Consider the following 115,343-nt stretch of genomic DNA (forward strand, 5'->3'; position numbering starts at 1 on the left):
GCATAAGCTGAAGTATGCATCCAGCCGGTTTTCTCATTAAAGCCCTGGTATATGAAGAACTGTCCCCAGGTAACGGCACCATAGGCATTCAGCCCCTCCTCGCTCACAGCATGCACCTCACCCCGGAAGAAGAACGAAGTATGCGGGTTGATCAGGAGCATGGCATTACCAGAAGCCGTGCGCTTACCAGATATTGAAAAACCGTTCGAGCCTTTTGGTTCTTCCAGCAGTCCAGGCCTAACCAGGCCGCTGCCGTAGCTGTTCAATCCAAGCGATTTATCGTGCTCATAAAATGCCTTGATACGCTCTGCTGAAACGCTTTCGATATCGCCACCAATAGAGCCTTCACTGAAGTACATCGGCATCCAAGGTTCAAAGCGTGTCAGGAGTTTTGGCTTCACCTCCGGGTGCGTATGCAGGTAATAGTTAATGCCATCTGCAAAGGCCTGGCAGAGCTCCTTTAACCACTGTGGGCTGCTTTCATATTGAGCAATGGCCTCTTCTTTGGTCATGTACAGCCTGGCGCGCAAATCGCTGTAGAGCATCTCCTCCCCTTCTACTTCTGCCAATCGGCCAATAGCCCATGTATAGTTTCGCTCCACACGGTTAAAATCGTCTTCACATTGTGCGTACAATAGTCCGAAAACAGCATCTGCATCTGTTTTACCGTATACATGCGGCACGCCAAAATCATCACGGATAATTGTTACGCGTGCCGCCTGCACTTCCCAGCGGGTAACCTCAGAGTTAGAGGCAACTTTTGCCTGCTGTGTGCAGGAAAACAGCAGTGTTACGAACAGCAGCAGTCGAATAGGGTATCTGAAAAGGTATCTCATAAGTTTTGAAAAGGAGTATGAAACGGAGCATCAATTTAGGGAGATTTATCAGAAGATGCTCAGATATGTTACCATACCCACTCAAAGTATAAAGTATACTTTTGTTTTCTTGTCTTCAGAGATATGTAGTTTAATGCAGGTATCTGTTCTGATTTTTATTTAAATTAGTAAAGCAAACCATACTTCTATGAAACGAATATTCGCAGTACTTATACTTGCAGCTACAACGCTGTCTGCCTCGGCACAACAAACGCAGAAGCCACCTCTGCACGGTAAAAACTGGATGGCCATTACCGGAAAACCACTGGCAGCCACAGCCGGCGCCATAACCTTCCAGAAAGGCGGTAATGCCGTGGATGCAGCCTGTGCCATGCTGGCTGCTACCTGCACCATGTGGGACGTGCTAAGCTGGGGCGGCGAAACACAGGCGCTTATCTACAATCCTAAAACGAAAAAGGTAATTGCCATAAATGCAATGGGCGTAGCCCCAACTGGAGCAACAGCTAAGTTCTTTAAAAACAAAGGCTACAACTTCCCGCCAGAAAATGGCCCACTGGCAGCTACCACTCCCGGCACTCCCGGTGGAATTATGTACATGCTGGCAAACTACGGTACCCTGAGCCTGGAAGAGGTACTGGCACCTGCTATGGAAATGGCAGCCGGTTACCCAATGGAGGCTCAGACAGCAAATAGCATCGAAAGAAACAAAGAGCTGATAAAGCAGTGGCCTTACAGCAAAAAGGTGTTCCTGACACACCTCGGCGAAGAACGGGAGGCCCCCAATGCAGGTGAGATATTTGTGCAGAAAGACCTGCTGCAGACATTAACCAAAATGGTAGAGGCCGAAAGAGCAGCTTTAAAGCAAGGCAAAAGCCGCAAAGATGCCATCATGGCTGCCTATGATCGCTTCTATAAAGGTGATATTGCTGAAGAGTTTGTGCGTGGCTCCAAAGAACAAGGTGGCTTAATTACGATGAAGGACCTGGCTAACTGGAAACCGATTGAAGAGGAACCGCTTAAGGTAAATTACAAAGGCGTAGACGTATACAAATTGCAGCAATGGACGCAGGGGCCAAGTATGTTGCAGGCGCTGAACATCCTGGAAAACTTTGACCTAAAAGGGATGGGCTACAACAGCACACGCTATATCCATACTGTTTACCAGGCCATGAGTCTTGCCTTTGCCGACCGCGATTTTTATTACGGCGATTCATACGTTGCACCTGAAGAGCCTATGAAAGGACTGCTGAGCAAGGAATACGCAAGGCAACGTGCCAGCCTGATCGGCTACGACAAAAACGATCCGAACATTGGCCCCGGTGATCCATATCCTTTTGAAGGCAAGAAGAACCCATACTTAAAACTACTAAAGCAACGTGGCTACGAACCAGATACCACCCGCCGTAACTTTGCCCCTACACACGACCAACGCACTGGCTCCTCTTCTGTGGATGAAGAGTACCAGGACAGGCTTTGGAGAGGCACCACCACGGTAGAGGCTGCTGATAAAGAAGGGTGGGTAGTCTCGATTACACCGAGTGGTGGTTGGCTGCCAGCTGTTATTGCAGGAAACACCGGAATAGGAATGAGCCAGCGCATGCAGAGCTTCGTGCTAGACCCAGCGCTTAATCCGTTTAATGTAGTAGAGCCTGGCAAAAGACCCCGTGTAACGTTAACGCCTTCTATGGCTCTGAAAGATGGTAAACCGTTTGTATCTTTTGCCGTGCAGGGCGGCGATACGCAGGAGCAGAATCTGCTGCAGTTCTTTTTGAACATGGTGGAGTTTAACATGACAGCACAACAAGCTGCAGAGGCGGCCAACATCAATACAAACCAGCTATGGCTATCGCTGGGTGGCACTAAAACCGATGACCGCAAACCAAAGCCGGGACATATACTATTGCACAGCAGCACACCGGAAGCCGTACGCAACGAACTGAAGAAAATGGGCTATACGCTAAGCTTTAGTGACCGCACCAGCGGGCCTATCAATGCTATTTATTTCGACTGGAAACATAATAGTTTGTGGGGCGGCTCCAGCAACCACGGCGAAGATTATGGAATTGGGTGGTAAGCCTTTAAATGATAAAACAGAAGAGCCTTTAGCATAAACTAAAGGCTCTTCTGTTTTCAAAAGTATACATTTATACTTTACCCGACTTTCACTACTACCTTCCCTACTGTTTTGCCTTGCTGGAAAAGATGGATCGCCTGGTGCATTTGATCAAAAGTATAAACATGACCTATATGCTGTGGCTTAAGCTGCAGCGCCTGCAAACTATGAAGCAACTGATGCATCATATCGGTCTGCTCGTATAAATAAATCAGGTTAAAGCCCATCAGCGACTTATTTTCAGTGGGCAGGCGCAGCGGGTCTATTTTAGGGCGCCTTAAAAACTTCCAGATAAGCTTGGGGTAATTGGGTTTGTTGCCGTGGCTGGTGAAGCTGGCGTTGCCATAAACTACCATTCTACCCATCGGTGCCATCGCATTCCAACCCTGTTTCAGTATGCTGCCACCAATACACTCCATAATCAGGTTTAGCGGACGGCCATGCAATGCCTGCTGTAGCTTTGCCGGAAAATCTGCACCACGAAGTATAACGGCATCATAAGCCTCTTCTTGTTTGAGAAAATCCACTTTGTTCCCCTGCCCTACAGTGCCTATAGTATAGGCGCCATACTTTTTACAGATGCGGTTCGCCAGTATGCCCACACCACCTGCCGCACTGTGTATCAGCACCGACATGCCTACTTTCAGGTTTCCAAGCTCTGTTAAAGCGTAGTAGGCTGTTAAGCCCTGCACCAAAAAGCCGGCACCTTCTTCAAAGCTCCAGCTATCAGGTAACGGAATAATATAGCGGTGGTTGATGTTGATGTGCGACACATAGCCGCCAAACTTAGTGGCTCCCATTACCCTGTCACCAACCTTCCAATCGGTAACTTCTTCGCCTACTGCCATTACTACACCAGAAAACTCCAACCCAGGAATAAACGAACCTTTGGGTGTAGCGCTGTAAAGCCCCTGAATGGCAAAAATATCGGCAAAGTTAAGTCCGACTGCTCTTACCTCCACGCATACTTCGTCTGGGTTGGGCTGCTCTAGTGTTTCGGTTTGTAGTTTCAGGTCTTTTATAGCGCCTGCTTTATGAATGCGGTATACCTGGCGTTCGATCATCGGAAAAATTTCAGTTTTAGACTATAGCAAAACGTGCCAATATACAACATGTTCCGGCATGATGTATACTGGCACGTTGCCTGCAGCCCTACAAAAATGCTTGCCTACTTCATTCCATTCTCATCGCCTTCCTTGGCATCGTCGTTGGATACTTTTTTGGTGCGGCGTGGTTTGGCCTTGGCATCCTGCTTGCCAAACTGATAGTTAAAGCCTAGCCTTACCTGTCGCATATTTAAGCTTAAAGCGTTAGTCTGGTTCAGCACAAGTACATTTTCAGAATTGTATGTATTGATGATACGCTCCCGGGTTACGTATTTATTAAAAGGGTTATTAAAGCCTAAGGTTATACTTCCTTTCTTGTTCAGGATTTCCTTTCTTACTGCAAAATTGTAGGTGGCATAGGGTAATACTTTACCCTGCAGCGTTACCTGCTCAGAGTTATAATCGCCAGCCATTTGTGCGCTAAAACCTTTATTGAAGTTGTAAGATACGTTTAGGTTGGCATTGTAAACGATTCCTGAATTAGACTGCTGCTGACCGCCACCTTTTATAGAAGCATAAAACAGGTTTACGTTGCTGCTAATCTTTGCCTTCTCTAAAAACTTGGTGCTGCCAGACAAACTAAGCCCATAGAAACTCTCCTGCCCCACATTACCGAAAGTAGTTGTTACCCTACCCACCGAGTCAGGGTTTGTGCCGCTGTATGGAGAGCTGAGCGACTGAATAGCATTGTTGGTTTGGCGCCAGTACAGGGATGCGTTTATTGTTGCCCCAGACTTGAAGAAAGTGCTGTAGCCAACTTCATAGGAGTCTGTCAGTTCTGCTTCCAGGTCCGGATTGCCACGTATCACATTCTTAGGATTGCTCACATTCTCGTAAGGGTTTAAGAGCGATAGCTGCGGCCGCTGGATGCGTTTAGAGTAGTTAAACTTGATTGTCTGGTTTTGCTTCAGGTTTCTCGAAATTGACAGGTTAGGGAAGAGATTGTGATACTCCTGCTCCACTCTTGTGCCGTTCGAAATAAAATCCCCATCTACCTGAGTATGCTCAAATCGCAATCCCATTTTCAGATTATACTCTTTCAGTTTAAGGCCATAAATAGCATAAGAAGAAAGCACATCTTGGTTATAGGAAAACACATCTGTTCTTTCCGGCTGCAGCACAAAAGGCGAAGAGGCAGGGCTTGCCACAAGAAAACGATAATCGCTTTCTGCATAACGCCAGATCGCTTTGGTGCCTATCTCTAAAGTTTGGGCTTTACTTAACGGATGTGTGTAGTCTGTCTGAACGGTAATTTCTTCATTGTAGGCATCGTTGTAGTTCTGCTCTTTCTGGGCCAACTGGTTGTCCAAGTAAAGGTCCATGAAGTTCTCGTTGTTGCGGGTGTTTCTGCTTAGCAACCCCAGCACCGAAAGCTCTTGCCCCGGCTTTTTAAAAGTCTTAGTATAGTCTAAGTTGATGTCGTAGTTAATTCCGTCAAACGCATTGCTACCTATTCGGGTATTCGTATTCTCCGAACCATCACCAAATCTGCTGTCGGATACTTGGATAGTTTTGAATGCAACATCAGGAACCGTCATGCGGATGCCAGCCGCCAGGTAGCTTGATTTGCTAAGGCCGTAATCTGCGCCAAACTGCAATAGTTTAGAGGTTGCCTGCCTGTTAGCATCTACAAATTGCGAACTACCAGAAACAGGCGTGCCCGGACCAAAAACCGAAACAATGATGTTTTTGCCGTGCATGTCGGCGAGGGCGTAACCCAATGTAGTGCTTAACCCAACCTTACCCTTCCGGTAGTTCAAGCCAACACTGGTGTTGCTGTTGATCGTGCCCAAGTTAGCGGAAACATTACCGGTTAAACCTTGTAAACCACTGTCTTTCTTAGTTATAATATTGATGATACCTGCTGTGCCTTCGGCATCATACTTGGCAGATGGGCTGGTAACCACCTCCACGGATTTGATCTGATTTGCTGGAATTTGTTGCAGAGCATCTGCTACACTGCTGGCTACTACGGCAGAGGGCTTGTTATTGATCAGTACCCTGATGTTTGAACTGCCTCTTAGTTGCAGGTTGCCTTCCAAGTCTACATTTAAACCGGGAACTTTGCGCATTACATCGGCTGCTGTAGCCCCGGGGGCGATATCTTTTTCTGCATTATAAACCATGCGGTCTACTTTATCTTCTATTAAAGGCTTTTCTCCGGTAACTGTTACCTCGCTTAATGCCTTACTGCTATACTTGAGAGAAACAACACCTACGGTTACATCAGCTTTACCCTGCTCCACAGCCACCGGATCAACAGTCATACTTTCATAGCCTACAAAGCTAATGGTAAGTTTATACTGCCCAGGGGCAATACCGGAGATGGTAAACCTGCCTTTGCTATCCGTTGTAGCGCCATCTACCACTTTGCCTATACTTTTGTTTACCAGTGCAATTGAGGCAAACTCTACTGGTGCCTTAGACTGCCCATCCTGAATGATGCCGCTTATTTTGCCATCGCCTTTAAGTGCAGGCTGAGAAACGGCTGGTGCATTGGTTGTAGTAGCAGGCTTGGGTGCCAAATTTTGGGCAAAAGAAGCCTGGGTAGCGAGCATGCCCGCTACAGCCATAAGTATAATTTTTTTCATAATTTAAGCTTAGATTGTAATGATTTTAAGACGTTGAGTATTACCGGACATAATATTCCTGTTATACAAAATCAGCTTCATGGCCATGCAGCAGCTTCTGTAAAAGCGTGTATAATAATTTTGATACTTGTATTTGCTTAGCTAAGTAGGTTTGTAAAAGGCATACCCACCCCTGCCCCTCCCAAAAGGGGATATCAACGTTACCTGCCTCTTTTCCTGACAGGAGCAGGAGTGGAGCCATTCACAAACAACTAATCTTATTTTTATTATAGCACGAAGGGTGCATGTGCTATACTTTGATGTTCTTGGTAAACTTTACACCTGCAACTGCTGCATATAAGATGCTCCTACAGGCACTTCATAGCCCTTAATGCACACCTGATGGCGCTCTATCTTGTCTATTCTGTTTTTGGCTATAATGTAAGAGCGGTGCACGCGCACAAACTTATCAGTTGGCAACATCTCTATGGCTTCGCTGATGGTCATGCGGGTAAGCAGCTTTTTATCTTCCAGCACAAAAGTCACATAATTGCCCGCAGCCTCTAAGTATAAAATATCATTAAAGTGCACTTTTACCTGCTCATAACCAGTCTTCAGGAACACGTAATCTTTAGCTAGATCTGCGCCATTACGCAGCAGGTATAGTTCCTGAGCTTTGTTGCAGGCTTTCACAAAGCGGGCCAGCGAAAAGGGCTTTAACAGGTAATCAATGGCATCTAACTCGAAGCTGGTAACAGCATGTTCTGTGTAGGCAGTTGTAAAGATAACCAAGGGCTTTTTCTGCAGGCTTGCAACAAACTCCAAACCAGTAATATCCGGCATTTTGATATCCAGAAAAACCAGGTCTACTTGCTCTTTTTGCAGGTACTCCAGCGCCTGAAATGCATCCGTAAAGCTGGCTACTAACTCTAAGTATGGAACCTTAGACGCTAGGGTACGCACTACCTCCAAAGCCAGTGGTTCATCATCTACTGCAATTGCCCTCATGCTCTCTTTGCTTGTTTACCTTCTTAAGTTACCAAATTTTTACTTACTGTTAACCTTGTTTCCTGTAAGTGGCGCTTATAATAAAGAGCATCTGAAGCCAACTGCTCTCTGCTAAACTTATAGTTGTACAGTAAGGTGAACAAAGTACTCTTCAGCAGTTTCTCTTATTATCAGTTCATGCTTTCCAGAATACAATAGCTCCAGGCGCTGCTTCACGTTAACCAACCCTACACCCGATTTGTCTTTTTCCGGGTCTTGCTCCTGCTTTGCATGTATGCTGTTATACACATCAAAGTATAATTTATCTCCTGCAGTATGCAGCGTTATCCTAATCCAGGATTTATGCTTCAGGCTAATACCATGTTTAAAGGCATTTTCTACGAAAGGGATCAGCAGCATAGGCGCTATAAACTTATCCGTTATAACATCCTGAATCTTGGTTTCTATGCTTATGTTAGGAGAAGCCGATGTACGAAGCGTTTGCAGCTCTATGAAGTTGCGCATGTACTCAATCTCACGAGACAGTAATATTTTTTGCTGATGATTTTCGTGCAACATAAAGCGCATCATGTCTCCCAGCATTTGAATACCCTGCGCCGTGCGTTCACTGTTTTCTTGCAGGGCTGTGCCGTAAAGCGTGTTTAGTGCGTTAAACAAAAAGTGCGGGTTTATCTGCGAGCGCAGAAAATCGAGGTTTGCGTTAGACCGGCCCAGCTCCTTCTTCAAAGTATAAACTTCTTCGGTTCCCTTTAGCTGGCGCTTGTAAAGTAGCCACACAGCAGGTGCCGTAATCACTAGTTGGAAGGCTGCGTTAAAAAAGCTTAACCCAAAGGCAGCGTCTTCGTGGTATAATAACGGCAAAAGTATAAAGGCTACAGGCAAGTATGCCAGCACCAGTATAAACGACACTTTTAAAGCATATGACCTGATCGGGTGCTTAGAGTTAAGTGATTTAGGAATAAGTGTGTAAAACGAGATGCAGTAAATAAGTATAGCACTCAACGACAAAATAGCCCATACTACTGTAATCTCCCTCCCAATATTCAGTACCATCAGTAGGAACACACTCACCATCCAGACAATAAAAGCTGTGAGGGCATCGCGGGTAATTATGCGGTACTTGGTTTGTATAATTGTTGAGTTTGATAAAAGGTAAAGACCTGCATGCTTTATAACAGAATAAAACCCGAACATGAGCAGCAGCCAGATAGTATACTTAAAGCTTCCCTGGAAAATGTAGTTGTACGCTTGCTCTACGCTTTCATACTTTACCAGCAGATAACCTTTAGAGTAAGTATCCAGCATACCCATAATAAAGCTTACAGCCGAGAAAGCGATTGCCAGCAGAAACAGGTTTAAGGTTAGCTTCTCCTTTTTTAAAATGCCCGGTAGCACTTTAAAATTTAACAGCAGGAAGCCCAGGTACAGCACCGTGTAGCGCAGCAGCTGCGGCCAGAAATAGTGTTTATAATAGTGATAGGTAACTCCTTCGTGCTTAAAGTCCCACTCGTTGGGACTATACGAAGTTGAAAGCGAGAATATGGCAAAAATGAAAATGGTAGTAGCTGCCCAAAACTCCACTTTAGTTATGCGGATCGGCTTCTCGAGAAAAGTTTGCATTGTCAGGTCGTTCATAAAACAATGATAAAGGAATGCGTTTTAGAAAAATAAAAAATGTGATGAAACGCTAATACTTTGTGACGGAATCATACTTACAAAAAGGAAGTGGTAACAAAGTCTATCACCAGGTCTTTGGGTTTAAATTGAATAACTCCGAAAAGCTTTGGCACCTCCTTCGTTTTTATTTCCTTTCTGTTATCGTAGATATTGGTATCGATCAGCAGGTGGTTGGGGTCTATACTTGCAGCAGTAGGTTTATCCGGTACAATAACAGTTAGCTGCTGCACACCTGACCGGATGTAATGTTTGCGTAAGTAGAGTGGTTTACTATTTTCCTGCTTCTGAGCGGCAAATATGCCAATTTCTACTGGCTCGTTCATGGGCATTTCTGTTTCTATGCCAGTGCTATCTACCTGCACTTTACGCGCTTTCACCTCCAGCTTTACCTGCCATTTTCCATTACTTTGCTGCATTGCCTGTGCCTCTTTCATCTCTACATCCCAAAAGGTATTTCTTTCAAATAAATCTGCTAGTAAGTTTTTAGAAGAATCTGGCGTAACGGCTCTTAGCTCGCGGTACAGGTCGAGGGTGGTGGGCAAAGGTGGCTGACCGGACTTATACTTTTGGAGCAGCCTGCGGAGTACTTGGTTTACCTGTTCCTCTCCTATATACTGCCGCAGCGTATACATAGCAAATGGCCCTTTACGGTAAGCCTGAAACGGATCTGTGGCTCTTATTAAAGGCAAATCTGCTTTAGAGCGAGGCGTAAGATACGAATCGCGCATTACGTGCAGTAGCCGCCACAAATGGTCTGGCCCATACTTTTGCTCTACTACCCCCAGCGCACTGTACCAAGAAAGGCTTTCGGCCAGAACCGGTGCACCCTCTACTGGTGCTGGTATTAGCTGGTGCGCCCACCACTGGTGTGCTATCTCATGCGCCACCACCGCAAAAGGCAGATCAAATTCTCTGTAATCAGCAGCAGGGTTGAGTGCAGCAAAGCTTTCTGTGTAGGCAATAGTGCCGGGATAGGATGTTGCGCCAGTGCCTGCGCCAGCGTATTCTACCAGTTTAAGTTGTTTGTGCGGGTAAGGTCCGAATTGTTTGGTGTAATAACCCAATGATGCTTTTATACTTTGCTCCATACGGTCTAGGTTCAAAGTATGTGCTGGATGGTGAAAAATCTGTAGCTGCACATCTTGCCATTTTGCCTCTCGCACTGCATAGTTTGAGGAGAAGATCGGGAACATGGTGCGTATAGGATTATCAGCTTTGTAGTGAAAGTAACGCCTGCCACCCTTTACCCAACTTTTAAGAAGTAAGCCTGGAGCAACCGCCAGCTGGTCTTGCACTGTACCCACCGTTGTCTCAAACCGCACCCGCTCCCGGTTTGCCATTTTGTACAGCGCTGTACTATCGTAAAGAGACGGAGTGGCTGGTTTAACAGGCAATTTATACTTGCTGCGTGCCGCGGCATTGCTTAACTCTCTCTCTGCCTGATACCCAACGGCCGGCAACCAGTCCTGCGCCACAAAGAAAGTACCGTTCTCGACCACAGATGTGCTGTTGCCTTCGTTTGTAAAGCCTTGCGGGTTGTAGGTTAACTTGAAGTATAGTTTTACAGAATCTCCCGGCAAAAGTGGCTCTTGCAAAGTATAAACCCTGTGCCGAAGGTCATCGTCCTGAAGTATGATGCTTGATTTCCGGCTAAAGTATAATCTGGTTGTTTCTGCCTCTGCGGCAGTAGCCAGGTGCACTGTATTTATGGTGGTATTGCTGTTGTTACGGAGTGTGTAAGCTCCTTGCACCTCAGCCTTTTGCTGCTCCGGATACAGTTCCACATGCAGTGCAATGGCCGTTACTCCTGGCTGTACTTCGTGGCTGTACTTGCTGTAAAATTGTTCGTACCTGGCTCTGCGTTCTGCCAGTTCATCCAGTGAAAAGTTTTTGTTCAGGATACTCGTGTTGTAAAACACAAAGGCGCCGGTTGTAAAAATTAGCACTGCGCCAGCTGCACCTGTAAGTATAAGTGTGCGGGTAGGTTTTGCAAATGCCTGATAGAATCTGCGTTTTAAATAAATTTCACGGCCACGTACCCAAAGCATTTTTGCTACCAAGGCAAGCATTAATGCCCAACCAGCCCAATACAATTTAAACCAGAACCAGGGAGCAAGTGTGGCGGCAAAGCCACTGATGTTTGAATAAGAGTAAGCTGGCGCTGCTCCATAAATCAGTAGCTTATCTCTTACCCCCAGCTCTCCGGCAAAAAGAGTATACAGGAAAGTCAGGAACACGATCATATGCCCCATATACTTTTGGTTAACCAGCACGTGCACTGCCATGGCCACACAAGCAATTAAAAGATAATCTACCATCTGCAGCCCAAAAACAGCTTTAAAATAGAGGCCAGGCTCCAGAGCCTTGTGCCCTTCAGCCAGCTGTATAAGCATACCAGTTGTTATAAACACGGCCTGCAGCGTGAGCAACAATAGCAGAATGCTCAGTAGCTTTCCTGCCAATAATACAGTGCTTGGCACAGGCGCAGCATCGGCAATGTCATTCATGCGTGCATCGCGCTCCCTCCATACAAGCTGCCCAACATAAATGGTTATCAGCGCCACCACCATTAGCTGCACCGGCAAAAAACTGAACAGCGAAACCATCCTATTTGTAGCAGGCGTGCGTGGTACACCAAGCGGACCTTGCAGCAACTCCGGAACTACGATAAGCAGCATGGCAACAAGGCCGGCAAGTGCAATCCAGACCCAACTGGTTATACTTTCCCGGAAGGAGTGCTGCGCTATGGAAACGGCCTGCAGTACATGCGTATTAAAATTGAAGTTTCCTTTAAGTTGCGGCACTGCCACAGGTGCAGGTAAGCCTGTCTCAATACTAATTGCTTTTTTAATCAGTAGGCGGCTCCACCAGGAATTACTTACAAAGTAGGCAAAACGGAACCTGTAATACGAGAGACCTAAAACACCTAAGGCTACTGCCAGCCATAAGGCCCTGTTCCAGTATAATCCTGCCTCTAAACCTATTTGCTTTGTGTTGATTTCATGGGGAGGCGTGGCCATTTTTAACTCACCGAATACCGTAAAGCCGGACATATCCAGCAGACGCCCCAAATCCCACATCCCCATCTGATCTGCTAAAATTTCCTTAATCGTAAGCGACCCCATAAACAGGAAGCCACCAACCAGAAAGCTTGTAAATGCATGCCTGCTAAGCAGTGCCACGGTAAAAAGTATAGCGGTGAAAACAAAAGTATTTGGCAACGCCACCAACAAGTAAGCATTAAGGTATCCTAGTGGCTGAGGTGCCCCGAATAGTGTTGCATCTATACCGGGAAGTACAGTAATAAGTATAAGCCCCAGCGGCACCACCAGCATTACCCCGGCAATAATCACAAAAGCACCTAAAAAGCGGCCGCCCAGGTAAGCCACTTTACTAACCGAAGAAGTATAAAGCAGCGGTTCAATTCTTTCCTGCAGGTCGTGGGTGGCAGCATCGCCGGCCACCGCAGCTACTACCAATAATCCGAGTAAACTGGCAATAGAAGAGATGGCAGCGGTAACAATGGGGGCATTCAAAAGGTAGTCTCCATCCCGCACATTATCTACAAAACTGGCTGCCATGGTAAAGGTGAGCGTCAGAAATATCCCAAAGTATAACCAGGTATAAATGCGGCTCAGCTGGTATACTAGTTCGAACCGGAAAATCTCTCTGAACTTCATGACACTACCTCCTTCTCCGGGTGCTTGCTGCTTAAATTAGTATGGCCGGTCATGGTGCTGAAGTATACATCCTCGAGGTTGGCCTCTGCCAGTTCAAATCCAGCATCGGGCATGCAACCACTGAAAACACGCACCACACAACGGCCCCCGAGCAGTTTAGTAGAGATTACAGTGTGTTCCTGCTCCACCTTTGGCAGCTCGCTTTTATAAATTACCTTGCGCCATACCCTCCCCTGCAGCGCCTCCGTAGCCAGTAGCGGCTCTGCCTCCAGTAATATCTCTCCTTTGTTGATGATGGCCATGCGGGTGCAGAGTTCTGATACATCCTCTACAATGTGCGTGGAAAGTATAACAATACTGTTCTCGCCTAGCTCGCACAACAGGTTCAGGAAACGTACCCGCTCCGATGGATCCAGGCCGGCAGTGGGCTCATCTACAATCAGCAGTTTTGGATTACCCAGTAATGCCACTGCCACGCCGAAGCGCTGCCGCATACCTCCTGAGTAGCCACCAAGTTTCTGCCTGCGCACTTCCCATAGGTTTGTTTGCCGCAGCAACCCCTCCACCACTTCTTTTCGGGCAGCTTTGCCTGTTATTCCCTTCAAAATGGCAAAGTGGTTCAGGAGGCTATCGGCAGTAGAATTTCGGTACACGCCAAACTCTTGAGGCAGGTAGCCAAGCGTTTCCCGCACCTTCTCTTTTTCCTGCACCACATTTATACTTCCAAGGTATATCTGCCCCTCGTCTGGGTCTTGCAACGTAGCCAATATGCGCATTAAAGTAGATTTGCCCGCACCGTTTGGCCCCAGTAAACCATACATACCAGGCGAGATAGTGAGGCTGGCGTTATATAGCGCCTTTACACCATTGGGGTAGGTTTTAGACACATTCCTGATTGTTAATTCCATAGTTTTATCTTGTCTAATAGCACCAGATTTTAGGCCTTTGCATTGGGAGTGCTTCGGCGTTTCTGATGTAAGATTAGATATCATGAAACTCTGTATCAACTAAATGTGATGAAGTGCCAGAAAGATGTGATGAACATCATTTAACCTCTCAAAAACCATTTTACATTTTATTGCAATAAATTAATTTTCAATAATTTAAACTTAATTCTTCCTGCAAAACTCGTATATTATTTTACCTTTGTGTAAACAGCTCTTGCTTTTGTACAGTAGCAACACTTAAATATTGTCCTCTACTATTCTCTTAAGATTTAGGCCGTTAGCAGTAAAACTATGATCAAGACCAAAGACAAGCTTTTGAAGGATGTAGAAACTGTAAAACAGATTCCGATTGTGCCTGCTATGCTGGAGGTGATATGCCGGACAACCGGAATGGGTTTTGCAGCCATTGCACGTGTTACCCAGGAACGTTGGCTAGCCTGCAGTGTTCGCGATGAAGTTGGCTTTGGCTTAAAAGAAGGAGGAGAACTTGAGATTGAAACCACACTCTGTAACGAGATCCGTGATAGCGGCAAACTAATTGTCTTTGACAACGCTTCTGAAGACGCGCTTTACAAAGACCATCACACACCACGCATCTATGGCCTGCAGAGTTATATTTCTGTACCTATCATATTAAAAGACGGCACTTTTTTTGGGACACTTTGCGCTATAGACGCCAACCCTGCCAAGGTAAACAATACCCAAGTGATAGGCACTTTTACCATGTTTGCAGAATTGCTGGCCTTTCATTTACAAAGCTTAGAGTTACTGGAGAAAGCCCAGAAAGCCAACATCAAATTAACAAACGAGAACAAAGTGCTGGCAAACGCCAACTTCGATTTAGATAACTTTGTTTATGTTGCCTCTCATGACCTAAAGACCCCTGTTGCTAATATTCAGGCCTTACTGCACTTATTAACTGATGCTGTAAACAAAGAAGACCTGGACAGGAAGGACCTAAAAAATATTGCTACCATGCTCAGGTCCTCGCTTGATCAGTTTGCTATAACCATAAAAGACCTGACAACTATTGTGGAAGCAGAAGCCAGCAGAGACGATGTAGTACCTGCAGACCTGAATTTATTTGAAGTGGTGGAGCACGTAAAGCAGGAGTTAGGAAAATTTCTAGAAGTATCGGGGGCACAGATAAATGTAACCTGTAACAAAACTCCACTGATCAGTTTCCCAGAAAACAACTTTAAAAGTATCGTTTACAACCTGCTTAGCAATGCGATCAAGTACAGGTCTCCGGATAGAGCTCCGGATATTCAAATCCAAATGGATAAAGTAGACGGAAAAACGCGTATAACTTTTACAGACAACGGCTTAGGAATCCCGAAAAGCAAGCATTCAGAATTATTTACCATGTTCAAGCGATTCCACGACCACGTGGAAGGAAGCGGCATTGGCCTTTACCTCGTTAAACGAATGGTCGAACACAGAGACGGCCAGATTAGCGTTAACAGCACAGTAGGCGAAGGCACAACGTTTACAATACTACTATAGCCACCTCTTCTCGATTTCTTTAGCAGAGGCAGCCATTGCTTCTGCCGGTTTGTTTTCTCCAGCCAATAACTGCTCCTAATTCTTCAGGCATTTCTCCTGGCTCCTATCTGCATTTTTCAACATAAAGTTAATTGCCAGCGTATTAAAATCACCCATCCATTGCACCCCAAATGCGGAGCCTGCATGTGTGGTGTACTTAATGAAACTATGAAATAAGCAAACTGAAAAATGGCAGAGATTAACATTGAACGCAAGAAGAAACCTATATGGCCCTGGATACTGCTGCTGGTAATTGTAGCACTGCTGATTTGGGCGATTTACGAGCTCCTAACCGACGATAATACAGTTGCGGCAGCCTTCTCTACAGCAGATTATATGATACCAACCGGCATACCTCCACTACTTGTATAAATTTAAAAGACAACAAACTTAATAGGCAAAAGTATGGCAACTAACGAAACAAGAAACGACAGGCTTTCTGCACTCAGCGACCTGAAAGACTATAAAATAGCAAAGGATAACCCGGATGTAATTGGCTGGCGTGTAGTGGGTGCAGACGGCGAAAGCCTGGGAGTGGTAAAGGACCTGATCGTAGATATGAACGCCATGAAGGCACGCTACCTTTCTGTTGTGGCAGACCGTAGTTTTTTTAACACAGACCGTGACCAGTATATGCTGGTTCCTATAGGTGCCGCAGCACTTGATAAAAAAGGCAAAAACGTTTTTGTATCTTCTATTGATTCCAGGTCAATTGGGCATTATCCTATTTACCAGGGTGGGCCAGTACCAGAGGATTACGAGTATGCCGTTCGCGACAACTTCCGTAAAACGCAGCACGAGACCTTAGCCGACTCAAGAGAAGATGACAACGAGAACTACAAAAGAGAGTTTGATGATGCCCTGAACAGAGAACCAGATCACCGTCGCGAAATATCGAACGACTTCTACAACGACGAAGCTTACAACGAAGATCGCTTTTATACTTCTGAGCATGAAGTGCGCGACCAGAGGTATGCCATGCGGGACGAGGACAAGGCTAACTATGACACTTACTCTACTGACGACCTGCACAGGGAGGAAAACCAACCCAAGACAGTAGAAGACTCCATTGCCACTATAGAGCGCCTCGAAAGCCTGCGTAAAAGAGGGTCTATAACTGAGGAAGAATTTACAATTCTAAAAAGAAGAGCATTGGATATATAATTCTTAAGCTAATCCTTTTAAAAGTAAATCCGCCGCCTTACTTCATATGTAGGGCGGCGGATTTGTTTGTGTGGTGCGTAATCAGAATATTTACCTTTTATACTTTATCAGCAAATCTCTCTGTTACTGCTCAGTACTAGTTTTTGCAGATTTATTGAATATACTTATCGCCTCTTGGTTACCTTGTTGGTGAGCAATATCTGATGCGGTAAGGCCCTGCAAATCTTTTATCGTTTCATCTGCACCTTGCTCTAGTAACAGCTTTACCAGTTCGTTGCGGCCAAACAAAGTAGCAAACATCAGGGCAGTATAACCATTGCTGCTTTTCCTGTTTAAATCTGCGCCATATTTTATAAGCAGTTTGGCAATTGCTGGGTAGCCTTTAAAGCTTACTCCCATTAAAGCAGTGTTGCCACCGTTATCCTGAGCATTAGGGCCTGCGCCTGCCTCCAATAGCAAGCGGGTTGCCTCTTCGTGCCCATCGTAGCTGGCTAGCACTAATGGCGAAAATCCCCGGTCGTCTCTAATATTCAGATCGGCTCCCTCAGCTATTCTCTGCTTCAGGTACTCAATGTCACCTCTTCGGGCTGCATCAAACAGGAGGTGTTCTGCACTGGTGGAATAAATTGTCATGGCTTAGTTAGTTTTTAGTGAGCTTATAAGGGAGTACGAAGCAAACGTAAAAGTGGCTGTTACACTATCTAAAAGTATAAGTATAACCTGCCCAAATCTATGTTGCCCATTACCTTAATTGGCAGCTACTCTTATTTTATTTCGTCAGAAACTTATAGATGGTAGTCTCCTGATACTTCTCCCCTGGCCTGATGATAGTAGACGGAAAATTTGGGTGGTTTGGAGAATCAGGGAAGTGCTGCGCCTCCAGGCAAAGTCCAGCATAACGGTTATATGTTCTGTTATTTTTTCCTGTTAGATCCCCTTTTAAATGATAGCCGGTGTAGAGCTGCAGACCTGGCTGAGTGGTGTAAACTTCCAATACACGTCCAGATACTGGCTCATAAACGGTGGCTGCGTGCTCCGGCCTACTTCCACTGTTGCCAAGCACATAATTCAGGTCATAACCGTAGCCTTGCAGGTTGTTTATGCGTTTTCCTACTGCCACTGGTTCTGTAAAATCGTATGGCGTTCCCTCTACCAAACGCAACTCACCTGTATGTATAAGTGTAGCATCTGTGGCTGTGTACTTAGCAGCATTTATCTGTACTACATGGCTCAAGATATCTTGTTCCCGGCCGGCACTAAGGTTAAAATAACTATGGTTTGTCAGGTTAACAGGTGTTGGTTTATCGGTTGTGGCCTCGTAGTCTATCTTTAGCTCATTATCATCAGTTAAAGTATAGGCAACAACAGCAGTCAGATTACCGGGATACCCTTCTTCCAAATCTTTACTTACATACGTAAGCTTTATCGCATTTTGCTCCGGTAGCTCCGCTGCCTGCCATACCACTCTATCAAATCCTATATTACCACCGTGTAAATGATTTGGACTGTCATTGACTGATAAAGTATACTCCTGGTTATCCAGTGTAAACTTACCTTTTGCAATGCGGTTGGCGTAGCGCCCTACAACACCCCCGATGTGCGGCTCGTTTGGTATATACCCCTCTACAGTGTTAAACCCCAGCACAACATCACCCATTTTTCCGTCTTTATCCGGAGTGATGAGAGAAGTAACAATGGCACCGTAGTTTGTGATCTTAACCTGCACTTTGTTTTTGTTGATTAGAGTGTACAAGTATACTTCCTCTCCAGTTGGTAAAGTGCCAAAGGGCTCCTTGTTTATTTTCATATTCTGTATCAGTGTTGTGTTCGTACTTTCTAAGGTATTACCCGCCCTATTGCAGCCAACCATACCTGCCATAGTTAAAGCTAACAAAAAGAAAGACCATGTTCTGCTTAAGCCGGGCATCATCATGTGGTTGTGACTTTTAGTTTATACTTTCCTGATAAGATTACACCCGTGGGTGCGCATGCTACTTGTTTGAGTACGCAACAACTATGTTCTCCATGCTGCCTACCTTTTCATACTATGGGAACTATAGTATTACTGAATATGAAAGAGAAAAGATAGCCCTGTATACTTGGCAAACAATGAGGCTGCTCTTAAGACTTGCCCAGCAACTAACGGTATTAAAAAGTATAGCCGAAGCCAATCATTAAGATCAGCCTCGGCTATACTTTGTTGTTCAGGTTTATACTTACTCTACCATCAGCTCATCAGCGAAAAGCCATGTTTTCTGGCCAGCCGACGGATACTTCTCTGGACTAACGCCTACGTTTGTAGCCTTAACTTTTATGTATCGTGCTTTAGTGGCTGGTATTGTTGCATCAAAAGCACGGGTTAGTATACCTTCCTGTGCAGTTGGGTCAGGGTTTGTGATCACCTTTACGGTTTTGTAATTTTTGCCATCCTCTGATACAGCATACTCAATCTGTGCCGGTAGGAAAATACGGTATCCAATGTTCTGCATAAAAGAGGCGCTCAGCTTCGAAACGGGTTTAACTGTTTTCAGGTCCAGCACTGCCTCCATGTCTGTTCCCAGGAAACCGGTCCAGTGGCCGTCCGTCTGATCTGTAGAGCCCTTCAGTCCGTTTACCAGCTTGGCTTTGTTGTTGTAACTTGTGTGCGCTGGAGTTATTAATTTAACAGACTTTGCAAAAGCCTTGTGTGCATTAAAGGTTTTAGTGCTCGTGGTACCCACCTGCTTGCCATCTACAAAAGAGGCAGCTTTTATTACTGCAGATTGGTTTAGCGCAAAAGGCTTATTGTAAACCGGAGATGCAGCAGTAGGCTCAGTGCCGTCTAAAGTATAACGAATGGTTGTGTTGGCGCCCTCGTTGGCAAAGTTTACCTGTACGTTTGCCTTAGCGGTATCTACCTGCAGTTGCTGCCTCACATTAAATGCGCTTCTAGCGTAATTTACACCAAGCGCATCATAACGTTTGTACTGTTGCTGCATGCGGTTCTTAAAGCTCTTCCAGTCCTTTTTACCAGCTGGTAACCAGAGCACCTCCGCTAAGGCTGCCATGCGTGGCATCATCATATACTCTATATGCGAGGCTGTTGAAATGTACTCTGTCCAGAGGTTGGCTTGTGCACCTAGTATGTACTTTTTCTCGTCGGCAGACAGCTCGGCTGGCGTTGGCTCGAAGTTATATACTTTTTCCAGTGGGTTATAGCCGTGTATGGCAATCGGCTCCAGCTCACGTTCTCCCTGGTAGTGGTCAAAGTATAGAGGTGCTCCAGGGGTCATTACCACATAATGCTTCTGCTTAGCTGCCTCAATGCCGCCCTTTGTTCCGCGCCACGACATTACATAGGCATTCGGGGCTAGTCCGCCTTCCAGTATTTCGTCCCAACCAATTATAATACGGCCTTTCGCGTTGATGAATTTCTCCATGCGCTGCACAAAGTAACTCTGCAACTCGTGCTCGTCTTTCAGACCTTCGTCGGCAATACGTTTCTGGCATTTCGGACATACTTTCCAACGGGATTTTGGAGCCTCGTCGCCACCAACGTGTATAACCTTACTCGGGAACAAAGCAATTACTTCTGTGAGCACATTTTCCAGAAAAGTAAAAGTCTGTTCGTTTCCGGCACAAAAAATATCGGGAAAAATTCCCCACTTCGATTCTATTTTAAACGGACCACCTGTGCACGATAACTCAGGATAGGCGGTTAATGCCGCTAATGCGTGGCCAGGCATCTCGATTTCAGGTACTACGGTAATGTAGCGGTCCTGTGCATATTTTACTACTTCCTTTATCTCCTCTTGGGTGTAGTAACCTCCGTGACGTTCTTTTTTGTAGGTCTGTGGCAAGTCCCAGTAATGGCCAATCAGTGTGCTGTCGCGCCATGCGCCTACCTCAGTCAGTTTCGGGTATTTTTTTATCTCGATGCGCCAGCCCTGGTCATCCGTAAGGTGCCAATGGAAGGTGTTGTACTTATGCATCGCCAGGTAGTCGATGTACTTCTTCACGAACTCCACCGGGTAAAAATGACGTACCACATCCAGGTGCATACCGCGCCAATCGTAGCGTGGCTTGTCTACTATATCAAGGGCAGGAATTGTTACAACGGCAGTAGTGGCATTGGCAGGTAAAAGTTGTTTAATAGTCTGCAAACCCAAGAAAACACCATTTGGCTTGTTGGCAGCCAGTGTTATACGAGTAGGCCTTACTTTTAAAGTATAACCTTCAGTACCGAGTGTATCGTGAGCACCCTGCAGGGTAAGGTAAATCAGGTTCGTGGCTTTTGCTTTCGGCTTCTTATATTCCAGCTCTGGCTGTACACCCGTTTTGGCCTTGATTTCCTGTGCCAGCACCTGCCCAATGCGCTTTAACTCCTCATTTTTAGCATCAATGTAGATCTTGGTATCTTTGGAGATGGTAAAGCTGCCTTGCTGCATGTTTAGCTGTACCGGCTGCGGAACAAGAGATACACTTTGGGCAAGTACAGGTGCAGTTACTGCAATGGCAATACTTAGGGTTAGGGTGATCAGTCTGGTTATCATACGTATACTTTGAGTATTGTAAAGATAAGGTTTATTGCAACAAGAGGCCACCCCGGCAAAGAGGCTTACTATAAGGTGTTGTTATGGATGAGGAGTAACCACCATGCCAAAGTCTTTCAGCAGGCTCTCACTCAGAGAGGGGTTGGAGAAATTAGTTAACCAGCATGTTTATAGTTTGCTGGTTTAACAGCCGCACTTTTTGATTACCTCCAAGTATGGTGTGCAGGAACACTCACCAAAGCACCCGCAACACCACACAAGGAAGTTCCCCTTAATCAAATAAAAAAAACTAACTTAAAATTTCCATCTAACAAACGCTTCCATAGCCTCATAATCGGCAAGGCCAAGGTTGTCGTAATTCTTTGCTGTTTCGCGGGTACGCTCTTCTGCCCTTACCCAGAACTCACGCTCATCATCCCCAGGGAACACCGGACGGTCTTTCTGCGATTGGTGCTTAAAGATGGCAAAGCGCTTGCGCTCCACCTCCTGTGGCGACAACGGTACAGCCATCTCAATTTCATGTGTTTCGAACTCGTGCCATGCACCACGGTACATCCAGAACCAGCAATCCTTCGCCCATTCTTCAGTATCACGCAGTCTTCTTAAAGCCTCCTCTACTATTCTGAAGCACACAATATGTGTTCCGTGCGGATCGGCAAAGTCGCCGGCAGCAAATACCTGGTGCGGCTTAATTTTTTGCAACAGTTCTATGGTAAGCTGCACATCTATTTCTGTAACCGGCTTTTTAACAGTTTTACCGGTTTCGTAAAATGGCAGAGCCATAAAATGTATGTGATCATCATCAAGGCCAGCATAACGTGCCCCGGAAATGGCCTCACTTTTACGGATAAAGGCCTTTACATCACGTATCTCTTTCGGGTCTAGTTGGTTTGGCTGCTTCTGACCGCTAAAGCAACGCATATCTTTGTAAATAGACTCTAGCTTAACTGTGTCGTTGCCTATACTTTTGTTAAAGTCGATGGCAAATTCCACGTAGCGCAGCACGTCGTCGTCCCAAACAGCGGTGTTGCCTGAGGTTTGGTAAGCCACATGCACATCATGGCCCTGGTCTACTAGGCGTATAAACGTACCGCCCATCGAAATCACATCGTCATCCGGGTGCGGCGAGAAAATTACCACACGTTTCTGAGCCGGCTCGGCACGCTCCGGACGCTGCTTGTCATCAGCGCCTGGCTTACCACCTGGCCAGCCGGTAATAGTGCGCTGCAGCTTGTTAAAGATGTCGATGTTAATGTTGTAAGCCGGGCCTTTTTCTGTAGCCAGCTGGGCCATGCCGTTGTTGTTATAATCTTCGTCAGTCAGCTTCAGGATTGGCTTCTTTACTTTGTTAGAAAGCCAGATAACAGCCTTCTTGATCAGGGCATCATCCCAAACACAGTCCTTCACCAGCCAAGGCGTGTTAAAGCGCGTTAGATCAGAAGCAGCATCTGTATCCAGTACAAACTCTACGTTATCGGAAAGCTGCAGGTAAGTAGCCGGTACATCCGAAGACATCTCTCCTTCTACTGCCTTTTTAATGATAGGAGCTTTTTTGCCGCTCCAGGCCATAAGTATAATCTCGCGGGCTTTGAAGATGGTACCGATACCCATCGTGATGGCTTTGCGCGGCACATTCTCTTTACCACCAAAGTCACGGGAGGCATCGCGGCGTGTCAGGTCGTCTAGGGTTACTAAGCGTGTACCCGAGTTTGGCGCAGAACCCGGTTCGTTAAAACCGATGTGCCCCGTACGTCCAATACCCAGTATCTGCAGGTCCAGTCCGCCAACTTCCTCTATCTTACGCTCATAGTTCAGGCAGTACGCATGTATCTCATCCTGCGGCAGAGTGCCATCCGGAATATGAATGTTGTTTTTGTCTATATCAATGTGATCGAACAGGTTCTCGTTCATGAACGTTACGTAGCTCTGCACCGCGGTAGGCTGCATCGGGTAGTATTCGTCCAGGTTAAAGGTGATCACGTTCTTGAAGCTCAGGCCTTCTTCGCGGTGCATGCGCACCAGTTCTGCGTACACACCTACAGGCGTGGCACCTGTGGCAAGTCCGAGCACAGCCATTTCGTTTTTCTGCTGCTTGTTTTTAATCAGATCAGCAATACGCTGCGCTACATTTACAGAAGCAATGCGCTGATCCGGATAAATGGAGGTGGGCAGCTTCTCAAATCGTGTTTCCTCAAGAAGGTTTAATCGAGCCATAGTTTTCTATTTGCAGTAATGTTAAGGGTCAATGTTTTAAAATTGATCTTTGTGCTCCGGCAGTTTTACCTATACTTTAAATATAAGTTATACAGTATCTGCTTGTCTTTGTCGGTAAGCACTGCGTTTACTTCTGTTTGTATAAAGTGCAGCTTAAACGCTTTAATGGCTGCATCCATGTTACTGATATCGTAACCGATGATGCGTAAAGCATCTTCAGGGCTAAAGTTATCAGGTATCTGGTGCAGCGGTACAAGTTCAAACTCCAGTATTTCTGGCTGTAGTAGTGTTGAATCGGCTACGGCAGCAGAATCTGTGTATACTTTTGCAACAACTACACTATCCAAGGCGTCGGCATCATACCACAGGCCATACCCTTTGTCAGCCAGCTGCTTCCAGGGGAAGGTCGGGTTAGGGTCTACCTTACGACTGGGCGCTATATCTGAGTGGCCAATAAAATTGGCTGTTGGAATGTTGTGCTTTTTCTTCAGCATTTCCAACACTCCCAGCAAGCTGCTTAGCTGTGCATCGGCAAAAGGCTCTGCACCATTGTTATCCAGCTCAATCCCGATAGAAGAAGAATTGATATCTGTATTGTTTCCCCAGCGGCTGTTGCCACCATGCCATGCCCGCAAATAATCGTTCAGCATGTGGTATACTTTACCATCACGGCCTATCACATAATGGGCACTTACCTGTGTGGCAGGCGTAGTAAACGTTTTTAGTGTTTGTGCTGTTGAGTTCTGTGCTGTATGATGAATGATCACGTAGTTGGGCTTACGCATGTTAAAGTTTGTGGCACCTACCCAGTAATCGCCCTGCAGATAAGCAGCATCACCTGGTCCAGGATTCGGCTCAGCCCATAATGTACGGGCATAAGCTTTAGCCTGCTTTTTGTAAGCTCTGTTAGTAGCTGCGTACGGGTTAACCGAGCACGAAGCTGCGACAAGGCCTATTAGTACAACCAGTGATGTTCTAAGAGCAGAACATTTCATCATCAGGAACAATAAGTATAAAAATACAGCAACTTTAATCAATGGTTATCTCCGGCACCGTCTACGTTTTGGAAGCAAAGCAATGTTAATCCTTTTTCCTAGCTTTACACTTGCAATGGTACCTTTGCCATTTCGAAGCTCAAGATTGCTTTTTTTTGCCGGAATTAAAAAATTTGCCGCAAATAAAAATATAAAGTATCTAAAATCACTTATATTGCAGTAAATCAAACCCAATTACATACTATTCTGCTTTGAAAAAATATTTTTTATCATCAGTAACGCTAATTCTTTTGCTGTTGTTTTGCCCGAACCTGTTGCAGGCACAGGCAAAACGCTCAAAAAGCCGCAAACCTGCTACCCTAAAAACGGCAGCCACTACTTTTGATCCGACGCGAGACCCTGCCTTTCTGGCAAACCTGAACGCCCGTTGGGTTGACTCAGTTATGAAAACCATGACGCCGGAAGAGCGCATTGCGCAGCTGATCATGATTCCGGTATACTCTAACAAGGACCAGGCGCATATCGACTCTATCAGCAACCTGATCAAAACGTACAAGGTTGGTGGCTTGATTTTTTTCCAGGGTGGCCCGGTAAGGCAGTCAAAAATGACGAACCGTTTTCAGCAGGAAACAAAGGTGCCGCTAATGGTAAGTATAGATGGCGAGTGGGGTTTGGGCATGCGCCTGGATACTACGGTACGCTTCCCGTACCAGATGACGATGGGTGGCGTAACCGACGAAAAACTTATCTATGAAATGGGTGCAGAGATTGCCCGCCAGTGCAAGCGCATGGGTATCCAGATAAACTTTGCTCCAACTGTAGATATTAATAACAATGCGAATAATCCGGTAATCGGCTTCCGCTCTTTTGGAGAGGACAAGTATAACGTAGCACGCAAGTCTATTGCCTACATGAAAGGCATGCAGGACAACCACGTACTAGCCAGTGCCAAGCACTTTCCCGGCCATGGCGACACCAACGTAGACTCACACTACGGCCTGCCGGTTATCCATTTCTCCCGCACCCGCCTCGACTCCACGGAGTTATACCCGTTCCGCCAGCTGATGAATAATGGCTTAGGCAGCGTAATGGTAGCGCACATGAACATACCGGTGCTGGACAACACACCAAACCTGGCCTCTACGCTATCGCAGAAAATTGTAGCAGACCTGCTTAAAAAAGAGCTAAACTATAGAGGACTTGTGTTTACCGATGCGCTAAATATGCAGGGCGTAGCTAAATTCTATCCTCCGGGGGTAGTAGACGTGAAAGCCTTACTGGCCGGCAACGATGTGATGCTGAACACCATGGACGTAAAAACAACCATCGCAGAGGTGAAGAAAGCCATCAAAAACGGAGAGATTACGATGGCTGAGATTGACGCACGTACCCGCAAAGTGCTTGCTGCCAAACTGTGGATGGGCCTTGATAAGTGGGAGTCGATCGAAACGAAAAACCTGATTGCCGACCTTAACAACCCGCACGCAGAATATCTGAACCGCCAACTGATGGAAGCGTCTGTGACACTGCTGCGCAACAAGCAGAACATACTCCCAATTCAAACCTTGGATACCATGCGTATTGCTGCCCTGGCCATCGGCACAAACAAGGAAACAGATTTCCAGAGAGGGTTAGCACGCTATACTAAAGTAGACACATTCTTCCTGAAGCCTACTGCTACGCTGGCAGAATTGCAGCAACTAAAAGAGCAACTGGCAAAGTATAACCTGGTTGTTGCAGGTGTGCATAAACTAAACCTGAAAGCAGGCAGCAGCAACTTCGGTATTACCTCTGAAATGAACCTGTTTCTGAAAGACCTGATCCGCAGCCAAAAAACAATCGTGAGTGTATTCGGTAACGTGTACAGCCTGGCAAACCTCGAGAGCGTGGACAAAGCCAATGCCGTGATCACTGCTTACCAGGAAAATGCGTTGGCCCAGGATGTGGTTTCGCAAATCATCTTTGGTGCTGTTGGCGCTAAGGGTAAGTTGCCGGTAACGGTTTCTAATGCCTTTAAGATTGGCGACGGACTTACAACACAGGGTAATTTACGCTTGGCTTATACTTCGCCGGAAGCAGTTGGTTTAAAAACGCAGGACTTTGCTGGCATAGACTCAGTTGTAGCACAGGCCATACGTGAAAAAGCTACGCCAGGTGCGCAGGTGCTGGTAGCAAAAGACGGCAAGGTTATATACCAGAAGTCTTTTGGGTACCATACGTACGACAACGAGACCGCTGTAAAAAACACCGACCTATACGATCTGGCTTCTGTTACAAAAATATCTACTTCGCTGGCTGCCCTGATGAAGTTGAAAGGCGAAGGCCGCTTTGATGTAGACAACACACTAGGTTCATACTTGCCAATGATGCAGGGCTCTAATAAAGAGAACCTAAAGTACAGAGACATTCTTACACACCAGGCCGGACTGAAAGCCTGGATACCTTTCTGGCAGCAGACGGTAAAGAAAAACGGTAAATTTAAGTGGGCAACTTTCAAAGCAGATTCTTCGGCACGCTTCCCGATTAAAGTGGCGAATAACCTGTACATCCACAGAAAGTATGCTGATAAGATCTATAAGGAAATTGCTGCATCACCACTAAACGAGAAGCCGGGTTATGTATACAGCGACCTATCGTTTATACTTGCGCCGAAAGTGGTAGAGCATATTACAGGACAGGAGTTTGAGTCGTACCTGAAGGAGAAAATCTATACTCCTATTGGTGCCACTTCGCTTACTTTTAACCCATACAAGTACTACGCACCAAATCAGATTGTGCCAACAGAGTATGAGCCACATTTTAGAGCACAGCTGTTACATACTACCGTTCACGACGAAGGCGCAGCCATGCTAGGAGGCGTAAGTGGCCATGCCGGCTTGTTTGGTAATGCCAATGATGTTGCTAAGCTGATGCAGCTGTACCTGAACGACGGTAGCTATGCAAACAAAACTTACATCGCCGGAAAAACAGTAAGCGAGTTCAGTAAATGCCAGTTCTGCGATGAGGGTAACTACCGCGCCCTTGGCTTCGACAGACCTTCTAAGCCAGGTGCACAAAACAGCAACGCTGCTCCGTCGGCTCCGGTAACAAGCTTCGGCCACTCCGGCTTTACAGGAACATATACTTGGGTAGACCCAGAAAACCAACTTGTGTACGTGTTCCTGTCTAACCGCGTGAACCCTACTCGTGAGAATCCGAAACTGAGCCGCCTGAACACCCGCACCAACGCGTTGCAAGTTGTTTATGAGGCCATCCAGAAATCTAAACAAGTGAAGGCAGAAGCATCTGCAGTTTCACAATAATTTTAGAGGCCGCTCTGCTTGTTACAGAGCGGCCTTTTGTTTTTAGCTATAAGCCACTAGTACAGAATAACAACTATGTTTTTTACTTACGCTTACTAAATAACCTGTCATGAACAAGACTACCATGGTACGCGAAACCACAGCTGCAGGACTTTTAAGAAACAGTGCCTCTGAGCGCTACTTATCACTCGATGTATTGCGTGGGCTAACCATTGCCCTTATGGTTGTTGTAAATAACCCAGGCAGCTGGGGCAGCATTTATGCTCCATTTAAACATGCCGCCTGGCACGGCTTTACAGTTACAGACCTGGTGTTCCCATCCTTTTTGTTTGTAGTAGGCAACGCCATGAGCTTTAGCATGCGCAAGTTCGAACAACAGCCAAACGGTGTATTCCTGAGAAAGGTGCTTAAGAGAACAGCGCTTATCTTTCTAATCGGTACTTTCCTGCACCTGTTCCCGTTCGTTACCCGCACCGATGGCGAAATTGTGCTGAAGGATTTTACAGCCGTACGCATCATGGGTGTATTGCAACGCATTGCCCTTTGCTATTTTATTGCCTCACTGGTGGTGCATTACCTGAAGCTGAAAGGTGCAGCTATCTTTAGCGTGGTGGCATTACTCGGCTACTGGGGCATCATGTACTTATTCGGTAATCCAGCCGACCCTTATAGCCTGGAGGGTAATGCCGCCCTAAAGTTTGACAGCCTGTTCATACCAGATGAAAACCTGTACAAAGGCTTCGGAATACCATTCGATCCGGAAGGATTGCTAAGCACTTTGCCTGCCACCATTAATGTGATAGCCGGTTACTTTGCAGGTGTCTTTATCAAGAAGAATGGCAACAATATAAACACTGTTTTGAAACTTGCCCTGGTGGGTGGTGTGCTGGTGGTAATTGCGCTGCTTTGGGACCAGAGTTTCCCGATCAATAAACCAATCTGGACTAGCTCTTATGTGTTGCACTCTGTGGGCCTAAGCCTGCTTATACTTGCCGGGCTTATACTTATTATTGAAATTGCCGGCTTTGTAAAGTGGACATACTTTTTCGAAGCCTTTGGTAAGAACCCTCTCTTTATTTTTGCGCTGGCAACACTTGTTATTAAGTTGCTCAGCTTTATAAGAGTTGGGGAAGTGAGCCTTCAAAAATGGATCTATGACCATTTATTCCTTACCTGGTCGGAGGGCAAAACAGCTTCGCTCCTGTTTGCGCTATTATACATGCTGGTGATGTGGGCCGTTGGCTTCTGGATGGACAAGAAAAAGATTTACGTGAAAGTATAGCGTATTTCTTTCACACTACAGAAGCCCCACCCCCAGCCCCTCCGAGGAGGGGCTGGGGGTGGGTAAATTATCTGCAGAAGCATAAACCATTGTTAACTCAAAGCCTGCTCTTACAACCGTGAGGGCAGGCTTTTTTGATTAAAATTTGCTGGATTTAAGCATATACAAGATTAGAAAGCCAGCTTATGGCTTCATAAAGGCTCCTCTATCAAAGGCATTCATATCTGGCATTAAACATAATCCGCTTTTCTGTTTTGTTGATTTTATAGAAAAAAACTTATATTTGACTTTTATCCTATGAAGCTAACAGAATGCTAAAAGAAGAACGGCAGGCTTTTATTATAAAGCAGATAAACCTACACAACAAAGTACTTTCATCGGACCTGAGTGTAAAATTAAATGTATCGGAAGATACAGTGCGCAGAGATCTGAATGAATTGGCCGAAAGCGGCAAGATACTTAAAGTACACGGAGGCGCATTATCAAAATCTTTCCATTACCCTTTCCAGCAGGTAGAAGTATACGCCAAGGAATCTAAGAAAGAGATTGCGGCCAAAGTAGTGCACATGCTGCAGGATGGCATGACTGTGTTGGTTGGCGGGGGTACTACTATGATTGAGGTGGCACGTATGATACCGGACTCCCTTAAATGCACGTTCTTCACCGTTAGCCCATTGGTTGCCCTGGAACTGGCAGAGCGTTCTAACAGTACCGTTATACTTTTAGGCGGTCAGCTATCTAAAAACTCTCAGATCATTATTGGTGCACAGGTTATAAACCAGCTGGCAGAGATAAAGGTTGATCTTTGTATACTTGGCACGAACAGCCTTTCCATAGCTGACGGCCTAACCGATTCTGATTGGGAGGTAGTTCAGGTGAAGAAAGCCATGATCCGTGCAGCGAAGAAAACAGCCATTATGAGTATCGCTGAAAAACTGGGCTCTAACCAGAATATGAAAGTATGCGACCTGAATAATATCCATTACCTAATCACAGACCTGAGCCCGAAAGATAATTTCTTGGAAGAGTATAAGAGTACGGTTGCGGTAATCTAAGCTAGGCTAAAATAGAAAAGTATAAAAGCAGCAGGCCCGTTCTTTAGTGGAACGGGCCTGCTGCTTTTATACTTTTCATTCCCAACAACTAATAATCAATAATCAAAACTAGATACACTCATCCAGCAGGTACACTATCGACTCATAATTTCTACCTACCGCCTCTGTCATGGCCATTTCGCAGGTTTTAGCTGAGGAGTAGTAACCATCATATGCACGCTGCTTAACTTCATTTGCCTCAGGCGCTGTGGCAGAAGCTGTTAGCTCCGGCACCAGGAAACCTCTGTCGCCAGCCATGCCGCAGCAGCCTGCATGCATCGGTACCGTTACCTCTTGCGCCAGCTGCTTGGCTATACTTATAAATTTAGTCTCGATGCCCATTTTCTGTACTGTACAAACCGGATGCACCACCACACTCTTTTTCTTTTGCAGTACCGTAGCCTTTGGAAGAATAAAATCAGCAACATAATCTATGCTGTCGATGATCTTAAGCACATCAAATTTTTGCCTGTTTTCCGGCGTGAGTACAGGGCGGCAGTTCTGCAAAGTATAAGTACAGGAGGTAATGTCCAGCACCAGCGGCAAGCGGCCCCTATCGGTCCACTCCCATACTTTGCTGATGGTTTCGTTTGCGGTATAGGCAAAGGCTTTGCTGTACCCTTTAGATGAATAGATCTGACCGCAGCAGGAACTTTGCACATCCTTTGGTATGGTAAACTTGATCCCCACCTTCTCCGACACGCTGATGAATGTCTCAATAATGCTTTTCTTACCACCCTCAGCAGAACCCATAGTACGGGAGATACAAGTCGGAAAGTATACTACCTCTGCTTCGTCTGTTGGTAAATTAGCCTTTGCCATGGCAGTGCCTAAGTCCGGTGCCGGAGCCAGTTGGTTCGTCCATAACGGGAATTCAGGAATGATGCCTTTAGCTGACTTCGTAAGCTTCGCCATCGTATTCACTCCGAAAAACTTATTCATACCTGCTCCGGCTTTTAAGCCAAATTTGACGGTAGAGGCTACTGGTTTAAAGTTTTTAGCAACTAGTAGGGCTAGGTTGTTGGCAAAATCATTGTGGCTTTCGCGGCGCAGGCGTTTTACTAGGTCACCTGTGTTTATATCAACAGGACAAGCGGTGGCGCAAAGGCCATCTACAGCGCATGTATCTAAACCATCGTACTGGTACTGATCCAGCAGCTGGGTATGCTCCTGCTTCTGCCCTTTTCTTTTTAAGTTCAGCAACTCACGACGCACTACAATTCTGCGGCGAGGCGTAAGGGTTATATTGCGGCTCGGGCACTTGTGCTCACAAAAACCACACTCCATACACTTATCAACCTCCTCCTCTACCTTCGGCAGCTCCTTCAGGTTTTGGATGTGTGCATTCTTATCATGGTTGATAATCACTCCCGGGTTCAGCAGGTTCTCCGGATCCACAACCTCTTTCAGCCTGCGCATGATCTGGTAGATTTCCGGCCCCCATTCTGTTTCCACGAACGGGGCCATGTTACGGCCGGTACCGTGCTCCGCTTTTAGTGCGCCTGTATACTTACCCACCACCAGTTCCACCACCTCTTTAATAAAGCGATCATAACGCTCTACTTCCGATGGCGAATCAAAAGCCTGTGTAACTACAAAGTGAATGTTGCCGTCTTTGGCATGGCCGAAAATGATAGCATTAGCGTAACTGTGCTTTCGGAAAAGCTCCTGCAGGTCAAGTATAGCATCCCCTAGTTTAGCAACCGGAACGGCAATATCTTCCAGCAATACTGTTGTACCACTCGCACGCACCGCACCTACTGCCGGGAACATGCCTTTACGCACCTTCCAGAGCAATGCCTGCTCTGTAGGGTTTGTTGTAAATACAGGATGCTCCAATAAAGCCAGCTCCGGTGCCAGCGCCATAAACTGCAGTATCTTCTCTTGCACCTGTGCCGGAGTGTTTGCCTGAAACTCCACCAGCAAAGCAGCAGCCTTTTCAGGTAAGGTTTTAATGACAGCTGGTACACCAGCCATGTGTTCAATAGACTTCAGAGAAGCTCTGTCCATCAGCTCAACAGCCTCTGCCCCGGACTCTGTTAAAGGTACAATGGCCTGGCAGGCCGCGTAGATATCCGGAAAGTATAAAAGAGCCGTGGATTTGGCAGGATAATCCGGAACGGTGTTAAGAACAGCCTCAGCAATAAACCCAAGTGTGCCTTCTGCGCCAATGAGCAGGTGCGCCAGTATATCCAGTGGATGCTCAAAATCTATGAAGGAGTTGACTGAATAGCCTACCGTGTTCTTGGTTTTATACTTGTGCCTGATAATGCCGTGCAGCTCTGGATTATGCTGTATCTGCTGCTTTAGCTCCTCCAAAGTATGGAAAAGCTCCGGGCACTCCGCCTCAAATCTAGAATAATCGGCTTCCAACTCAGTAGTATAGCTGTTGCCGTTCGGAAGTATAAACCGGATATACTTGGTGGTATGGTAGGAGTTTTTGCTCACCCCGCAGCACATGCCGCTGGCGTTGTTGGAAAGTATACCACCCACCATCGCCGAATTTATACTTGCCGGGTCTGGCCCGATTTTACGCTTAAACGGACGCAGGTGTGCATTTACAATTGCCCCGATCACACCCGGCTGCACACGCACCTGCTCCCCATCCTGCTCTACCTGCACTTTGTTCCAGTACTGGCTCAGGTCCACGAGTATACCATCTGTTATAGATTGCCCTGAAAGGCTGGTACCGGCCGTACGAAAAGTAAGCGGGATTTTATGCTGGTGCGAAAAAGCGAAAAGCTGCTTTACTTCGTCCTCCGACACCGGCTGCACCACAGCCTTTGGCCTCAGGTAATAAAAGCCAGCATCAGAAGCGTAGGACACTACATCAATTAGTCGTGCCCTGATGCGCGCTTTTGGCAAAATGTTCTCCAAAAGCTGTTGTATTTCCATGGAGGATCCTCCTTTTAGATTGTCTGTTTAACCTTGCTGCCTCTTTCAGCCTCTTTTAGGGCTTCCATTAATTCACCACCACCCTGCCTGCTTGTTACTAGCAGCATTATAAATGTGATGGCAGCATTAACAACGATCAGCTCAAAACCCATTGCATACCCAAACCAATCTACTGAATTCGTATCCAGGACATAGGTTAGTATCGGCGAGATGATGCAAATGTATGGCACCAGTTTGTCGGCTACGGCACGTTTGTTAGCCATACCAAAAGCGAACAAGCCCAGCAGCGGCCCATATGTATAACCAGCAGCACGGAAGATTGCGTTCACTACAGAGTCATCATTTATCATCCTGAATACCAATATCACCAAAAGCATCACCACTGAAAAACCAATATGCACTAAGTGTCGCGTGCGAATTAACTTGATATCATCGTGGTTGGCTTTTTTGGTAAAGTTTAGGAAGTCTACACAAAAAGAGGTTGTAAGCGCTGTCAAGGCTGAGTCGGTGGTGGCAAAGGTAGCCGCCGTTAGACCTAGCATAAACACGATAGCCGGTAATAAGGCCATGTGATTTAGTGCAATCTCTGGGAACAGGTGATCTGGTGTACGAAGGGCAGTTACATCAATACCTTTAGCTTGGGCAAACATGTACAACATGGCACCAACGCTTAGGAAAAAGATATTGATCGCCACGAAAACCCCTGTAAACGTCAGCATGTTCTTTTGTGCTTCACCAATATTTTTACAGCTTAGGTTCTTCTGCATTAGGTCCTGGTCAAGGCCCGTCATGGCGATAGTTACAAAAATACCTCCAATAAACTGCTTAAAGAAGTGGCTCTTAGTACCCATAAAATCTTCCCAGAAGAACATTTTTGAATACGAGCTTTCTTTTACCGCCTCAAAGGTTTGCATCACATTTAAGTCGAGGCTATTAGCAATAAATACAATAGAAAGTATAACCGAGGAAACCAGGAAAAGCGTTTGTAGTGTATCCGTGATCACAATGGTTTTAAGGCCGCCTTTGTGCGTGTATATCCAGATAAGTATAAGGCATATAGCTACTGTAGCCGCAAAAGGCACATTCCAGGCGTCAAAGATAAATTTCTGCAATACAATGGCCACAAGGTATAAACGGAATGCAGAACCTATTGTGCGTGACACCAGGAAGATCATAGAACCTGTTTTATAGCTCCAGTATCCGAAGCGCTTCTCTAGATAAGTATAAATAGAGATGAGGTTCATGCGGTAGTACAGCGGCAGCAGTACGAAAGCAATTAATAAAAAGCCCACAGCATTGCCCAGCACAAACTGAAAATAGCCAAAACTATTGTTGCTTACGGCTCCTGGCACCGAGATAAACGTTACTCCCGATAAGGCCGTACCGATCATGCCAAAGGCTACGAAGTACCATTTGGAGTTACGGTTGGCTATAAAGAAGCTTGAGTTATCAGAGGCTCCCCTTGAGGTGAAGTACGATATTCCGATCAGTACGGCGAAGTACCCGATAAGAAAAGACAGAAGTGTGATTGGAGACATAGGCAGGTATTTATCACAGCAATAGCAGCAAGATTTGTGCTAAAAGCACGTACCCGCAGCTACTGCCAGAAGATTAAAAGTATAACAAGTATAAAGACTACTTTTTAAGCAGCCTTTTGTAAAGTTAAGAAGAAATCAAGAAGGATTCTATGGCTTGGCGAACGCTACCGTGCTTTTGTAGCAAAGCTGCTGCCGTTTCCTCGTCGGCACCCGTCTCTCCCATCACCATTTTAACGCCGCGGTTGTACAACTTATGGTTGGTAAGCTGCATATCTACCATTTTATTGCCTTTTACGCGTCCTAGCTGTATCATTACACAGGTGCTTAGCATGTTCAGTACAAGCTTCTGTGCTGTGCCGGCTTTCATACGTGTGCTGCCTGTAACAAACTCAGGGCCAACCACTACCTCAACAGGATACTGTGCCACTGCTGCTACCGGGCTACCAGTGTTACAAACAATACAACCTGTAGCTAAACCATGTGCATTAGCAGCCTTTAAGCCACCGATTACATAAGGAGTTGTACCTGAGGCAGCCAATCCAACCACTACATCGTTCTCGTCAATGTCGTAAGCTTGCAGGTCTTTCCATGCCTGCTCGGCATCATCCTCAGCAAATTCCACAGCTTTGCGAATTGCCGTGTCGCCACCTGCAATTATGCCTACCACCCAATCGAAGGGTACACCAAACGTTGGCGGGCACTCTGATGCATCTACTACACCCAAACGACCACTGGTACCCGCACCGATATAAAATAGCCTTCCGCCGGCTTTCATTCTCTCAGCTGTTATGGCTGCAAGCTTTTCTATTTGCGGGATAGCTTTTTCTACGGCAAGCGGAACAGTTTTGTCTTCATTGTTTATATTCTCCAGAATCTCCCTCACAGACATCTTCTCGAGATCGTTATACTTTGAATCTCTCTCGGTTGTAAACTCCATTATATGTAATTATAAATCCCTAAATATACACTTTGCTCCCTTAAAAGAGCAGCTTATTGATACATAAATTCACATTAATCTACGCCAGTCTCAAACTCCAGGCAAGTAATTTTGCCGTCCATGGTGCTTAAAACGACTCTTCCCTTCTCAAGCGGCATGATCGGATTCATGAGCGTGTTAGAGCTTTTATGCTTCCAGATAACTGCACCGGTTTTCCTGTTGACAGCGCTTGCCAGTCCTGAGTGAGAAGGCACAAACACGACATTATTGCTTTCTACAATTGCCGAAGGAGCCAGTTCGTAAGGCAGCTTTAACTCCGACTTCCAGCCTATTTGCATAGTATCAGTCGAAGTTGAAACCCCCAATAGCTCCCCGTCCATAGTTTTTACGTAAACCAAAGCACTATCAGCAGATAATCCCATAGATTCACGAACACGCACGCCCTCCATATGCTTTCTCCAGATCACTTTTCCGGTAGCGGCATCCAGAGAAGTCATGTGCCGGTCTGGGGCAACTATAAAAACACGGTTGTTGGTGGCTACAGGGTAGCAGGCAGCCGGCGAAAACATACGGTTAGCTGAGCCGTTGTTCCATTTCCAGGCTAATTTACCAGTGGCGGCATCCAATGCATAAAAATCGTTACCCCAACTGCCAAAGTATACTTTACCTTTATACACCAGAGGCTTGGTGACTACAAAGTTGTTCACCTGGTCAAAATCCCAAATAAGTTTTCCGCTCTTTAGGTCCAACGCCCTGAAATGGCCATCGGAGGCTCCGATGTAAACAGTATTGTTATTGATAGTTGGTGACCCAAGCACAGGGCGTTGCGCCGCTACTTTCCAGATAAGCTTGCCGTTTTTAGCAGAAAGGCAGTAAATAGTATTATCTGATGAGCCAACTACTACATAATTTCCTGCTACTGCTGGTGTAGAGTATATTTTACCATTCGTTTTATAGCCCCACTTCTTCTTCCCTGTATTCTTGTTCAGGGCATACACCCAGCCACTGGTATTAGTGGCAAAAACCAGATTTTTGGCTGTTGCCGTACCAGCTCCAACGTCGCTGTCGCTTTGATATTCCCAAACTACCTTTACATTTTTGTACTGGTCATTAACGGCAAATGAGGGTCGGTGGTACTGTTTGGCATCTTTCTCGAAGTGATGATTCTCCAGGGGTACCTCTGCCCATTTCTCAAATGTTGCCAGCCCGGGTCTCCTTTCTTCAAAACGAGCTTTACCATCCTCAATGGTCACGATGTTATACCCTCCGTAGCTGGCACTTGCCCTAAGGTTTGAGCGCCCCATTATACTTGGTATGCCATCGTAAGTAAATTTACGATTATTGTGCCCATGCCCATGCAGGATCAACTGCACGTTTCGCTTTTTTAAAAGATCTATGGCAGAGTACCAGTTATTTTGTGAAGAGTCCTGGTGGTAGTGGTTAATGTAGATAACGGGCATCTCAGGATCCTGCATGTGGTTCAGAACTGAGTCCAGCCACACAATATTTTCTCTTGGTACCTGACCTGGCCCCATGCGCATATTGGGTCCGGAACTTGTGCCGGCAAACAAATAGCCATTCTGGGTAAAGGAAAATGTTTCTGCGCCAAATATCGTCAAAAAGGAGTTGCTGCCGCTTTCCGACCAGTTAGAGTCGTGGTTACCCGGAACGATATACCAAGGCTTGTTTAGATTATCTAAAACCTTTTTGGCTAGCTTCAGCTCATCATCGGAGCCGAACTCTGTTATATCTCCAGTAAAAAGGGCAAAGCTTAGAGTGGAGTCTGCATTAATATCGGCGACAGTTCGGCTAAGATCCTCCTCTCCGGTATTGTTACCAATATGTGTATCTGAAACAAACGCAAACTTAAAGGACTGCGCATGGCAGATAACAGTAAGAAGCATCAAAAACAATATCCCCAGACTACCTTTTCTATACATCCAGTACTTAATTTAGTATCACCCAATGGTTTAGAAGTGCTTGGCCATTTTGTTGCTGCCGGAACACCTAATCAGAGACTCCTCTACTTAAAACAAGTAAACGCGCATAAAAGCGCACTACTTTGAAAGTATAAATGTAATAAAATTAATTTATTTTACATATTCATGCAATCATTTTACTTGAATACCGCAAATTCCTGCATAATTAATTTTGAATTGCTCCCGGATATGGCTTACTTTAATATCCATTGAAAATTAAGCTACTAGACGGAGCTGTATTTCCGCCACAGAAGAGGAGAGATAACAGGCATAGTAAAGGGATAAAGTACAGGCAGGCTAGCTTGGTGGCTATAATTTGAATATGATTCTGATTAATACCCCATAACATAACTACTGTAATCCTAATCAATGAAAAGGTTTGCCCTAACTGCTTTATTATTAGCACATCTTCAGCTTTTCAGCATTGTAAAAGCTGAAGATGTGCCCAATGCCAAGTATCTTACTTTTCAAGCTGTTATAGCGATTGCAAAAGAGCAGTCTCCTAAATACCGCTATGCCTCTGTTTTGTTTGAGAATAGGCAATGGCAGTATAAAACCTTTCGATCCAACTTTTTCCCGCAACTAAACTTTAGCGGCACCATTCCGGATTACAATAAAACAATTGAGCCTCGTTTAACAGACAGTGGCAGCCTGATCTTTATCAATACGCACAATGCCAACTCCACCATGCAACTTTCGCTGGGTCAGGAGATTTGGCCTACAGGCGGCTACATTTCGGTAAACAGCCAGCTTAAGCGCATCGATGATTTTCAGGCAAGTACAAATAAGACCAGATACTCCTCTGTACCTGCAACCATTACGTTAACTCAGCCCTTGTTTGGGTACAATTACCGTGCATGGGACCGCAAGATCTCCCCGCTCCGTTACGAAGAGGCAAAACGTGACTACAGAGAAGAGATGGAGGTCATTGCCCAGGAAGCCACTAATCACTTCTTTAACCTGTTGCTTAGCCAGATAAGTTACCAGATTGCAGATAAGAATGTAACCAACAACGATACCCTCTACAAGATTGCATTGAGGCGCTTTGATGAAGGAACTATACCTGAGAACGAGCTGCTACAGATGGAACTTACGCTCCTGAACTCCCGGCAAACCCTGGAACAATCTATACTTGATGTAGAGGCAAACACGCTGAGACTGAAAGTATTTTTAGGCATTACCGATGACTACCCGATACAGCTTATCCCGCCAAGTGAAATACCTGTATTTGAGGTAGATGAAAAAATAGCCCTGGAACAAGCGCACAAGAACAGGCAACAGGTCATCAGCTTTAAACGTGAGCTACTTGAAGCAGAAATGCGCATGGCAAAGGCAAAAGGAGAAACAGGATTTACAGCTAACTTATTTGCCTCTTTCGGGCTCACCCAGCAAGCGCTGGAGATTCAGGAAAGTTACAGCAATCCCTCGGAGCAACAGCGTGTTCGTCTTGGTTTTAATATACCTGTAATGGATTGGGGTAGAACAGATGCGGTTATCGGTACGGCTAAGGCCAATCATACGCTTGTAAAGGCAAATGTAGAGCTTCAGAAAATAAACTTCGATCAGGAAATCTACCTGCATGTAAAGCGCTTTAAGGTACTGCGAAAGCAAATGGAAGGAGCCAAACGCGCCGATGAAATCGCCGACAAACGATACCAGATCACCAAAGCCCGTTACCTGGACGGGAAGATTGGAATCCTGGACCTGAACGTTGCAACAGAAGAAAGAGACAAAGCCAGCCGTAGCTACATCAGTTCGCTGAGAAGCTTCTGGCAAGCTTATTATACCCTCCGCAGTCTTACGCTTTACGATTTTGAAACTGGAATGCCACTCACAGTCGATAATTCAGCAGAGTAGTGTAAAGAGCGCTTATTAATTGAACATAAAGTTAAATAAAGATACCCGGATAGCTTTAAAACGAATATGAAAAGCCTCTCAAAAGTATTTCCCTGCCTGGTTTACCTGGTTATAGCACATGGATTATCCACTGCAAATGCCCAGCAATTAAACTTGAAATGGGAACCACGCGAAGATCTGAACATACTTTTACCTGCCTCTGTGCGCGTATTTGAAGCAAACGGCAAGCTAACAGACGGAGCCAGAGTAAGAGCAGTGTATGCCACAGTAAACCTGAAAGACGAGAATCTGAAGCTGAGGGCGGTTGGCAGCAACACCATCCGCCAGACCACTGAAGAGGCTTACAAGCAACACGATGCTATACTTGCCATCAACGGCGGTTACTTCTCGGCCAACTCCTCGGTAAGTTTGCTTGTTGCTGACGGCGAGACAGTGGCACCGGGCCCGCAGGATAAGGTAACCCGTGGCGCTTTTGGTTTAGTAAACGGAAAACCAGAGATAGTATGGCCCTCTGTACTAGGGCCTGAAAACTTACTTTACAAATATCCTAACCCAAATGATGCTAGCAAAGGCAAGCCTACTGCCAAAGGAGCACAGCGCTGGCTTGCAAATCAGGCGATAGGTGGCGGTCCTGTGTTGGTAAAAAGTGGCAATATCCGAAACACGAGCAAACAAGAAGGTTTTGCCGGAAGCCACCTGATCCGCCACCCACGCACTGCCATTGGTTACCTGAACGAGGAAACCATCCTGATGATGGTAGTAGACGGCAGGCAGCAGGCAAGTGCAGGCGTTACTTTAGACGAACTGGCCCAGATGATGCACGAAGTGGGCTGCTACGAAGCTGTAAACCTGGACGGTGGGGGCTCTTCTGCCATGGTAGCTGCTGATGAGGTGGTAAACATACCTACGGATAAACCCGAAGGCAACCGCAGCAGCTTGCGCCGCAATGCATCTGCCCTGGTACTTACGGAGCAAAAGCCATCTGCAGCGCAGCATATCTTATACTTTGATACCGAAAGCCCCAACTATACCGAAGCAGGCCTCTGGAAAGACAGCAACCACGGCAACTACTATGGCAGCACCCCTTCCAGGTTGGCATCCGGAACCCAAAAGTATAGCAAGGCAGTTTATACTTTTGATGGCATTAAGCGAGGCAAATACCAGCTGGCTTCGTGGTGGACGGTAAACACAACTTCCAATACTGATAAAGCTACCTATGTTTTGCATCATGGCACCAAGGTAGATTCGATCTACCAAAACCAGGCTTCGCTTTCTACCAGCGGCAGATGGAATGTGCTCGGTGATTTTATACTTGGCCCCGGTGATTACCTGGAGCTGGTCGGTAATGGCAGAGAAGGTAAAATAGTAGCAGATGCTGTACGCCTGGTAGCACATAAAAACTCTCCGCAACAGCCTGTGCGTGGCGATCTGCGTATTGGTGTGATCAGCGATCTCAATTCTGGCTTCGGTGCCGCTACTTACGAGTGGCAGGTAGACAGCATCATGAACCGCATTCCGCGTATATGGCAACCAGACCTGGTGATTTGCAGCGGCGATATGGTGGCCGGCATGGGTGTAAAAGATACCACTACCTTAACTAACATGTGGGTCGGCTTCGACAAGTATATTGTACAGCCATTGCGCCAGGCCAATATTCCTTTTGCCTTTACACTGGGCAACCACGATGGGCCACGCTCTTACCCACTCGAGCAAAAAGCCGCTTCCACCTACTGGAATAAACCAACCAGCAACACAGGATTACAGTTCGTAGACCGCAATCATTTTCCGTTTTACTATTCTTTTGTAAAGGACGGTGTGTTCTTTGTTTCCTGGGAGGCATCTTCATCAGAGATAACAGAAGAGAACCTGGCCTGGATGCAGAAGCAGTTTGAAACGCCGGAGGCAAAAAATGCGAAGCTGCGTTTTGTGATGGGCCACATGCCACTATACAGCGTAGCCCAGGAACGTGACTCGAAAGGCAACGTGCTGCAGAACCCGGAAAGGCTGCGCGCACTGTTGCAAAAGTATAACGTGCACACCTACATCAGCGGTCACCACCATGCCTACTACCCGGGCAAAAGAGGAAAGCTTGAACTGCTGAACACAGGTGCTGCCGGCGCTGGCCCCAGAGGCTGGCTCTCGCTGGACAGCGAACCGCAGAACACCATCACGATCATGGATATCTTCTTCGAAAAAGATTCCATTGCCTACACCACCTACGACATTAAAGAGAAAGCTGCCGGCAACATGGCCATATTGGACGACAAGGCCTTGCCAACAGCCATTTTCGGAGTAAACGGTCACTTAGTACGCCGCGACGTTACCATAACTGGAGAAGCAGCTGGTACATTTGCACCCGTAGTAGCTACAGCAACCGGAACAGGCACCGTTACAGCTCAGGTTAAAGGAGATAAACTGCACATTAGCGGGGACTTCAGCAACTTGAGCGGCAAACTTTTGAAAGGAGAAAAGGCCATTGGTTTATACAAGGGCAGAAATACCGAAACCGGCACCTTGCTGCAGCCACTCAAAGTGAAGACTGGTAACAAGCGTAAGGGCAGCTTTAAGACAAGTATAGCGTTAACTGATGACTTGCTGGAGTTACTGGCTGTTGGTGCACTCTACATACAGGCTAACACCGATAAGCACCCGGATGGCGCCTTGCGAACGCAGCTATACCCGGCACAAAACCAGGCTCCTGCTGCTCCTGCACTTACTACCCATAACAGCCGCAACACCTACGCAGTCAGAAATATTGAGGCGCTGTACCAGGTTAAGTGGGATAAGGCCACAGACCCGGAAGGCGACTTTGTTTCTTATACTTACCAGCTTGCCTCTGATGACCAGTTCCAGAACATACTTTGGCAAAAGTATACTGGCCGTGTAAGCTACCTGAAAATGCTGGAGCAGGATTGGTATAAACTACTTGGTGATGCTGCAGAAGGAGAACCAAAAGCCTTTTATCACCGCGTTATCGCTACAGATGGTAAGAACAAAACTTACGGTCCGACTACAGCGCTAAAGCTGATGAAGAGCCATGAGCCGTTGGAGGATTTTATAGAAGTACCGGCTCCAAACTATGTCTTTGCTGGCAAGATAGAGGCCTCCGGTGCAGGCTATGGCGCACAGTGGGACAAACAGGGCAAACTATGGCTGGCAGATTATGCCGGTGCACTTATCGTTAAAAACCCGGATGGCTCTGATGCTTCTTTCTCTCCGCTTAAGTCGGTAAGTATAAAAGGCGAATCCTATACGTTAGGCCCCCTCAACGGCATTGGTGTGGATCTGGACGGGAATATTCTAATAGGCCGCAACCGCCACCTGATCAAGATAAATGCTGCTACCGGCGAGGGTATGGCCGTATGGGAAGTACCTGCTGGGATGCGAGCCATTACTGCACCACGTGCAAACAGTAAAGGCGAGATCTATGCCATGTCTCTTTTTGCCGAAGACCAGAACTACGTGCTCAAGCAAAGCACTACCGATCCTACCACCTTCGACCTGGTACGTACCATTAATTTACCAAACCGCATACTTGCCCGCACCTTCGACATGACTCCGGATGGCCTGACGCTATACTTCCCGAACCCGGGCAGCCCGTCTATCCAAAAGTATAGCAGCAAAGACGGCATCACCTACAAACGAGAAGAGGATATTACCAGCACAGCTGCTGGCTCTAATGCCATACACATTAGTGCCGATAACAAGATCTATGCAGCAGTACGTGCCAGCGGTGTAGTTCCCTCTTCTTTCCACTTTCGCGACGATAACAAAAAAGTGATGTGGACCCTGTCGCTACCAGAAGTAGGCGGTGCAGAAGCCCGTGGTATCGGCGTATCTGCAGACGGCCGTACACTTATTTTCTGCAGCTATGATAATGGTGGCGGTTATTACAAATATGTGCTGCAGGAAGAGAATGGTAGCGCCAAAGCAGGTGGGGCGGCAAAGGAGTAGATAAAGTGTATTCCTGCCTAATTTGTCATCTCGACCTCTGGGAGAGATCTTTTTTAAATTAATACTCTGCTAATCTTAAAAAGACCTCACCCAGAGTTAGAGATGATAGCATAATTTAAAAATTGACAGCATTAAACCCACACTACAGCCAGTCACGAGCGTGGATGCTCACGATATGGAATATTTATTACAAGCAGATACATCATACAAGTGTAGAAATTACCTCACATATGAAAAACCTTACCTCCCTCCTCTTAACCTGCATTCTGCTGAGCTTTATCAGCTGCAAAAGCAGTGAGCCTCCAGTAGCAGCTTCATCAGCAACAAAACAGAGAGTAATTGTTGGGGCTGAGCGCTTATTTACGCCGGAGTACCTGCCCCTGGTTAAAGGCAAGCGGGTAGGCCTGGTAACAAACCACACCGGACTGTTACCTGACGGGCAGCATTTGGTTGATGTACTTCATAAACACCCGGATGTAACGCTTACTGTGTTATTTGGTCCGGAACATGGCATTCGTGGCGAGGAAGATAATCATGTGGCAGATGGTAAAGATTCCAAAACAGGACTTCCGGTAATTTCACTTTATGGTAAAGTAAGAAAGCCTACTGCCGAAATGCTGCAAAATGTAGATGTGCTGATTTTTGACATACAGGATATTGGGGCTCGTTTTTATACGTACATCGCCACCATGAACAACGTAATGGAGGCAGCTGCAGAGCAAGGCAAACCATACCTGGTGCTAGACAGACCCAATGCCATCGGCGGTTTATATGTAGATGGTCCTTCTGTTGTAAAAGATGGCGAACCTGTCAGCAACCAGACTCTGCTTCCTGTAACACACGGCATGACAGTAGGTGAACTGGCCATGATGTTTAACGGCGAACGTGCAGCTAAAAATCTGCCACAGGCTAAACTTACCGTTATCCCGATGCAGCACTACAACCGCAAGCAATGGTACGACGAAACAGGCCTGCCCTGGATAAAGCCGTCACCCAACATGCTGACGCTTACAACTGCGGCTGTGTATCCTGCTACCTGCTTGCTGGAGGGTACCAACGTCTCTGAAGGCCGTGGCACACTACAGCCGTTCGAACGTATCGCCACCACCTGGACCAACGGGGAGGAGCTGGCAAAGCAGCTAAACAGCTATCAACTGGCAGGAGTAACTTTCAGGCCTGTTACGTTTGTGCCTGATAGTATTGTGGATGGCATCAAGATTTACCCGCCTAAGTTTATGGGGGAACAATGCAACGGTGCCGAAATGATAATAACAGACAGAAGTACCTTTGAATCGGCAAAGGCTGGTGTGTTTATACTTCATGCGCTTAAAACGCTATACCCTGAACAACTGGAATGGAAAGAAGCGCGCATGGATCGCCTGTGGGGAACATCTAAAGTAAGAGAGCAGCTACAGGCGGGGCTAGCGCCGCAGGAGGTCGTAAAGAAATGGGATAGCGAACTGGCGTACTTTAAAAGTGTTAGGAGCAAGTACCTGCTTTATTAGGATCAGTTAATTGAAAAGGTTCATTGATGGTGTATGCTGCCAATGAACCTTTTTTTACTAACAAACCCAGTCACAATTAACCCACCCCTCCCAATTGGGTGAGTTTACACGTCACAACATCTCATAAATAGAAACAGGATTAAAAGTATAAACCTTACTTCATCAATTTTGGATCAACATAAGTGCCGTAGCGGCTGGCATTGCCCAAGCGCCAGTAGTACTGGTAAAGTATAGAAGAAGCCTCTTCCATCACACGCTCTGCCTGCCTCTCTACCTTATAGCTTTCCATCATGGCAATGGCATAAGGCCGCTCCTGCAGTTCCACAATAGCCCACTCCGTCGAAACCCCATTAAGTATACCCGGCTTGAAAGCGATGGAAACATTGACTGGTATACCATCTGCCAGCCTGCTTGTTTCACGGGTTGTTTTGCGTAGCGTGGCTACTATATCGCCGGAGACTTTCTTATTGATAAATTCACCTTTGTAGAGCAGCTCCAGCATACTTGCTGCCTCTGCTGGCGTAGAGATGTTTTCTTCTCCCCTGGCTGATGCGGCTGCATTGATCATCCGGCGCTGCACTTTGGTATGTTGTAATCCTAAGCTTTTTAAAGTAGCATTGATGTTCTCCATGCTTACCAGCTCGATAAGTGAGTTTGTGGCGGTATTATCGCTTAAAGCAATCATCAGGGTGCCCAGGTTACCAATTGTGAAGTGCGTGTCCTCTGCCAGGTCCTTTATAATGCCGGTGCCACCCACAACATCAGCCGGCTTTATCTTTCGCACATCCGTTAAGGCAAACTTCTTCTGGTGCGCCTGCTTGTGTACCTCCATCAGTATAGGTACTTTAATGGCACTTGCCTGCGGGAAAAGTATGTTCTCATTAATGGCAATTCTTTCTCCTGTGGTCAGATCTACAGCAACCAGACCTGTTACAGCCGGAGATTTTGTTAGGAGTTCACGCAACCGCTCTTCGGTTTTCTGGCGAAGTATGGACTGAGGTATGTTTTGGGCTGATGCTGTAACTGCTAGTAATTGAATAATCAATAGTATGACAGGGAGCTTTTTCATGAGGAGGAATCTTTTATTAACCACAAAGGCGCAGAGAAATACGCTAAGTCTGCAAGGGGAATTTGATATTCAAGGTAGCAACATTTGCTTATTCTTTAAACTACTATTTACCCTCCGCTACCAGTTTCTGGAAGTACGGAATCCGGGTGTATAGTTTAGAGCCTGGGCAAAGTGTGGAGGCGTAGTCTTTGTGTGCTCCCAGGCTGTCGGCTGGTATTTTATACTTTTTGGCTAATGCGGGCACCAGTGCCTCCAAGGTTCTCATTTGCTGCGGGGTTATTTCCTCTTCCTCAAAGTTACCTTCCACTACAACAAGTAAATGCCCTGTCGGGTCGTAAGCTGTATTAGAATCGCCGGCGTAATTTATGTCTCTTCCTTCTGCTACTTCCCCGTGCACATCTACATACAGGTGGTATGGTATATCGGCCCAAGGCTGCTTAGTTCTGCCATCTCCCAGTTTACTTTCTTCCTGCGAAAATTTCTGCAAGGATTTCATTTTATCCCTCAGGCTTTTGTCTGGCAGCTGCTTAGTAGCTGTATGGTGGATGGTAAGCTTTGTAAGTTTGTGGCTGCGCATAGGCAACACAGGCGCATTGGCTCCCCAATCACTTCTAGACAAGTAGTTTGTACTTTCAGGCACCAGCTTTTCGACTGTTGTTGCAGTTGTTGTAGCTGCTGGCTTTTGGCAGCTTACCATAACTCCAAAAATCAAGGCTAATAGTATAGTTCTTTGCATTTTGTACTATTAAATTGGCCGCTAAACCAATTGCAAAGTATAGCAGCCGAGTTTATAGATATTAAATTATAGCACATCCTCCAGCCTCACAAACCGATATCCTTTGCCTTTCAATTGCTCCAGGAGTTCATCTAACCTGTTATAGAACTTATCTGTGCGCCGAGGATCGGTGCCTATGTGCAGCAGCAGCATGAAGCCATTGAGTCCGTTTGGATCCTTTGCTTCGTAGGAAAGTATAGACTCCAATATGGTTTCTGAACTCACATAGCGGCTGCCCATTTCTGGCCAGGTATAATCTGCTGCAGAACGGGTGCCATGGGTAAAGTTTACCAGCTGCAGTCCTTCCTGCTCGGTCCAGCTGCTAATGCTGCGGTTGTACCACTCGTAAGGAGGCAGAAAGTATGGCGCATCTTGTTTACGGATGCCATACTTTGCCATCTTCTTGTAATTGGCCCTCAGGTCGGAGCTGAACTGCTCTTGCGTTACCAACAAACTATCGCGTTTTGCCCAATCGCAGTACAGCAGGTGCTTATCAGAGTGCGCCCCCAGGTAGTGACCGTCTTTCTTGAGTTCTTTGATCAGGCTTTTAAAAGCTGGATTAGCATAGAAGTTGCCTGTAAAGAAGAAAGAAGCCTTTGCCCCGTGCTTCTGCAGCGTTTGTTTTATACTTTCGCCGCCGTTTGCATACTCATCTCCTGTAAAAATCAGCGCAATCTCCTTCTCCGACACATCGCCCCGCACAATGGCACCGTGGGCATCAATAACTACTTTTTTACCTGAGCACCCTCCCTGGCACTGTGTTCTTTTGCTGCTAATAGGTAGATAAGCGATGCTGTACCGTCCATGGTAGGTTCATTGGTGCTGTAGTCGCCGTAATCATCGTGGTACACCACCAGATCCGACTGGAACTCCGCATATTCATCGGGCGCGTATAGTTTGATGCCGATCAGCTTACTGTAAATGCTACCGTACACAGGACCATCCACCAAACCGCCATCAATTGGGTACTTGTATAGCTGGGTAAAGGCAGAGTGAGGATCTACAGGCGTATCGCCGTTTGCGGGCAAACCAAACACCATGCTCGTGCCCCAGGGGTTACAACCAAACAACCAGTCGAAATTTGCCTGCTCCAGTTCTGCATAAGTCTGGTCGCCGCTTAGGTCGCGGTACAGGTAGCTCTGGATGGCAAAAGATGTGGTCAGGTTGTTGGAGCACCAGATAAACGGAATGCCACGGTAAAATGCATTGTTCTTAGCCTTGGTAAAAACACGCTCTATGCCTTTTTTGTAAAAGCCAATCAGCTCCTGCTTTGTTTTATTGTCTGATTCTTTGGCCAATTCAAAATGTCCGAAGTTATGGAACGGGTACCATTGGTAGTGGCGTGCTGTGTCGGCTCCCATCCACGGGGTTACTTTTTCCTGAAGCCCGTACGTATAGGCCTGCTTAAAAAACTCCTGATTGCCGGTAAGCTGGTACAGTGCTGCTGCCCCTAGCTGCATATCGTCTACCCAGTTGTCTTCTTCATAAAAATAGGGTGCACGGTTAGGCGCTGTCTGGCAAACACCCGGTTTAGCTAAACCAAGCTTGTAAGCCGACTGAGCCTTTTGCCCGAACAGGCTGGACAACTCTTTATCATTCCCGCTATAGATTTGGGAAGCAAGAGCGAAGGCACTTGCAAATTTACCTGCTGTAGAGGCTACCCCTGTTGACCTGTTTTGAAACTTGCCCAAACCTTGTGGTTTGCCGGTGGCAAAGTATACTGGTCGAGCTCTGCCCAGCCCATAGTCTACGCTGTCGTGGTTGGGCAGGCGCATTTTCTGGTGGTCACGGTCATCGGCTAGCTGGTTGAACAGCCAGTCTTCGCGCGGGTGCAGTTTCAGCAGCCAGGTTAGTCCCCAACGTGCCTCGTCCAGCACATCGGCCACACCGTTTGTACCTTCCAGTCCGTTGCCTTGGTGCTTATCCGTAAACACGCCCGGAAAATCGCGGTAAGCAGCCAGCAGGTGGTACGTAGCATTGGCAGAGGTGGTAGCATACTGCAGGTAATCAGAGGCATCGTGCCATCCTCCAGAAACATCGATAATTGTACTGTCAGGCATCGGGCCATACATGGTATAACCATCTGCTGTGTGGCAGGAATCTTTCAAGTATGGGTTAAAGCCGCTACGTTGCTGGCGCATGTAACGCAGGGCAAAATCGGCTGCACCTTTATATACATCGGCATCAATCTTGAAGACCGGAGACTTAGCCACGCCTGCTTTTAGATAGTAGCTACCTGGTTTGCTAAACGCAGTAAAATTTAACCTGTAAGATTGTGTAAATGGACCGTATCCTCCAAAAGCCTGACCAGCCTTGCCTTTAAAAACCACTTTATTTGTGGTGGCATCAACCAGTTCGAAGCGCTTCAGCTTTTCGCTGCCTTTGCTTCCCCAAACGGCGACCTTTATTCCTGCAGGAGTATAGCCTAATTGGTTGATGCGTATCCAAGCCGGACCTTTGGCAGTTGCAATCTGCTCATCGTAGGTAACTGTTGCTCTATTCGAGAAACCAATGGCATTTGCCGTCAGGATAAGTGCGCCCAACACAAGGGCCAGTAAAGTCTTTTTCCTGTTCATAATTGAAGTTTGTTAATGGAGAGAATGTGGATAATTTATACCTGATAATTCTGTTACGCCCTCGCCTCATATACTATTGGAACGAGGACGTGACAGTTTGAGCGATATCAGAACTTTGCCTTCAATGCGTTCGAAGGTATACTTTCATTCTTCAGCCTGTCAATAGCAGTTATTACATACTGGTACCTTTGGCCTCTTCTGATCGTTTCGTCCTCATAGTACGTCAGGTTCTTATCAAAGCTTATCTTGATGATGTTCTTCGGATTCTGTAGGTCAATTTGCTTGCCTTCCTCGAAGCGGTAAATCACGTAGCCGAACACCTGCTCGTCCTGTGGCTTTTCCCACTCCAGCTTTGCTTTTTTATTTGATTTAAAGATAAGGAATTTCTTTTCGCGAAGTTCAGACGGAGCTGCAGGTGCTGTATCATCGAGCCACTGCATTTGTGGTTGCAAGGCAGGGTAACAGTAGAAATCGTGCTGCAACGAATCCCTGAAGCCAGCCAGGTTGTTTGTAAGCGACTTAGAACTGAAGTATACACTGCCCTGCACCAGTGGGTTATCACGCAGGTAGCGTACTTGGTTAGGCAGCTGTTGCTTGTCGCGCCAGCCCTCACGGTCTTCCATGGCACGGTAAACGCCCTGACCTATGTACACATGCTTGCCAAAGGAGTTTGTAGCCCACCAGTCCAGCAGTTTCTCGTAAGGAGCAGGCTTATAACCAAACGGAAAGTATAACTGCGGATTTACGTAATCAATCCATCCCTCTTGCGCCCATTTACGGGCATCGGCATAAAGTGCACTGTAACCGGAAAGCCCATTGCTCTCTGAGCCTAAAGAGTCTTGTGCCATGTTACGCCAGATACCGAATGGGCTGATACCGAACTTCACGTGCTTCTTCTCGGCATGTATGTTTTCTGACAGCGATTGAATCAGCACGTCCACGTTATTGCGGCGCCAGTCTTCTATCTTGTCGAAGCCCTGCCCATACTCTTGGTAGGCAGCAGAATCTGGCAATGTCTCTTTACCAGGGTATGGATAGAAGTAGTCGTCGAAGTGTATTCCATCCACATCGTAATTGCGCACAATATCCATGATCACATCCACTATGTATGCCCTAACTACAGGCAAGCCTGGGTTAAAGTATTTTTTGTCGCCGTATGCAAAAAACCAATCAGGCATTTTACGGGTGATATGGTCTGTGCTGGTAAGGGAGTCAACAAGGCTGGTTGTTGCACGGTAAGGATTTATCCAGGCATGAAGTTCCATGCCACGTTTGTGCGCTTCCAGTATGGCAAACTCCAAAGGGTCGTAAAAGGGCTCAGGCGCATGCCCTTGTTTACCTGTTAAAAAGCGGCTCCACTGCTCACGGCCTTTTGCATAAAAAGCATCTGTAGAAGGACGCACCTGCAGCATAATGGCATTTATACCTGTTTTCTGATGCTCATCCAGTATCTGTATCAGCTCCTGCTGCTGGGCTACTGCATCTGCTCCAACCAGGGGTTTAGAGGGCCAGTCTATGTTCTGTACTGTTGCAATCCAAACGCCGCGGAACTCTCGTTTAGGGGAAGGCTTACCTCCCTGAGCAGATACCACAGCACTTGCCAGAAGTAAGCTAAGTAGAAGTGTAATTCTTTTAATCATTGGATATACTTTTAATAAAAAGCCCTCCAGGCTTGTGGCCAATGGAGGGCTTTTTAAACTATTAATTAACCAATTACCAACCAGGATTCTGCTTTAATTCTACACCCTTGTCAGCATACAACTTGATCTGGTCAAGTGGCAGCGGGCTCAGGTATACTTTGGGGTCGACGAACAGACGCTGTGAAGCTGCAGCTGTTGCAGGGATTATATATCCTTCGGCACCTTCAGTAAGCGTTACACTTGACTGTAATTTAGGATAGTCAGCTTTTTTGATCCAGGCGCCTCTGTTAATGTCAACATTAGCCTTTGTATCAACATATTCTAGCTTTTTCCATCTTCTCAGGTCGTCCAGTCTGAAGCCTTCCATCATCAGTTCAACTCTACGCTCACGACGGATCTCCCAAATTAGTGCAGGTACGCTAGGGTCTCTGGCAGGATCGTCGTAAGTAACACCATTAACAGCTGGCTGGTTACCCTGTACCTGTAAGGCAGGCATTTTGATACCAGTTCTTGCTCTTAATTTATTAACTGATATATCTAGGTCAGCCTGAGAAAGTGCAGTGCCTCCAAGTGTCGCAAGCTCAGCAGTAGCCTCAGCATAGTTAATCAGCACTTCTCCATATCTGATAACAGGCGCATCAGTTGGGTTAAGGCTTGAGCTACCTTCCGGCTGATCCTTGATAGCATCGTTAAGGAATTTATGCGTAGCATACCCTGTAGTAGAGTAATTGCTGGCGATACCGTTCAGGCGCAGCTCAGTGGTTACAAATGTTTCCTTAACACGTGGGTCTCTTGCTTTAAATACATCAATGCCTTTATCTCCCTGATATAGCGGAGAGATAGCAACTGGCAGTCCATCCTCAGCAAGATATGAGTCAATAGCATCTTTAGAAACACCAGTTTGAGGCTCTTTGTTGTTGTAGCTATTAAGTGCGTGCGTTAAGGCACCTGGCTCATATTGTCTGTAAAGTATAGCCTCTGAATTGCCTGCCAAGTTAAGTGAGTTGAATACACTTCTGTAGCTTGGTGCAAGAGAATATCTACCAGAGTTGATCAACTGCTCCGCAGCCCATTTAGATGCCTCTAAATACTCCGCAGCTTTAGCTGTATTGTTCAGGTGGTATTTCTGCCATGTACCTTCGAACAGGAACACACGTGACATAAATGCCAGCACAACATCTCTGTTCACCGTCAGTCCTTTTGTACCATCTGTCAATCTTACATTCTCCGCTGCGAATCTGAAATCTGCCAGCACTTTGTCCATTACAAGCGTACGTTGGTCACGTGGCTTATACAGTTCCTCAGTGTCGGTTTCCTTCAGTTCTTTGTCGAAGTATGGCACATCTCCAAATGTGTTAACCAGGTTGGCATATTCCATCCCACGGAAGAAACGGCCAACACCTGTCCAATGTGCTTTTGCCTCATCAGCCATTGGCACGCCCTGAACTCGGTCGATGAAAATGTTTGCTTTTCTTACCCAGGCAAATGTCCAGCCGCCGCCAGAGGCAGGAACGTTTTGCGTAAACTGTGCTGGACTAGACGGAGCAAAATCATCATTCAAGCTTTGACCAGAGAAGTAACCACCCCAGGCAAAACCAGATCCGTAACCTGTAAAGTAGTTTGGATAGAAACCGTAAGAGAAAGTCCTAACGTTATCTTCGCTGGTCCAGTAGGTTTGATCCGTTAATTGGTCAATTGGCGGAACCTCCAGAAAGTCTTTATCGCAACTGAAAAGAGTTGTCGCAAAGAGTGCTAATACAAATATCTTCTTTTTCATTACTATGCAATTTTGATGTTAGAATGTAGCCTGAAGGCCAAATGAAAGTGTTCTGCGATAAGGATAAACTCTACCAAATGTGTTAGAGTCATTCAAGCCAGCTGTCGTATAGTCAACTTCTGGGTCGATTGGAATATCCAGTTTATCGAACTCGAACAGGTTCTCACCACTGAAGTAAACACGTAATTTCTCAATCTTGGCTTTGCTGGTAATGCTGTTAGGCAGTGTGTAACCAACTGAGATGTTTTTCATTCTCATGTAAGACAGATCAAGTAAGTATTTTGTCTGTGGAAGGAAGTTTCTGCCGTTGTTAGCAATTGCCGAACCTTCTCCATCTGTTGGTCGAGGATAGAACGCATTCGGGTTTTCAGGTGTCCAATAGTCCATCTGGTGAGTATACCAAGCTTCGCCGGCTCTGTAACCAGGTATGAACAGTGGTCCGTTTGCCCACAGGTCACGCTTGCCTACACCTTGAACGAACATGTTCAGGTCAAAACCTTTCCAATCGGCACCCACACGTAAACCGTACTGATAACGTGGCGTAGAATTACCGATCACTTTCATGTCGCCGTAATCATCAATTGTGTTAGCACCACGATCAATTTTACCGTCACCATTCAGGTCTTTGTACTTGATATCTCCAGGACCATAGAAGAACCAGCCACTTTCAAAGAAAGACTGCGATGGAATACCCTCTTTCGGGATATATCTGCCGTTAGGGCCAACAACGAGGTTACCGCTGGCATCCTGTACAAAGTCATCATTAGTAAAGAAACGATCTGTTTCAAAGCCCCAAATTTCGCCAAGAACCCTGCCTGGACGGTTAGAGCCTAAACCTTTGTTATCAGCATAATCAACAATGCGTTCTTCAAAGTCAGTTAATGTACCAGTTACATTAATATTTAAGCCATTGCTGAAGCCATGATTATAAGTTACAGCTAACTCCCAACCGGTATTCTGTAATTTGCCGCTGTTACGGATTGGTGCACCTGTACCAAAGGTAATTGGCAATACCTCTCCCTGGCTGTGCATCTCGTTCGTTGTTCTTCTGTACCAGTCGAAATTTACTTCGATCTTATCGTTCAGGAATCTTGAATCCAAACCAACATCAAGTGTGTTAACTGACTCCCATGTTAAGCTGTATGGGAATGCACCCGGTGTTGTTGCCGTTACCATATTAACGCCGCCAACTAACCAACCTGAATTGGTAGGTGACATAAGTCTGTAGATATCACCTAGCCTTGCGCTTGGGTTACCGATAGAACCGTAAGAACCTCTGATCTTCAGGAATGACATTACCGGTTCTGCAAATTCCATGAAAGGCTCTTTGCTTATCACATAACCAACTGACATTGATGGAAAGAAGGCCCATTTCTTTGTAGGAGATAAACGAGATGAACCATCATAACGGCCATTAAGCTCTAGCAGGTACTTGTCGTCGAAAGCATAATTGATACGACCAAAAGTACCAAGCGTCACCCACTTGTTACGAGAGCCGTCTACAAACTGATCTCCTGTAGCCAAGTCAATTTCACCCTGATCAGGGTTCATCAAATTTCTCTTTTGAGACATCTGATACCAGTACTCATACTGCTCAACATCGCCCCCGGCAATTACCTTAAATGAGTGTCTGTCGATATCTTTTGTGTATGTAGCGAAGGTCTTACCTGCCATTCTATTTGAAAAGTCAGAATTATACTGCACTCTGTTGTATGCTACACTGCTGTATGGCTCATTCTTTAAGGCTGCACCTGTTGACCAGAAGTTATAAGCAGTTAATGTACCACCTGTCTGGTGCTCCAAAGAGTTGCTACCAGTATAAGTAAAGTCACCATCAATAGTTAAACCTTTTAAAGGTTTGAATGTACCTCCAATGCTGATACGCGTCATAGCAGACTGCTCGTTATTCATTTTAGCCTGCTCCACCTCTGTAATTGCGCTTCTGAAAGGGTGGCCCTGGTAAGTGCCATATGGGTAAACAGCCGGCCATCTATATAGATAGTACCATGGATCGTATGTCTCGCTTGAGAAGTAGAATGGACGTGTGAATTCTGACTTCGAGTATAATACTTTAGCACGAGCATCAAACCAGTCAGTCACGCTTGTGTTAACACCCAGGTTCAGGTTGTATCTGTTAAACTCATCCGGGTTAACTTTCAGTACACCTTCCTGTGCCAGGTAACCCAAACCTACATAGTAGTTAGTTTTTTCACTGCCACCTGAAACTGATATGTCATGCTTCTGTTGAGGCGTCCAGTCTTTCATGTACATTTCTCCTGGGTTCCACGAACGGTAGAAAAACAGGCGACCATCTCTGATATCGAAGTCACGTCCCAACACCATTTCGTTGCCCAGATTCTGGCCACCGTAAAGCTGCTCCCATTCACGCATTTTTGCGATAGAAGCCTCATCGATATACATACCTACCACACCAAATACGTTCGTGCTTGGGTTCTTCCTTCTTAATGCTTGAAAGGCTACCTCAGCACCTTCAGCTGCCGGGGCTATCTCAGGAGTAGTAGTTGGCTTTGCATATGAGAAGTTATTAGAGTAATTTACTTTAGGAGCAGATCCTCTCTTACCTGACTTTGTTGTGATAAGGATCACACCCCATGCTGCTCTAGCACCATAAATAGAAGAAGAAGCTGCATCTTTTAAAACTGAGATAGATTCAATATCCTCCGGGTTGATCATCTGCAGGCTCGGGATTTCTACGTTATCTACTAAGATAAGCGGGTTTGCACCTGGCGTTTGCAGCGAACCAGTCATACCACGAAGTCTGATAACAGGGTTCTGGCCGATTGCACCACTTGGTGTTGTAATGGTTAGGCCTGGCGTTGTACCCTGCAAACCGCGTGCTACGTCAGTAATTGGTCTTGATTCCAATACCTTTGTGTCGACAGTTGAAACGGCACCGGTCAGGTTTGCTTTTGCTTGCGTACCATAACCCACCACTACTACTTCGCTTAAGGCTTTGGCATCAGCTTGAAGCACTACGTTGATTGTAGTAGCATTACCTACTACTTTCTCTTCACTCTTCATACCGATAAAGCTAAACACTAACACATCGGTAGGAGCTGCACTGATAGAGTAATTACCAGTAGCATCTGTAGTAGTGCCTCGGGCTTGCCCTTTTACGGCGATGGAAACACCCGGCAGTTTAAAATTGTCTTCGGCAGATGTTACCGTACCTGTTACGGTCTTATTCTGCGCGAAGGCCTGGTAATGAAACAGGAGAAAACAAATCCCCCATAACAGACATCGTACACTTTTCTTCATAACAACTTAGCTAATAGTTTATATTATAAATAGAGTAAATAATAACTGCAGTTAACACCGTATGCGTTTTTCTGCATTTTTTAAAAAATATGATTTGATTTCAATTAAAATTTATCTCATAAAACAGCTTTTCATTTATCTTCAATTAACAATAGAATAATCACACATATTATTTAAGTATAAAAATACTGGTAGCTACATTATTACTACACTTAGCAATTTTCTCATGTAGAATTACTACACATATAAGTATCTAAGTATAACTACTAATACATGTATTAAAGCTAAAAAAAATAATTTAGATATTTATCAGGTTGTTGCAACTATTTAATCCAAAAAAGACAAAACCTGCATTTAGTTGCATATTGGTTCTTTTACGGCAACTGCTAGTTATACCATAGCTTTACTTCAGCACAAAGCACAATCAATAACCGAATACCCTATCTACCTGATCTATTTACACTATATAATATTAAAATATTAAGTATTCTGATCTGTTTATGGTTTGTTAAGCAAGTATTTAGTGCGATGCCTTTATGCAGCTTTCTCCGCTATTTTTCTTTACTATTTCATTTTATAAAATGGCGCCGTTTTTAAACCGTACTTATTTAAATAAGTAATGATTGTAAAAAAACTTCCGAAATAAGTTGAAACACAGATCAGCTATCTACGCATTTAATTTAAACCTATACGGCTTCTATCAACTTAATTTATTTATATTCAAATATGATGTAAGAATCATGCTTCAGCAACTATACTATTTGTAATGGAGCAGCAAACGACTGGATTTAACTACAATTACACTCTTACATTTTATTCCATAAAATACTGTTTTACAAGTGGATAACACTTGCCTCAAAAGTTTATATGCTATAAAATCTTATAACTCATATCAAAAATTACGCTATAATATGTTTGTTTAGAATCTAAAACTGCATAAAAACGCAAAATTGTTCATAAGTATACAGTCCTAAATAGATCACCTGACCTTGTCAGATTTTAGTAAACATAGAGGCTAACTATATAATTGCTTACTAATAATTATATAATTAGTTACATTTAAAACTAAATATATTCAATTATATCAATGCTTAAGTTTTAAGCATAACTATAGCATTGAATTAAACTTCACTTTTAAGCTTTATTTAGCTAGCCTATACTCGATGCAGCTAATAAAATAAGTTATAACTTGTATTTATGCAGCAACAGTAAATCATGTGTGCCTTTTTATGAAATCGTTTGTTAGCTTTCTCCAACTAGTATGGTCAGCTGTAAAAGGCAAGGAACAGGATTATACTACATTAGGTATCAAGCAGAGTATCATATTGCTGGCTATACCCATGATTCTGGAGATGGTAATGGAATCATTGTTTGCCATCGTAGATATTTTCTTTGTGGGCAGATTAGGCTCTAAAGCACTTGCAACCGTTGGTCTTACAGAATCGGTTCTTACCATTATCTACTCAGTAGGTATGGGTATAAGTATAGCTGCTACCGCTATGGTATCACGCCGAATCGGAGAAAAGAATACGAAAGAGGCAGGAAGCATTACGTTTCAGTTGGTTATTACTGGTAGCGTGCTGGCTCTACTTATAGGCGTAATTGCTACCGTTTATGCAGGCGAAATTTTAGCCTTAATGGGTGCAGCACCTGATGTGATTACTACAGGTCTCAATTATGCCCGAATCATTTTTGCCGGAAATTTGGCTATTATTCTGTTGTTCCTGATAAATGGTGCTTTCCGTGGAGCCGGACAGCCACATCTGGCTATGCGTGCTCTTTGGATAGCGAATGGAGCCAATATTATACTTGATCCACTGCTTATTTTCGGTATTGGCTCTTTTGCAGGTTTTGGCCTTGATGGTGCAGCTTGGGCAACAACCATAGGCAGGAGCCTTGGCGTCATATACCAACTATACCACCTGCTTAACGGCAAAAACATACTTAAAATCACACGCGAAAATCTTGTAGTTAGCCTGAGTGTGATTCAACGTATCCTTAAAGTATCGTCGGGAGGAATGGGGCAGTATCTCGCAGATTCTGCCAGTTGGATATTCCTGACGCGGTTGATAGCCGAATTCGGAAGCAATACCCTGGCAGGCTATACTATCGCTTTTCGTATCATCATCTTCTCGCTGTTACCTTCGTGGGGGCTTTCGTCGGCAGCTGCCACACTTGTAGGTCAAAATTTAGGAGCAAAAAAGGCTATGCGCGCAGAGTTGGCTGTCTGGTTAACCGCAAAGTATAATGTGGTTTTCATGGCTACGGTTACTCTTATATTTATACTTTTCGGCGAGCACCTTTCCGCCATCTTTGCAGATGACCCTGGTGTTATTTCTGTATCATCAGAAGCCTTACGTATTATTACGCTAGGATATGTTTTTTTTGGCCTAGGCATGGTGATGGTGCAAGCATTTAATGGAGCCGGCGACACCAGAACCCCTACCCTTATCAATATTGTGGTGCTTTGGTTGATAGAGATTCCGCTTGCCTATATGCTTGCTGTGTATTTTGACCTTAAAGCTACAGGTGTTTTCATTTCTATAGCTTTTTGCCACTCTTTTCATGCCCTGGTAAGCTGGTGGCTCTTCCGGCAAGGCACCTGGAAAAAAATCAAAGTATAGGTTACATGGAAATTCTTGACTGTTTGCTGCAGTAAGATAAAGTATACTCCTTTTTTGCATCTCTACAGAAAAACACACCCACTAATAAACTTAACTCGTTAAATCATAGCCTACTACAACCAAAGTATGCGTATACATGTAGTCTGAACTATAGCTTAAATCAGACTACAGGATCTTTAACCTATATGGCTATATGAGTAAGGAATCTACGCAAACGTTAGAACCACAAACTACACCGCAGCCCAAACGTGCGCTGAGTATGACAGATGCCATAGCCGTTATTGTGGGAATTGTTATCGGAGCAGGTATTTTCAGAACACCTTCTATGGTAGCCGCTAACACTGATAGCGGCTTTATGTTTCTAATAGCCTGGGTGTTGGGAGGAGCAGTCTCGTTGGTTGGCGCCTTATGCTATGCAGAATTAACCACCACTTTTCCCCATACCGGTGGCGATTACCACTTCCTGACCCGCGCGTTTGGTAAAAGGCTTGCCTTTCTGTTTGCTTGGTCACGGATGAGTGTCATACAGACAGGTTCTATAGCATTGCTTTCTTTTATTGTAGGAGACTACCTGTCGCAGTTATATAGTATAGGAGAGTTTTCGTCTGTGATATATGCCGCGGTGGTAGTTATAGTACTTACAGCTATAAATATGGTAGGCGTAACATTTGGCGCAGGTACACAAAAGTTACTGACAGCAATAGAGGTTTTTGGCATATTAGCCATTGTAGTGGCCGGTTTGTTCTTTGCGCCTGCAGAGCCAGTTGCTCCAACTCCTGCAGGTACTGCATCCACAACATCTGTAGGTCTGGCAATGGTTTTTGTATTGCTGACTTTTGGCGGCTGGAACGAGGCCGCTTATATTTCTGCTGAGCTAAAGTCCGGTAGTAAAAGTATGGTGAAGGTGCTTATTCTAAGCATTTTTATTATAACCATAGTATACCTACTCATTAATTTTGCTTACCTAAATGTTCTTGGCATCAATACCATGGCACAATCCAGTGCCGTTGCCAATGACTTAATGCGCGCTACCTTCGGGGAGGGTGCAATGTATTTAATCGGTATATTGGTTGCCATAGCAGCACTAACCTCAGCCAATGCCACCATTTTTACTGGTGCCCGCACCAACTATGCCTTGGGGCGCGACTTCCCGGTTTTCAGCCTGTTAGGAAAATGGAATTACCAAACCTCCTCACCAGTAAATGCCTTTCTGGTACAAGGCGCAATTTCTCTGGCGCTGGTTGGGTTGGGCTTTTTTACCCGAAACGGTTTCGAAACCATTGTAGAGTACACGGCACCGGTTTTCTGGTTTTTCCTATTGATGGTAGGCATTGCCCTGTTTGTTTTAAGAAGAAAAGAGCCTGATCTGGAGCGGCCATTTAGAGTGCCGCTCTACCCGGTTTTGCCTCTTGTCTTTTGCCTCACAAGTGCTTACTTGTTATACTCCAGCCTTATGTATACAGGTATTGGAGCTTTGGTAGGTATGGCAGTCCTTTTTGTGGGTGTATTGCTGCTACTGGCTTTGCCTATTATCGAAAAGTATAGGAACAGATCATCATAGATGGAGTTCGAGCAGTCAAACTCAACATAACATCGCGCTTATTCAACTGCATGTCAAAGCATTACGTATACTTTGAGAATTATTATAGCTGCTAAGCCTACTGCGAGTTACCCTTACTAGCCTGCCGACTATGCCACATTTAGCAGGTTACGCGATCCAAATCTTTTTTAACACCAAACTGTAAAGCGATGAAAAGACTTAAATTTTCTATTCTAGCACTCCTGCTCACCATTTTGTCAACCTCCTCTGCCCTAGCGCAGACATCAGCACCTCCTAAACAAACAACTTCGCCCCCAAAACTTGATGTACCTTATGTACCTACCCGTCAAGTTGTAGTAGATGCTATGCTGGAGCTGGCAAATGTTAGTGGCAAAGATGTTTTGTATGATTTAGGCTGCGGAGATGGCCGAATTGTTGTTACAGCTGCTAAAAAATATGGAACCACAGGCACAGGCGTAGATATTAACCCGGAACGCATATCAGAAGCAAACCAGAATGCTAAGGAGGCAAATGTTACAAACAAGGTAAAATTTATTCAGGGAGATCTTTTTGAGGCAGATTTCAGCAAAGCTTCTGTTGTAACGCTGTACCTGCTGCCTTCTGTTAACATGAAACTGCGACCTAAACTACTCCGCGAACTTAAGCCGGGTTCTCGAATTGTTTCGCATGCATTTGATATGGGTGATTGGGAACCAGACAAAACAGTTGAGGTAGATGGCGCTAAAATTTATTTATGGACAGTACCAGAAAAGAAGTAATGGGGTAGCATTACCCTAATCAATCATTTAACTTATAATAAAAAGCAGCTCCAGATACATATGGAGCTGCTTTTTAATTGAGTAAAGTATAACTCTACTCCACAATTAGCTTTATAGCGGTGCTGCCATGGTATCAGGCAACCTGACACACGAAACAAACAACTGATTTCGTTTGAATCATTATTTGCACTGCCCTGTTACCCATAAGCCGATCAGAGTCAAATAAAATGTTGTATCACGACAAGTATGTGCAACTTCTACTTGCCACAGATTGTATTATTTAGGAGATTTGAATTTTCTTTGAGTATTTATGCTGGAAACTCTTGTATATACCTTTTTGCTGAGCATTTCACCTTTTGGCGAGGCCAGAGCTGGTATACCGTATGCTATTTTAAACAACATCCACTTTATCTGGGCGTTTCTGATAGGCACCATAGGAAATACTTTGGTATACCCTGTGTTTATGTGGCTGATCGACTCTTTCAGCAAATATTTCTGGCCATTCAGATTATACAAAAGGGGAGTTATCTACCTATCTAAAAGGGCTAAAAAAATAGCAGGCTCCAATGTTCAGAAACACGGTTTCTGGGGTTTAATGATATTTGTGATGATCCCGCTGCCAGGCACAGGTGCTTATATGGGTACTATTGCCGCCAACATTTTTAAGATAGAGCGTAAAAGAGCATTTCTCGCCATTAGCCTTGGCGTAATTATTTCTTCTGCCTTTATGGCTGCAGGTACCTACCTTGGCCACCTGGGTTTAACAAAATTATAATCTCGTTTTAGAGAAAGTCTCTCCTGAAGCAGTAGATTCGGCCTGCCTGTAGTATATCCGGAAGGAGCATATTGCAGGCAGGCTGCTTTTTTAGCCTTTGGCCAATACCGCAGGTTATTTATACTTTGAATTTAGTTCTCACTCTGTTTACAGCTACAAGTAATATTAAAGCTATAATTGGCGTGAGGGTTATACTTATACTTCCCGATTTATGAGTTTTCTAAATGTATCCGGCATAAGTGTAGTTGAAGATGGTATTACTATTCTCGACAACATCAGCTTTACACAGCAGCAATTTCAGCATATAGCCATTGCCGGCGAAACTGGCTCAGGTAAAAGCACTTTACTACAAACCATCGCCGGATTGGTTCAGCCGGTTTCAGGGCAGGTAATGTTTGAAGGCGAGAAAGTACAGGGGCCACACGATGTGCTTGTGCCGGGGCATGCTGGAATTGCGTATCTGTCGCAGCAGTATGAGCTGCCACAATTTCTAAGAGTAGAACAGGTGTTAAAGTATGCAAACACACTGCCAGCAGCAGAGGCCGCAAACCTGTATGCTATTTGCCAGATTGAGCATTTGCTTAAGCGTAAAACAAACCAGTTGTCAGGTGGCGAAAAGCAGCGCATCGCTCTAGCCAGACTACTTGCCTCCTCTCCACGGCTTCTGCTGCTAGACGAGCCCTTTTCTAACCTCGACATGGTTCACAAAAGTACGCTCAAAGCTGTAATCCACAACATCAGTGAAAACCTGGAAATAACATGTATCCTGATTTCACATGATCCTGACGATACGCTATCCTGGGCAGACGAGATTCTGGTAATGAAAGACGGGAAATTGCAGCAAACAGGAACGCCAGAGCAAGTATACAGGCAACCTGTAAATGAGTACACAGCTGGCTTGTTCGGGAAGTATAACCTGATACCCCCCGCACTTGTTACAATCTTTCCAGGTGTAAAGCAGGTTAAACTAAATGATAAACCTTTAATGGTAAGGCCGGAGCACCTAAAATTCACAGCAGATAGAACAAGTGGGCAGGCAGGTAAGGTACAGAAGATTACTTATTACGGTAGCCACTACGAAACAGAAGTTATACTTGGTGATACTACCCTACTGGTAAAAACACTGGAAAACGGGATAAAACAGGGAGATAATGTATATGTGGCTTTGGCACCAGGTGCTGCATGGGGCTTCTGATTAAAATAATTACCAGCATGTATAAAGTATAAACACGAACAGCCGCTTAAAAAATTAAGCGGCTGTTCGTGTTTAAAAACCTTGCAAATTAAATTACAGGGTCAGTTGGAGTATTTGGGTTATTCAATCGTTCCTGGTCAGGGTATGGATAGAAGTTGCGGTTACGTTCTGCTGTATTTTCTGGGGGTGCAGGCCGGCCAAAGCGACGACTATCTTCCCATTTTTGACCTGTCAAGTATAACTCTGCAGCGCGTTGTTTGTATACTTCCAGCAACAGTGCATCTCTTGTAACAGGCCCACTGTAAGGCGGTAAAGCAGCATGCACACCAAATGGGTCTCCTGTTGTTTGTGTTCTTACTTCATTTATAAGATTAAGTGCCTCCTCTAATGATCCACCGCTACGAAGTATAGCCTCGGCTTTTATCAGCTTCATTTCGTCTGGGAGGTATACAGGAATTTCTGTTGTTTGTGTGTCGAAAAAGCCTTGAAGTGTACGTACTGGGTCTCCGTTTACTATATCTGTTTGCCCAGTCAGGTAAAAATCTTCACGAGCATCGCCTTCCTCAAAAAGCTCTTGAGGCAATCCGAAATTATCACGTGGCCTGAAGTAGCCTAAGCCTACCTCTAGATTAGTGGTGTTAAAAATCGGATTTACACTTTGGGTACTGTAAACATACTCTGATGTTGCGCTTAAATTTACAAGATCAGCGTTTGTGATTGCCGCATCATAGTTACCAGCAAATAGGTTATACCTTGCATTCATAGCATACAATGAATTTTTCAAATCAAAAGCATTGCCGGTTACAAGCGTTGTAAACTCCGCAGAAACCGGTGTAGCATCAAGCAGCGCGATGCCTTGATTAAAATTAGAGATTGCTGCTTCCAGTACTTCTGCCCTTGGCCTGAACATAATGTTTTCGGTTATACTTGTTTCTGTGTTTGCCTGCTCAAATGCCAACGCCAGTGTGCCCAAAGCCATACCTTTAAACAAATGAGCATGTGCAAGTATACCACTTAACGTCCCATCTGATATACCTGAAATATTTGGTGCATTTGTCAATATCTGATCGCTCATGCTCATTGTGCGCTGCATTCTAGACCACAAGCTTAAGATATTGCCGTTGAAACTTGGCAATGCAGTACCTCCCGCTTCCAGTTCCAGCACATTCGTAAAAGTGGCCACACCCTTTAGCTCGCGTCCTGTTACGCCAGGGTATAAATATGCAGCCTCTAAACCTGCCGTTGAATAAAACTGCCTTACCCCAACACTTAGTGCAATTATACCTTCGCGAGAGGATAGTACTTCAAGGTCGCTGGCAGCATTTGGGTTGGGTAAATCGAGCTCGCAACTGCTTGTTAGCAGCAGGCAGCCAGCTAATACCCCTGTTTTTATAAATGAAGTTATATTTTTCATATGATTATCTTTAGAAGTAGAGAAGATTAAAACGATACCTGTACACCTAGGGCGTAGGTTCTCGGTATTGGTACTTCCACAAAATCAAAGCCACGCACTGCATTCGTTTGTCCTGCTGCATTAACCTCTGGGTCGTAGCCGCTGTAATCATCTATAGAGAGTAAATTTCTGCCGGCCAGTGTTAAGCGCAGGTTGTTGCCCCCTAAGAAAGCCGGGGTTAACGTATAAGCTACCGATATCTCTCTTAATTTAATGTAAGAGCCGTCTTCAATGTAATTCTCAAATATACCAAACAAGGCAGCTGAGGTACCTTTAGGCACTTCGCCTCTGAGCTCTGGCTCATACCCGGACAAGCCACCATACAAATCTCGTTCTCCAACGCGGCGGGTGAAGTTAAAAACATCAAAACCATACGCTGCATCAATCTGTGCCCGGAAGGAGAAGTTACCTCCAATCGTTACTTCATTTATAAAAGAACCTGTCCAGTCTGGGTTGGGGTCTCCGATTACTTTAGGTCTTGTTGCGCCAGTGGGCTGCCCGGTTTCAGGGTTTCGGCCAACTCGTTCGGCCTGTGGCAGGCCGTTTGGGTTAAGCAATAACGACCCATCAGGGTTACGGGCAAAATATGTGCTGTAAAACGCTCCGATCGGGTAACCATTTACGGCAGCCACCTGCCCAAATCCACCAGGAAAAGTTACAACTCCTCCTGGTATATCATTCAGTTCATTTTTATTTCGGGAGTAGATCAACGTGGATGTCCACTTCACTCTCTCTTTTTGGATTGGTGCACCAGTTAACATGAGCTCAACGCCTTTGTTGGTCATGGTGCCTACGTTGGCATACTGGTTCACGAAACCTGTAGATGGCGTAAGGTTTATAAATAACAGCAGGTCTTCTACATCTTTGTTATAGTAAGTAAACTCAAGGCCTAACCTGCCATCCAGAAAACTCATGTCAGCACCAACTTCTGTTTCTACCTGCCGCTCGGGTTTTATTCCTTCGTTACCTAATTGTGTAGAAGAGATTACACCAGGTAAGCCAGGTAAAGCAACAGGGTTATAGTTTGTATAGCGCCCATAAGCAGGTATAGCTGTTAAGTTACCTGCCTGCCCATAAGAGGCTCTTAGCTTAAGTATAGGAATAATGCTGCTGATGCCTTCCCAAAAACTTTCGTTTGATATGAGGTAGCTCGCACTTAATTTCGGGTAGAATTGCCATCTGTTATCCCTACCAAAAACTGAAGATACGTCGTAGCGTCCGGCACCTGTCAGGAAAAGCCGATCACCAAAGCCGAGAGTCTGCTGTGCAAAAAAACCTAAAATATTGATATCACTTCTTCCTTCACTGCCGATTATGTTAGCTCCAGTGTTGACTGTACGCGCAATTGGTCCGAGTTGGGTAGCATTAATGGCCGTAGAATAGTTCTTCTCTACCTGGGCTGTTGCTCCAACACCAGTTGTAGACTCTAGCCAATCTGCCAGCATTGTTCTGTAAGAGATGTTTAAGTCGTTGTTTAGGCGATAAGACGTTAGATCTGCGCGCCGTGAGTAACCAGCGTTATAAGAAGGCGTGGTATTACCTACCGGAATAAAACCTGTAGCAATTTGGGTCGCATTATCATACCCCAACACATAATTAATATTCAGGTTGTTTATTGGGGTAAGCGTTAGCTGTAAATCTCCTATAAAGCGGTTGGTTCGCTGCTGAAAATCAAAACGATCAATGGCTTCCAGCGGGTTAGTTCTCCTGAGTATGTTTGTTGGCGCTGTTGAAGGGTAAACACCGTTAACTGGTTCAGGATTGATAAAATTATTGCTAAAAATGAAGCCGGTTAATGCACCGTATGCTTCGTTTAACCCACCGTTTGGGATCTCTTCGCTGGTGCTAAGTACGTAGTTCGCTCCAAATGAAACAGACATCCAGTCGTTTAGTGTTTGGTCTAAACGAACGCGTGCACTGCCTCTCGTAAACTGCGTTTCATCAATAATACCTTGATTCCTTAAAAAGCTGGCACTCAAAAAATACTGCGTATTAGCGCTACCACCCGATACAGATAAATTGTTTTCTGTGCCAAAAGCGGTTCGGAATACTTCGTCCTGATAATCGTACCGTTGCACCGGTTCCTGTGTGAGGTCGCCAGGTAACGTGTTTACAAACCGGAAAGGATAATCATTGTACTCCAGTGTTTTGCGCACCTCACTTATCCTGAACTGGGTAGAGGCGGTAACTTTAGGCTTACCTTCCTTACCACGCTTTGTAAAGATCTGCACCACACCGTTACTGGCCCTGGACCCATAGATTGCCGCTGCAGCTGCCCCTTTTATGATCTCAATGCGTTCAATATCATTCGGGTTGATATCCACTAAACGGTTCTGTGCATAACCACCCAAATCAATCAGCTCTGGTGAATTGTTGTTGATGATCACACCATCTACAATGTACAACGGGTCTCCGGAGCCTACTACCGTGCTTGTACCTCTAAGGCGCACACTGATACCGCCTGCAGGGTTACCTGAGTTTTGTGTGATTTGTGCTCCGGCTACTTTACCGGCTAAAGCCTGATCAACAGAAGTAACGATGTTATTCTCCAGTACATCACCAGATACTGTAGAAATAGCATTACCTAATTGCTTCTTGCTTGTTGCAACTGACGTACCAGTAACAACTACTTCATCCAAACCCACAATATCCTCGCTTAGCAGTACATTTACCGTAACGTTTTCAGAGGCACCCAATACTACTTCTCTGGTTTCCGGTTTAAAACCTATAAGTGAGAAAACTAAGCGGTAGGTGCCTGCAGGCTGAGTAGTTGCCAAACTATAGCTGCCATTTGCATCGGTTGCCGTGGCAGTATTTGTGTTTTGGATTCTGACAACAACGCCCGGTAACGGACTCTTTGTGCGGGCATCAGTTACTGTACCCGAAATAGTGTAGCGTGCCTGTGCAAACACCTCCTGATTTAACAGGCTGACTAAGAACAAACACAGCAGGGTGAACTTAAACCAAGCCCACCCTCTAAAGTAGATTTTTCTCATAGTAAGTATATTTTGTACAGTTATAAAATTTAAGGCACTACATTATACTTTGCTTAAGTTGGTAAGCTGATTTTGCCCATATGCACAGCTGGAACCCTGGTTTGTGCTGGTCCGAAATCTATAAGCTCACCTACCAAACTCTCATTTGCCAATGTGGCAAACAGTACAGCTTCTTTGGCATCCGGAGATACGCCTAACTCTGCAGTATCTCTTATAGTTATGTCTTTGATAATATCTTTAATATTGCTGATCAGCAGCGGATTGTGCATTCCTCCGCCACTTAGAAATATCTCGAACTGTTCGCCTTTCAGTGTTCTTGACAATGCATCGCATATACCAACTGCAGAAAAACGGTTAAGGGTGGCCATCACATCTTCTGGTGATAGCTGGGTTGTTTCGGTCTTTTTTTGTGCCTGCTCCAGATATGCCAGATTAAAAAGTTCAGGGCCTGTTGTTTTAGGAAAACTCTGGCTAAAAAAAGGGTGATCTAATAAGGCGGCTACTAATTTTGTATTATACGTGCCTTTTAAAGCAATCTCCGAATCAGCATCAAAATATTTGTTCGGAAACATACTTTGCACATAGGCATCCATCAGCGTATTACCCGGACCTACGTCTGTAGAGAAGATGCGCGACGTGTTCAGGTCACCGGGAAGGAAGGTAAAATTGGCAATACCTCCAATATTTAACATGATGCGGTTCTGATCTTTTTTGGAGAACAGGAGGTAATCGCCATATACAGCCAGCGGTGCACCTTCGCCACCAGCTGCTATATGCTTTTGTCTGAAATCGCTTAAAGTAATAATACCGGTTTTAACTGCAATATGATCTCCATCACCAATCTGTAAGGTGGCATCTGGCATACCTGTAACTCCATGTAGCGAAGCTGGCGCATGGTAAATAGTTTGCCCATGGCTGGCAATTACATCTACTTCATCAGCAGAAATGTTCCATTGTTTCAGGCAACGGTTAATAAGTTCTGCATGAAAGCTACCAATGTAGGCATTCATCAGGCATACTTTTTCCAGGTCTACCTGCCGCTTCGAGAAAATTGGTTTTACCTCCTGCTTAAAAGCTGTGTCGTAAGGCATGGTAGCAAACGCACGCAAGGATATCTGGGTGTCAGTCCCATGGCCTGTAAAGTCGCAGAGCGCAATATCAAGTCCGTCAAGCGATGTACCCGACATCAAGCCTATAATAGTTCTGGTTTTCTTGTTTGCTATTTTGAAGAGGTGCCTTAAGTTTTTATTCATGGTTTTACTAAAATGTGGGAAGTTTAAAAGTATAGTTTGCTCTCTGCAAAGCTAAACCGGTGTTGCAGAATATCAGCCCTAAAGTATGTAAATCTTAACGTACAGAGGTAAATCAGGTCTTAACTTCCTAACTAACCAATATTACAGCTGCATACTTTGCTTTAAGCTTTCTGTAAACTCACGGTCATAATTAGTGCTCCAATGTATATCAATAAAAAGGGAAGCTATTTGCTTCCCTTATACTTTATACTTCGCTTTTAAAGTAGATCCTGAACTCTGACCCTATGCCAACCTCACTTTCAAGCTCTATTTTACCATCGCTGTTTTCTACTATCCTTTTCACGATAGCCATACCTACACCGGTACCTTCTACGTGTGTATGCATCCTGGTAAACATACCAAATACTTTCTTCTTATCTTCAAGGCGCATACCAAGTCCATTGTCTTTTACAGAAAGTACGGTGTAATTACCTAAGGTAAAAGTTCGCAACTTGATCTCAGGCTTCCGGTCTGGGTCACTATACTTTATCGCATTAGAGAGTAAATTATAGATAATGCTGCGTAGATTTTTTCTGGAGTATACAATCTCTGGGGCAGCCGAAAAATCCTCAGTAATGGTAGCCTCATAGCTGTTGATCAAGTCGTTGATATTCAGCTTTACATCGTTTAGTATTTCAGCAAAATTTACAATGTATTTCCCAGAGCTGTCTTCGTGCTGTACTTTGGCTATTTCGGTTAAATCCTGTAGCGTTAATTTAAATCTGCCAATTGCCTCGTTCACCATCTCCATTAGGTTTGCAACTTCTTTCATATCCGCAACTGGCTCATTAAGAGTTTCGTGCAGTGCTGTCATCAGGCCTTCAATATTATTGATAGGCGCCTTTAGGTCGTGAGAGGCAGTGTATACAAAATTATCCAGATCTTTGTTTACCCGGGTCAATTCACGGGTTCTCTCCTCTACCCTTTCCTCCAGGTCTTTATTCGCTTCAATGGCAATTTTGTTGGCTCGCTCCAGCTCCTTTTTCTGAAGATAAAAACGTATAAACGAGGCTACCTTCGCACGTGTTATAAACGGGTGCAGCGGCTTGAACAGGAAGTCTACAGCACCAGCCTCAAAGCCATCAAGCACATGGGTTGCCTGCTCATCAATAGCTGTAACAAAAATGATCGGGATGTGCTTTGTTTTAGAGGTATTGCTTAGGTAGCGCGCCACTTCAAAGCCATTCATCTCAGGCATCTGCACATCCATTAATATAAGCGCAAGCTCTTCCTGCAGGGCAATTTTGAGCGCCTCTTCGCCAGATCTGGCAAAAAGATAGGTAATAGCTTCACTCCCATCCGATAGCAGACTCTCCAGACTTATAAGGTTCTCTGCCAGGTCATCCACCAACAGGATTTTAACAGGATGCGCAACATCCGTTACCAAAGGTGAAATATTTGTTTGCTGGTCGGTCGTCATGTAAGGGAAAGTAAGTATTCTTTGATGCTCTTTAAGTTTAGGATAGAACAATCAGGTATAATATCGATGGCTGATCGGGGCATAGTATCCACCTCAGCCTCCGCAGGGTCCTGAACTATAGCAATGCCTCCTGCGTCGGCTATATTTTTCAGACCTGTACTACCGTCTTTGCTGGCGCCGCTTAGCAGTATACCTGCAACACTGTCTCCAAAAACTGCGACGGCACTCGTAAACGTTACATCGATAGAAGGACGTGAGAAATTTACTAAATCTGACACGTCTAACGAGAATGTTCTGTCGTTTTCGAGTAAAACGTGATAGTTTGCAGGAGCAATGTACAAAAATCCACTCTTAATTTGCTCTTTTTCTTCTATTTCTATTACCTGCAGATTTAATTTCTTGGCAAATAACTCCTGTAGGCTGCCTTCGTAATTACGCAGGCGGTGCAGCACCAGCACAATAGGTATACTGTAGTTTTCGGGCAACTCCTGCAGTATTTCCAACGATGCATGAATCCCCCCCCAAGAGCCGCCGATCACAACCAGTTCAGTAGTTTTGCTCATCAGTTAACCTTTCTGTGAATGCGGTTATCCTTATCTACGTAAGTATATTTATTAAAAACACCCGACATAGCCAACGTTTCTTTTTTGCCCAAGGCCAGGTAGCCTAAGTCTACCAAGCTCTCGTCGAACAGCCTGAATACCCGTTCCTGCAGCTCCCGGTTAAAGTATATCAGCACATTGCGGCATAAAATCAGATGAAACTCATTAAATGTAGAGTCGGTAGCCAGGTTGTGCGGATAAAATACCACGTTTTTTATCAGTGTAGAGTCAAACTTTACGCTGCCGTAGTTGCTTACGTAGTAATTTGAGAACTCCTGCTTACCTCCTGATTCGTAATAGCCTGTTGTATTGGCGGCAATGTTAGAAGCCGGAAAAATCCCCTCCTTTGCCTGTTTCAGCACCTTCTGGTTTATATCGGTGGCGTATATCTTGGTCCTGTCCAGCAGGCCTTCTTCTCTTAAAAGTATAGCAAGCGAAAACAATTCTTCGCCAGTAGAGCAACCGGCATCCCAGATTTTAATAAACGGGTATGTAGAAAGTATAGGCAGCACATGCTGGCGCAGCGCCAGGAAAAACGAAGGATCACGAAACATCTCGGTTACGTTTACAGTGATCTCTTGCAGAAAACCCTCAAAAAAATAGCTGCTAGCGAACAGCTGGCTCCGAAGGGCAGCTATACTTTGCAAGTGGTTATTAATTATAAACCGCTTTACCCTGCGATAGATAGATGCTCTGGCATAGCCGTTAAAATCGTAGCCATACTGCTGATGTATATCTTTTATCAGCTCCTCTACCTCCTGCTCAAACTGCGCATCAACTTTATGCTTCATATAGCCACACACGCATTAACGTCAGTAACTTATCAGTATCCACTGGTTTAGGTATATAATCAGATGCTCCGGCTTCCAAGCATTTTTCCCTGTCTTCTTTCATAGCTTTAGCGGTTAAGGCAATTATTGGTAGCTGCTTAAAACGAGTATTATCCCTGATTCGTTTTATTGCTTCTATACCGTCCATCTCAGGCATCATAATATCCATCAGTACCATATCAATGCCCTTTTCCTGCTCTAGCTTCTGAAGTGCCTCCACACCGTTATAAGCCACCACAGTTTTTATGTTGTGCATTTCCAGCAAACTGCTCAGAGAATAGATGTTGCGTACATCATCATCGGCAATCAGCACTTTTTTACCCTGTAAGATTTCCTCTGGTACGTGCAGCTTCATTTTAAACTCTTTACCCATGGGCACTTTCTGGTTTACCTTGTGCAGGAACAGCTGCACCTCGTCGAGCAAGCGCAGGTAAGAGTATTCGTTTTTAATGATGATGGTGTTGGCAAACTCCTTTAATTGTGTTTCCTCCTCCTCGCTCAGGTCTTTGCCAGAGTAAATAATGATCGGGATATCGGAAAGGCCTGTGTTAGACTTTACTTTTTTCATCCAGTCGTAGCCTTTCATGCCCGGCAGGTTCAGGTCAAGTATAATGCAGTCTATTTTTTGTTTTGCCAGCACCTGCTCCGCCTCCTCTGCCGAGAACGCCGACGTAGATTTGAGCCCATGTGCTAACAGCAATTCTGCTACCGCATTGTTTTCTATTTCGTTGTCCTCTACAATAAGTATAGTTTCAATGGATTTATCCAGCGTTCCGGAGATAGTGGTAAAGGCTTTATTCAGCATTTCGAGGGTAACCGGCTTTGGCAGGTACTCTTCTATCACATCGGCTCCACCTGTTACTTCTTTATCGTAAGCCGACATTACATGTACGCTGATATGGCGCAGGTTCCTGTCTTCGCGTATCTCTTTCAGTACATCCCAACCTGTGGTATCCGGTAGGTTGATGTCGAGCAGCATAGCGTCTGGTTTTTCGGAACGTGCCTGTTGCAGGCCATCTTTACCAGTGTAAGCCTGTAATACCTTAAAGTTTTTAGAGCGTGCGAAGTCTGCCAAAATATCGCTGAAGCCTTTGTCATCTTCCACGATCAGCATTTTGATTTCGCTGTTATTACTTGACTCCAACTGCTCAAAAGCCTGGCTCACCGATTCTACTTTAGGTATTGGGGTAGTAGCTGTATGCTGCTGCACAGGTGCTTTTGCAGCCTGCTGACTGGCTACGCGTGGTAAGTATAATGTAAAGGTACTGCCCTTGCCTTCCTTGCTTTCCAGTACCAGTTCGCCACCTAACAGCGTTGCCAATTCCTTACTAATGGTAAGTCCCAGGCCAGTTCCGCCATACTTACGTGTTGTAGAGGAGTCTACTTGCTGGAATGCCTCAAACACTACATCCTGTTTTTCCTGCGGTATGCCAATGCCTGTATCACGCACCGAGAAGGCAACAAGTTCTTTCTGCTCGTTCAGGTGCTCTGATTTAAAGCGCGGCCTGTTTTTAGTTACCGGATAAACAGAAATACTTACTTCACCTCCTTCAGCAGTAAACTTAAGGGCGTTACCGATAAAGTTTTTCAGAATCTGCTCCAGCCTGAAGCGGTCAGTTGTAATAGTATCAATGGTGCCGTTCTGGTGAGTTTCAGTTAAGCGAATTCCCTTACGGGCAGCAACCTCCCGGAACATCGGCTCCATCTTAATATCCTCCAGCTTTATCTCCTCCGTCTCCAGCTTAATCATACCCGACTCTATCTTAGACAGGTCCAGTATCTCGTTAATAAGTTTGAGTAGATCGTTGCCTGATTTATGAATGATCTGGGCATGGTCAACCTGCTTTTCGGTAAGTGTATGGTCCGGGTTATCAGCAAGTAATCTCGAAAGTATAAGTATGCTGTTTAGCGGCGTGCGCAATTCGTGGCTCATATTTGCCAGGAAGTCGCTTTTATACTTGCTTACGGTTTCTACCTGCTGCATTTTCAGCTCAATGGCCTGGCGTGCATCCTCTAAAGCTTTGTTTTTGGTGCGGATAGCCTCAAACTGCTCTTCCAGCAACTGCGCTTTCTCTTCCAGTTCAGAGTTTTTCTCCTGCAGTTCTTCCTGGTTTACGCGCAGCTCTTCTTCTGATGCCTTCAACTCCGCGTTAAGCTGCCTTAGCTCTTCCTGCTGCGTTTCCAGTTCCTCGGCTTGGTTTTGGGTTTCGTAAAGCAGTTCTTCGGTTTGCAGGTGCGTTTTTAGCGTGTGTAAAACAACGGCAACGCGCTCTGCGGCAACCCTGAAAAACTCTAACTCCAGCTCTGTATACTTTTGCCTAGTACCTAACTCTATGGCACCTACTATTGTATCGTAAAACTGAAGCGGGATGATGATGATAGATGCCGGCGTAATATCTGTAAGACCTGTTTTAATGCGCAGGTGTTCTTCGCTTACATTCTCCAATACCTTTACACGCTGCTCCTTTACGGCCTGGCCAACCTTACCGGTACCGATCATAAAAGACGGCAATTGATCTATACTTTGCGAAAGGCCATATCCTGCAGTTGCCTGTAATTTTCCGCTATCGTTGTGCAGGTACAACACACCGGTATCGGCACCTGTATAGTTACTCAAAAAGCTTATCACTTTCTCAGACATCCTCCTGATTTCCTTCTCACCGGAAGCAATGTCATTCAGATCGGCAATACCTGTCAGAATCCAGTTTCTATTAGAGTTTTCGGTAGTGAAACGCTGCAGGTTATCCTTCATGTCACGGATCGTATAACTTAGCACGTCCTTATCACTTTGCACTTCCACCTCCATATCGTACTGCCCTTTGCCTATGGCACGTGCTACTTCGGATAAGTGAATGTTTTTCTCTAGTACTCCCCTGAAAGATTCAGCTACATTTCCGATCTCATCTGTACTGTTTACATCGATTATCACATCTGTAGCACCCACTTTTATTCTGTCGGCAGCCGTTCTAAGCGTTGAAAGCGAAGATGAAATAAGGTTGATGATATAGAGTGCGAGAACGGTAGTAACTGTCAGAATTAGTACCAGAACAATGATCAGGAAAGTAAGGAAGTTTCTTCTTTCACTGATATCCTCATCTACCTGCGTTCTGATTCTCTGAATCAGTGCGGTTTCTGCCTTTCGCAGATCCTCGATGCTTACAGTGAACAAGTTAAAAACATTCGTAGCATCCATGGCACTAACATTAACCTCAGGGTTTGCATTAACCTGCTGCATAATGCTTTCAACCTGTTTGTAGGTTTCGGATGTTAAGATTTCTTGTATGGCACCTGCCGACTCATTGTCAGCATACCTGTTGAAGTTGCGGAGAGACTCGTTATAGAAATTAAAGTGCGACCTGAACGTGGCAAACTCATTTACAGTAAGTTCGCCGGAAAGTATGGCATTCATAAGCAGACTTCTTATTCTGGCTAACTGTATTTTAGCCTCTGCCAGGTTCCTGAAGTTAGATAGCTGCAACTCTAATGAAGCATCATTTATGCCGGTGGCATTTTGGTCTATCCTATCCAGAAAAGCAAAGATAACTTCTGTAGAATATTGCCTAAACTCTGTAACATCCAGCTGCCTGTTGTCCAGCTGGTTTCGGTAGCTTTTCAGGTCGTTTAGCAAAGTTATTTCTTGCATGGCGCGTCCGGTACTGCTCAAGAAATCACCCAGGTCACGAACTGTGGCATCAGTTTGATTTCGTTGTGCCTTTGCCTCCACCATCATCAGTGTGTCTCCACCGGCTGCTGCCAATATTCGGGCCCGCTCTTTTTGGAAGGCATGTATCACTTCCGAAATTTTCTCTGATTCTGAGAGTTGTATTGCTTCCTGCTGCAGATTCTCATTAGCATCGATCTCACGACTGATGGTGGAGACTACAAAGTATAAAAGGGGAAATAACAGAAGCGACAGAAGTATAAGTAGTTTACTCCTGATTTTTAGGTTTTTGATGAAGTTCATCTTTTAGGTATAGTTTGAACTTAGAGGGTGTCAAGTTGCAAGTTAACAAAACCTACCTAAAGATGCATTCTGGCAGCGACAATAAGCTTAACTAAAAAGCATTTGGAGCACAGCTTACTGCCTTATAATGCTGCCGTCTTCCATTTCAATGATGCGGCCACTGCGTTCGGCAAAGCTGGAGTCGTGGGTAACAATCAAGAGCGTCTGGTCATGCACTTCTGTTAACTCCTTGAAAATATCGAAAACCAGATTGCTGTTGTGTGTGTCCAGGTTTCCGGTTGGTTCGTCGCCCATAATAATATGCGGATCGTTGATGAGCGCACGGGCGATAGCTACCCGCTGCTTTTCACCTCCTGATATCTTAAAAGCCATTTTTTGCGCCAGATGTTCTATACCCAATGTCTTGAGATGCTCCATGGCCCGGTGCTCCACTTCCTGATCGCTATACTTGCCTAGTTTCAGGCCGGGCAGCATCACGTTCCGGAGCACTGTGAACTCATTCAGCAAGTAATGAAACTGGAACACAAAACCTATCTTCTCGTTCCGGATACGTGCCAGTTCTGCATCATTTCTGCCTGTCATTAGTTCCTGATCTATGAAAAGCTCACCTTCATAATCTGTATCCATTGTGGATAGGATGTAGAGCAGCGTAGATTTACCGCAGCCTGATTTCCCGATAACCGACACAAATTCGCCCTTCCGTACAGTAAAGGTAATATCGTTTAGTACCTGTACCGTTACCGGATCGTGAAACGATTTGTTGATGCGCTTTGCCTGTAGTATGATGTCGTGCATGTCAGGTATTTATTCTATAAGTTTAGGTGCTCTTCCCTATTCGAGGAAGTAAGCGCACAAAAAAATAAGCCTCTATTAAAGCGGCACTTTCTTCTTTTGCCTTGGCAAAGTATGGAGTCCGTAGTTATTTTATTCCTCCGGCAGTGTTACGACTTATGCATTCAAAGTATAACTCCATCTTCAAAAGCCGTAGACAACTCTCTACTTTCGATTTAATCTTTCGTATCTCCGGTTTTACTTACCCCTGATAATCTCTACAGGATCTACCTTGCTGGCTTTACGAGCCGGAAAGAAACCGGCAAAATAAGTAGTGATCATGGAGAAGGTACCGCCTATAATGTAGAAGAGAGGATCAAAGTTAACAGGGTATGTTTTGATGGTTGGGAGCGCAGCTGTGTTAAACGGAATATTATCAATGATGACAGAGAAAATAAATCCGAAAACTAAGCCTACCACCCCACCAAAGAAGCCAATGCTCAGCGATATCAGCAGGAAAATCCGGTTTACATCGCTACCTGAAAAGCCGGTTGCTTTTAGTATGGCAATAGAATCCATCTTCTCAAAGATCATCATGTTCAGGATGTTGAATATGCCAAAACCGGCTACAACCAGCAGCACCAAACCTACTGCATAGGAAATTAAGGAACGGATGTTACTGCCTGTTTCAAACTGGGCGTTGGCTGTTTGAATATCCTCGGCATCAACTTCAAATTTAGTTGCGTATGCTGCTGCCACAGTCGGCGCCATTTCCAGGTCGTGCAGTTTAACTTGCACATCGGTTATATAACTGGCAGGTTTGCCCAGCAGCTTTTGCGTGGTATTGATGGAGGCATAACTCTGCACCTTGTCTATCTCCTGTATCCCCGACTGAAAATAGCCTACTACCTTTAGCGAAAAGCGCTCTCCCTGTGGGGTTGTTACCTGCACCACATCTCCTATATCAGCCACCAAAATATCGGCGAGGCCTTTGCCAAGTATAATGCTGTTGGCTACATTTTTAACATCTATGGCTCTGCCTGTAGTTACATAATCCTGAAAGTTGAACAGCCGTATTTCCTCCTCCACGTCAATGCCGCTGATGGTGCCGGAAATATCGATGGTGCCTTCATTGTAAAACACCTGCGTGTTTAGTTTTGGCGCCACCCCCAGCACACGCTCATCTTGTTTTACAGCCTGTATAATAGGCCCGCTGTTGTAGATCTCCTGCCGCGAAACACCTGACTTAACAGAACTAATAAAGTTATAGGAACCTCTGAAATCGGAGTGGGTATTGACTGGCTGATTTTCGCTGGGCTTGATCTCGTTGTATAGGCGCACATGCGGTGTACGGTTAAGTATAAGCCCATCAAGCAAATCGTTGAGGCCGTTCATAAAACCAAGCAACGTAATAAACATGGCTATGCTAAACGTTACTCCCACAGCCGCTACCAGCGTTTGCCGCCAGCGGGCCAGCAGCAGCGACTTTGCTATGCCGAATATGAGTTTACTGTTCATCGGGCAGGTTTAAGCAGCACATCTTCTTTTGTAATCCCTTTCACAATCTCTACTTTCTGGTAATCCATTAAACCAGTTTGCACCTGTACTCTATCTTTGCCCTTTGTTAATACATAAGAGCTATCGAGCAGGTATTCGCGCGGTATGGTAAGGGCATCTTTTTTGGTTTGGATGATGATGTTGGCTTCGGTGGTAAGGTTTGGGTAAAGGGCAGGCGGTGTCGTAACAAAGCTGGCCTCCACAGTAAATGAGCGGGTACGCTCGTTCATGGCCGGGTTCACCTTGTATACTTTACCCTCAAATACTTGCCCTTTATAGCTATCCAGGTTCAGGAGCACCAGCTGGCCCGGCTTTACGCGCGCAATATCATACTCATCCACCTGCAGTTCAAGTATAAACTCGTTGGCATCCCCCATTACTGCCACCGGCGTTTGAGGGCTCACCAACTCCCCCTGCTCTTTTAGCACACTGTATACTTTGCCATCTGTTTCGCTTCTAATCGTATAGTCGCCAGACATGGTTTCGCTGATCTGGAGGCTTTTCTGGGATTGCTTTGCGGCAAAGTTGAGCTGTTTACGCAGATCGTTGTAGCGTAATATGGCAGACTTATAAGCCGTTAGTGAGTTTTTGTAATTTAACTCGCGCTGCTCCAGCTCTACCTTTGTTCCTATTTGTTTTGCCCAGAGGTTTCGTTGCCTTACCAGGAGTAGCGAATCAGTTTCTTTTTTGCTGCGGGCCAGGTCTATGGTTTCTTGTGCCTCTTTTAGTTTTTCGGCATTGGCGCTTACCCGGTTATATTCGGCAGCAATGCGGGCATTTTCGGTGCTTAAACGAGCGGCTTCGTTATCTAACTTCATCAGTGGCTCCCCCTTCTCCACTACATCTCCTTCGGTTACCATTATCTGTTGTATCACCCCGCTCACGGTCGGAAAAACCTGGTATTGGTTCCGGCTCTTCACTACACCCGAAGCATATACAGACTCTGTGATATCCTCTACTGTTGGCTGTATCTTTTCTTGCTTACCTGAACAGGAAGCAAGTATAACCAGTAGCAGGGTAATAATAAAGTATGGCTTCATGGGCACAATTTCTGATTTGGCTTTGCCACCGCAAGGTAGTTGCCGCTTTACAATTATCTTATACTTTGATGGCAGTAATTTTGATGATTTATATCATAGATTCAACTATAAGATACGAATAAAAACAGCTGCCTTAAACCGTTAGCTACTACTCGTCGTTGTTTCCAAGGTCAGCATACGGGCAAAGTATAAACCATGATCAAAAACATGCCACAGTCACTCCTGCATCAGCGCATCAAAATGCGTTTGCAGATATACTTTAGGGTCTGTGATCTCTTGCGGGTAATACTTAAGCATGTAACGAAGTATAGTATTTTGCTGCCGAAATAGCCCTATCGCGTGGGTCGCGCACAATGTATACTTTCTTATTGAAAAGGGTAAACAACTCATCGCTGCGCTTGCAGATAAGTGAGTGCGTCCAGACGTGATTCGTTTGCGTGATGTAGTTTTCTATATCCACCACAGGCATTCTGTAAATGCTGCTGATGCGATAGCTGTACTGCAGATCCGTTACATCCAACACATCTATACTTGCTTGACTGGGGTAGTTCAGGTCCCACTCTTTTGCCAACGTATAAATCGGCTGCTTCTGGATAAAACTGGTAGTGTCGGCACCTGTTTTATCCAGTAGCTGCTGCAAGATATGGTAAAGCCAGAAATTGCCGCACTTTGGTGCCCCTGCCCTGCAGTTTTTTCATAAGTGTATCGGTTTACTTAGGCAGCTATACGGGTGTTGAAATTATACTGATGCCGCAAGTTTAAGGCAGCGTAGCTTGTGGTTATACTTAGCTGCAGTTTGTAACTGCTTTACTTTGAAAATGTAAGAACCGTAATGGCATTAGCAATACTCTATTCTATGGCGATTATAAATTAACCCACCCCTACCCCAAAGAGAGTAATCCACACATTATAAATTTTCTGCTCCCGCAGAAAGCTTTGCAAACTGGCATCATTCTAAACCACAAGTTGCGCTCAAGTTAAACTTGCGGCGTAACAAGTCCTTCAAACCCACAACGCAACAGCAACAATTGGGGTACACATATAGCAGCGAAAGTATAAGCTATGAAAAACATTTACCCTTTCCAGCCTAAAGTAAGCTATGCCCAGCGAAAGCAGCAGATGCAGCAGGAGCCGAGCCTAGTTTGGTTTACTGGGCTCTCTGGCTCAGGTAAAAGCACATTGGCGTTGCGACTGGAGCATTACCTTTTTATCCGGGGCTACAAAGTATACTTACTCGATGGCGATAACATGCGTAGCGGCCTGAACAGCGATTTAAGCTTTACCGATACAGACCGGAAAGAAAACATACGACGTGTGGGAGAAGTAGCCAAACTAATGCTGGATGCAGGCCTGGTGGTGATCTGTGCGTTTATCTCGCCTTTTGAGGAGAAAAGAACTTTGGTAAAAAGTATGGTTGGCAAAGACAGGTTTACTGAAGTTTTTGTGAACTGCTCCCTACACGTTTGTGAAGCACGTGACACCAAAGGTTTATACTTAAAAGCAAGAGCTGGTCTGCAACCAAACTTTGAAGTAAAAACCGACCAGGAAAGTATAGACGAATCGGTGCACAAGCTAATTAATTACATAGAACCGCTGCTACAGGCAAAACCTCAGACTACGGTAGCTGTATAAATCTTACATAGATACACATCAAAAATGCAGCAAGACCTAACACCTCCCATAGCCATAGGGCAACTCCTGGAAATAGCCCGCTTTGCTGCCATACATGCAGGTAAGGCAATAATGGAGGTATACTTGTCTGGCAACTTTAACAAAACAATAAAAGCAGATAACTCTCCACTTACCCTAGCCGACAAAGCTGCTCATGAAGTGATTATAAATCACCTGCACCACACTAACTTGCCCATACTTTCGGAAGAAGGGTTTCATGCGGATTATACTTCTAGGAAGAACTGGGAATGGTATTGGATGGTAGATCCGTTGGATGGAACCAAAGAGTTTCTGAAGCGGAACGGAGAGTTTACGGTAAACATCGCACTGATGCGGAAAACCACGCCGGTTGCAGGTGTGATATACGCCCCTGTTTTAGATACTTTATACTTTGGTGCTGCTGGAACAGGTGTATTTAAAGAAGAGAATGGTAAGACAAGATCGTTGGAGCCACTCAAACTAAGTATCAAAATAGAAGCGCTTTTGCTCAGGCCAGAAGTAACGGTTATTGCCTCCAGATCACACCTAACACCAGAGACGATTAAGTTTACAGAGCAGTTTCGCAAGGTGGAGTTTACCACTATGGGCAGCTCTCTTAAGTTTATGTTGCTGGCCGAGAACAAAGCAGATATCTATCCCCGCTACGCTCCAACCATGGAGTGGGACAGTGCCGCAGCCCACGCCATACTTCGGGCACTAAACCGGGGAGTATACCACACAGACCTGCAGTCGGAGCTTGTGTACAATAAGGAAGATTTGCTTAACCCCTCTTTTATCGCTTTCTGAGTTTACCCAATCATGCAGGCGGCTACGGTGGCTCTGCTTGTTTCATCTATAAGTATGGCTCCACCATTCTCCCGCAGTTTTTGGTAAGCAACATGAGGCAACGGAGTAGCTGTTTTTATACTTGCTTTTACAATATCATTCCGCAGTGCCTGCCCCGGCTCCGGTTCCTTCTGTAGCGTTTCCACGTTAATGCAGTACTGCAGTTGCGTTACCATAGCTTTTACGGTGGTGCTGTTTAGTTGCAGCAGATATTTGTTTCCGGACAACAGTGGCTTCTTATCCATCCAGCACAACAGCACCTCCAATTCCTGGCTCAAATTTGGCAGACTTTCCTGCTTCACGATCACATCGCCAGGCTAACATCCACGTCATCAACTAACTCCACAACTATACTTTGTGGAGCAAATGCTTCTTCCACCTCTTTTCCCTAACTGCTATACCTTTAATCCTGCTTTGCACACCCGACGGAAATATGGTTACGGCCTCGCCTTCACGATAAATGCCACTGATAATTTTACCTGCATAGCCTCTGTAATCGGGCAGCTTCTGTGTCTGTATTATGTACTGCACCGAATCCTTACCCTCCGAAAACAGCAGCACCGGCTTCTCAAATTGCCCTGCCACCTCTCTTAAAAAATGAATCGCCTCCGACTCCAGTTGCTCCAGGTAATCGAGTTTATACTTGCTCATACATAACCTTAAAGATGAAAGCTGCCTTTGTTTACTGCTGTTGCTACGGCTCTCCATACTTACGGCGCAGGGTGTGTACATTTAAATTATATGGCACAACAAGTATAGGATTTAAGCTATTTTACCAGGTTTTTCTGATGGATAATTTATACCTTGTCCCGAACAGCTAATACGGCCCCAAAGTGTAGCTGTGAGGTACCCTATTTAGGTAAAACCGAAGTATAGATTAACAAACACAGTTCGCTATGACGACAGATCAGACCCCACGCTTACCCTCTATTCTGGACAACGATTTTTATAAGTTTACCATGCAGCACGCCGTGGTGAAGCTTTTCCCGAGAACAAAGGCACGTTATAAGTTTATAAACCGGGGCAAGCACTCCTATCCGGCTGGTTTTGCAGAGGCGCTTCGTAAAGCTGTAGATGCCATGGCTGACTTGCGCTTGACTAAAGAAGAAAAGGACTATCTAGCCGTTACCTGCCCTTACCTTGATCCTACGTACCTGGACTTTCTGCAGGGCTACTGCTACGACCCTTCGGAAGTAAGTATAAGCCAGGAGGGCGATCAACTGCATCTTACTATCGAAGGTTACTGGTACCGCACTATACTTTGGGAAGTGCCCCTGATGGCGCTAGTGTCGGAACTGTTTTACCCACTGAGCAAGCTGGAGCGTGCCGATGATGAAAGAGTGATAAGTGTTGGTCGTGAAAAAATCGAAAAGTATAAAGAGTTAGGAGTGATCATAGCTGAGTTTGGCACCCGCCGCCGCCACTCTTACCAGGTACATGAGTTAATTGTGCAAACACTTAAAAAGTATGGCACTGGCAGCTTTGTAGGGACCAGTAACGTGCACCTGGCACGTGTGTACAACGTGAAGCCGATTGGTACGCACGCCCACGAGTGGTTTATGTTTCATGCGGCACGCTATGGGTTTAAAATGGCCAATACGCTGGGGCTACAACATTGGGTGCAGGTATACCGCGGCGACCTAGGCATTGCCCTCTCCGACACGTACACTACCGATGTCTTTATGAACCAGTTCGACAAGATGTTCAGCAAACTATTCGACGGTGTACGACACGACAGCGGCGACCCAATCGAGTTTGCACAGAAAATTATCAGTCACTACGAACGTATGGGCATCGACCCGCGCTCCAAAACCATCGTTTTCTCGGATGCACTTAACTATAACAAGGTGGCTCGTATTGCCGATTTCTGCAAAGGCAAAATTGGTATCTCTTTTGGTATCGGCACAAACTTTACCAACGATGTAGATCTTACTCCGATGAACATGGTTATTAAAATGACAGAAACCCAACCGGAAGGCCTGGAGTGGATGCCGGTCGTAAAACTATCTGATGAACGTGGCAAGTACACAGGTAAGGAAGAAGTAATACAGCTGGCAAAGACGATTTTGAATATTGAGTAAGATTTAATTTTGCTGCCTTAGATTGATGTAAATCAATTTAAGGCAGCAAACCCACCCCTAACACCTCCCAAGAGGGGAACTACATGCACAAGTAAAATGCTTGGAAGGGGTTAGGGGTAGGTAAATCATCAGTAGAAACTTAACCTGCAACTAGAGTTACTGAAGTAGCCCACGCACAGCTAAACTTTACTATTACCTTATTTATTAAAACACTATGAAAGCACTTTTGCTGATTGACATACAGAACGATTTTATACCTGGCGGTGCATTGGCAGTACCAGAAGGTGACCAGATTATACCGTTGGCCAACAAGCTTCAAGAAAGATTTGACCTGGTAGTAGCTACTCAGGATTGGCATCCGGCCAATCACAAAAGCTTTGCTTCTAACCACATAGGCAAGCAGGTTTTTGAGACAACAGTGTTGCAGGGCCTGGAGCAGGTACTGTGGCCTGACCACTGTGTGCAAGGCACAGCAGGAGCAGAATTCTGCACCACGCTTGACATGAATAAAGTTGAAGCCATTTTCCGGAAAGGCATGAACCCGGAGATTGACAGCTACAGCGGCTTCTACGACAATGGTAGGTTAAAAACGACAGCGCTGGCTGATTTTCTTCGCAGCAAAGGAGTAACAGAAGTATACCTGGCAGGCCTTGCTGCAGATTACTGCGTATACTTTTCGGCAAAAGACGCACTACACGAAGGCCTTAGAGCCACTATTATAGAAGACGCAACCCGCCCTATTGATTCAACTGGTTTTGAGCAAGCCAAAGCTGACTTACTAAGCTGTGGTGGAAGTATAATCTATAGCAGTAGTTTGCTGTAGAACATTATGTCATTCCGAACTTGAGTGAAAATCTAAACTATTGCAGGGTCATGAAAAGCTCCAGACTTCTCACAGCCACGCTGGTCCTTTTCGACTCTCGTCTCAGGCATGTTCGAAATGACAGCTTTAACCACTACTCCACTACCGGCAGCAGCTCCGGGTTCTTCAGAAACTCCTCATCCGTCAGTGTTTTCAGAAACTGGATGATACTTTCTTTTTCTGCTGCTGTTAAGGGTATCCCTAACCTCCCATGTTGCTGTAGTTCTGGTGCCAGGGTGGCAGATTGTATTATGCCCGAAGTATAATGTTCCAAAACCTGATCCAGGGTATCGAATCTGCCATCGTGCATGTAAGGAGCCGTTATAGCAATGTTGCGGAGCGTTGGAGTTTTATACTTTCCGATATCCTTTGGTAAACCGGTAATTCGGCCTCTGCCAAATTCCATCGCCTCGTTAGCCTCCGAATAAGTGTTGTCCAGACCGTTGTTGTGGTATTGGTTATCTGTAAAAAAACCGGAAGTATGGCAAGTGCTGCAATTTTCCTTAAACAACACTAATCCCTTTAACTCTGGTTCTGAAAGTGTACCGCCAGCCTCATTGCGCACATACTTGTCGTAACGTGAGTTGCCTGAGATAATAGTACGCTGGAACTGTGCCAGGGCTCTTCCGATGGCTGCTGAAGTTATACTATCGGTTCCAAAGGCTTTCTGGAACAGCACTGGATACTTTTTGTGCTGCTGTAACTTCTGTGCCAATTCTTTCAGGTTTTGCCCCATCTCGTCGGGGTGCGTTAAAGGCCCGAAGCTCAGCGATTCAAGGTCTTTGGCACCACCATCCCAGAACAGCCCCTGCATCCAGGCTACATTTGCTAATGTGGGCACGTGCCGCAACAAAGGTTTACCCGAAACACCTGCTGTAGATAGTGCGGCTCCGTCTGTGAAAGCTTTTTCGGGCTGGTGGCAACTGGCGCAGGATACCTTACCGTTTTTGGAAAGTATAGGATCAAAGAAGAGCATGCGGCCCAGCAGCACTCCCTCTTTTGTGGTAGGGTTGCGTTCAGGAGATGGTACGCTGGCAGCAAGATTAGACGGTACAGCAGGGTTATACTTTTCTACTACAGGCTCAGCTACTATCAGCTCCGCTTTGTCGCAACTTGCCAGCCCTGTTAGGCTACAATAAACCAGCAAAGTATAAATCCAATTGTAACGCATCCTTTTTAAGGTCAAGTTATTTAACCTCCACCACTTTCAGAAAGCCATTGCTATAGTTCTCGGCAATCATACTTGGCCCTGTACCGTGGCCACCTGTGTTCATCACATCAAAGTCGATCAGGTTTGGCCCCTGGAACAACTCATTTACATCCGCCAGAAGTACCAGGTTATACTTTGGTTTGGTGCGTACGTCCACAGCCTGCGGCAAATCCAGCGTAATGGTTTTATAATTCGCATCGCCGCCTACATGAAATACAAGGTTGCCGCTTCGGGTATCGCCGGTATAAGGCCCAACCAAAGTCAGAAATTTATAGCCTGTGTCCCAGTCCCAGGCCATTTCGTTGCTCGGGTCGAGGTCGCCGTACTGGTCTGTAGAGAGGTTGCGGGCCTGGTCTACGCCAATCGAAAGTTCCAGTTTGTTATACACACCCGCCGGCACGTCCTTCAGTTCAAAAGAGCTTTTGCCGCCCTGCGCAATCAGGTGGTAACTGTCAGGCTCCATAAACACAGTTTGGCCATCCTGGCTTAGCAGCTTTATGTTGCTGATGTAGTATTTAAAATTGCTGACAGCGTAGGTATCTCCTGCTGGGCTGGTGTAAGTCTTATCTTCTAACTCAAGAGACTCGGTGCCTACCATGTTCTGTATTTCCAAGGCTACCGTACCAAGTGCATTGTTCTCATCATCGTCTGAGCAGGCAGAAAAAGATATAACAGCAAGGCAGCCGAAAAGCAGGTTTAAAGCAGTCTTTTTCATAAGGGTTACTATTTAAAGGGATCTGAGAATCGTTTGTCTTTTGTAAACGTGGTGTCGGTGAGGGTATGTAGAAAAGCGATGACTTTACGCTTTTCCTCTTCTGTGATCATGAGTGTTTTGCCACCTACCTCGTTCGTTGCCTCTACTATAAGCGGAGAGATATTAGGACTGTCGTACTGCATGTGATCATTGTAGTGATTCAGCACCTCCTCCAGGGTTTTAAAGCGGCCATCATGCATATAGGGAGCCGTAAGGGCAATGTTGCGCAGCGATGGTGCTCTGAATAAACCGTTATGCCGTGAATTTCCGGTTATATCGCCCATACCATTATCCTTCAACACAGCATCCAGGCCATTATTATGGAAAGTTTGCATCGAAAGCAGCGTGCCGCCGTGGCAATCGCCGCAGTTGGCTCCGCGTAAACCCTCGCCTGGCTCAGGGTGTGTCAGGAACAGTTTCATACCTTCTACTTCGTCAGGAGTAAGGGCTTCCTGCTTTAACAGGTAACGATCGTAGCGGGAGTTGCCTGAGATAAGTGTTCGCTGGAACTGTGCCAGCGCCTTCAGCAGATTATCTTCTGTGATAACATCTGAACCAAAGGCTTTTTTGAACATAGGCGGATACATGGCTGTAGCCTGCAGCTTCTGCACCGCCCCAGATAAACTCTGGTGTAGTTCCACTTCATTCTCGATGGGTATGCGTGCCTGTTGCTCAAGGCTTGTGGCGCTGCCGTCCCAGTTAAGTTGGTTTATCCAAAGCAGGTTGGCCAACGACATGGCGCTGCGCCGGTGCGGTTTGCCTTGTATGCCCACTGCCAATGCCCTGCCATCGGTAAAGGCTTTGTCCTGCTGGTGGCAGCTGCCGCACGACATGGTGTTGTTACCCGAAAGCTTTTTCTCGTAAAAAAGGAATCTGCCCAACTCCACTCCCTCTTCTGTGGTCGGGTTATCAGCAGGTATTTGAAGATTTTGCGGAAAAGTGCTTGGAATAGAAAACTTATAGGGCGTTGGCTCTTTTGTCTCCACTTTTGGAGTAGTTTCTTCGTCGGGTGAGCAGGCCAGAAAACTGGCAGTGCAGACGGTTAGTAGCAGGTAACGTAGCAAAGTCATACTAGTAAAGCCTTCTATTTATGGGGTAACGTAAATCTAACGATTCTATATATAAGAACATGGCCTGTAGCTAAACATTTAGCTTTGGAATTGCTGGTATAGAAAGCAATTATTTATACTTGAGTTGCCCCTGATGGTTGCGTATACTTAAGCTAAAACAACACATTTATACTTTTGTTGATCCTACCCAAAATATATACTTTGTAAACAACCTGCACCTGCCAGGCAAAACAGCCGCTGCTTTTGATCAAAATATATTTAACTTTAAGTATGATAAGTCTCAGTAAAGCAAAAAGTATAGCCGCATTGGCACTACTGGCAAGCACCCTCTTCTCCTGCCAGAACACACAGAAACAAACAGACCAGCGCGAGTACGACCTACTGATAAAGAAAGCCCTGATCGTGGACGGAACCGGCGAAGAGCCATACTTTGCCAGCCTGCTCATTAGCGGCGACTCCATTGCAAAAATAGATAAGGATACTGCAGCTGCTTACATTGCGAAGAGAACTATAAATGCCAATGGAATGGCAGTAACGCCTGGTTTTATAGACACGCACGCTCACGGAAACCCTATGAAAACGCCGGAATTCCGCAATTTCCTGGCAATGGGTGTTACCACTATTTTCCTGGGGCAGGATGGCACCAGTCCATACTTTGAAGACATGAACGTATGGATGGACTCTGTTGAACTGGTAAAACCATCGGTGAATGTGGGCATGTTTGCAGGGCACAATACGTTGCGCATGATGTCAGGTGCAAAGTATGATTCTATTCCATCCGAAGAGCACATGGCAAATATGGAAAGGCTTTTGGCCAATGCCCTGGATGCAGGCTGCTACGGTATGACCACCGGCCTGGAGTATAACCCCGGTTACTATGCCCAAAGCGAAGAACTGAACAGGCTGGCCAAAGTGGTAGGCGAGAAAAATGGTATGATTATGAGCCACATGCGCAACGAGGATGATCAGTTTGTGGAGGCATCTATCAAAGAGCTGCTGGTGCAGGGCAAATACTGCCCGGTGCATGTATCGCATATTAAGGTGGTGTATGGCAAAAGCAAGGAACGTGCTCACGAAATACTGCAACTACTCGACAGCGCCAGAACCAGCGGCACCAAGGTAACAGCAGACTTTTACCCTTACACAGCAAGTTATACTACTATTGGTATACTTTTCCCGGAATGGGCTAAGCAGCCCTACGATTACAGGGAGGTGGTGCGCACCCGCCGTAACGAACTAGCCACTTACCTGCGCAACAGGGTAAACCTGCGTAATGGTCCGGAGGCTACGCTTATCGGCTCCGGAAAGTATAAAGGAAAGAACTTAGCTCAAATTTCAAAGGAACTGAACAAGCCATTTGAAGATGTGCTGATAGATAACATTAACCCATACGGTGCTGATGGCGCATACTTTATCATGAACGAAAGCCTGCAGGAGGAATTCCTGAAAGACCCTTACGTGATGATCTGCACCGACGGCAGCCCTACCATGAGCCACCCCCGCAGCTTCGGCGCCTTTGCCAAGATCATCGAAACGTATGTAGTAAATAAAAAGCTGCTTACGTTGCAAGAGGCTATACGCAAAATGTCCGGACTATCTGCCCAAACACTCGGGGTAGACAAGCGCGGCTTTATCAGGGAGGGCTTTAAGGCAGACATCTTAATCTTCGATCCGAAGGCTGTAAAAGAGCATGCCACCTTTGATAACCCGATGCAACTGTCGACAGGTTTCCAGTTTATACTTGTAAACGGGCAAGTGGTGAAGGAAGGCGAAAAGTATAGTGATGAAAGGAATGGGGTGATGTTGAAGAAAGGTGAATTTTAATTGTTGATTGTTAATTGTTAATTAGCAACACAGGGGCCAACCACCCCTGCCCCTCTCCCGAAGCAAGTCCGGGATCTTCGACTTGTCTAAGGAGGGGAGTTTTACTTACTGTTTCATCTGCTATCACCATAGCTACTTTCTTATCTTTTGTCATCCTGTGAAGGACCTTGGTTCAAGGGAGGTTAAGCCTTTGCTATTACACACCCCTACCCCTCTCAAGAGGGGAATTCCTGTAATGCCAGAATTGCTTTTTTTAAACATGAAGAAACAGGGTGATTTGACCCGGTGCTACAGATAAATCTCTGTAATCTATAAAATCCCTTTAATCACCGGTCAACAATCCCACCAATCAATCTAATCCCCCTTGATCCGCGGTCTCGTCCACATAAACCCGCAACTTTTTGTATACTTTGTGTAACTCCTTTGGCGGGAAGTGCGCATTAAGTCCGCTGGGGTTTGGCAATACCCATAGTTTTGTATCCCCGATAGCCTGCTCTTGCAAACCAACAACGGCCGACGCTTTGCCAAAAGCTACCCGATAGGCTGATATGCCTAACAGCGCCAGCACTTGCGGCTGGTACTCAATTACCTTTTCTACCAGGTTTATGCCACCCTCAATCAACTCAACTGATGATAACTCAGCAGCATTGCCTGTCGCCCTGTCTACGATGTTGGTAATCCCATAGCCAAGTTCCAGGAGCATTTCGTCTTCTTCGGGCCTGAATTGCCTGGGCGTGAAACCGGCAGCATGCAAAGCCGGCCAGAAACGGTTGCCGGGGCGTGCAAAGTTATGTCCTGTGAAAGCTGTGTAAAGGCCGGGGTTAATACCGCAGAAAAGGACTTTGAGATCCGGGGCGATTATATCAGGTATAATTTGGCCCGAGGCAGCAGCCAGTTGGTCTTTGGTTGGTCTTTTTAGCATTTGCATAACTCTCTTTTACTGGCTTAATGCTCATACAGTTATAATTTTAACTAATTACACAGGCTCATTCAAACAGAATTAGAGGTTTTATCAGAATAGTTTATCTTCATACTTCTTGCTGATGCTCCTGCTCAAGCGTGACATCTGTAATACTACAGCTTACTGCAGATAAAAATGATAACAAACCTATAACAAGTATAAAGCTACTAACACTCTTAACTTTAGTAAATACACTTCACAAACCAATGCATTTCCGTAAAAGATATACATGGAGCTTTTGATCGGAAACGGCGACACCAGGCTGTATACTTATACTTACCCAAACAGCGACAAAGAAACTATACTGATGCTGCACGGTGGCCCTGGTGTGCCTGACGGGTTGGCACCAGTGGCAGAATACCTTAGCAAGAACTACCAGATTATTACCTTTCACCAACGGGGCACACTAAACTCTCCCTGCTATTCCGAAGACTACACCATCAGCAGCTACATTTCCGATATAGACGCTATTGCCACACATTTTGAGCTGGAGGCATTCCACTTGTTCGGCCATTCGTGGGGAGGTTTGTATGCCCAGCTGTATGCCGAGCAAAGTATGTTCAGGCTACTAAGCCTTTTCCTGTGCAGCCCTGCATCGGGCACAGGTAAGCAATGGCGCGAAATGGGATTAGAGGTAGCAAAGTATAACAAGAAAAAGAGCACAAGCCAGGAGTGGTTCTCGATGCTAAAAAACGCTACGTTTGGATTTTTGGGAAGTGACAAAGGCTATGAAACCTTCTTTACGCAGTTCTGCCTGAACTGCAATAAGGGTTACCAGGTAGAGAACCCGGTTCCGGTATTGGTAAACCACATTTATGCCAAGCCAATAAACCGAACTAACCTAACCCTGCTGTTTTACCACAAGTTGGAACAGTATGCTCCGCCTGAGTTAAAGATTACTGTTACCTATGGCGATGATGATATATTCGGGGAGAGCACAAAGTATGTAAAGGAGCGGTTACCTTCAGCTACATTTCATACAATTGCAGATACAAGTCATTTTTCGTGGTTGCAGAATAAAGCAGAGTTTTTCAGCATACTAAACGAGCACTATGGTATATTATAATGTAGAAATTTATCTACCATTTATCGTTACTCATGTGCATTTGTAATAAAGAATTTGCCTGTTTTAACACTATCTACCAGGTCTTGTATAGATTTGGAACGGAACACCTTGAGCAGGTGATCTCGGTAAACAACAATATCGTTGTGCAGCGGACACGGATGAGTGCCAGAACATTCTTTCATGCCCATGCCGCATTTCTTAAAGGCTTCAAGCCCATCGATGTTGCGTACCACATCCAGAATGGTTAACTCAGATGCAGGTTTGTGCAGATAAAAGCCACCCCCAGGGCCTTTTAAAGACGCGATCACACCTTTGCGTACCAGGTCCTGCAGAATTTTTGCTGTAAAAGGTTGGGGTAAATCCAGTTCTTGGGCTACCTCCTTAATACCTACTTTATGGCCTCCCTCGTTATGTAGCGCGATGTATACAATGGCTCTAAGGGCGTACTCAGTTGTTTTGGATAACATGCTTTCTATAATTTTAACACAAATACGGCCGCGAAGTTAGGATATTCTATTTAGCTGACTCATCCCTTCTTCTGTTATCATATCCGTAGTCCACATCGGTGTCCAGACCAGTTCTACTTTCACGTCCAGGTTCGGGAAACGCCTTAGCAAAATCTGTTCTGCTGCCGTTACAATTGTACCGCTCATGGGGCAACCAGGAGTGGTCAGAGTTAAGTCAACATGCAGGTTATCTTCTTCAAGGCTTACTTTATATACCAATCCCAGGTCCACAATGTTAATCCCGATCTCAGGGTCTATAATATATTTAAGAGTTTCGAACGCTTCTGGTCCGATCTCCTCAGGCGTTTGCTTTTCCATAGGTAAGTGGTTTTAAGTTGTGTGCTTTGTGCAGTAGCATTTGAAACACATTTACTGTGTAAAGTATGGCTGTTATGGTAAAGACGATGGCCCCGGCAAGTATAATCTGTTGCTCCCGCAGCAGCACTCCGGCCATCAGTACTACCAATCCTCCCAGGTAAAAAATATTCTGCCAGCGCAGCAACGAATGGCTGTACATATCCTTTGGCAAAGGTGTTTTAAAGCGCCCCACGTGGTTCTCGTAAGCGTGCATCCATACAATAAAGGGCAGCGTTTTAAATGTTTGCCCAAGTATAAGCGCCGATACAAATCCCAGGAACACCGAGATACCATACACCAGGTAAATAGAAGAGAGCAGTTGTTGCGGCAGGTTCAGGTTGCTGCTCACCACAAACAGCAGTATCAGCGGCAGGAGAAGTATAGCCAAGGCCACAAATGTCTGCTGCATGCCCAGGTCAATTTCTTTGCGTTGCATGGTGTTCTTTGCATCGCGCAGGTAAAGTATAAACATGCCCACACCCACCGTTACCAGTACGCCATAAAGCGGCAGTAACTTCGTCTGCACCAGCATATGATCGAAAATGAACAGCACCAGCCCCGCATTGATGAGGTTATAAGCCCAGTTCAGCTTTTTGGAATCTTCGGGGTGCGCGAGTAAAAACATCGGGATCAGCTTTGCTCCTACGCCTATGATCAGCAGCAGAAACCAGCCGGCCATACCAATGTGTGCGTGTAGCTTCAGGTAATGTACATGATCTAAAGGCAGGAACGGGAATGTAAAGTTTACAGCCATCAGCAATCCAACAATGCCCGTTACCAAAAGCCAAATTCCGGAAGTAACTATAAAATCAGCCTCTATGGTCCATTTGGGTGCTTTACGAGCCGTCTGGATGACGTTGATATTAAAAAGTATAAAGGCTGCAACCAGGGCGCAGGCCGCAGCGTGCATAGTCCAGCCCAGTTGGAAATTCCAGAAAGAGTAGCTTAAAAGTATGGTGCCTGTTCCTAACAACCCAAAGGTATAAACCGCCAGTTTTTCGCTGTACAGTTTGCAGTCCAGCACTACGGGCAGCAGTTGGTATAAGGCTCCGAAAATGATCATGGTAGCCCAGCCCAGCACCGCTACGTGGGTAAGTGTTAACAGCTTGGGATGAAAATAATGCCCGCTAAAGGCATCGGTAGAGAAAAGCAGCAACACGCTAAGCGCCAGAAAAGCCAAAGCGGCAAAGGCATAATGCGGCAGCACTACCCATTTACCCGGCGAGTTAGATGTGGTTGCAGCACTCATGGCTAATTTTCTTTATAAATAAGCAGGTGAACTTCGTGCGGACCGATCTCCTTGATGGCAATGCCACAACCGCGTTCCTGCAGCTTTGGCAACAGGAACTGAGGTACCTTTCTGTGCGTCACGTGTAGTGCCTCGCCGGCAGGCAGCGTTTCCAGTTCGCCTAGGATCGCTATCATGGGTTGGGGCATTTCCAGGTGGCGCACGTCAAGGTATCTAAGTCTGCCCTCATAGTCGTTCACCATAACATCAAAATCTTTTTTAATTGGCCTGGTATCAGCAGCTGCTTTAACAGTTGCGTTTTCCAGCCAGAAGTATGTGTGTAACAGTTCCGGGCTCAGTACTTCTACAAAAGAGGTATAGCCTTTCTTCTGAAGTATAGAGATCAGCGGAGTAGGCTCAAACGTATTTATCAGCAGCAGTGCATTGGTGTTGTTCACCTGCCCTACGGCATTCATTATCTTTAAAAATGGGTCGTTGCCAGTAGCAATGTCTTCGCAAACATCCAGCGTAAGTATACTTTCCTGTAGTAGCTGTTTCAGGTAGGCTGGTTTTTCTGCTGTGCTAACAGCCTGCTTTTGCGCTGCATTTGTTTGAGTCGATTTTAGGGTAAAGCCAAGCGGCTCCAACCTTTTGTAAAACTCCTCTTCTGTGCAGCCGCCAATTCTGGCAGCATCGGCAATAGTTACTCTTGGTGCCAGAATTTTACGCAGCAATGGGTTTCGCAGCTTCTCAAAATGCCTGTTTATAGAGGCAATGGCTTCTATAGACGCAGGGTTGGCTTTAAGTATAGCCGATATTTTAGTGTTTGCTGCGATTTCCATGGCTAAGCTGCTGTTACAGGTTTTGTCCAGAACTCAGGGGTGAAACCATCAATTCTTGGCTCATGCTTATGTTCCAGCAATTTGCCTGTCAGTTCCAGTTCATCATTCCTGACCACTGCCTGTAAGTATGGAAACAGTTCACGCTCTTCCCAACGGATGTGGTCTACCAGGTCTTGCTGCAAGGTGTTAAACAATGCTGCACTCAGCCTTTTACCTTCACAGATCACAGCGATTATCTCGTGCAGCAACCTGTGCTCCTCCTTTAAGCGAATTTGTGCCGTATCGTTGGCTGGCAGTACCCGGTTCAACAGCCATTCTTCCTCCTGGCAATGCTCTTTCAGAATGTTGTTCCAGAAATAGCTGACATAATTGCCCATTACTTTCAGGTCGGTGCCATTTTTTAGTCCCTGGCGAATTTTCCAGCAGAACAGCAGTCCAAAATGGTGCTCACGTGAGAGCGGCACTAAACTCTTATCTCGTTTTTGTGGTGTGATAGCCTTTTTCATGGCTTCGGTGGGCATGGCCCGTTTTAATTTTTGACCTCCCCCCAACCCCCTCCTCTTATCGAGGGCCCCTACCCCCAAAACAGGAGGGGGAGCTTTTGCACCCTCCCCTGTTTATAGGGCCGGGCCGGGGTGGGGTAGATTACTTTATCACTTCCTTCTCCAGCTCCAGCGCTTTCGGGAACAGGATGTTATTCTCTAAGTGGATGTGGCGGAAAAGGTCATCTTCAAACTCCTTCAGCTTTTTGAAGGCAACGGTATAGGTAGCGCAGGCATCAGCCGGCAAAGTATAGTTGTTTGTTAATTCACGGATCTTCTCCAGCTCGTTGCCGGCATGCTCATGCTCCATTTCCATCATATTGATCGGGTTTTGGATAGATCCGAAAGCGGCAGGGTCCAGCTTAACTCCGGCTTTCTTAGCCTCATCCAGTTGCTTGATGTATGGGAACAGTACGCGTTCCTCTTTTGGCATGTGCGACTCCAGTTCGTTGGCTACGTTGGTAAAGTGTTTTACCACCTCCAGCAGCTCCGGATGTCGGCTGCCATGCACGCGGGCAATTTTGGTAGTGTATTCGTACAAGGCAGGGATAGCTTCGCGCACATAGGTATGGTGCATGTTCACGATATAGTCTGCCAGAAAGGATGGCTCCCATTTATCGTATTCTGCTTCGCGGGCTTTCTCAGCTTCGTCCATAGCCAGCAGTTCTGCCTCCAGTTCGTCCTGGCTGATGCCTTTTTCAGCACATACCTGCTTCACTGATTTTTTACCGCCGCAGCAGAAATCAATACCGAATTTTTTAAATACCTGTGCTTTTCTGTAGTCTTTGGCCACCAGCTCTCCTACTGTTTCTCCTTCTTCCGGTGTCAGTTTACCGATCATCACCTCCCATACTTCAGGGCCCTGCTCCAGGTACTCCCATTTAAAGGTATTACCACGTTCGCCCAGCAACTGGTAGTACAGCGGCTTTGGGTCGTGGTCGTTGTGTATGATAAAAGCCTCGCCCCCTTTCAGGTTGTCGAACCATTCGAAAATGGTAGGGTGCTTCATGCGCGGTTCCAGAACCGTTACGTCTAGTGTGTTTATTTTTTCTGTGGTTTCCATGTAGTTAAAGATTAAAAGTCTGTACTAAATAACCGTTACAAATGTATAGAGCAGGGTTTACAATAAAAGACACAGAAGTCTTTTATTAAGATGATCTTCGTCATTCTTTAATAGAGGAGTATATGGCACCTTTGAATTCTTCTATCGTTTCTTAAAGTATAAATAAGCTTCTCTGCACATGAAAAAAACCTCTTCACAACGTTCCACAGGTTTAACCATTAACAGGCATTTCACTAAAGCTAAAAAATCAGTTTACAACCAGTTCAACTACGACCTTCGTTCTTCTACCATCCGTAACCCGTCTGGCGAGGTGGTGGCTGAGATAAAGAATGTAGAGGTTCCGGCAGGCTGGTCTCAGATAGCAACAGATATTCTGGCGCAGAAGTACCTGCGTAAAGCGGGAGTTCCGCAGCCTGATGGCGGCACCGGCCCCGAAACATCTGTAAAACAGGTAGTGCACCGCCTGGCAAACTGCTGGAAAGTATGGGGACAGCGATACAGTTACTTTAAAACAGATACCGACGCACAGGCATTTTACGACGAACTGGTATACATGCTGCTGGGCCAGTATGCGGCACCAAATTCACCGCAATGGTTTAATACCGGCTTGTATGAGTCGTATGGACTAAAAGGCAAAGCACAGGGCCACTACTTCGTAGATCCGGCTACCGGTAAGGTAACCCAGTCTGAATCGGCGTATGAGCGGCCGCAGCCACACGCCTGCTTTATACTTGCCGTAGACGACGACTTGGTAAACAAAGGTGGCATTATGGACCTGTGGGTGCAGGAGGCGCGCATTTTCAAGTATGGCTCTGGAGTGGGCACCAACTTCTCCAACATCCGTGGTAAAGACGAAGAACTGGCTGGTGGCGGTACATCCTCCGGCCTGATGTCTTTCCTGAAAATAGGCGACAGGGCAGCCGGGGCCATTAAATCGGGGGGCACTACGCGGCGCGCAGCTAAAATGGTTTGCCTTGATCTGGACCATCCTGAAATTGAAGACTTCATTAACTGGAAAAAAGACGAAGAGAAAAAAGTAGCCGCCCTGATTGCAGCCGGCTATAGCGCAGATTATAACGGAGAGGCTTACCAAACGGTATCGGGCCAGAACTCGAACAACTCGGTGCGGGTACCTAACAGCTTTTTTGAAGCGCTTCACCAGAACACCAACTGGGATTTGAAAGCTCGTTCAGATGGGCATGTGATAAAGTCTGTACCTGCCCGTGAGTTGTGGCGCCAAATTGCCGAAGCAGCCTGGGGCTGTGCCGATCCGGGTCTACAGTTTGATACAACCATTAACGAGTGGCATACTTGTCCGGCCGAGGGACCTATCAGGGCATCTAATCCCTGCTCCGAATACATGTTTTTAGACAACACAGCCTGCAACCTTGCCTCGCTCAACCTGACCAAGTTCTACGACACAGAAAAGCAGCTATTTGATGTTGACGCTTACGAGCATGCCTGCCGCCTCTGGACGATCGTGCTGGATATTTCGGTGCAGATGGCGCAGTTCCCTTCGGAGGCCGTGGCGCAACGCTCTTATGACTACCGTACCATCGGCCTTGGTTATGCTAATTTAGGTGCCTTGTTAATGATACAGGGCTTGCCATACGATAGCGAAGAAGCCAGAAGTATGGCCGCCGCCTTAACAGCGATCATGACGGGTGAGGCTTACAGTACTTCTGCAGAGTTGGCCAAAGTGTTAGGTGCATTTCCAAAGTATGAACTGAACAAGGAGGCCATGCTGCGCGTGATCCGCAACCACAACTATGCCGCCCAAAACACTCCTGAGAAGTATGAAAGCCTATCTATCAAACCCAAAACCTTAGACCCAACCTTTTGCCCGGATTATTTAAATAAGGCAGCCTGCCAGGCATGGGATAGTGCGCTGGCACTTGGCGAAAAGTATGGCTACCGCAATGCACAGGCCTCTGTAATTGCCCCAACCGGTACCATCGGCCTTTTAATGGACTGCGACACCACTGGTGTAGAACCTGATTTTGCGCTGGTAAAGTATAAAAAACTGTCTGGAGGCGGTTACTTCAAGATCATAAACCAGTCTATACCACTGGCGCTGCAAAAACTGGGTTATACTTCAGAAGAAGTGCAGGCTATTGTAAACTACGCCAAAGGCCATGCTTCGCTGCTAAATTGCCCGCACACAAACCCTGAGTCGCTACAAAAACTCGGTTTTACTGATGAGGACCTGGCTGTACTGGAACTTGCCTTGCCAACTGCTTACGACCTGCCTTCTGTGTTCTCTGTTTATACTTTAGGCGGTGCCTTTCTGCAACGGCTTGGCATTGCAGCTGATAAGTATAACCAACCCGACTTTAGCCTGCTCCGTGAACTGGGTTTTACAGCCAACGAGATAGACGAGGCCAACGACTACGTGTGCGGTACCATGACCATAGAAGGCGCCCCATACTTAAAGCACGAGCACTATGCTGTGTTTGACTGTGCCAACCGTTGCGGCAGTAAAGGCAAACGTTTTATACCTGCCGATGGGCACATTTACATGATGGCGGCGGTACAGCCTTTTATATCCGGGGCCATTTCCAAAACCATCAATCTACCAAACGAAACCACGGTTAATGAGGTGGCGCGTTGCTACGAACTGTCGTGGGAAATGGGGCTGAAGGCCTGCTCGCTGTACCGTGATGGCAGCAAGTTATCGCAACCGCTATCTTCGGCCAGCACTACCGCCCAGGAAAAGGCACAGCCAACAGAAACTGAACTGAAAAACCCTACGGCCGAACAGGTATTGCAGGCAGCCAAAGCCATACTTTCCGATGAAAGTAACAAGGCCTTCCGCCAGCAATTAACAGCTATGTTTGAGCGCCGGAAACTACCGGACAAACGCAACGGCTTTACCCAGAAAGCGAAGATAGACGGCCACACGGTTTATATCAGAACAGGCGAGTATACCGATGGTACGCTGGGCGAAGTGTTTATCGATATGTACAAAGAAGGCGCCTCGTTCAGGTCTATACTTAACTGCTTTGCCATTGCCGTGTCGCTGGGGCTGCAGTATGGCGTGCCACTGGAGGAGTTCGTTAACCGCTTTACCTTTACCCGCTTCGAGCCGGCTGGCCGTGTAGAGCACCCAAACATTAAATCATCTACCTCGGTGTTCGATTACCTGTTCCGGTTGCTGGGTTACGAATACCTGGGCAGAACAGACTTGGTACATGTGCACCAGGAAGAGCCCGAGATCATGAAAGAAGAACCTACGGCGCTTGCTACTACAGACCCTGCTGCTGAACTTACTCAACCTGCAAATGGTAGTATGTACAAGGTGGTAACCCAAAGCCGGACCTTGCTGATGGAACAAACGCAGCAGGTACTGGCCAACATGATGGGTGATGCCCCGATCTGCAACGTTTGCGGCCACATTACCATCCGCTCCGGCACCTGCTACAAGTGCCTGAACTGCGGTAATAGTTTAGGGTGTAGTTAGGACCGGTGATTAAGGGGGATCTTGACCACAGATTAATGGGGATTTTATAGATTTGAAGGATTTATCTGCAGTACTTGGTCCAACCACCCCTGCCCCTCCTTAACCAAGGAGGGGAGTCTGCTATTACTAAAGCTTAAGTATAAGCCCTGTAGTTTATGTTTAACCTCCCTTCCACCAAGATCTTTACAAGATGACAAAAAAGGGGGCTAGCACTATGGTGATGACTGTTAAGGCAGTAAGTAAAATTCCCCGCCTTAGACAAGGAGGGGCAGGGGTGGTTGGACCCGGAGCGGCTGAGTTATTCTTTATCACCCCTAATTGACTTTGATAAAAAGACTAAATTTGAATTATGACACATAACAGAGAGATCATACACTTGGACGATGTAAAGCAATTAGTTGATACCTTTTACACCCGTGTAAGAGCCGACGAGTTGCTGGGCCCGATCTTTGAAGAGCGGATTCAGGATAACTGGGCACGCCATCTGGATATTATGTACCGTTTCTGGCAAACGGTTTTGCTGGGTGAGCTGACCTACCAGGGCAGTCCGGGAAGTAAACACATTACCCTACCTGTAGACGAATCTCACTTTGAAAGATGGTTAGAGATTTTTTACCAGACCATTGATGAGTTGTTTACAGGCGAGAAAGCAGCCGAGGCAAAGTGGCGCGCAGAGCGGATGGCCGAGATGTTCCACTCCAAAATAGAGTACTACAAGAAGAACAAAAGCAGAACAATTCTATAAATAAAAACGAATCTGTTATGAGCCATTGGCAGTACCTGATCAGCATTGCATTTACCTGGACTGGCTTTGTGTGTGCCATCAGCTTTCTGGAAGCCTGGCTTAAATTCAGGGCGCCGGGTGTTACTTTGCCCATTGGTTTAAGTATAGGCCGGCTTATTTTCAGGGCGTTAAATAAAGTAGAATGGTTTTTTGCCTTGGCTGCTACTCTACTGGTTTTTTACGGTAACAGCTACAAACATTCAGAAACAATTTACCTGGCAATTCCCATCCTGCTATTGCTCCTGCAAACTATATGGCTGCTGCCTGCCATGGATAAACGAGCCGAATTGATCATTTCTGGAGCAGAGCTTCCGCGTTCTACCCTGCACTTTTATTACATCGGTGCCGAACTGATCAAAGTAATTTCGCTGGTAATATTTGGTGTGCAGTTGTTCCGGTAGCAACAAGTATTAACTACACCTGCCTTTGCAGATGCATACCTGCTTTCTGCTTTATACTTCTGGCTTTGATCTGCGGAATAAAGAACAGCAGAATACCTACTGGCAAAAGTATACTTACGCCAAAAAGTAACTCGTTATAGTATGGCATTGCGCCAGCCTTAGCCCAGAACAGCGTACCCTGCAAAAAGAGCAATGTCTCGCTGCCAGCAAAGGCAAGTATAAACATGCCCATCCCCCATCGGCTTATCCTACTTTTTAAACTTAGCCAGCCCTGTTCCACAAAAAAAGAAAGTATAAAAAAGCTTACAAACCCGATAAGCACCAGGTGCAGGTAACCGATAATGAAGTGCCGTATTTTATAAGCCAGGTCGGCCATGTACGGAAAGGCTGTAGTAAATTGCATGACCGTCTTAAGTATAAATGCCAGCGCTGCCAGCAAAAGTATACTCCGGCTCCAGCCGTTAAACAAAGTATAAACCTGTTTGCGCAACGGCCAGAGTATAGCCACTAATAAACCCAATGCCAATACCTGCACAAAGGCAGCTGTACCTCCCATAAAGTACACCCAAGCGTCCGGCTTTATCCAAAGTATAGATAAAAGGTAAGCAGGCAAACAAGCCCAGAACATCAACCTGAAAAACAAACGGCCATACTTTATATTGAAGCTGATTTGGTAATGCTCCAGCATCCAGAACAGCAAGCCTAGCACCCCAAAGGTAAACCAGCCGTTGTACTGGAAATGCAGGTAAAAATAGATGGCGTTGTAGTATAACTGGCTGCCGCTATGTCCCAGCGCCATGATGGGTCCCATGGCCCACGGGCCCAACGAGGAAATGGCCAGAAAAAACAGCGAAGCCTTTACAAACAGAAAAGACAGCCGGTGTTTGCTCTTACTTACATTAGCCACTTTTGCATCTTCCAGGAACCGGTAAATAAACCAGTAACTGAGCAGAATATGTGCTGTAGAAAATGTGATCGAAACTGCCGCATAACCCTGCACCGGAAAGCTAAGCAGCATTCCCAGCACTGCACCCTGCGACAGCCAGAATTGCCAGGTATAGGTTTTTTTGTCCCGTAACTCAGGAGGCAGGAAAGTAACCAGCAGCGCAATAAAAAGCGCAGAGTACAGCCAACCCAACAGTGCCACATGCGAGTGTGCATGCAGCAGGTATTTAAAGTTAAGTTCTGCCACAGGAGCCACAAACATCCAGCGCAGCAACAAGCCCAGCACAGCTACAACCACCAGGTTTAGCAACGCAACCAGCAACCAATTGCGTTTTGAGTGGATGTTAAAAGTGTAATTCGGCACGTACTAAGAAACGGCTCCTTAAACCGTTAGTTCTGCTTTAGCTAAAGCCTGTTTTGTTAACTCCCACAGGTCTTGCTGCAAGGCGTTGCTGCGATCTTTGGCATACCACAGTTGCACTTGTTGCACCAGTTCTTCGTGGCCGGCTGTTGGGTTGGCAGCTTTAAACGCCACTACTTGCTCCTGTATAGCTTTTGGCCGTGAGCCCCAGGTAAACAGCCGTTCGCCAGATTCCGCATCAAGGCAGATTAGTTTAGGAATGGAGCGGCTTCCGTTGCTCAGGCAGGTATCCATCAGAGCCGGGTTCTCATCACGCAGTAAAACAGTGAGCTCAATACCTGGCACTTCTGCCGCGATTCCTGCCATGGCAGGCAATAGCTGCGCACCATCACCGCACCAGGCTTCTACCAATACCAGCCATTTCCAGTTTGGTTGATTTTGCTCGAGTAAGCTCTTCAGTTCCGGAAGTATGGCAAACTGCTTTTCTACACGCTTCATGCGCTGCAGGTTTAGCTTAGTAAAGCCTATCTTTTCCTCAGTCTGCTCATTTCCAGAGGTTTTTTCCTGCTCCACCAGTTGCTCTACCAGCTTTTTATATGCCTGGTAAGTAAGCGGTTTTACCAGTTTCTGCTCATGTATAGTCAGGGAATCCATAATGCAATAGTTGTTTATACAAGTTTAGCTTTATCAAATGCGCCATAAAATGACAAAAATCATATATAGGATTGATGCTACTCATTCAGCGACACCATCGGTTGCCCTACCTTGTGCCCACCTAAACAAGTAAATAACATCTGATGTCACAAACTGCACCACATACGTTTCACATACCTGTAATGGGTCTTGCTTTCTCTGTTGATTCGCCGCTTAAGGTAGCGCGTTTCGGTATCTCTTCTGTTGTATCGCTAAGCGACGATAGCCTGTTGGAGCATATGCGCCAGCACTACAGCCAGGTATACAACAAGCCATATACCCCTATCTCTGAGAAAGAAGAAGACTACCGCGCCAAGCGAGTATCGGCTTACTTAAACTTGCTGGATGAATTGGTAACACAGCAACTAGCCGAAATGCAGCAGCAGGAATTCACCCCCGAATCTGACTTGACGAAGTACTTTGAAATGCTACCAGAGAACTCTCCGCTGCGTGAGCAATACCTGGAGATGAAACAAACTACAGACCCGTTTTGGAGACAAAACCTGCAGGAGGAGCTTTGTGATGCTATGGTAGCCGGAAGTATAGATGTGAACATCATGACCAAGCTTGACAGGGCCAATTACGCCAAAAACGGAGAGCCGCTGCCACAAGAGTATTCTGACGCGCTGGCTGCCTTACGTGGTTTTGCCAACAGCACGGTGCGTTCTTCGGTTGTTTTCTCAGCTGGCATGAACATGCGTTTGTATGGGTATTCAGAAAACTTTGCGTGCTTTTACCCGGATGCATCAGGCTTTTTCGAAAAGAGGGTGATCATTAAAGTTAGTGATTACCGCTCAGCTATGGTGCAGGGTAAAATACTGGCTAAAAAAGGCATCTGGGTATCTGAGTTCAGGATTGAGTCCGGTTTAAACTGTGGTGGCCACGCCTTTGCTACCGACGGCTACCTGATAGGCCCGATTCTAGAAGAATTTAAGCAGAACCGGGAGGCGCTGCGCCTGGAACTGTATAGTTTGTTTAGCTCTGCGTTGGCTGCAAAAAACATACATGTTCCGTTAAACGTGCCGGCACAGCGCCTTACGGTGCAGGGCGGCATTGGTACCGCACAAGAACAGACGTTTTTACTGGAGCATTACGGCGCTGACGCCACAGGCTGGGGCACGCCTTTCCTGCTGGTACCGGAGGCCTCTACTGTAGACGAGCCAACCCTGCAACAGCTATCAGCTGCAAAAGCAGAGGACTTGTTCCTGAGCCCTATCTCGCCGCTTGGTGTGCCCTTTAACTCGATGCGAAATACTTCCAATGAACTGCTTAAAAAGGAACGTGCCGATAAAGGAAAACCAGGCAGCCCATGCGTAAAAAAACACTTGGTATCTAACACAGAGTTTACCGATGAGGCTATCTGCACGGCATCACGCAAGTACCAGCGCCGCAAACTGGAGCAACTACAGGCACAGGACCTGGACCCGATCACCTACTTTACAGAGGAAACTAAAATACTGGCAAAAGAATGCCTATGCGAAGGCTTGGCAAACTCTGCCATCCAGCTATACAATATCAGCAAAAAAGCGGCTACCAAAGCCATCTCTATTTGCCCTGGGCCGAACCTGGCTTACTTTTCAGGAGTGTTTAAACTGCAGGAAATGGTTGATCACATTTATGGCCGCTTTAACGCATTAAACAGCACTTATCGTCCGCACATGTTCGTAAATGAGTTAAGAATGTATGTGGATTACTGGCAGAAAAAGAAGGAAGAGCAACTGGATACGCTAACAGACAAGCAGTACAAATACCTGCAAAACTTCTGGGATAACCTGCAGCAGGGCATACAGTATTACAAACAACAACTGCCGGTTATCTTCAAAAACGAGCTGGAACGCCAGGTAATTATGCTGGATGAGTTACTGGAGGCCGAAGACCAACTAATGCTGGCAAAACTGGAGAAAGCCATAGCATAACCGATGACCAAAATAAGACTTACCCGCCTTTTTACGTTTGAGGCTGCTCATGCCCTGCAAGGCTACGACGGCCCCTGCCGTAACATTCACGGGCATTCTTACAAGTTACAGGTTACAATCATTGGTTTACCCATTATAAACGATGAGCATCCTAAAAACGGGATGGTGCTGGACTTCGGTGATCTGAAGCAGCTGGTGCAGGAAACTATACTTGAAGTGGTAGACCACGCCTTGCTCCTCCGAGCTGATAGCGACAAAGAGTTAGTAGAATCGCTGCGCAAACTACACCACAAGCTGCTGCTAACGCCCTACCAGCCAACCTGCGAAAACATGTTGATTGATTTTAAAACAAGGCTGCGGAAAGTAATACCGGCAAGTGTAGCGTTACATAGCCTGAAGTTATGGGAAACGCAGAATTCTTTTGCAGAATGGTATGCTTCGGATGAGGTGTAGATAGTATGATTGTATCTTTAAACAGCTCTGCTTAAGATTAGGCAGAGCTGTTTTGTTTATGGGTACTTCTGTTAGAATCAGGATTTACAAGTTTGCGGAAGATGAAAAGGATTGTCCTCAGCACTGGTTCCAACCACCCCTGCCCCTCCTTATCCAAGGAGGGGAGTTCTTTAACTACTCATTAATTTCCCTTGCGTTTAATTTACTCTATAGGATAATGAAGTATTTAATATTTATACCATGCTGCACAACCGCAAATACTTAAAAGAAAACAGGAAGGAGTTACGTAGTAGTTTAACTCCAGCCGAGGCTGAGTTGTGGAAGCATCTAAAAAGCGGTGGCTTGAAAGGCAGAAAGTTTAGGCGGCAGCATAGCGTCGGGAACTACATACTTGACTTTTACTGTCCATCAGAGCAATTAGCTATTGAACTGGATGGACAGGTGCACAATAACATCTCAGCGGAACATGCTGATCAGGAACGAGACGAATACCTTAATAACTTAAACATCCGGGTACTGCGCTTTGAGAATAAAGATGTGTTCGAGAACTTAGATGCTGTGCTACAGGAAATCAGCAATAGCTTCAGTAAGTAAAAGCTCCCCTCCTTGGATAAGGAGGGGCAGGGGTGGTTGGACCCGGTACAGCTGAGTTATTATGGTGCCTGAATACAAAACATTATAAACTTCATAAACAAAAAGCGCAAGGCCTAAACCCTGCGCTTTTAAAACACCAAAACACTTAATCCAATCCTGCCGCAGCAGGCACTTCTTTTGTTTACAAATCCCTCTTGCTAAAAACCCTTCTGGAGGCAAGTAACGGTACCAGCACCCACACTACCAACAGTCCGAAAGCCAATCCTATCCCCCACAAGCTACCCAATATACTTTTGTAAAGCGCACCAGTATAACCCATCAACGCCGACACATCCAGGTTCAGCAGCACGATAATCCGGCCCAGGTCAATCGGGTTAAGAGCGGTTAAGGCCAGTGTGGCACTCTCTAATGGGTAATCGCTGAAAGAGTAAAGTATAAACAGTACAATGCCGTCGTAGATCAGGGCAAAGTAAAACCACAGCAGCAGCGCAATGCCAATACCCTTGGCCTTATCTTTTGTAATAACAGATGCCAGAAAAGCCATTGCCACAAAAATGAAGGTGATGAACACACCGGTTAGCACCAGGTATAAACCAGTTATACTTGCCCCGAAAAGCAGTACCGGTATTCCCACACCAAGTATAAATGCACCGGACAGCGAGCAGGCCACACCCAGGTACTCGCTCATGAATATCTTTTTGCGGTTAATAGGCTGTGCCACCAGCAGCTCCATAAACTCATAAGAGTTGTAAAAATGCGTAGTCGCAAACACAATGCTTATTAGCGGCACCGTTAGCAGGATCAGGTTAAGGAGGCTAAGTATGGCTTTGTCAGGGTTGCCTCCCAGGTTAAATAAACCAACAGATAGTAGCAGCAAAAACAACGTATAAGCCAGTACTATTTTGTTCCGGATGATGTCGTAAAAAACGTATTTTATGATCTTGTTCATGGCTTAGTCCTCCTCATTCATAATTTTAGCTATGGCTCTGCTCAGGCGTTCCTCGTTGGTGTGGGCTTTTATACTTGCTATCGTCTCGTGGAATTTCAACTGTCCATCCATCAGGCACATCACTTCATCAGCCACTTCTTCTACTTCACTCATTATATGCGACGTGATAAGTATAAGCTTGCCCTTTTTCTTCTCCTTCAGGATCTTGCACTTCAGAATTTCTGCGGATATCGGGTCTAGGCCGGCTGTTGGCTCATCGAGTATAAGTATCTGAGGGTTAAACATGAAGGCCAGCGCGGCGCTTACTTTCTGCTTCGTACCACCGGATAAGGCGCCCATGCGTTTCTCATACATTCCTTTTAGGCCATACAATCCAATTAGCTCCTCGTCCACTTCCTGCACATCTTTGCGGATGTCCCGTATCATGCCTATCACCTGCCTGATTTTCATGTTCTCGGGGTAACGGCCTATCTGGGGCATGTACCCTATCTGGCTGCGATAAGCGTGTTGTCCAAGTATACTTTCGCCATTTATTTTTATATCGCCGCCATCAGGTAATACCATGCCTAGTATGCATTTGCTCATGGTGGTTTTGCCAGAGCCGTTCGGGCCGATAACAGACACCACTCTGCCAGCGTCGAAGCTAACGTTTACGTTTCTGAGCACCGGCAGCTTACCGTACGATTTGCGTAAGTTTTCTATCTTTATCATGATCAATCTTCCTCATCAATGGTTGTTCATCTACCAGGTTTTCTGGTATAAAACTCGGCAGCACTTTCTCTATACTATCCATCAGGTCTACCATAAAGCTGCGCATAAACATAACCGAAGGAGGTACTTTTTCTACCAGCATAGCATATAAACTCACCGGACGGTAAGGCACATCTCCCACTTTATCTTTATTCAAGTCGTAGCCACTATACTTGTCCCAGTAGTTGTTCTCGAAATGGTTTAAGGTAGAGTTGCCGTTGGTGCTTATGTCAAAAGAGTTTCCGGTAAAGTTGTTTAGCTTAAAGGTATCGTCCATGCAGCTGCTCAGCAGTCTTATAGCCCAGCCGTTGCGGTCAAAATCGTTTCGCTGTATATCCAGGCGGCTGGAGCTTTCCATGTAAATACCGGTGGTGTTTCTCCGGAATGTGTTGTTGTAGATTACGCTGTTGGTGATCTCCTTCAGCAACAGGCCATAAGCTGCGGCACCCCAGTTTCCTTCAAAGGTATTGTGTTCCATCCGGATGTCTCGGGTATACATTACTGCCACTCCTGCCCCGTTTCTTCGGAAGATATTGTGGGTATACACGTTCCTGTCGGAGAACATAAAGTGCAGGCCGTAGCGCAGGTTGTTCTCGCTCAGGTTATCTTTTACCTCACTGTCTTTTACAAATTCCAGGTAAATGCCGTCGCGGTGGCCCTGCACTTTGTTGTTGCTTATTACAGCATTGTCGCAGTACCACAAGTGTATGGCATTGCCCAGCGATGATTCATTAAGCCCGGTTACGTCCTTGCCTGTTACTACATTTCCCTTTATCACGCAGTTGTCTGAGTTTTGCAGGTAAATGCCAAAGTATGCGTTCAGAATGGTGTTGTTCAGGATGCGGACATTGCTACGCTCAATTACACGTATGGCGGCATCGTCGCGGGTGTAGCTGGTGGCGATGTTTTTGATGGTCAGGCCTTCTATGGTTACATTGTCTGAAGTAACGGTAAAGATCTGTCCTTTATAGTTTCCGTCTATTACCGGGTTGTTTCTGCCAAGTATGGTTAACGGCTTGTTGATTTCTATTCCATATTCCTTGTATACGCCGCCCTCTATCAGCACCGTATCGCCAGGTTTTGCCTGTTTTACGGCCTGCTTTACCGAAGTATAGCTGCAGGATTTGCACACTTTTAGTGTACTGCCATAGGCAAGGGGGGCCAGCAGCAGCAGCACCAAAGCGGCAACTATAAAAATGATATGTTTACTCAGGTCTTTCATTATTCTGAACGGCTTTTATTGCTTCGTTCCAGGTTAACAGGCGGCCACCTATCTCCTGCTGCATTTTTGTAGCAGCGGCTTTGTCGGCAACGGCAGTTAGGTACATGCCCATAGGGCTAGGCAGGGCTTTGGCCTGCAAAAAGTGCGCATCCTTTGCGCTTATCAATTCATTCGGGTTGGTATAATCTGTTACCAGCAAAAACGCTGCTTTATCTGCCTGTTCTGGCTGCTCGTTTACATAGGCCATCAGGCATTCCGCTGAATCGAAAAAGTATAGTTTACCTTTGTCATTCACCAGTTCTGCACCGTAGCGGTTATCGGCCACCGTCATGTTGCAATGGGCACAGTTGGCCTGGCCATAGGCAATTGGTTTGGGCTCCGGTGTACAGCTAACCAGCAAGATCAGCAGCGGAAGGCAAAAGATGCTAAGTATAGTTTTCATGCTAATGCGCGTTTAGTTTTGGATGCCTGTTTTTGCGTGGTAGTATGCCGGCTAAGAAAGTACACGGCCAGCGAAAGCACTATACCCAATAAGATACCCAGGCTTCCTAAAGCTGGTAAAGAAAGTGCATCAAAGTTGAGCAGGGTTTTGTTGCCCAGCAAAGGTGGAATATAGGTCATGCCCGGAACTTTGATCGGAGCCATTGGATCCAGGTTTGTGCCGAACTTAACCAGCCACAGGTAAAAATCAAGTATACCGGCGGCACCACTCAACATTAGCAATCCACTCCAGCCCATCACCAGTTTTCTTTTACCGATCAGGGCTACCAACACACCTGTTATCATAAAGAAGATAACTATGTAAGGCATGTACTGCAACTCGGCAAATGACTCAGCGTGTATAGGTTCCATACCGATGTAGTGGTTCAGGATATTGAAGTTCTGAAGCACATGGTCGGAGCTGCCACCAAGTTTATTTACCCAGATATGCAGTTCCAGTCCTTCGGGATATTGTGGGGCCTTGAGGTAGATCTTCCACATCGGAAACATAAACAACAAGCCAAGAGATAATGCTGCCACAATCATCAGCACTTTTTGGTAAGCTTTCATCCTTGTATGGGTTAAGGTGAAATGATTTTGAGTTGGTGAGGGTTAATTTTGCTTCCTCAAACGATTATCATCCCCCTACCCCCTTCTAAGGGGGACATTCTGGAAATGTAAATCTCAAAAGTATAGAAACCCGCAACTCAGGTTAAATAACCAGCGGAGGTTGCCGGGGCTTCCTCCGCTGGTTTTTCAGTAAGGCCTTATTTGGCAGAAGCTACTGGTGCCTGTTTCTTTTTACCTGTTGAGAAGGTAATCGGAACGTTAGATCCTTTTGGAGATACTCTGATGTATCCCTGCATTTCCTGGTGCAGCGCAGAGCAGAAGTCTGTGCAGTAGAACGGATACACGCCGGCTTTCTTAGGCATCCACTTCAGGGTTTGTGTAGCGCCTGGCATGATCAGGGTTTCCGCGTTGTTAGCTCCCATTACCGCGAATCCGTGTGGTACGTCCCAGTCTTGCTCCAGGTTAGTTACGTGAAAGTATACTGTATCCCCTACTTGCACGCCTTCAATGTTGTCAGGTGTCATGTGGCTTCGGATGGCTGTCATTTTTATGCGCACCACGTTTTTGCCTTCACGCTTCACACTTGCCTCACTCTCTTTCTTCGTAGCGTGTGGGTGGTTGTTCTCATCAAGCTTAAAGAACTTCACACTCTTAGGTGCAACCAGGTCCGCTTTAATGGCCTGTGCGTAGTGCGGCTCAGCCACCGTAGGGAAGTCTAGGAGCATTTTCATTTTCTCACCAGAGATATCGATCAGCTGTGCAGAGTGTGCTAGTTCTGGGCCAGTTGGCAGGTAGCGGTCTTTGGTAATCTTGTTCATCGCCACCAGGTATTTGCCATAAGGCTCTTTTGTATCGCCACCCGGAATCATTAAGTGACCAACTGAGTAGTATACCGGCATTCTGTCTACTACTGTAAAGTCGCTTAGTTTCCACTTCACCACCTCAGAAGACACAAACATAGAAGTATACGCGTTGCCTTTGCCATCGAACTCTGTGTGCAATGGTCCTAAGCCTGGCTCTTTTACCTCAGCCTTCAGCACAGACTCATACTTAAGCACTGGGATACCGTTTTTCTCGCCGTCGAACTGTTTATTTTTGATGGCTGCCTGCATTTTTGAGAAAGAGAACACCGGAATAGCTGAGGCAAGTTTACCGCTTACTACCATGTACTCACCAGTTGGATCTACGTCGATACCGTGTGGTGATTTAGGAGCTGGCAACAGATACATCATACCAGGGCACTCTTCTGGCAACAGGTAACGCACTTTCTTCTTCACAGTAGATTTAGCGATGTGCGAGTTCTTGTCCATTTTGTTGTGGTAGTAGTTGGCCGGCATTTCGCGCGCTTTGCCTTCTTTGGCATACTTAGCGGCTAATTTCCAGTTTACTGCTGCCAGGTAGTCTTTATCGTTCTGAGAGGCGCCTACTTCTTTCAAAGTACCGGATTTCTCAGAGTTATAAGTTGTAAAGAACACCCAGTCTTCAGACGGGCCTTTGCCGCCGTTAGCTAAGTCGTAGTCGAAACCAGGAACCAGGATCTGGAAATCAAGGTCCATGTCGCCTTTTTCAGGGTCTACTTTGATAAAGGAGATAGAGCCACGGAATTCTTCCTCATACTTGTCCAGGGCAACGTCGCCGGTTCCGCCTTTCATATCCAGGGGTACAGAGAAACGTGTACCAGCAATTACGTACTCGTTGTTGTTGGTTGGGTATGGAGAGCAGTGATTACCAGCCGAGTTCGGAATCTCCATGATCTCTACTGTTTCAAATGTGGTCAGGTCGATGCGGGCCACACGCGGTGTGTTGTTACCATTTACGAATAACCAGCGTCCGTCAGTCTGTCCATTTGTGCGAGACAATTTTGGGTGGTGCAGGTCGTCCCAAGGCACAAAACCATGTGATGTGTTCAGCATAGCTTTAGACTCTTCGCTGTAGCCGTAGCCGTTCTCGCCGTGCTGTGTAAATACCGGGATAATCTTTAGCAGTCGGCCGGAAGGAATACCGTAAACAGACACCTGCCCGTTAAAGCCACCTGACAGGAAAGAATAAAGCTCATCGTGCTTGCCCGGGGCCACATATACTGCAGAGGCAGCATCCGATGAAAGAGCTGTGGCAGTTGCGCCGGCAGTATCTCCTCCGGCTATTTTACTACATCCCTGTAGCGCTGCGCCAGCTACTACTGCCATTAACAAGGCAGCTTTAGGGGCGGCTTTTCTGAATTTAGTGATCAGAGTTTCCATAAATGTATGGTTTGAGTAGATGTTTACCTTATATTGACTTATCGTTTTGTCTCAGGAACTCCAGTATTGCTCTGGCATCCTGCTCATTCACATTCTGGTTGGTCATCTGTGTTAAGTGCTCAGCCAGCAGTTTTTTTGCAGTAGGGTCTTTCTTGGTCATTTCCTCCGGGTTAATGATCATGTTCATCACCCACTCAGGTTTGCGGATCTCAGTTACATTGGCTAAACCAGGGCCTACAACTTTCTGGTCTGATAACTGGTGGCAGGCTGAACATTTACCCTCGAAAATTGATTTTCCTTCGGTGGCAAGCGCCTGGTCGATGTCTGCCCCTACTTCTACTGTTTTCACAGGGCCTATTCCTTTGCCATCATCTTCTACTGGTGCTTCAGGGGCCTGGTGCGCCAATCCGCTTTCTGCCTGAGTACTTGCTGTATTTTCGTTTTCGCCAGATGAGCAGCTAAATAGTAGCGTGCCACAAAGTATAGCCACTGCACCCAGCTGCACAGGCTTAAGCAATCCATTTCTAAGTATGCTGCTTACTTGTTTGCTCTTATTTTTCATGGTTATCAGTAATTAAAGTATTGACGAATTGAGTTTTTGGTGATTGTTACTGAAGCAAAAGTATGGCTGATACCTGAGGGATTAAAAGACCTTTATCTCTTTTACTCATGACCTTTGTCATTTTCCTGCAACCATTGCGCGACGACCTTTGAGCCATACTTTAGGGAAAGAGATGAAACGGATTATCTGGATATTGCTTTTTATAAGTGCTGTAGCTCAGCCAATGAGCAAGACGGGCATTTATATGCTGTTCCAGGCGAACCGTACCTATATTTCTTCTGCACTGTGTGAGCAACGCCAGATACCGGCATCGACCTGCCAAGGCAAGTGCTTCCTTAAAAAAGAGCTTACAAAAGAATCTGAAAGAGAAAAACAGCTACCGAGTGGCAAGCATGCCGCAACTGATCTTATTGTAGTAGCACCAGCCATTACAATAAGTATACCCTGCCTGGAAAGTACAGCTAAGAAAAAGTATAGCAACTATACTCCAGGCTTTTATCCAACGGTAACTCACAGCATCTTCCACCCACCTCAACTCCTGACTTAAATCTTTGCATTACCTGCCCTTGCGGCATCACTACATTATTTATACTATCAAAGAATTTAAGTCATGAAAAAGTTAATTTTACTCGCTATAGCCCTTTTATCTATAAACATCAGCAGCTACGCCTGTGATAAAGGCTGCACCATGGGCGGCAGCTACTTTGGCATTCTGCCACAGTTCCATAAGAATTTTGCCGGCTTGCGTTACAGCACCCGCGCCTATACCATTACCTCGACTCACGGAGACCACACTGTAATTACCGACGAGCGCTTTGCCACAACTGAACTTTGGGGACGTTTTGTGCCTGTAAAAAACGTGCAGGTGTTTGCCTTTGTACCATACTTAAACAACGAGCAGAGCAGCGAACACGGCACAATTAAAACAAATGGCTTCGGTGATGCCACTCTGATGGCTAACTACAACCTGCTTAACACCGGCGACAGCCTGCGCCATACTTTAAAACACTCGTTGCAGTTAGGTGGAGGCATTAAACTGGCAACCGGCGCATTCCAGCAAAGCCAACACGAAAAGGTATTACCAATAAACATGCAACCCGGCACCGGCAGCACCGACTACCTTGTAAACGGAATTTATACTATACGCTACAAACAGCTGGGCCTGAGCAATGATGTTACTTACCGCTCCAATTCCGAGAACAAAGATGGCTACAAGTTCGGAGACCGCATCAGCGCTTCTTCTAACCTGTTCTACTGGCAGAATGTGAAATCTATTGCCCTGTTACCTAGTGCGGGTATTTACTACGAGCATGCAAAAGGCGATGAGATAAACGGCGTTGCAAATGCACAGAAAGGCGGCGAATCATACTTCGGTAATGTGGGCCTTAGCACCTATATCAGGAACGTGGCAGTAAGCGGCACCCTGCAACTGCCCATCAGCAGCACAGAAGAGTATCATGCGACCAAAGGCAACACCAGAAGTATGGTAAGCGTGACTTATATGTTTTAAAGTATAGTAAGCTTACTCCAAGCTAAGGCAAACAAGCTTAAACCTAGAAGGCGCACTCGTAAAACGAGAAACCTTATGCATCTAAGTAAAAGGCAGCACACTTTATGAGTGGGCTGCCTTTTTGCAATTTCAAGCTGTATTTTCTACAAGTATAAAAACCGCTTCTTTGCTTCCTCTTCCAGCCTGTCTCGGTGGTCGGGGTGCGCGATGCTGATAAGCGCCTTAGCACGCTGCCTCAGGTTTTTACCATACAAATAAGCCACGCCATACTCTGTTACCACATAATGCACGTGCGCCCTGGTAGTTACCACGCCAGCCCCTTCGTTTATAAAAGGCGTAATGCGTGATATTCCTTTTGCCGTAACAGATGGCAAGGCAAGTATAGGTTTGCCTCCTTCCGATAAAGCAGCACCACGCATAAAGTCCATCTGGCCGCCGATTCCCGAAAACTGGTACGTGCCGATAGAGTCTGAAACTACCTGGCCGGTTAAATCTATCTCGATGGCGCTGTTGATGGCCGTTACTTTAGGGTTTGTGCGGATAACAGACACATCATTCACATAGTCTGTGCGCAACATCGTGATAAGAGGATTATCATCTATAAAATCGTAGAGTTTGCGGTTTCCAACAATAAAGCCTGTGGCAATACGACCCGGGTGTTTTGTTTTATGCTCGTTAGTAATAATGCCTTTTTCCACCAGCGGTAAAATTCCGTTTGAAAACATTTCGGTATGAATCCCCAGTCCTTTATGGTTAGTCAGGTTGCTGAGTACTGCATCTGGAATTCCGCCGATTCCCATTTGCAAAGTGGCACCATCCTCTACCAGCTCCGCGATATACTCTCCTATTCGTTGTTCTGTAGCAGTTATTTTCTGGCTATAATCTACTTCTGGCAGCGGTTCGTTTACCTCTACCATCGCATCAAAACGGCGGGTATGTATCTGCGCCTCGCCATGTGTGCGCGGCATCTGCGGGTTTACCTGGGCAATTACATGTTTGGCGCTTATCACAGCCTCCCGGGCTATATCTACCGATACACCCAAAGAGCAGAAGCCATGCCTGTCCGGTGGCGATACATGCACAATGGCCACATCTAAAGGCATGATACCGCAGCGAAATATGTGCGGTATTTCGCTCAGGAAAATAGGCACGTAATCTCCGCGGCCACTATTTACAGCCTCGCGCACATTAGCTGACACAAACAGCGAGTTGATAAAAAACGAGTCCTTGAAACGTTCTTCTGCAAGGGGCATTTCACCAAACGTACTTATACTTACGATTTCAACATTGCGCAACTCACCCGCTCTTTCTGAAAGCTTTTGAATCAGGTATTGTGGAGTGGCAGCGCTACCGTGTAAAAATACTCTGTCGCCGGACTTGATCACAGACAGCGCCTCTTCGGCACTCAGGTAATTTGGTTTTTTATCAGCCATACTTGCTTCTTGTGTGCGGTTATACTTTATAGAATCCTGTTAAGGCATTTGCATCAGCACCTACTTACTTAATACAATTGCACAGGGTTTAATTTGCTTCTGAAAGGGCTGCAAGTTTAAAAGTATGAAGCTGTTAAAAAATGAGTTTCAGCAGCTTTTAAGATGATCTGTAAACGGCGCTATACTTATTGCAGACTTCCAATGTATGAACTATCAGCAGAAAAGTATAGCCCAGCCCTCTCCTGTTTCAGTATATATGTCTCCCTCATCAACATATAAAAAAAAGTCCCTACCGTTGAGCAGGGACTTTAAACTATTTAGCTACGGTACGTTCAATTTCCCGCAGGTTTTCCATTTTCTTGTTTCGCAGGAATCCGTTGATGTCTTCGAAGTGCTCTCTGATACGCTTGTTTCCAAACTCGAACACTTTATTAGCCAATCCGTCCAGGAAATCCCTATCGTGGGACACAAGTA

The 115,343-nt window shown here is 45.8% G+C and carries 85 protein-coding genes and 1 pseudogene (2 of these 86 running past the window's edge); 29 read left to right on the forward strand and 57 right to left on the reverse strand.

The genetic code is table 11. From position 1 onward, the window contains the following. On the reverse strand, positions 1-836 hold the start of the coding sequence (locus WG943_RS01625) for an acylase (protein WP_340406394.1). The gene continues 1,375 nt to the left of window position 1, outside the view; the window shows 836 of its 2,211 coding nt (coding positions 1-836); it begins with the start codon at positions 834-836; its stop codon lies off the left edge, out of view. Between the two features lie 187 nt (positions 837-1,023). Between WG943_RS01625 and WG943_RS01630 the strand changes: the two genes are divergently transcribed. Beyond that, positions 1,024-2,910, forward strand: coding sequence for a gamma-glutamyltransferase family protein (locus WG943_RS01630; RefSeq protein WP_340406396.1), 1,887 nt, complete (start codon positions 1,024-1,026; stop codon positions 2,908-2,910). A gap of 77 nt (positions 2,911-2,987) precedes the next feature. Here WG943_RS01630 and WG943_RS01635 read toward each other — a convergent pair whose 3' ends face one another. The 6 genes from WG943_RS01635 to WG943_RS01660 all read right to left on the reverse strand — a co-directional run bounded on the left by WG943_RS01635 (position 2,988) and on the right by WG943_RS01660 (position 13,898). Beyond that, positions 2,988-4,013 carry a synaptic vesicle VAT-1 family membrane protein gene (locus WG943_RS01635; protein ID WP_340406398.1) on the reverse strand — a complete coding sequence of 342 codons (1,026 nt, stop codon included), beginning with the start codon at positions 4,011-4,013 and terminating at the stop codon, positions 2,988-2,990. Between the two features lie 104 nt (positions 4,014-4,117). Continuing rightward, positions 4,118-6,646, reverse strand: coding sequence for a TonB-dependent receptor domain-containing protein (locus WG943_RS01640; RefSeq protein ID WP_340406399.1), 2,529 nt, complete (start codon positions 6,644-6,646; stop codon positions 4,118-4,120). 315 nt (positions 6,647-6,961) lie between these two features. Continuing rightward, complete coding sequence (locus tag WG943_RS01645) at positions 6,962-7,633, reverse strand: LytR/AlgR family response regulator transcription factor (RefSeq protein WP_340406400.1); 672 nt, start codon at positions 7,631-7,633, stop codon at positions 6,962-6,964. A gap of 117 nt (positions 7,634-7,750) precedes the next feature. Beyond that, complete coding sequence (locus WG943_RS01650) at positions 7,751-9,268, reverse strand: sensor histidine kinase (RefSeq protein WP_340406402.1); 1,518 nt, start codon at positions 9,266-9,268, stop codon at positions 7,751-7,753. A 77-nt stretch (positions 9,269-9,345) separates the two neighbouring features. Next, positions 9,346-12,990, reverse strand: a complete 3,645-nt coding sequence (locus WG943_RS01655) for an ABC transporter permease/M1 family aminopeptidase (protein WP_340406404.1) — start codon at positions 12,988-12,990, stop codon at positions 9,346-9,348. Then, a complete protein-coding gene (locus tag WG943_RS01660) occupies positions 12,987-13,898 on the reverse strand; it encodes an ABC transporter ATP-binding protein (protein WP_340406405.1) in 912 nt (303 codons plus the stop codon). The genes WG943_RS01655 and WG943_RS01660 overlap by 4 nt, the downstream gene beginning before the upstream one ends. Before the next feature lie 330 nt (positions 13,899-14,228). Between WG943_RS01660 and WG943_RS01665 the strand changes: the two genes are divergently transcribed. The 3 genes from WG943_RS01665 (at position 14,229) to WG943_RS01675 (ending at position 16,646) form a co-directional block, all read left to right on the forward strand. Continuing rightward, the gene (locus WG943_RS01665) at positions 14,229-15,443 is read left to right on the forward strand and encodes a sensor histidine kinase (protein WP_340406406.1); all 1,215 of its coding nucleotides are present in this window, start codon (positions 14,229-14,231) and stop codon (positions 15,441-15,443) included. Positions 15,444-15,671: 228 nt separating this feature from the next. Continuing rightward, on the forward strand, positions 15,672-15,854 hold the full coding sequence (locus tag WG943_RS01670) for a hypothetical protein (RefSeq protein ID WP_340406407.1): 183 nt from the start codon (positions 15,672-15,674) through the stop codon (positions 15,852-15,854). Positions 15,855-15,887: 33 nt separating this feature from the next. Continuing rightward, complete coding sequence (locus WG943_RS01675) at positions 15,888-16,646, forward strand: PRC-barrel domain-containing protein (RefSeq protein WP_340406409.1); 759 nt, start codon at positions 15,888-15,890, stop codon at positions 16,644-16,646. 123 nt (positions 16,647-16,769) lie between these two features. On the opposite strand, the gene WG943_RS01680 is transcribed toward WG943_RS01675, so the two are convergent. The 5 genes from WG943_RS01680 to WG943_RS01700 all read right to left on the reverse strand — a co-directional run bounded on the left by WG943_RS01680 (position 16,770) and on the right by WG943_RS01700 (position 24,429). Further along, positions 16,770-17,279, reverse strand: coding sequence for an ankyrin repeat domain-containing protein (locus tag WG943_RS01680; protein ID WP_340406410.1), 510 nt, complete (start codon positions 17,277-17,279; stop codon positions 16,770-16,772). A gap of 136 nt (positions 17,280-17,415) precedes the next feature. After that, a complete protein-coding gene (locus WG943_RS01685) occupies positions 17,416-18,453 on the reverse strand; it encodes an aldose epimerase family protein (RefSeq protein ID WP_340406411.1) in 1,038 nt (345 codons plus the stop codon). Between the two features lie 409 nt (positions 18,454-18,862). After that, a complete protein-coding gene (locus WG943_RS01690) occupies positions 18,863-21,178 on the reverse strand; it encodes a glycoside hydrolase family 20 protein (RefSeq protein ID WP_340406413.1) in 2,316 nt (771 codons plus the stop codon). A gap of 294 nt (positions 21,179-21,472) precedes the next feature. Further along, entirely contained in the window at positions 21,473-23,392 is a 1,920-nt protein-coding gene (nagB, locus tag WG943_RS01695; protein WP_340406414.1) for a glucosamine-6-phosphate deaminase, read from the reverse strand. A gap of 65 nt (positions 23,393-23,457) precedes the next feature. Continuing rightward, positions 23,458-24,429 (reverse strand): N-acetylmuramoyl-L-alanine amidase, encoded by a 972-nt coding sequence (locus WG943_RS01700; RefSeq protein ID WP_340406415.1) that lies wholly within the window; start codon positions 24,427-24,429, stop codon positions 23,458-23,460. A 401-nt stretch (positions 24,430-24,830) separates the two neighbouring features. Between WG943_RS01700 and WG943_RS01705 the strand changes: the two genes are divergently transcribed. The 3 genes from WG943_RS01705 to WG943_RS01715 all read left to right on the forward strand — a co-directional run bounded on the left by WG943_RS01705 (position 24,831) and on the right by WG943_RS01715 (position 30,026). Further along, the gene (locus tag WG943_RS01705; protein ID WP_445323616.1) at positions 24,831-27,689 is read left to right on the forward strand and encodes a glycoside hydrolase family 3 N-terminal domain-containing protein; all 2,859 of its coding nucleotides are present in this window, start codon (positions 24,831-24,833) and stop codon (positions 27,687-27,689) included. Positions 27,690-27,798: 109 nt separating this feature from the next. Next, positions 27,799-28,971 (forward strand): acyltransferase family protein, encoded by a 1,173-nt coding sequence (locus tag WG943_RS01710; RefSeq protein WP_340406417.1) that lies wholly within the window; start codon positions 27,799-27,801, stop codon positions 28,969-28,971. 311 nt (positions 28,972-29,282) lie between these two features. Then, complete coding sequence (locus WG943_RS01715; RefSeq protein WP_340406418.1) at positions 29,283-30,026, forward strand: DeoR/GlpR family DNA-binding transcription regulator; 744 nt, start codon at positions 29,283-29,285, stop codon at positions 30,024-30,026. Between the two features lie 108 nt (positions 30,027-30,134). On the opposite strand, the gene WG943_RS01720 is transcribed toward WG943_RS01715, so the two are convergent. The 4 genes from WG943_RS01720 to WG943_RS01735 all read right to left on the reverse strand — a co-directional run bounded on the left by WG943_RS01720 (position 30,135) and on the right by WG943_RS01735 (position 37,375). Beyond that, positions 30,135-32,960 (reverse strand): FAD-binding and (Fe-S)-binding domain-containing protein, encoded by a 2,826-nt coding sequence (locus tag WG943_RS01720; RefSeq protein WP_340406419.1) that lies wholly within the window; start codon positions 32,958-32,960, stop codon positions 30,135-30,137. Between the two features lie 14 nt (positions 32,961-32,974). Beyond that, positions 32,975-34,498 (reverse strand): sodium:solute symporter, encoded by a 1,524-nt coding sequence (locus tag WG943_RS01725; protein ID WP_340406420.1) that lies wholly within the window; start codon positions 34,496-34,498, stop codon positions 32,975-32,977. A gap of 124 nt (positions 34,499-34,622) precedes the next feature. After that, positions 34,623-35,435 (reverse strand): N-acetylmuramic acid 6-phosphate etherase, encoded by an 813-nt coding sequence (gene murQ / locus WG943_RS01730; protein ID WP_340406421.1) that lies wholly within the window; start codon positions 35,433-35,435, stop codon positions 34,623-34,625. A 74-nt stretch (positions 35,436-35,509) separates the two neighbouring features. Further along, the gene (locus WG943_RS01735) at positions 35,510-37,375 is read right to left on the reverse strand and encodes an outer membrane protein assembly factor BamB family protein (protein WP_340406422.1); all 1,866 of its coding nucleotides are present in this window, start codon (positions 37,373-37,375) and stop codon (positions 35,510-35,512) included. Between the two features lie 408 nt (positions 37,376-37,783). On the opposite strand from WG943_RS01735, the gene WG943_RS01740 reads away from it, so the two are divergent. The 3 genes from WG943_RS01740 to WG943_RS01750 all read left to right on the forward strand — a co-directional run bounded on the left by WG943_RS01740 (position 37,784) and on the right by WG943_RS01750 (position 44,730). After that, a complete protein-coding gene (locus tag WG943_RS01740) occupies positions 37,784-39,271 on the forward strand; it encodes a TolC family protein (RefSeq protein WP_340406424.1) in 1,488 nt (495 codons plus the stop codon). Between the two features lie 66 nt (positions 39,272-39,337). Further along, complete coding sequence (locus WG943_RS01745; RefSeq protein ID WP_340406426.1) at positions 39,338-43,225, forward strand: phosphodiester glycosidase family protein; 3,888 nt, start codon at positions 39,338-39,340, stop codon at positions 43,223-43,225. A gap of 230 nt (positions 43,226-43,455) precedes the next feature. Continuing rightward, a complete protein-coding gene (locus WG943_RS01750) occupies positions 43,456-44,730 on the forward strand; it encodes an exo-beta-N-acetylmuramidase NamZ family protein (RefSeq protein ID WP_340406427.1) in 1,275 nt (424 codons plus the stop codon). A gap of 154 nt (positions 44,731-44,884) precedes the next feature. Here WG943_RS01750 and WG943_RS01755 read toward each other — a convergent pair whose 3' ends face one another. The 7 genes from WG943_RS01755 to WG943_RS01785 form a co-directional block, all read right to left on the reverse strand. Further along, the gene (locus WG943_RS01755) at positions 44,885-45,799 is read right to left on the reverse strand and encodes a serine hydrolase (protein WP_340406428.1); all 915 of its coding nucleotides are present in this window, start codon (positions 45,797-45,799) and stop codon (positions 44,885-44,887) included. Between the two features lie 103 nt (positions 45,800-45,902). Next, entirely contained in the window at positions 45,903-46,535 is a 633-nt protein-coding gene (locus WG943_RS01760) for a peptidoglycan recognition protein family protein (protein ID WP_340406430.1), read from the reverse strand. A gap of 66 nt (positions 46,536-46,601) precedes the next feature. Continuing rightward, on the reverse strand, positions 46,602-47,264 hold the full coding sequence (locus WG943_RS01765) for a polysaccharide deacetylase family protein (RefSeq protein ID WP_340406432.1): 663 nt from the start codon (positions 47,262-47,264) through the stop codon (positions 46,602-46,604). Positions 47,265-47,299: 35 nt separating this feature from the next. After that, entirely contained in the window at positions 47,300-49,150 is a 1,851-nt protein-coding gene (locus tag WG943_RS01770; protein ID WP_340406434.1) for a glycoside hydrolase family 9 protein, read from the reverse strand. A gap of 107 nt (positions 49,151-49,257) precedes the next feature. After that, the gene (locus WG943_RS01775) at positions 49,258-50,790 is read right to left on the reverse strand and encodes a glycoside hydrolase family 10 protein (protein ID WP_340406435.1); all 1,533 of its coding nucleotides are present in this window, start codon (positions 50,788-50,790) and stop codon (positions 49,258-49,260) included. A 73-nt stretch (positions 50,791-50,863) separates the two neighbouring features. Continuing rightward, the gene (locus WG943_RS01780) at positions 50,864-52,567 is read right to left on the reverse strand and encodes a RagB/SusD family nutrient uptake outer membrane protein (protein ID WP_340406437.1); all 1,704 of its coding nucleotides are present in this window, start codon (positions 52,565-52,567) and stop codon (positions 50,864-50,866) included. 18 nt (positions 52,568-52,585) lie between these two features. Next, the gene (locus WG943_RS01785; RefSeq protein ID WP_340406438.1) at positions 52,586-55,846 is read right to left on the reverse strand and encodes a SusC/RagA family TonB-linked outer membrane protein; all 3,261 of its coding nucleotides are present in this window, start codon (positions 55,844-55,846) and stop codon (positions 52,586-52,588) included. Positions 55,847-57,075: 1,229 nt separating this feature from the next. Here WG943_RS01785 and WG943_RS01790 point away from each other — a divergent pair. The 5 genes from WG943_RS01790 to WG943_RS01810 all read left to right on the forward strand — a co-directional run bounded on the left by WG943_RS01790 (position 57,076) and on the right by WG943_RS01810 (position 62,759). Beyond that, on the forward strand, positions 57,076-58,470 hold the full coding sequence (locus WG943_RS01790; protein ID WP_340406439.1) for an MATE family efflux transporter: 1,395 nt from the start codon (positions 57,076-57,078) through the stop codon (positions 58,468-58,470). A 193-nt stretch (positions 58,471-58,663) separates the two neighbouring features. After that, positions 58,664-60,031 (forward strand): APC family permease, encoded by a 1,368-nt coding sequence (locus WG943_RS01795; protein WP_340406440.1) that lies wholly within the window; start codon positions 58,664-58,666, stop codon positions 60,029-60,031. A gap of 188 nt (positions 60,032-60,219) precedes the next feature. Then, positions 60,220-60,789: a class I SAM-dependent methyltransferase gene (locus tag WG943_RS01800; protein WP_340406441.1), complete on the forward strand. Its 570-nt coding sequence runs from the start codon at positions 60,220-60,222 to the stop codon at positions 60,787-60,789. Between the two features lie 337 nt (positions 60,790-61,126). Then, entirely contained in the window at positions 61,127-61,564 is a 438-nt protein-coding gene (locus WG943_RS01805) for a COG2426 family protein (protein WP_340406442.1), read from the forward strand. A gap of 211 nt (positions 61,565-61,775) precedes the next feature. Beyond that, positions 61,776-62,759 (forward strand): ABC transporter ATP-binding protein, encoded by a 984-nt coding sequence (locus WG943_RS01810; RefSeq protein ID WP_340406443.1) that lies wholly within the window; start codon positions 61,776-61,778, stop codon positions 62,757-62,759. A gap of 88 nt (positions 62,760-62,847) precedes the next feature. Here WG943_RS01810 and WG943_RS01815 read toward each other — a convergent pair whose 3' ends face one another. From WG943_RS01815 to WG943_RS01865, 11 genes are all read right to left on the reverse strand, one after another. Further along, on the reverse strand, positions 62,848-64,173 hold the full coding sequence (locus WG943_RS01815; protein WP_340406444.1) for a RagB/SusD family nutrient uptake outer membrane protein: 1,326 nt from the start codon (positions 64,171-64,173) through the stop codon (positions 62,848-62,850). Between the two features lie 26 nt (positions 64,174-64,199). Beyond that, positions 64,200-67,208 (reverse strand): SusC/RagA family TonB-linked outer membrane protein, encoded by a 3,009-nt coding sequence (locus WG943_RS01820; protein WP_340406445.1) that lies wholly within the window; start codon positions 67,206-67,208, stop codon positions 64,200-64,202. A 53-nt stretch (positions 67,209-67,261) separates the two neighbouring features. Continuing rightward, positions 67,262-68,461 carry an anhydro-N-acetylmuramic acid kinase gene (locus WG943_RS01825; protein ID WP_340406446.1) on the reverse strand — a complete coding sequence of 400 codons (1,200 nt, stop codon included), beginning with the start codon at positions 68,459-68,461 and terminating at the stop codon, positions 67,262-67,264. 244 nt (positions 68,462-68,705) lie between these two features. After that, positions 68,706-69,920, reverse strand: a complete 1,215-nt coding sequence (locus tag WG943_RS01830; protein WP_340406448.1) for a sensor histidine kinase — start codon at positions 69,918-69,920, stop codon at positions 68,706-68,708. Further along, positions 69,917-70,483 (reverse strand): chemotaxis protein CheB, encoded by a 567-nt coding sequence (locus WG943_RS01835; protein ID WP_340406449.1) that lies wholly within the window; start codon positions 70,481-70,483, stop codon positions 69,917-69,919. Before WG943_RS01835 ends, WG943_RS01830 begins: the two co-directional genes overlap by 4 nt. Then, the gene (locus WG943_RS01840) at positions 70,483-71,313 is read right to left on the reverse strand and encodes a CheR family methyltransferase (protein WP_340406450.1); all 831 of its coding nucleotides are present in this window, start codon (positions 71,311-71,313) and stop codon (positions 70,483-70,485) included. Before WG943_RS01840 ends, WG943_RS01835 begins: the two co-directional genes overlap by 1 nt. After that, the gene (locus tag WG943_RS01845) at positions 71,303-75,316 is read right to left on the reverse strand and encodes a response regulator (RefSeq protein WP_340406451.1); all 4,014 of its coding nucleotides are present in this window, start codon (positions 75,314-75,316) and stop codon (positions 71,303-71,305) included. Before WG943_RS01845 ends, WG943_RS01840 begins: the two co-directional genes overlap by 11 nt. A gap of 114 nt (positions 75,317-75,430) precedes the next feature. Further along, positions 75,431-76,111: an ABC transporter ATP-binding protein gene (locus tag WG943_RS01850; protein ID WP_340406452.1), complete on the reverse strand. Its 681-nt coding sequence runs from the start codon at positions 76,109-76,111 to the stop codon at positions 75,431-75,433. Positions 76,112-76,345: 234 nt separating this feature from the next. Then, complete coding sequence (locus tag WG943_RS01855) at positions 76,346-77,605, reverse strand: ABC transporter permease (protein WP_340406453.1); 1,260 nt, start codon at positions 77,603-77,605, stop codon at positions 76,346-76,348. Continuing rightward, on the reverse strand, positions 77,602-78,684 hold the full coding sequence (locus WG943_RS01860) for an efflux RND transporter periplasmic adaptor subunit (RefSeq protein WP_340406454.1): 1,083 nt from the start codon (positions 78,682-78,684) through the stop codon (positions 77,602-77,604). Before WG943_RS01860 ends, WG943_RS01855 begins: the two co-directional genes overlap by 4 nt. Positions 78,685-78,973: 289 nt before the next feature. Further along, a complete protein-coding gene (locus tag WG943_RS01865) occupies positions 78,974-79,324 on the reverse strand; it encodes a hypothetical protein (protein WP_340406456.1) in 351 nt (116 codons plus the stop codon). A gap of 422 nt (positions 79,325-79,746) precedes the next feature. On the opposite strand from WG943_RS01865, the gene cysC reads away from it, so the two are divergent. Further along, entirely contained in the window at positions 79,747-80,316 is a 570-nt protein-coding gene (cysC, locus tag WG943_RS01870; RefSeq protein ID WP_340406457.1) for an adenylyl-sulfate kinase, read from the forward strand. Between the two features lie 24 nt (positions 80,317-80,340). Next, positions 80,341-81,141, forward strand: coding sequence for a 3'(2'),5'-bisphosphate nucleotidase CysQ (gene cysQ, locus WG943_RS01875; protein WP_340406458.1), 801 nt, complete (start codon positions 80,341-80,343; stop codon positions 81,139-81,141). Positions 81,142-81,143: 2 nt separating this feature from the next. On the opposite strand, the gene WG943_RS01880 is transcribed toward cysQ, so the two are convergent. Together WG943_RS01880 and WG943_RS01885 are read right to left on the reverse strand one after the other, a co-directional pair. Next, the gene (locus WG943_RS01880) at positions 81,144-81,482 is read right to left on the reverse strand and encodes an elongation factor 1-alpha C-terminal domain-related protein (RefSeq protein ID WP_340406459.1); all 339 of its coding nucleotides are present in this window, start codon (positions 81,480-81,482) and stop codon (positions 81,144-81,146) included. 217 nt (positions 81,483-81,699) lie between these two features. Continuing rightward, positions 81,700-81,831: pseudogene (locus WG943_RS01885) on the reverse strand (sulfate adenylyltransferase subunit CysD); the annotation flags it as partial. Between the two features lie 245 nt (positions 81,832-82,076). Here WG943_RS01885 and pncB point away from each other — a divergent pair. Both pncB and pncA read left to right on the forward strand, forming a co-directional pair. Next, positions 82,077-83,261, forward strand: coding sequence for a nicotinate phosphoribosyltransferase (pncB, locus tag WG943_RS01890; RefSeq protein WP_340406460.1), 1,185 nt, complete (start codon positions 82,077-82,079; stop codon positions 83,259-83,261). Between the two features lie 214 nt (positions 83,262-83,475). After that, entirely contained in the window at positions 83,476-84,084 is a 609-nt protein-coding gene (gene pncA / locus WG943_RS01895) for a bifunctional nicotinamidase/pyrazinamidase (RefSeq protein WP_340406462.1), read from the forward strand. Positions 84,085-84,217: 133 nt separating this feature from the next. Here pncA and WG943_RS01900 read toward each other — a convergent pair whose 3' ends face one another. The 3 genes from WG943_RS01900 to WG943_RS01910 are packed head-to-tail and all read right to left on the reverse strand — an operon-like array spanning position 84,218 to position 87,157. Further along, positions 84,218-85,309, reverse strand: a complete 1,092-nt coding sequence (locus tag WG943_RS01900; protein ID WP_340406464.1) for a cytochrome-c peroxidase — start codon at positions 85,307-85,309, stop codon at positions 84,218-84,220. 1 nt (position 85,310) lies between these two features. Beyond that, complete coding sequence (locus WG943_RS01905; protein ID WP_340406465.1) at positions 85,311-86,048, reverse strand: MbnP family protein; 738 nt, start codon at positions 86,046-86,048, stop codon at positions 85,311-85,313. A gap of 8 nt (positions 86,049-86,056) precedes the next feature. Continuing rightward, entirely contained in the window at positions 86,057-87,157 is a 1,101-nt protein-coding gene (locus tag WG943_RS01910; RefSeq protein WP_340406467.1) for a cytochrome-c peroxidase, read from the reverse strand. A 270-nt stretch (positions 87,158-87,427) separates the two neighbouring features. On the opposite strand from WG943_RS01910, the gene WG943_RS01915 reads away from it, so the two are divergent. Beyond that, positions 87,428-88,981, forward strand: coding sequence for an N-acyl-D-amino-acid deacylase family protein (locus WG943_RS01915; RefSeq protein ID WP_340406468.1), 1,554 nt, complete (start codon positions 87,428-87,430; stop codon positions 88,979-88,981). 349 nt (positions 88,982-89,330) lie between these two features. On the opposite strand, the gene mug is transcribed toward WG943_RS01915, so the two are convergent. Further along, the gene (gene mug, locus WG943_RS01920; protein WP_340406469.1) at positions 89,331-89,909 is read right to left on the reverse strand and encodes a G/U mismatch-specific DNA glycosylase; all 579 of its coding nucleotides are present in this window, start codon (positions 89,907-89,909) and stop codon (positions 89,331-89,333) included. A 262-nt stretch (positions 89,910-90,171) separates the two neighbouring features. On the opposite strand from mug, the gene WG943_RS01925 reads away from it, so the two are divergent. After that, positions 90,172-91,008: an alpha/beta fold hydrolase gene (locus tag WG943_RS01925; protein ID WP_340406470.1), complete on the forward strand. Its 837-nt coding sequence runs from the start codon at positions 90,172-90,174 to the stop codon at positions 91,006-91,008. A gap of 26 nt (positions 91,009-91,034) precedes the next feature. Here the strand turns inward: WG943_RS01925 and WG943_RS01930 are convergent, their stop codons facing one another. The 6 genes from WG943_RS01930 to ric all read right to left on the reverse strand — a co-directional run bounded on the left by WG943_RS01930 (position 91,035) and on the right by ric (position 95,546). Then, complete coding sequence (locus WG943_RS01930; protein WP_340406472.1) at positions 91,035-91,475, reverse strand: RrF2 family transcriptional regulator; 441 nt, start codon at positions 91,473-91,475, stop codon at positions 91,035-91,037. A 36-nt stretch (positions 91,476-91,511) separates the two neighbouring features. Beyond that, on the reverse strand, positions 91,512-91,832 hold the full coding sequence (locus tag WG943_RS01935) for a metal-sulfur cluster assembly factor (RefSeq protein ID WP_340406474.1): 321 nt from the start codon (positions 91,830-91,832) through the stop codon (positions 91,512-91,514). Then, complete coding sequence (locus tag WG943_RS01940) at positions 91,813-93,120, reverse strand: hypothetical protein (protein ID WP_340406475.1); 1,308 nt, start codon at positions 93,118-93,120, stop codon at positions 91,813-91,815. Before WG943_RS01940 ends, WG943_RS01935 begins: the two co-directional genes overlap by 20 nt. A 2-nt stretch (positions 93,121-93,122) precedes the next feature. Further along, positions 93,123-93,941: a DUF2249 domain-containing protein gene (locus WG943_RS01945; RefSeq protein ID WP_340406476.1), complete on the reverse strand. Its 819-nt coding sequence runs from the start codon at positions 93,939-93,941 to the stop codon at positions 93,123-93,125. 2 nt (positions 93,942-93,943) lie between these two features. Next, positions 93,944-94,447 carry a hemerythrin domain-containing protein gene (locus WG943_RS01950; protein ID WP_340406477.1) on the reverse strand — a complete coding sequence of 168 codons (504 nt, stop codon included), beginning with the start codon at positions 94,445-94,447 and terminating at the stop codon, positions 93,944-93,946. 139 nt (positions 94,448-94,586) lie between these two features. Then, entirely contained in the window at positions 94,587-95,546 is a 960-nt protein-coding gene (gene ric / locus WG943_RS01955; RefSeq protein WP_340406479.1) for an iron-sulfur cluster repair di-iron protein, read from the reverse strand. Positions 95,547-95,724: 178 nt separating this feature from the next. On the opposite strand from ric, the gene WG943_RS01960 reads away from it, so the two are divergent. From WG943_RS01960 to WG943_RS01970, 3 genes are all read left to right on the forward strand, one after another. After that, positions 95,725-99,006, forward strand: a complete 3,282-nt coding sequence (locus WG943_RS01960) for a vitamin B12-dependent ribonucleotide reductase (protein ID WP_340406480.1) — start codon at positions 95,725-95,727, stop codon at positions 99,004-99,006. 349 nt (positions 99,007-99,355) lie between these two features. Next, positions 99,356-99,751 carry a group III truncated hemoglobin gene (locus WG943_RS01965; protein WP_340406482.1) on the forward strand — a complete coding sequence of 132 codons (396 nt, stop codon included), beginning with the start codon at positions 99,356-99,358 and terminating at the stop codon, positions 99,749-99,751. Positions 99,752-99,768: 17 nt separating this feature from the next. Further along, positions 99,769-100,191: a hypothetical protein gene (locus tag WG943_RS01970; RefSeq protein WP_340406483.1), complete on the forward strand. Its 423-nt coding sequence runs from the start codon at positions 99,769-99,771 to the stop codon at positions 100,189-100,191. Between the two features lie 13 nt (positions 100,192-100,204). Here WG943_RS01970 and WG943_RS01975 read toward each other — a convergent pair whose 3' ends face one another. Together WG943_RS01975 and WG943_RS01980 are read right to left on the reverse strand one after the other, a co-directional pair. Further along, entirely contained in the window at positions 100,205-101,500 is a 1,296-nt protein-coding gene (locus WG943_RS01975) for a hypothetical protein (protein WP_340406484.1), read from the reverse strand. Positions 101,501-101,518: 18 nt separating this feature from the next. Beyond that, entirely contained in the window at positions 101,519-102,151 is a 633-nt protein-coding gene (locus tag WG943_RS01980) for a thioredoxin family protein (RefSeq protein ID WP_340406485.1), read from the reverse strand. A gap of 143 nt (positions 102,152-102,294) precedes the next feature. Here WG943_RS01980 and WG943_RS01985 point away from each other — a divergent pair, with 143 nt between their 5' ends. The 3 genes from WG943_RS01985 (at position 102,295) to WG943_RS01995 (ending at position 105,153) form a co-directional block, all read left to right on the forward strand. Continuing rightward, a complete protein-coding gene (locus WG943_RS01985) occupies positions 102,295-104,106 on the forward strand; it encodes a hypothetical protein (RefSeq protein WP_340406486.1) in 1,812 nt (603 codons plus the stop codon). A 3-nt stretch (positions 104,107-104,109) separates the two neighbouring features. Beyond that, positions 104,110-104,559, forward strand: coding sequence for a 6-pyruvoyl trahydropterin synthase family protein (locus WG943_RS01990; RefSeq protein ID WP_340406487.1), 450 nt, complete (start codon positions 104,110-104,112; stop codon positions 104,557-104,559). 240 nt (positions 104,560-104,799) lie between these two features. After that, on the forward strand, positions 104,800-105,153 hold the full coding sequence (locus WG943_RS01995; protein WP_340406488.1) for an endonuclease domain-containing protein: 354 nt from the start codon (positions 104,800-104,802) through the stop codon (positions 105,151-105,153). A gap of 181 nt (positions 105,154-105,334) precedes the next feature. Here WG943_RS01995 and WG943_RS02000 read toward each other — a convergent pair whose 3' ends face one another. The 7 genes from WG943_RS02000 to WG943_RS02030 all read right to left on the reverse strand — a co-directional run bounded on the left by WG943_RS02000 (position 105,335) and on the right by WG943_RS02030 (position 111,926). Beyond that, entirely contained in the window at positions 105,335-106,102 is a 768-nt protein-coding gene (locus WG943_RS02000) for an ABC transporter permease subunit (RefSeq protein WP_340406489.1), read from the reverse strand. Positions 106,103-106,105: 3 nt separating this feature from the next. After that, positions 106,106-106,813: an ABC transporter ATP-binding protein gene (locus WG943_RS02005; RefSeq protein WP_340406490.1), complete on the reverse strand. Its 708-nt coding sequence runs from the start codon at positions 106,811-106,813 to the stop codon at positions 106,106-106,108. Beyond that, positions 106,776-108,074 (reverse strand): nitrous oxide reductase family maturation protein NosD, encoded by a 1,299-nt coding sequence (locus WG943_RS02010; protein WP_340406492.1) that lies wholly within the window; start codon positions 108,072-108,074, stop codon positions 106,776-106,778. The genes WG943_RS02005 and WG943_RS02010 overlap by 38 nt, the downstream gene beginning before the upstream one ends. Continuing rightward, positions 108,058-108,516: a nitrous oxide reductase accessory protein NosL gene (locus tag WG943_RS02015; RefSeq protein WP_340406493.1), complete on the reverse strand. Its 459-nt coding sequence runs from the start codon at positions 108,514-108,516 to the stop codon at positions 108,058-108,060. Before WG943_RS02015 ends, WG943_RS02010 begins: the two co-directional genes overlap by 17 nt. Further along, positions 108,513-109,124, reverse strand: a complete 612-nt coding sequence (locus tag WG943_RS02020) for a hypothetical protein (RefSeq protein WP_340406495.1) — start codon at positions 109,122-109,124, stop codon at positions 108,513-108,515. Before WG943_RS02020 ends, WG943_RS02015 begins: the two co-directional genes overlap by 4 nt. A gap of 197 nt (positions 109,125-109,321) precedes the next feature. Further along, positions 109,322-111,364, reverse strand: coding sequence for a Sec-dependent nitrous-oxide reductase (gene nosZ, locus WG943_RS02025; RefSeq protein ID WP_340406496.1), 2,043 nt, complete (start codon positions 111,362-111,364; stop codon positions 109,322-109,324). 28 nt (positions 111,365-111,392) lie between these two features. Further along, positions 111,393-111,926, reverse strand: coding sequence for a cytochrome c (locus WG943_RS02030; RefSeq protein ID WP_340406498.1), 534 nt, complete (start codon positions 111,924-111,926; stop codon positions 111,393-111,395). A 172-nt stretch (positions 111,927-112,098) separates the two neighbouring features. Here WG943_RS02030 and WG943_RS02035 point away from each other — a divergent pair, with 172 nt between their 5' ends. Both WG943_RS02035 and WG943_RS02040 read left to right on the forward strand, forming a co-directional pair. Further along, complete coding sequence (locus tag WG943_RS02035; RefSeq protein ID WP_340406499.1) at positions 112,099-112,473, forward strand: hypothetical protein; 375 nt, start codon at positions 112,099-112,101, stop codon at positions 112,471-112,473. 63 nt (positions 112,474-112,536) lie between these two features. After that, entirely contained in the window at positions 112,537-113,436 is a 900-nt protein-coding gene (locus WG943_RS02040) for a hypothetical protein (RefSeq protein ID WP_340406500.1), read from the forward strand. 143 nt (positions 113,437-113,579) lie between these two features. Here WG943_RS02040 and WG943_RS02045 read toward each other — a convergent pair whose 3' ends face one another. Both WG943_RS02045 and WG943_RS02050 read right to left on the reverse strand, forming a co-directional pair. Next, positions 113,580-114,869: an acetyl-CoA hydrolase/transferase family protein gene (locus tag WG943_RS02045; protein ID WP_340406501.1), complete on the reverse strand. Its 1,290-nt coding sequence runs from the start codon at positions 114,867-114,869 to the stop codon at positions 113,580-113,582. A 313-nt stretch (positions 114,870-115,182) separates the two neighbouring features. After that, positions 115,183-115,343, reverse strand: the final stretch of a protein-coding gene (locus tag WG943_RS02050) for an ABC-F family ATP-binding cassette domain-containing protein (RefSeq protein WP_340406502.1). The gene runs 1,483 nt beyond the window's last position; only the last 161 of its 1,644 coding nucleotides appear in the window; its start codon lies beyond the right edge, outside the window — the gene reads right to left on this strand; the stop codon is at positions 115,183-115,185.

Origin of the sequence: Pontibacter sp. H249 (assembly GCF_037892465.1) — a bacterium.
Classification (GTDB): Bacteria; Bacteroidota; Bacteroidia; order Cytophagales; family Hymenobacteraceae; genus Pontibacter.

Excerpts from the sequence above, each read along its gene's own strand:
- WG943_RS01630 (WP_340406396.1), top strand. The coding sequence starts at position 1,024 with ATGAAACGAATATTCGCAGTACTTATACTTGCAGCTACAACGCTGTCT.
- WG943_RS01635 (WP_340406398.1), bottom strand. The coding sequence starts at position 4,013 with ATGATCGAACGCCAGGTATACCGCATTCATAAAGCAGGCGCTATAAAA.
- WG943_RS01640 (WP_340406399.1), bottom strand. The coding sequence starts at position 6,646 with ATGAAAAAAATTATACTTATGGCTGTAGCGGGCATGCTCGCTACCCAG.
- WG943_RS01645 (WP_340406400.1), bottom strand. The coding sequence starts at position 7,633 with ATGAGGGCAATTGCAGTAGATGATGAACCACTGGCTTTGGAGGTAGTG.
- WG943_RS01650 (WP_340406402.1), bottom strand. The coding sequence starts at position 9,268 with ATGAACGACCTGACAATGCAAACTTTTCTCGAGAAGCCGATCCGCATA.
- WG943_RS01655 (WP_340406404.1), bottom strand. The coding sequence starts at position 12,990 with ATGAAGTTCAGAGAGATTTTCCGGTTCGAACTAGTATACCAGCTGAGC.
- WG943_RS01660 (WP_340406405.1), bottom strand. The coding sequence starts at position 13,898 with ATGGAATTAACAATCAGGAATGTGTCTAAAACCTACCCCAATGGTGTA.
- WG943_RS01665 (WP_340406406.1), top strand. The coding sequence starts at position 14,229 with ATGATCAAGACCAAAGACAAGCTTTTGAAGGATGTAGAAACTGTAAAA.
- WG943_RS01670 (WP_340406407.1), top strand. The coding sequence starts at position 15,672 with ATGGCAGAGATTAACATTGAACGCAAGAAGAAACCTATATGGCCCTGG.
- WG943_RS01675 (WP_340406409.1), top strand. The coding sequence starts at position 15,888 with ATGGCAACTAACGAAACAAGAAACGACAGGCTTTCTGCACTCAGCGAC.
- WG943_RS01680 (WP_340406410.1), bottom strand. The coding sequence starts at position 17,279 with ATGACAATTTATTCCACCAGTGCAGAACACCTCCTGTTTGATGCAGCC.
- WG943_RS01685 (WP_340406411.1), bottom strand. The coding sequence starts at position 18,453 with ATGAAAATAAACAAGGAGCCCTTTGGCACTTTACCAACTGGAGAGGAA.
- WG943_RS01690 (WP_340406413.1), bottom strand. The coding sequence starts at position 21,178 with ATGATAACCAGACTGATCACCCTAACCCTAAGTATTGCCATTGCAGTA.
- nagB (WP_340406414.1), bottom strand. The coding sequence starts at position 23,392 with ATGGCTCGATTAAACCTTCTTGAGGAAACACGATTTGAGAAGCTGCCC.
- WG943_RS01705 (WP_445323616.1), top strand. The coding sequence starts at position 24,831 with ATGAAAACCATGACGCCGGAAGAGCGCATTGCGCAGCTGATCATGATT.
- WG943_RS01710 (WP_340406417.1), top strand. The coding sequence starts at position 27,799 with ATGAACAAGACTACCATGGTACGCGAAACCACAGCTGCAGGACTTTTA.
- WG943_RS01715 (WP_340406418.1), top strand. The coding sequence starts at position 29,283 with ATGCTAAAAGAAGAACGGCAGGCTTTTATTATAAAGCAGATAAACCTA.
- WG943_RS01720 (WP_340406419.1), bottom strand. The coding sequence starts at position 32,960 with ATGGAAATACAACAGCTTTTGGAGAACATTTTGCCAAAAGCGCGCATC.
- WG943_RS01725 (WP_340406420.1), bottom strand. The coding sequence starts at position 34,498 with ATGTCTCCAATCACACTTCTGTCTTTTCTTATCGGGTACTTCGCCGTA.
- murQ (WP_340406421.1), bottom strand. The coding sequence starts at position 35,435 with ATGGAGTTTACAACCGAGAGAGATTCAAAGTATAACGATCTCGAGAAG.
- WG943_RS01735 (WP_340406422.1), bottom strand. The coding sequence starts at position 37,375 with ATGTATAGAAAAGGTAGTCTGGGGATATTGTTTTTGATGCTTCTTACT.
- WG943_RS01740 (WP_340406424.1), top strand. The coding sequence starts at position 37,784 with ATGAAAAGGTTTGCCCTAACTGCTTTATTATTAGCACATCTTCAGCTT.
- WG943_RS01745 (WP_340406426.1), top strand. The coding sequence starts at position 39,338 with ATGAAAAGCCTCTCAAAAGTATTTCCCTGCCTGGTTTACCTGGTTATA.
- WG943_RS01750 (WP_340406427.1), top strand. The coding sequence starts at position 43,456 with ATGAAAAACCTTACCTCCCTCCTCTTAACCTGCATTCTGCTGAGCTTT.
- WG943_RS01755 (WP_340406428.1), bottom strand. The coding sequence starts at position 45,799 with ATGAAAAAGCTCCCTGTCATACTATTGATTATTCAATTACTAGCAGTT.
- WG943_RS01760 (WP_340406430.1), bottom strand. The coding sequence starts at position 46,535 with ATGCAAAGAACTATACTATTAGCCTTGATTTTTGGAGTTATGGTAAGC.
- WG943_RS01770 (WP_340406434.1), bottom strand. The coding sequence starts at position 49,150 with ATGAACAGGAAAAAGACTTTACTGGCCCTTGTGTTGGGCGCACTTATC.
- WG943_RS01775 (WP_340406435.1), bottom strand. The coding sequence starts at position 50,790 with ATGATTAAAAGAATTACACTTCTACTTAGCTTACTTCTGGCAAGTGCT.
- WG943_RS01780 (WP_340406437.1), bottom strand. The coding sequence starts at position 52,567 with ATGAAAAAGAAGATATTTGTATTAGCACTCTTTGCGACAACTCTTTTC.
- WG943_RS01785 (WP_340406438.1), bottom strand. The coding sequence starts at position 55,846 with ATGAAGAAAAGTGTACGATGTCTGTTATGGGGGATTTGTTTTCTCCTG.
- WG943_RS01790 (WP_340406439.1), top strand. The coding sequence starts at position 57,076 with ATGAAATCGTTTGTTAGCTTTCTCCAACTAGTATGGTCAGCTGTAAAA.
- WG943_RS01795 (WP_340406440.1), top strand. The coding sequence starts at position 58,664 with ATGAGTAAGGAATCTACGCAAACGTTAGAACCACAAACTACACCGCAG.
- WG943_RS01800 (WP_340406441.1), top strand. The coding sequence starts at position 60,220 with ATGAAAAGACTTAAATTTTCTATTCTAGCACTCCTGCTCACCATTTTG.
- WG943_RS01810 (WP_340406443.1), top strand. The coding sequence starts at position 61,776 with ATGAGTTTTCTAAATGTATCCGGCATAAGTGTAGTTGAAGATGGTATT.
- WG943_RS01815 (WP_340406444.1), bottom strand. The coding sequence starts at position 64,173 with ATGAAAAATATAACTTCATTTATAAAAACAGGGGTATTAGCTGGCTGC.
- WG943_RS01820 (WP_340406445.1), bottom strand. The coding sequence starts at position 67,208 with ATGAGAAAAATCTACTTTAGAGGGTGGGCTTGGTTTAAGTTCACCCTG.
- WG943_RS01825 (WP_340406446.1), bottom strand. The coding sequence starts at position 68,461 with ATGAATAAAAACTTAAGGCACCTCTTCAAAATAGCAAACAAGAAAACC.
- WG943_RS01830 (WP_340406448.1), bottom strand. The coding sequence starts at position 69,920 with ATGACGACCGACCAGCAAACAAATATTTCACCTTTGGTAACGGATGTT.
- WG943_RS01835 (WP_340406449.1), bottom strand. The coding sequence starts at position 70,483 with ATGAGCAAAACTACTGAACTGGTTGTGATCGGCGGCTCTTGGGGGGGG.
- WG943_RS01840 (WP_340406450.1), bottom strand. The coding sequence starts at position 71,313 with ATGAAGCATAAAGTTGATGCGCAGTTTGAGCAGGAGGTAGAGGAGCTG.
- WG943_RS01845 (WP_340406451.1), bottom strand. The coding sequence starts at position 75,316 with ATGAACTTCATCAAAAACCTAAAAATCAGGAGTAAACTACTTATACTT.
- WG943_RS01850 (WP_340406452.1), bottom strand. The coding sequence starts at position 76,111 with ATGCACGACATCATACTACAGGCAAAGCGCATCAACAAATCGTTTCAC.
- WG943_RS01855 (WP_340406453.1), bottom strand. The coding sequence starts at position 77,605 with ATGAACAGTAAACTCATATTCGGCATAGCAAAGTCGCTGCTGCTGGCC.
- WG943_RS01860 (WP_340406454.1), bottom strand. The coding sequence starts at position 78,684 with ATGAAGCCATACTTTATTATTACCCTGCTACTGGTTATACTTGCTTCC.
- cysC (WP_340406457.1), top strand. The coding sequence starts at position 79,747 with ATGAAAAACATTTACCCTTTCCAGCCTAAAGTAAGCTATGCCCAGCGA.
- cysQ (WP_340406458.1), top strand. The coding sequence starts at position 80,341 with ATGCAGCAAGACCTAACACCTCCCATAGCCATAGGGCAACTCCTGGAA.
- pncB (WP_340406460.1), top strand. The coding sequence starts at position 82,077 with ATGACGACAGATCAGACCCCACGCTTACCCTCTATTCTGGACAACGAT.
- pncA (WP_340406462.1), top strand. The coding sequence starts at position 83,476 with ATGAAAGCACTTTTGCTGATTGACATACAGAACGATTTTATACCTGGC.
- WG943_RS01905 (WP_340406465.1), bottom strand. The coding sequence starts at position 86,048 with ATGAAAAAGACTGCTTTAAACCTGCTTTTCGGCTGCCTTGCTGTTATA.
- WG943_RS01910 (WP_340406467.1), bottom strand. The coding sequence starts at position 87,157 with ATGACTTTGCTACGTTACCTGCTACTAACCGTCTGCACTGCCAGTTTT.
- WG943_RS01915 (WP_340406468.1), top strand. The coding sequence starts at position 87,428 with ATGATAAGTCTCAGTAAAGCAAAAAGTATAGCCGCATTGGCACTACTG.
- mug (WP_340406469.1), bottom strand. The coding sequence starts at position 89,909 with ATGCAAATGCTAAAAAGACCAACCAAAGACCAACTGGCTGCTGCCTCG.
- WG943_RS01925 (WP_340406470.1), top strand. The coding sequence starts at position 90,172 with ATGGAGCTTTTGATCGGAAACGGCGACACCAGGCTGTATACTTATACT.
- WG943_RS01930 (WP_340406472.1), bottom strand. The coding sequence starts at position 91,475 with ATGTTATCCAAAACAACTGAGTACGCCCTTAGAGCCATTGTATACATC.
- WG943_RS01935 (WP_340406474.1), bottom strand. The coding sequence starts at position 91,832 with ATGGAAAAGCAAACGCCTGAGGAGATCGGACCAGAAGCGTTCGAAACT.
- WG943_RS01940 (WP_340406475.1), bottom strand. The coding sequence starts at position 93,120 with ATGAGTGCTGCAACCACATCTAACTCGCCGGGTAAATGGGTAGTGCTG.
- WG943_RS01945 (WP_340406476.1), bottom strand. The coding sequence starts at position 93,941 with ATGGAAATCGCAGCAAACACTAAAATATCGGCTATACTTAAAGCCAAC.
- WG943_RS01950 (WP_340406477.1), bottom strand. The coding sequence starts at position 94,447 with ATGAAAAAGGCTATCACACCACAAAAACGAGATAAGAGTTTAGTGCCG.
- ric (WP_340406479.1), bottom strand. The coding sequence starts at position 95,546 with ATGGAAACCACAGAAAAAATAAACACACTAGACGTAACGGTTCTGGAA.
- WG943_RS01960 (WP_340406480.1), top strand. The coding sequence starts at position 95,725 with ATGAAAAAAACCTCTTCACAACGTTCCACAGGTTTAACCATTAACAGG.
- WG943_RS01965 (WP_340406482.1), top strand. The coding sequence starts at position 99,356 with ATGACACATAACAGAGAGATCATACACTTGGACGATGTAAAGCAATTA.
- WG943_RS01970 (WP_340406483.1), top strand. The coding sequence starts at position 99,769 with ATGAGCCATTGGCAGTACCTGATCAGCATTGCATTTACCTGGACTGGC.
- WG943_RS01980 (WP_340406485.1), bottom strand. The coding sequence starts at position 102,151 with ATGGATTCCCTGACTATACATGAGCAGAAACTGGTAAAACCGCTTACT.
- WG943_RS01985 (WP_340406486.1), top strand. The coding sequence starts at position 102,295 with ATGTCACAAACTGCACCACATACGTTTCACATACCTGTAATGGGTCTT.
- WG943_RS01990 (WP_340406487.1), top strand. The coding sequence starts at position 104,110 with ATGACCAAAATAAGACTTACCCGCCTTTTTACGTTTGAGGCTGCTCAT.
- WG943_RS01995 (WP_340406488.1), top strand. The coding sequence starts at position 104,800 with ATGCTGCACAACCGCAAATACTTAAAAGAAAACAGGAAGGAGTTACGT.
- WG943_RS02000 (WP_340406489.1), bottom strand. The coding sequence starts at position 106,102 with ATGAACAAGATCATAAAATACGTTTTTTACGACATCATCCGGAACAAA.
- WG943_RS02005 (WP_340406490.1), bottom strand. The coding sequence starts at position 106,813 with ATGATAAAGATAGAAAACTTACGCAAATCGTACGGTAAGCTGCCGGTG.
- WG943_RS02010 (WP_340406492.1), bottom strand. The coding sequence starts at position 108,074 with ATGAAAGACCTGAGTAAACATATCATTTTTATAGTTGCCGCTTTGGTG.
- WG943_RS02015 (WP_340406493.1), bottom strand. The coding sequence starts at position 108,516 with ATGAAAACTATACTTAGCATCTTTTGCCTTCCGCTGCTGATCTTGCTG.
- WG943_RS02020 (WP_340406495.1), bottom strand. The coding sequence starts at position 109,124 with ATGAAAGCTTACCAAAAAGTGCTGATGATTGTGGCAGCATTATCTCTT.
- nosZ (WP_340406496.1), bottom strand. The coding sequence starts at position 111,364 with ATGGAAACTCTGATCACTAAATTCAGAAAAGCCGCCCCTAAAGCTGCC.
- WG943_RS02030 (WP_340406498.1), bottom strand. The coding sequence starts at position 111,926 with ATGAAAAATAAGAGCAAACAAGTAAGCAGCATACTTAGAAATGGATTG.
- WG943_RS02035 (WP_340406499.1), top strand. The coding sequence starts at position 112,099 with ATGAAACGGATTATCTGGATATTGCTTTTTATAAGTGCTGTAGCTCAG.
- WG943_RS02040 (WP_340406500.1), top strand. The coding sequence starts at position 112,537 with ATGAAAAAGTTAATTTTACTCGCTATAGCCCTTTTATCTATAAACATC.
- WG943_RS02045 (WP_340406501.1), bottom strand. The coding sequence starts at position 114,869 with ATGGCTGATAAAAAACCAAATTACCTGAGTGCCGAAGAGGCGCTGTCT.